Origin of the sequence: Streptomyces fungicidicus, assembly GCF_003665435.1 — a bacterium.
GTDB classification, from domain to species: Bacteria; Actinomycetota; Actinomycetes; order Streptomycetales; family Streptomycetaceae; genus Streptomyces; species Streptomyces fungicidicus.
In genome coordinates, this window is the sequence record NZ_CP023407.1 from 3967211 (window position 1) to 4077892 (window position 110682).

Genomic DNA, 110682 nt, shown 5'->3' on the forward strand with positions numbered 1-110682 from the left:
GATGCTGCGGGTGCGCGGGCGCAGCGTCGCCTGGATCCCCCCGCTGGTGCTGCTCGTCGGCATCGCGGTGACGGACTACAACACCACCGGCGAGTTCCGGGTCATCTCCTGGATCGTGCTGGTGCCGGGCATCGCCGCCGCGCTCTGCGGGGTGTGGGGCACGGCCGTGTACGCGGTGCTCGCGATGGTCTTCTACACCGCCGTGGACAACGCCTGGCCGCACCAGTTCCAGGCGGGGCTGCCGGACTTCATCCTGGTCGCCGCGGGTGGCGTCCTCTCCACGCTGGCCTGCCTGGTGCGGGTGCGCGGTGAGCGGCGCGCGCTGCACATGCGCGACGTCACCGACACCGTGCGGGCCACCGTGCTGCGCCCCCTGCCGCCGCGCTGGGGCGGCCTGGAGCACGCCGGGGTCTACCTCCCCGCGGACGCCGACGCCCGGGTCGGCGGCGACTTCTACGACATCCAGCCGGGCCCGCACGGCACCCGCGTCCTCGTCGGCGACGTCCAGGGGAAGGGGCTGGGCGCGGTGGAGACGTCGGCGGTGCTGCTCGGCGCCTTCCGCGAGGCCGGCTACCACGAGGCCGAGCTGACGGCCGTCGCCGACCGGCTGGAGGACCGGATGCTGCGGCACCGCGAGTACACGACGGCGCTCGGCCGGGGCGACGGCGACCGGTTCGCCACCGCCGTCCTGCTCGGCTTTCCCCCGGACCGGACCGACGTCGTGGACGCCGTGGTCTTCGGGCACGAACGCCCGCTGGCCGTCGGCCCCGACGGCGTACGGTCCCTGCGGGCGGCCGGCGGGCTCCCGATCGGCTGCCGCGACCTCGCGCCCGGCCCGCTGCCGGTGAGCCGGCTGCCGGTGGCCCCCGACGAGACGCTGCTGCTGGTCACCGACGGGGTGACCGAGGCCAGGGACGGTGAGGGGAACTTCTACCGGCTCGCCGACGAGCTGTGCCGGGCGGTGGCGGCGGACCCGGGGGTCGCCGCACCGGGCCTGCTGGTCGCCGCCGTGCGGGAAGGGACGCTGCGGCACAGCCGGGGGCACCTGGACGACGACACCACCGCCTTCGCGGTACGGCGGACCCGCGCGTCCGGGGGCGAAGGCCCCGAAGGCCCCGAAGGGGGACGTTCACCACGGTGACACCACCCCGCGCGGTCACAACGGTTACCGTGCTGCCGTAGATGATCGCCAGGGGAGGGGACCGACCATGCCCGGAACCGTGCTGCTGCTGGCGGCCTCGCCGCTGGGCCGGGGGCGGCTGGTGGACGCGGCGTCCGTGCTCCCGGTCCTCGCGGCGGTGCCGCCGGCCGTGCTGTCCGGCGCCGACACCGCGAACGTCGTCGAACTCGCCGACCCGCTGGAGCCGCAGGCCGTGCTGACCCGGCTGCGCGCGGCCGCCGCCGCCCCGGGGCCGCTGACGGTGTACGTCGCCGGGCAGCTCCAGCTCGACCGCCGGCAGCGGCTGCCCCATCTGGCGCTGGCCCGCACGACCGCGTCGACCGTGCGGTACACGGGGCTGCCGTGGCACTGGTTCCGGGAGGAGCTGCGGCTGCGTCCGGCGGGGGCGACGACGCTCTTCCTCGACCTGCACGCCGACCCGGAGGCCTGGCGGTCGCTGTGCGCGCCGGGCCCGGGGCCGTCCCCGCTCGACTGCGGGCGGGACAACGCGGTGTACGGCCGTGTCGCGCCGCCGCCGTCCCGCCGCGCGGTCGCATCCCCGTCGTACATGAAGGCGGTCGCGACGATTCTGCGCAGCGGGTGGCGTCCGCCGGACGAGGAGCTGAACCAGCAGGCGCTGACGAGGATCGCGCCGGAGAGCGCGGGCACCGGTCTGCCGCTGGCGCAGCGGGGGCCCGTGCCGGGGGATCCGCACGCGGCCGTCACCGCGGCGGTGCGCGCGGGCCGGCACGCGGACGCCGACGCGCTCGCGGCGCGGCTGGAGCAGGCGGCCGGCCTGGCACACGGGCCCGTCTCCGAGGAGGTGCTGCACTGGACGGAGGTCCGGGCGGACCTGGCGATGCTCGCCGGGGACGCGGCGCGCAGCTGCCGGGCGTGGATGACGGTCGCCGGCACCCGCCTGACCGCGGGGCAGCCGGGCGACGCGCCCGCCGTCGAGGCGGCCGTGGACCGGGCGCACCACCAGTGGGGCCGGATCACCGACCCGGCCAGGGCCCGCGAACTGGGCACCGCCCTGGCGGAGCTCCGCGCCCGGGTACCGGGCCGCCGCGAGGGCGCCCTGGACCACGTACGACGCCAGCTGGACCAACTGCAGACCCAGCCCTGACCACCACCCGCCCGAACTGGACGGACCGGCTGTTCAGGGCGTGCCGACGGGCCGGGCTGGCTGGGGTGAGCCGGCGAGTCGGGCGGGCCGAGGGGGGCGGCCGTGGCGGGCCGGTGGTCGAGGGGCCGGCGGCACGGGTTGCGCGCTACCGCACCGCCGCTTCCACCGGGGTCGTGGTCTGCCGGTCCGGTTCCGGGTCGGAGGCCCTGGCCGGGCCCGCGTTGGCCGCCAGGACCAGCGCGGCGACCGCCGCGAGGGCCGCGGCGATGCCCCGGGCGTACCGCCCGGTGGTGCGTGTGCGTTCCAGCACGGCGACCTCGCACTGTGGGTTAAGCCGGTTTAATCCGCGGTTTAACCTAGGGGCTGCGGGTCTCGAACGGCAAGGGGCACAGGGGGAGTTGACATGGGGGAGCGGGACGATCCGGGAACCATCGGGCGGCGCGTGCAGCAACTGCGCGTGGAGCGCGGGCTGACCCAGAAACAGCTGGCCGAGCCGGTGTACACCCCCGCGTACATCTCCACCCTGGAGGCGGGACGGGTGCGCCCCTCCGACGGCGCGCTGCGGCATCTCGCCGACCGTCTCGGAGTCGCGTTCGACGAGCTGGCCACCGGACGTTCCGCCCGGCTCGTCACCGAGCTGCGCCTGCGGCTGACCGAGGCGCAGCGCACCCTCGCCCTCGGTGAGGCGGACGTCGCCCTGGAGCGGTACGCCGCGCTGCTCGCCGAGGCGGAGACGCACGACCTGGCCGAGGAGCAGGCCGCCGCGCTGCTCGGGCTCGGGGAGTGCGCGCTGGAGACCGGCGAGCTGGCCGAGGGGCGCCAGTACTTCGAGCGGGCCGAGGCCCGGCTCGCCGACGCCCCGCTGCCCGCACGGGTGCCCGCGCTGCGCGGGCGGGCCGTCGCCCACTATCTGGCGGGGGAACTGCGCTACGCGGTCTACCTGCTGGAGTCCACGATCGACGAGCTGAACCGGGGCGGTCTGCACGACCCGGACGCGCTGCTGCTGCTGTACGCCAGCGCGATCGGCCCGTACATGGACATGGGCGCGCACGCGCGGGCCGCACAGGCGGCGGAGTTCGCGCTGGCGCTCGCGCCCCAGTCCGGCGACCCGGCGCTGGTGGCGCGCATGCACCGGTCGGTGGCCCGCACCCTGCTCGCCGAGGGCCGCCTCGCCGAGGCGGACGCCTCGCTGGCCAAGGCGGCGGAGCTGTACCGGGGGCTGCAGCTCCGCACCGAGCTGGCCAACTGCCACTGGATGCGCGGGTACGTGTACGCCCAGAACGGCGAACTGGAGTACGCCGAGAAGGAGCTGCGCGAGGCGCTGGACATGCTGTCGGCCCAGCGGGCGTCCCTCTACAGCAGCCAGGTGACCGTCGAGCTGGCCGACGTACTGCACCGGCGCGGCAGCTCCCGGGAGGCGGCGGCCCTGCTGGAGGACGTGCTCGGCGGGCTCTCCCCCGAGCGGGGCGCGGTGCACGCGGCGGCCGCGCACCGGCTGCTCGGCATCATCGCCGAGGACGCCCGCGACGTCGAGCGGGCCGAGGAGCACTACGTACGGGCGATGAGCCTGCTGGAGCGCGCGGGCGCCGCCGGTGACCTGGCCGACCTGTGCCGTCTCCTCGGCGACCTGCTCCGCCGCACCGGCCGCGTCGAGGCGGCCCTGGACGCCTACCGCACCGGCCTGGGCCACCGCACGGCCCCGGGCACGACCACCCTGGGCCCGGCGCCGGCGCAGCCGCCGCTCTGACCGTTTCGGGGCCGGCGAGCCGGGTAGTCGGCCCTCTCATTCCGGGGGACGGCAGCCTAAGGAGGCGGTGGGCGTGCGGCCCGGCGACGACCCCCGAGGCGAACCGGAGCGGGGCGGCGGTCCGCGCGGCGAGCGGGCGGCCGACGCGATCGCCGCCGGGCTGCGCGGGGCCGGTCCGGCCGACGTCCCGGGGCGGCTGTGCACCGTGGCCGTCCGGTTGCTGCCGGTGGACGGGGCGTCCGTGTCGCTGCGCGGCGACGGCCTGCCCGTACAGCTCGGCGCTTCCGGCGACCGCGCCGCCTACCTCGGCCAGCTCCAGGCCACCCTGGGGGAGGGCCCCTGCCGGCACGTCCTGCGCACCGGCGCGCCCGTCCTCGCCCGCGACCTGACCGCCGCCGCCTGCGCCGGCCGCTGGCCGGTCTTCGCCGAGCAGGCGCTCGGCGCCGGGGTGCGCGCCGTGTACGCGCTGCCCCTCGGCACCGGCGCCGTCTGCGTCGGCACCCTCGACCTCTACCGCGGCACCCCCGGCGGGCTCACCGACGGCCAGCTGGACGTGGCACGGCTCGTCGCCGGTGTCATGACGGTGGCGCTGATGGACCTGCCGCACGGCGACGAGCACGCCCTCCGGGACGGCGACGAGCCCTGGCTGAGCGGACTGGCCGCCGACCACGACCGGGTCCACCAGGCCGTCGGCATGATCATGGCGCAGCTGGGCATCGGCGCCGACGAGGCCCTGGCCCGCCTGCGCGGCGACGCCTTCGCGCACGGCCGCACGGCCCTGGAGGTCGCCCTGGACGTGATCTCCCGCCGCCGCCGTTTCGACACCCGCTGAGACGACCGCCCCCGGGCACGTCCGGACCGGGACCGGGCCGCCCGGCAGGGGGCACTTTCGCAACAGGCCCTAGACCCGCAGGCGTTCCTGGCGGCCGATCTCCGTCAGGCGGTCCGCGCCGAGCTGGGTCATCGCCTGGGTGACCTCGGGAAGCACCGTGCCGAGGCCGCCGTTGGTGAGGGTGATCGTCTCCTCCCCGACGCGGACCGCCGCGACCGTCACCGTGAGACGGGCCGGTGCGCCGCCGGACGCCTCCCCGGTCATCGTCAGCCGCAGTCCCGCCCGGGCGTCGCCGGCCTCCGGCAGCGGGAGCTCCGCCACCTCGACGAGCAGGCCGCCGGCCCCGGCGGCCGTCACCTCGAACCGCTCGCACTTCTCCGGCAGCGTGCCCATCCAGGACAGGACCCGGTCCACGTCGGCGGGCGGGTGCGCGGCGAGCTGGTACCGCAGCTGCGAGTCGGTGGAGGCGTCGTCGAGGGTGGCCGTGGCGCTCGGTCCGGACGGCGGGCCGAACAGCTCCTCCGTGTAGAGGGAGTCGAGCAGCCGGTGGCAGTCGGGGTTCTCCGTCCTCGCCTTGAGCATCCCGTCCCGCCAGGTCGCCGTGCCCCGGCCCGCCACCCACGGCTCGCCCAGGTCCGCCTCCGTGAGCAGCGCCGCCCGTAGCTGCTCCTCGTTCAGCGTCTGCGCGCCGGGCGAGGGCCGGGCGGCGGGGGACGCCGCGGCGGAGGGGGAGGCCGGCGGCTCCTCCGGCACGCCCGCGGGCAGCGCGCGCGGCACGTCCCGGTCCCCGGCCAGGCAGGACGCCGTGGTCAGCAGGGCCGTCACCGACAGCGCGGAGGCGAGCAGGACGCGGGCGGCGGCCGGGGCATGGGTCATCGAGGTGCCTCCTGGGGAGCCGGGCCGTCCAGGAGCGGACGTGCTCCTACGGCACCATCGGGCAGGCCGCTCCACCAGCGCGACGGGCCGTCCGGGTGAGCGACGGGCCCCGGGCGCCGAACCGTCCCGCGCCCCTCCCCGGCCGGGCACGATGGGGCGAACGTGCCATACGCCACACCCGCTGGGAATGGCTCCACGTTCCCGGTCTGTTCGCTTTTACGGTGTTGTGGACAGTTTCTCTGACGGCACCCGCACGCACCCAGAGGAGACCGCGTGACCGACCGCACCACGCCCGAGACCAGGCCGCCGCACCCCGCCCCCGACGCCACGCCCGACCTCTCCTCCAGGGATCCCGACTGGTGGCGGCAGGCGGTCGTCTACCAGGTCTACCCCCGCAGCTTCGCCGACGCCGACGGCGACGGGCTCGGTGACCTGCGGGGCATCACCCGTCGCCTCACGCACCTCGCCACGCTGGGCGTCGACGCCCTGTGGATGAGCCCCTTCTACCCCTCCGAGCTCGCCGACGGCGGCTACGACGTCGCCGACCCGCGCGACGTCGACCCGCGTCTGGGCACCCTCGACGACTTCGACGCGCTCGTCGCCGAGGCCCACCGGCTCGGCCTGAAGGTGATCGTCGACATCGTCCCCAACCACACCTCCCACCAGCACGTCTGGTTCCAGGAGGCGCTGCGCGCGGGCCCGGGCTCGCCTGCCCGCGACCGGTACGTCTTCCGGGACGGCCGGGGGGCCCGGGGGGAGCTGCCGCCCACCGACTGGCAGTCCGTGTTCGGCGGCAGCGCCTGGCAGCGGGTGCCCGACGGGCAGTGGTACCTGCATCTGTTCGCCGCCGAACAGCCCGACCTCAACTGGGGGCACCCGGACGTCCGCGCCGACGTCCGCACCACCCTGCGCTTCTGGTCCGACCGGGGGGTGGACGGCTTCCGCGTGGACGTCGCGCACGCCCTCGCCAAGGACCTCGACGAGCCGCTGCGGGACCTCGGCGCCCCCGAGCTGAGCCGCGAGGGCGCCCTCGCCGACTTCCCGCCCGGCACCCACCCCTTCTACGACCGGGACGAGGTGCACGAGATCTACCGCGACTGGCGCAAGATCCTCGACGCCTACTCCCCGCCCCGGATGGCCGTCGCCGAGGCGTGGGTCCCCGGTGAGCGGCGCGCCCTGTACGCCCGCCCGGACGAACTGGGCCAGGCCTTCAACTTCGAGTACCTGCAGGCCGCGTGGGACGCCGCGGAGCTGCGCCAGGTCATCACCGGCTCGCTGGAGACCGCGCACGCCGCCGGCGCCTCGGCGACCTGGGTGCTCTCCAACCACGACGTGGTCCGGCACGCCTCCCGCCTGGTGCTGCCGCCGGGCACGGACGACAACGCCTGGCTGCTGTCCGGCGGCCACGCCCCCGCCGTCGACCCGGACGCCGGTCTGCGCCGGGCCCGCGCCGCCACCCTGCTGATGCTGGCGCTGCCCGGCTCGGCCTACGTCTACCAGGGCGAGGAACTCGGCCTGCCGGAGGTCGCCGACCTGCCCACCGAGGTCCTCCAGGACCCGATCTGGGAGCAGACCGGGCACGTCCGCAAGGGCCGCGACGGCTGCCGGGTGCCGCTGCCGTGGACGACGACCGGGCCGTCGTACGGCTTCGGCGCGGGCGGCGCCTGGCTGCCGCAGCCGCCCTCCTTCGCCGCGTACGCCGTCGAGGCGCAGGACGGCGCCGAGGGCTCGACCCTGGAGCTGTACCGCACGGCCCTGCGGCTGCGCCGCAAGCTGCTCGACGGGGAGACGCTGACCTGGGCGGAGGAGACCCCGGCCGGGGTGCTCCAGTTCGACCGCGGCGACGGCTGGCGCTGTGTGGCCAACCTGTCCGGCCGGCCGGTCTCCCTCCCCGCGGGCGAGGTGCTGCTGACCAGCGCGCCCCTGGAGGACGGCAGGCTCGGCCCGGACACCACGGTGTGGCTCGGCCGCTGAGCCGCGCACCGTTCCCCGCCCCGGCAGCCGGGGCGGGGAACGGTCAGGGCAGGCCGGTGGCCGGCCGGTCCGCCGGGGGTTCCCGCGGGGGCTGCTGGTGGCCGCCGGCCTCCAGCAGCGGCGCCCGGTGGCGTTCGGGGCGGTGCAGTCCCTCCTCGGGGACCCGGCTGCGGGGCGCGCCGGCGACACCCGGCAGCGGTATCGGGCGGCGGGCGACCAGGTGCCCGACCCAGTGGCGTCCGCAGCGCGCGCAGGACGGGGCGCCGTCGGGGGTGTACGGGGACGGGACGGCCGTGTTGTCCCGGTAGAAGTACTCCCACTCCTCGCCGCGGCCGTCCATGTTGCGCTGGACGTCGTAGTCCACGCTCCAGTGGTTCCAGCAGTTGCCGCAGGTGAACTCGACCCGTTCGACGGCAAGCTCGGTGATCACGCCGGAACACCTCCCGTGGCCGGTCCGCTGCCCGTCGTTCCACTCTGCCCCCGGACGCCGTCACGCCGCCAGAGCCTGCTCCGGCCCTTCCACCCGTACGGCCGTCCAGCACGGGCGACCTGCGGCGACGCCCGGACAGAATCGGTCGTGGGGGTGTCCGTGACGGTCGTACAGGGAGCCCGCCGACGATGAACAGGTCCAGCAAGACAGCGGCCGCCGTGCTGACGGCGGCCGGGTTCCTGGCGGGCGCGTGGCCGCCCGGCGCGGCGTCCGCCGCAGGCGGCGACGGCGGGTCCGCCGCGCGCGACCGGGTGCTGTGGGGCGCCGTGACCATCCCGCCCGGCAGGGACGGCGTCATCGAGGCCGCGGGCTTCACGGAGACCGCCGCGCTCGGCGCCGGCTCCACGCTGACCCTGGCCGCGCCCGCCGGGACCCGCGTGACGGGCGTCCCCACGGACACCCCGGGCTACCGGGGCGCGCTGGCCGCCGACGGCCGCAGCGCCGTCTACACCGCGACGTCGGCGGCCACCGCGCCCTGGCGGACCGGAGGTTTCCGCTTCGTGCTGGCGGTGTCCGCCGACGCGGTGCCCGGCACCCGGCTGAGCGGCTGCGCCCTGCGGCTCGCCGACGCGGAGGGCGCCGCCCGGGCGACCGGCGGCTGCCAGGTGACCGTCGGGCTGACGGGCCCGGTCCTGACCCGTCCGGAGTCCGGGGTGCCGCTGGACGCGCGGCCGGCGGTCGCCGGTTCGGCCCATCCCGGCGCGCAGGTCACCGTCACCGACAAGGACGGCCACGAGGTGTGCGCCGACACCGCGGCGTCCGACGGCCGCTGGAGCTGCACCCCCGGGGCCGCCCTTCCGGACGGCCCCAACCGGCTGCAGGCCACCGCCACCCTGAACGGCGTGAGCGCGGCGAGCGAGCAGATCCAGATCACCGTGGGGGACGTCGTCCCGGCCCGGTGACGAGGGTCCGCGCGCCCGCGGCGCCCGGTCGCGGTCAGACGTGGCCCGGTCCTCCGCTGCCGAAGGCGCCGCTGGACCCCGGCAGCCAGCGCCTGCGGCTCTGGTCCTTGCCGGTCCTGGTGGCGGCGTGGTGGAGTTCGTACGGCATCATCCGCGAGCCGCTCTTCGACATGTCCGGCATCTCGTCCGGCTCCCGGATCTCCCGCATCTCGCGGACCGCGCCGCCGGCCGGGAGATGCGGCTGTTCCTCGGCCTTCGGCCGGGGTTCCTCCTGGTCCATGTACCGCATACCGATGCGTACCGCCCAGACCAGCGCGCCGGCCACGATCATCCCGCCGATGAAGGCCAGGAACACTGCCCACTTCTGCGGGTCCGCGGCCAGTACCACGTTCGTTGCCGTGTTCATGTTTCCGAGTATGGACGAAGAAATGAGATAAAGCGCACCGTAATGTCCGATTGACTTTCCCCCGGAAGGCCCTCCTCCGTCACGCTCGCGGCCGTCCCGGCGGGCGGCCGGGCCCGCGCCGTGGCAGATTGCGCCCGGAGGGAAGGCCGGGGCGGGCCGTCGCGTCCCCACGTGTGCAGCTCGGGGCCCGGCCCCGGCCTTCCCGCACGCGTTCAGCCCAGGCGCACCGGCAGGGCGGTGAGACCCCGCAGCAGGGTGCTCGTGCGCCAGGTGAGGCCGGCGGGGCCGGCGGCGAGGGCGAGGGCGGGGTGGCGGGCCAGCAGGAGGCGGAGGGCGACGGTGGCCTCCGCGCGGGCCAGCGGCGCGCCCAGGCAGTGGTGGACGCCGTGCCCGAAGCCCAGGTGGCCCTGCGGGCGGCGGGTGATGTCGAAGCGGTCGGGGCCGGGGAAGGCGAGCGGGTCCCGGGAGGCGGCGGCCAGCGAGACGAGGACCGCGTCGCCGGCGGCCACCGGGGTCCCGGCCAGCTCCAGCGGCGCGGCCGCGAAGCGGAAGGCGCCCGCGTGCACGGGGGAGTTGAACCGCAGGGACTCCTCGATCGCGCCGCCGGCCAGCGCCGGTTCGGCGCGCAGCAGGGCGAGCTGGCCGGGGTGGGTCAGCAGGCTGTGCACCGTCGCGGAGATCAGGTTCACCGTCGTCTCGTGGCCGGCCACGAGGAGGAGGAAGGCCATGCCGAGGAGTTCCCCGGGTTCCAGGCCGGCGGCCGTGGTCAGGTCCGCGAGCAGGGAGCCGTCGGGGGTGCGGGCCTTCGCGGCGGTCAGCTCGGTGAGGTAGCCGGCCAGCGCGGCGGCGGAGGCGGCGGCCGTCTCCTCGCCGGTGGGCATGACCAGCTCGTTCGACCAGGTGTGGAAGGCCGCGCGGTCACCGCCGGGCACGCCGAGCAGGTCGCAGATCACCGTGACCGGGAGCGGCAGCGCGTAGCGGCTCACCAGGTCGGCGGTGCCCGTCCGGGGCAGTGCGGCCAGCAGTTCCCGCGCCACGGCCTCGATCCCCGGCAGCAGCCCGGCGATCCGGCCGGGGGTGAAGTGGCCCGCCACCAGCCGCCGCAGCCGGGTGTGCCGGGGCGGGTCGCTCTGCAGCATGTTGCGGCCGACGGCGTGGCCGCCGTCGGTCTCCCAGCCGGCGGAGTGCCGGATGTCGTTGCGCAGCCGGGGGTCGGTCAGCGCGGCCCGCACCGCCTCGCGGGTCACCACCAGCCAGACGTCCCCGCTTCCCGGCACGTGGACGCGGTGCACCGGGCCCCTGGACCGCAGGGCCGCGAGAGCGGCGTGGTGGCCGGCCGCCGGGTCGTGGCCTCCCGGGGCCGGTTCGCCGGCCAGTTCCTCCAGGGTGGGCGCTCGCACGTCCGCGTCCTCTCCGTCGAAGAAACGGGGAGTGGTCCCCATTTGGTGCGCCGACGATAGCATCCCGTCGGGGAGCGCTCCCCGCTTCGTACGGAGGAAGACGATGACCGTCGGTGACGAATCCACCGCCCCCGCGCCCCGGCAGCGGCGGGACGCCCGGCGCAACCGGGACCTGCTGGTGGAGGCCGCCCACGCGGTCTTCGGCGAGCAGGGGCTCGACGCGCCCCTCGACGTCATCGCGCGCCGGGCGGGAGTGGGCAACGCGACGCTCTACCGGCACTTCCCCACCAGGGCCGCCCTGGTCGACGCGGTCTTCCGCGGCCAGCTGACGGACACCATGACGGCCGGCGAGCGGGCCCGGACCGCCCCCGACGCCTGGGAGGGCCTGAACGACTACCTCCGCGCCGTCTTCACCACCCTTGCGGCCGACCGCGGCACCAACGACCTGATGACCACCCGACTGCCGGACGTCGAGGCGCTCCGGGCCGTGCACGCCCACAACCGCGCGACGGTGGACCTGCTGCTGGACAGGGCCCGCGCGCAGGGCAGCGTGCGCCCCGACGTCACCACCGAGGACCTGCTGTTCGCCCTCGCCGCGCTGGGCCGTGCCGTCCCGCCCCTCACCGCGGCCACCACCCCGGACGCCTGGCGCCGCCCCCTCGCCCTGTTCCTCGACGGTCTGCGCGCCGCCCCGCCGCACAGCCTCCCGGGCAGCCCCCTCACCGGGGCCGAGCTCGGCGACGTCCTCGGCGCCATGGGACCCCACCGCACCCGTCCGGCCCAGGGCCAGGGGGCGGGGGGCGGGGCGTAGCCGTCGTACGGGTGCCTCGGCGGGCGGCCGCAGCACATCTGCCACCGCCGCGACAGCTTTTCCGACGGGGCGACTAGGGTTTCCCCGTGGGGAACCCGTCCCCCGTGGGCGGACCATGACCACCCTGGTCCGCGGAAAGGTGCGCATGCCTTCGGAAGGTCAGCCGTACGCCGACGGCCGGCAGCCGGACCAGGACCGGCCCCCCGTCGCAGACCGGCTGGACGACGACCACTTCCCGGCCTACACCATGGGCAGGGCCGCGGAACTGGTCGGATCCACACCCGCTTTCCTCCGCGCCCTCGGTGAGGCGCGGCTGATCACCCCGACGCGCTCGGGAGGCGGCCACCGCCGCTACTCGCGCCACCAGCTGAGGCTGGCCGCCCGCGCCCGTGAGCTGGTCGACCAGGGGACGCCGGTCGACGCCGCGTGCCGCATCGTCAGCCTCGAGGACCGGCTGGAGCGGGCCGAACGCGCGAACGAGGAACTGCGCCGCGGGGAGGCGGGCACGGTCCGCGGGCACCGGTGAAAATCTCCCCCCGCCGGAGCAGAAATACCGTACCGGTTGAGGAATATCTCTTTCTTCAAACACGCCGTCGGCGTGTTATTCAAGTGATTTTCCTCGCTTGGCGTTGACGCATTCCGTGCTAGGCTGACGTCAGTTGCAGTTGTGGTTGCCAATTTGCTACCGGGTCTCCGGGCAGGTGATCATCGCGACGATGAAGGGATTCGTAAGGTGCGAGTCCCAGCACTGTCTCAGGAGAATTGATATGGCCACCGGTACGGTGAAGTGGTTCAACTCGGAAAAGGGCTTCGGCTTCATCGAGCAGGACGGCGGCGGCGCCGACGTCTTCGCGCACTACTCGAACATCGCCACCTCGGGCTTCCGTGAGCTGCAGGAGGGCCAGAAGGTGAGCTTCGACGTCACGCAGGGCCAGAAGGGCCCGCAGGCGGAGAACATCGTCCCCGCCTGACCTGCACGCAGGTTTTCGGAGCGGGGCCCGCACTTCGGTGCGGGCCCCGCTCTTTGTCGTTCCCCGTTTATTCGCCCGCGTTTCACACGCGATCAACGTGAGCGCCGTGCCTTTTCCCGCAGCGCGTCCACCGCGATCCTCGCGGCCGTCCCGATCACCGCGTCGGCCGCCGGAAGAGTGGCCGCGGTGTGCCCGGTCCGGGTGAACACGGCGACCGCGTAACGGCCGCCGTCCGGATACTCCACGACGCCGACCTCGTTGCGCAGGGTCGGCAGGCTGCCGGTCTTCCCGGCGACATGCACGTCGTCGAACGGGAAACCGGAGGCCAGCCGGTGCGGCCACACCTGGAGCCCCAGGATCCGCCGGACCGCGGCGCCGTGCTCCGGCGGGCACGCCTCGTCCCGCCACACGGCGCCCAGCAGCCGCGTCATGTCACGCGGCGTGCTGCGGTTGGTGCGGGCCGGGTCGAGCGCCCGCAGCCGGGTGATCACCCGCGGGTCGGCGAGCGCCCGGGCGCCCTCGGGGCCCGCGTCCTCCTTCACGGTGGCGAGCATCTCGCCGAAGGAGTGCACGGCGAGGGTCGCCGTGAGGCCGAGCCGGGCCGTCGTCGCGTTGACGGCGTCGAGGCCCACCCGGCGCAGCAGCAGGTCGGCGGCCGCGTTGTCGCTGACCGCCACCATCAGGTACGCCAGGTCGCGCAGCGACATCCGCGCCGCGTCCAGCATGGCGGCGACCCCGGTGGGACCGGCGGTGCGGTCCGCGGGCGGGCTCTCCACCTGCTCGGTGAGGTCCAGCCGGCCCGCCGCCGCCAGCTCGTGCAGCGCGACCAGCAGGCACAGCTTGTGCACGCTGGCCGTGCAGACCGGCTGGTCCGCCCCGGTGCCGAGCTGCGCGCCGGAGTCGATGTCGAGGGCGTGCAGCCGGCCGGTGACCCCGGCGTCGGCGAAGGCCGCGTCGATGCGGGCGAGGGCGTCGGTCATAGCCAGTACTCCGATGCCGGGCGCAGGTGCAGCGGACGGTCCGGTGTGTCGGGGGCCGCCCCGGCGGTGGTGCGCAGCGCGTGCGTGGCCGCCTCGGCGAAGGCCTGGACGGCGGCGTCGCCGCGCCCCCTGGACCACGCGGCGGAGTGCCGCAGCGCCGGCGCCCCGCCGGTGAGCGGACGCCATACGACGTCCGGGTCCCGGTCCCCCGAGTACGCCGGAACGGCGTCGCGCGGGCACAGCGCCGCCGCCCCGGCCGACAGCACCAGGCCGCGTACGAAGCTGGCGCCCTGGCCGTGGCGTACGGCGGCGGGGGTGAAGCCGCCACGGGCGCAGGTGGTCAGCAGGTCGTCGTAGAGGGCCGGGGCGGAGGCGCGCGGGAAGAGGATCAGGTCGTGGCCGGTCAGCGCGGCCAGCGGCACCTCGGCCAGGGCGGCCGCCCCGGCCGAGCGCGGCAGCAGGACGCCGAGCTCGCGCCGCAGCACCGGGCCCAGCTCCAGACCGGAGACGTCGCACGGATGGTGGACGACACCGACGTCCAGTTCGTGGGCGGCGAGCCGGGCGAGCTGCTGCGCCGTGGGCAGTTCGTGCAGCTCCAGTTCCAGGCCGGAGTGGCGGCGTCCGAAGTCCGCGAGCAGGGCGGCGACGGTCTCGCCGGAGAGGTCCGGGGGCAGGGCCGCCCGCAGCAGCCCCGTCTCGCCGTCGCGCACCCGCCGCGCGGTGGCGAGGAACGACTCGGAGCGGGCGAGCAGTTCACGGGCCTCCGCCAGCAGCAGACGCCCCGCCTCGGTGATCGTCACCTGCCGGCTGGTCCGTTCGAACAGTCGTACGCCCAGCTCGCGTTCCAGCCGCTGGATGCGCTGCGACAGCGGTGGCTGGGCCATCCCCAGACGGGCCGCGGCACGACCGAAGTGTGACTCTTCTGCAACAGCCACAAAGCACTCCAGGTGCCGCACCAGGTCCACGACCAGTAATCATATCGAGTGTTGATCAATACGTGATCGATAGCGGACTTGGACGTACCGGCCCCGGCGCTGCTGTCCTCGGGCCATGAACACCCACACCGACTTCCCCGGTACCGGTCCCCGACGCCGTCGTTCGCGCGGGCCGGTCAGGGCCCTCACCGCCGTGGCGGTGGTGGCCGCGGTCGCCGCGGGCGGCGCCTACGCCACCGGCCTCGGCCCCTTCGGGGACGAGAGCGGCCCCGACCCGGAGGCGGTGGCCCAGGCTCGTGCGTTCCTCGCCGACTGGTCCGCCGGACACCTCCCGGCCGCCGCCGCCCGCACCACCAGACCCGACCGCGCCGAAGAGGTGCTGCGCGGCTTCACCGCCGGACTCGACATCGACAAGCCGAAGCTCGCCGCCGGGCAGCCGGAGGAGACCGGTGACGGCACGCTCACCGTGCCCTTCACCGCCCGGATGCCCGTCACCGGCCTCGGCACCTGGACCTACACCGCGAAGCTGCCGCTGCGGGAGCAGGGCGACGGCGCCTGGAAGGTCGACTGGAAGCTGTCGCTGGTCCACCCGCGGCTCAGCGAGACGGAGAAGTTCCGGCTGGAACGCGAGGAGACCGAGCCCGTCGAGGCCACCGACCGGAGCGGCGCCACCCTCTCGGCCGCCACCCACCCGTCCCTCGCCCCCGTGCTCGACCAGCTCGCCGGCGGAGGGAAGGGCGGCGGGCCGCGCGGCGCGGTGGAGCTCGTCGACCGGGCCACCGGGAAGACGGTGCGCACCGAGGCGTCCTTCGGCGGCGAGGACACCGCGGGGGACGACGGGCCCGTCCGCACCACCCTCGACGCCACCTGGCAGTCGGCCGCCGAACGCGCCCTCGCCGAGGCCGACGGCAAGAACGCCTCGCTCGTCGCCCTGCGCGTCGACGACGGCGAGATCCTGGCCGTCGCCAACTCGCCCGCCTCCGGCTTCAACCGCGCCGTCTCCGGCACCTATGCGCCCGGCTCCACCTGGAAGCTCGTCACCAGCAGCGCCCTGCTGCTGAAGGGCGCGGTCGCACCGGACGACGTCGTGGACTGCCCGAAGTACCTCACGGTCGGCAAGCGGTTCCAGAACGTGGAGACCTCCGAGCACCCGGACGCCACCTTCCGCAAGGACTTCACCGAGTCCTGCAACACCGCCTTCATCAGCCTGCGCGGCAAACTGGCCGACGCCGAACTCGGGGAGGTCGCGAAGAAGTACTTCGGCGTCGGCCAGACCTGGCACGTGGGCGTCCCCTCGTACGACGGTTCCGTGCCGGTGCCGCGCGACGCCACGGAGAAGGCCGCGTCGATGATCGGGCAGGGGCGCGTCCAGGCCAACCCGCTGATCATGGCGTCCGTCACCGCGACGGCCGTGTCCGGCACCTTCCACCAGCCCACCCTCGTCGCCGGCACCGAGGACACGACCGCCACGACCCCGCTGCCGCCGAAGGTCGTCGCCCAGCTGCGCGAGCTGATGCGGGCGACCGTCACCGAGGGCACGGCACGTGTCCTGGCCGGCCTGCCCGGCGAGATCGGCGCCAAGACCGGCACGGCGGAGGTCTCCGACGAGCAGGACAACAACGGCTGGCTGGTCGCCCACCGGGGCGACGTGGCCATCGCCTGCGTCGTCGAGGAGGGTGTCACCGGCGGCGGCTCGGCCGGACCGGTGATCCGCTCCCTGCTGTCGGCCGTGCCCGAGTCCTGACCGCACCCGTCCGTGAGGAACCCCCCACCATGACCGCACACCCCTCCCGCCGCGCCTTACTGCTGGCCGCGGCCCTCGCCCCCGTGGCGGGGTGCGCCGCCGGCGACCCGCCGCGCGAGTCCGCCCGGGGCCCCGCCCCGGCACCGGACCGCCGCACCACCGCCCCCGCCCCGGTGCGACCCCGGAGCCTCACCGACCTCGAACGCGAGTACGACGCCCGCCTCGGGGTGTACGCCCTCGCGACCGGGACCGGGGCCACCGTCGTCCACCGCGCCGACGAACGCTTCGCGTTCTGCTCCACCTTCAAGACGCTCGCCGCGTCCGCCGTGCTGGACCGCGACCCGCTCTCCCGACTGGACCGGCGCGTCACCTACACCCGGGCCGACCTCGTCCCCCACTCCCCGGTCGCCGAGAAGCACCTCGCCACCGGCATGACGGTCCGGCAGCTCTGCGACGCCGCCATCCGCTTCAGCGACAACGCCGCCGCCAACCTCCTGCTGCGCGATCTGGGAGGCCCGCGCGCCGTCACCGCCCATCTGCGCCGGCTCGGCGACCGGGTGAGCCGGCTGGACCAGATCGAACCGGAGCTGAACGGCAACCCGCCGGGAGACCCGCGCGACACCACCACGCCCCGCGCGGTGGCCGCCGACTACCGCGCCCTGGTCCTCGGCGACGCCCTGCCGGGCGCGAAGCGTGACCTGCTGGCGGACTGGCTGGTCCGCAACACCACGGGCGGCCGGCGCATCCGGGCGGGCGTCCCGCGTGACTGGAGGGTCGGCGACAAGACCGGCACCGGCGAGTGGGGGCGGGTCAACGACGTCGCCGTGCTCTGGCCGCCGAGCGGCGCCCCGCTGGTGATGGCCGTCCTGACCGACCGGCCCGGCCGCGCGGACACGACCGACGAGGCACTGGTCGCCGAGGCCGCGCGCCGCGTCCTGACGGCCCTCGGCTGAGGGCCGGGGTTCAGCCGAGGCAGATCACCAGCAGGCAGAGCCGGTCGGAGTCCGGGGACGTCGCCGACGGCGCGGAGGGAGTGTTCCCGCCCTGCTCCGTGCCGCTGCCGCTGTCGGCACCGTCGTCCGCGCCGTCGTCCGCGCCGTCGTCGGCCGCCGGGGGCGGTGACGCCGGCCGGGTGGCCGTGTCCGAATCGCCGAATCCGGAGGCGGATCCCGGCGCGGAGCCCGAGACCGACCCCGAGGCGGAGCCCGCACCGGTGTCCACGTCCGCTTCCGCGCGGGCGCCGGTGTCCGTGGCGGCGGCCCGCGGCCGGGACGGCGGCTCCGCCGTCTGCGGGGAGGCGGCACTCTCCGGCTGCGTGCGGGACGGGGTGGCGGGCGTCCGCGCGGTCTCGTCCCGTCGCTCGTGCTCGTCGCCGGCCTTCGGTGACCGCGTCGTACGGTCCAGGGACGGCGCCGGGTCGGCCGGGCCGCCGTACTGGTCCGCGGGCAGCTCCGCGCCGCCCATCCCCCGGAGATCGGGCGCCGAGGCGGCCTGGGCGCGGTCGCCGCCGCTCCGGTCCATCGAGGCGAGGGTCAGCCCGCCGCCGACGAAGGCCACGGCCGTCGCGACCAGCGCGCGCCGCTGCGTCTTCTTCCAGCGGACCTGCTGCCGCCGCCGCGCCGCCCGGCCGGTGCCCGCGTGCCCGGCGGCAGCGGCCGCGGGCGCCTCGGGGGGCAGGTCGTCGGGAAGCGCGGCCGGGTCGCCGGCGGGGTCCGCCGCGGTCGCCGGCGCGGGGACGGTGCTGCCGCCCACGACGCCCGGCGCGATGTCGGGGGCATAGGCGCCGCACCCCGGGCAGACCAGGGCGCCGTTCAGATGCCGGCGACACGTGGAGCAGTAGTCCATCCGCTGTCTTCCTGAGTCGGCGTACCGAAACCGACGCCCGCCGGGCGACCGCTCCGGAGCAATGAGCAGCAACGCTAACCAGGCTCGGAGCCCACTGTGTGCAGCCTGTGTGCCGCTCCTGCGCACATTCTCTGCGCACTCCGCGAGAAGGTCGTGAGCATGCCAGCCGCACCACCGCACAACGGACACAGTCACAGGGGTCGCCACGCCTCACTCGCCCGGAAGGCCCCCACACGTGAACCCCCGAACCCCCCGCCGCGCCCGCACCGCCGTGCGCCGTGCCGCCCTGCTCCTGGCCGCCGGTCTGCCGGTCCTGTCGCTCACCGCCTGCGGTGTCGCGGAGGGCGACGGCAGCGAGTCCGCGGCGCTGGGCAAGAGCTACGACATCACCGTGGGCCTGCTGCTGCCCGACAGGGACACGGCGCGCTTCGAGAAGTTCGACCACCCCCTCATCAAGGAGCGGATCTCCTCCCTCACCAACAAGCAGGGCAAGGTCGTCTACGCCAACGCCGAGGGCAGCCCGAAGAAGCAGAGCGAGCAGTTCGGCAAGCTGGTCGCCGACGGCGTCGACGCGATCCTGGTGAACGCGGTGGACTCCGCGGCCATCGCGCCCGACGTGGAGAAGGCGAAGGAGGCCGGCATACCCGTCATCGCCTACGACCGGCTCGCCGAGGGCCCGATCGACGCCTACGTCTCCCACGACAACGAGCTCGTCGGCCAGGTCCAGGGCCGGGCCCTTGTGAACGCGCTCGGTGAGGACGCCGAGGCCAGCAAGGTCGTGGTGATGCACGGTCCGTCCAGCGACCCGAACACGGCGCTGTTCCGCAAGGGCGCGCTCGGGGAGCTGGACGGCCATGTGGACATCGTCAAGTCGTACGACACCAGGAAGTGGCTGCCCGAGGTCGCCGCGGACAACATGCGCAAGGCGGTGAAGGAGGTCGGCGCGGGCGACATCGCGGCGGTCTACTCGGCCAACGACGGCATGGCCGGGGCCGTCATCGAGGTGCTGGAGGACGCCGGCGTCACCGACCTCCCGCCGGTGACCGGGCAGGACGCGGACCTGGCGGCGGTGCGCCGGGTCGTCGCGGGCAAGCAGTACATGACGGTCTACAAGCCGTTCATGCTGGAGGCGACGGGGGCCGCGGACATGGCGGTGGCCAAGGTGCAGGAGCGTTCGATCCAGTTCGACGCGCTCGCCCGTGACCTGGTCGACAGCCCGACGCGCAAGGACATCCCGGCGATGCTGGTCCCGGTGGTGGCGCTCACACGGGAGAACATCGAGGCCACGGTGATCCAGGACGGCGTCTACACCGCCGAGGAGATCTGCGCGCCGGCCGCCCTCGCGGCGGACTGCGCCGAGATCGGGCTCAAGCCGTAGGGGTGTGACGGGGGCCACACGCGCGGTGCGATGACTCCGCCCTCCGCCGGGGGTCGTACCAGTGACACCACCGGCGCAGGGCGAGACGGGAGCACCCCATGAGTGACGCAGTGAAGGGTCCGGCCAGCTACTTCCCCTCCATCGAGAAGAAGTACGGCCGTCCGGTCGCCGAGTGGAAGGAGCTCATCCGCTCCTCCCCGCTCACCCGGCACATGGAGCTGGTCGCCTGGCTCAAGACCGAGCACGGACTGGGACACGGCCACGCCAACGCGCTGGTCGCCCACACGCTGGCCGAGTCCCGCGGCTGAGTCACACCCGGCCGGGCACGGGGCGCCGGGCCCGGCGCAGGAACGGCGCCTCGACGGCGTAGTACGACAGCAGGGCCATCAGGACGCTCAGCAGGGCGGTGGCCGGGAGCAGCCCGTCCGTCATGCCGAGCGAGGCCAGCAGCCGTACGACGGGGTAGTGCCACAGGTAGATGCCGTAGCTCAGGTTGCGGCCCACCCAGACCAGCGGCGTCAGCGAGAGCAGCCGGGACATCCGTCCCCCGGGGCGCAGCTCCAGCGCCGCGACCAGGGTGGCGGAGAGCACCGCCACGACCAGGAACCCGACGGTGTACCAGGCGGCAGTCAGCAGGCCGGCGTCGGCGGTTACCGGCATCAGCCAGGCCACCAGCGCGAGCGCGCCCAGCGCGGGCCACGCCAGCCGGCCCGCCCAGGTGCGCAGCACCGCCAGCCGGGGATCGTCGGCGCGCAGCCGGGCCAGGACCACCGCGACGAGGGCGCCGGCCAGCAGCTGGTCGGCGCGGGTGTCGGTGCCGTTGTAGATGCGGTGGGCCGCGTCGGGATTCCACAGGGCGCAGCGCCACAGCACCGGCAGCGCGCACAGGGCCGCCGTCCAGAGCAGCACCGCACGGGCGCGGGCGAACCGCAGCAGCACCAGCAGCACGAGCGGCCACAGCAGGTAGAACTGCTCCTCCACACCCAGCGACCAGGTGTGCGCGAGCGGCCCCATGAGGTCGCCGTACGGTCCGGGCTCCATGGCCCGTACGACGTTGACCAGGAACAGCGCCGACAGCCCGGCCGCCCGCAGGGAGCCGTCGAAACCCCACAGCGAGGTGGTCGTCGACAGGATGGCGCAGACCGCGCACAGCGCCAGCAGCGCCGGGACCAGCCGGAGCCAGCGCCGCCGGTAGAAGGGGAGCAGGGCGATGCCGCCGGAGCGGGCGTACTCGGCGAGCAGCAGCCGGGTGATGACGAAGCCGCTGAGGGTGAAGAAGAGGTCCACGGCCACCGAGCCGCCCGGCAGCAGGTCCGGCGTGACGTGGTAGGTGAGCACCAGCGCGACCGCCACCGTCCGCAGCCCGTCCAGGCCGCCGACCCGGCCGCTGCGCGCCACCGCGGACGGGAAGCCCCGTCCGTCGGGCACGGCGGGTCTCGCGCGTCCGCGAGGCTCCGCCGTTCTCGTCTCCACTCCGGGTTCTTCTGCTGTCGCCGGGCCCGCTTCCTGCGCCATGAAGGAGATCGCTCCCCGTTGCCGACTACAAGGGAATAATCAGATCCCGCCTGTCCAGAAACGGCGGGCCCATGCGGTTCCGGGCCCCGGCCACCGGATCGGCGGACGCGGGCGACGGAGTGGACTCCGCCGCTCCGGAGCGGCTCCAGGGGCGGCTCCGGGGCCGTTCCGCGCCCGGCTGCCCGTGCCTCCCGGAGCCGGGCCGGGCTACGATCCGGTCATGGCCCTGACCATCGAGGACGTGGACCGGTTCGAGGCCTCCAGGCCGCGCCTGGAAGCCATCGCCTACCGCCTTCTCGGCTCCGCGAGCGAGGCCGAGGACGCCGTGCAGGAGACGTTCCTGCGCTGGCAGGCCGCCGATGTCGGGCAGATCCGGGTGCCCGAGGCGTGGCTGACGAAGGTGCTCACCAACCTGTGCCTCAACCAGCTGACCTCCGCCCGCGCCCGGCGCGAGACCTACGTCGGCGAATGGCTGCCCGAGCCGCTGCTCGCCGGCGACCCGATGCTCGGCCCCGCCGACACCGCCGAACAGCGCGAGTCGGTCTCGTACGCGGTCCTCGTCCTGCTGGAACGCCTCTCCCCGAACGAGCGCGCGGTGTACGTGCTGCGGGAGGCCTTCGGCTACCCGCACCGGGAGATCGCCGCGATCCTCGACCTCACCGAGGCCGCCAGCCAGCAGCTCCACCACCGCGCCAGGAAGCACGTCGCGGACGGCAAGGCCCGCACCGAGGTCGACGAGGCCGCCGCCCGGCGCATCGTCGACGAGTTCCTCGCGGCCGCCACCAGCGGCCGGACCGAGCCGCTGGTGCGGCTGCTCACCCAGGACGCCGTCGCGGTCGGCGACGGCGGCGGGAAGGTCCCGGCCCGCGCCAAGGCGTTCCGGGGCGCGCTCGCGGTCGCCACGTTCATGCGGGGCCTGTTCAAGCCCGGCAAGGCCAAGCGCGCCCTCATCGGCGGCTCGCCCGGCGTCCACGCCACCACCGCCAACGGCGACCCCGCCCTGGTGGCGGTCCTCGACGGCCGGATCGTCGGCGTCATCTGCTTCGCGGTCACCCCCGAGGGCATCACCGCGATCCGCAGCCAGGTCAACCCCGACAAGCTGGAACGCGCGACCCGCCACTGGGCGGGCACCGACCACGGGGAGCCCCTGCTCCACGCCTTCTGAGCAGGAAGTGACGCACGTCACATTCAGCTGCTGTCAGGAAACGGCGGGCCGCCCGGTTCAGGGGGCGGACCCGCCGGAAAGCCGACGACAGGAGCAGGAAATGCAGCACCGCATCATCGTCCTCGGGGCCGGTTACACCGGAGCCGTCGCCGCCGGCCGCCTGGCCAGGCGACTGCGCCGCGAAGACGTCGCCCTCACCCTCGTCAACGCCGAGCCCGACTTCGTCGAGCGCGTCCGGATGCACCAGCTCGCGGTCGGCCAGGAGCTCAGGCCCCGCCCGTTCCGCGAGATGTTCGCCGGCACCGGAGTGGAACTGAGGCAGGCGACGGTGACCGGCGTGGACGCCGACCGCAGGACCGTCACCGTCACCGACGCCGCCGGGACGACCGGCGAACTGCCCTACGACACCCTCGTGTACGCCCTCGGCAGCCGCTGGGACACCCACGGCGTCCCCGGCGCCGCCGAGCACGCCCACGAGATCGCGAGCCGCCCCGGTGCCCTCCGGCTGCGCGAGCGCCTGGCCGGCCTGGCCGCCGGCGAGCCCGTGGTCGTGGTAGGCGGCGGACTCACCGGCCTGGAGGCCGCGACGGAGATCGCCGAGTCCCGCCCGGACCTCGACGTCTCCCTGGTCGCCCGCGGCGACCTCGGCGACTGGCTCTCCCCCAGGGGCCGCCGGCACCTGCGGAAGGTCTTCGACGGGCTCGGCATCACCGTGCACGAGCGGACGCCCGTCACCGCCGTCGCGGCCGGCCACGTCACCACCGACGGCGGCGGCACCCTCCCGGCCGCGGTCACCCTGTGGACCACCGGCTTCGCCGTCCACCCGATCGCGAAGGCCACCACCCTGGAGTCCACCGGCACCGGGCAGATCGTGGTCGACGGCACCATGCGCTCCGTCTCCCACCCGGAGGTGTACGCCATCGGCGACGCGGCGATGGTGGAGGGCCCCGGCGGCAAGCCGCTGCGGATGTCCTGCGCCTCGGGAGTCCCCACCGCCTGGCAGGCCGCCGACGCCATCGCGGCCCGTCTGACCGGCGGAAAGCTCCCCACGACCGCGCCCCGCTACTTCAACCAGTGCATCTCGCTGGGCCGCAGGGAGGGCCTGATCCAGTACGTCACCGCCGACGACCGCTCCGTCAGGGCGGCCCTGACCGGACGCCTCGCGGCCCGCTACAAGGAACTGGTCTGCAAGGGCGCCGCCTGGGGCGTGGCCAACCCGACCCTCGGCCTCCCCACCCGCCGCCGCCCCGTCCTCCCCGGACCCGCCACGCCGGCCGGCGCCCCGGCCGCCACCCCGGAGGCCACCCCGGACGCCCCGGTCGACACCGCGGCCTGACACCCGCACGGGGCGCCCCGGGGCACGGGGCGCCCCGGCGTGCGGCAGGACGGTCAGTTTTCGAGAAGCGCCCGCCGGACGGGCGACCGTACCGTCGAAGACATGGACTCCCTCGACTCCGTCACCCTGGAAGCGTCCGACCCCAGGGCCGCCGCCGACTTCCACTCCGCCGCCTTCGGACTGGACGCGTCACTGGTACGCGTACGCGCCTCCGAGGCCCCGACGACCGGCTTCCGCGGCTTCACCCTGTCGCTGGTGGTGTCCCAGCCGGGCGACGTCGACGCGCTCTTCCTCACCGCCCGCGACGCCGGCGCCACCGTCCTCAAGCCCGCAGCGAAGTCGCTGTGGGGGTACGGCGGCGTCCTCCGGGCCCCGGACGGCACGATCTGGCAGATCGCGACGTCGGCGAAGAAGGACACCGGCCCGGCCACCCGGGACATCGACGAACTGGTGCTCCTGCTGGGCGTGGAGGACGTGAAGGCGAGCAAGCGGTTCTACGTGGAGCAGGGCCTCACCGTGAACAAGAGCTTCGGCGGCAAGTACGTCGAGTTCGCCGCCGGGCCCGGCACCGTCAAGCTCTCCCTGTACAAGCGCCGAGGCCTCGCCAAGGTCGCCGGCGTCCCCGCCGACGGCACCGGCTCCCACCGTCTCGTCCTGGCCGCCGCCACCCGCCCCTTCACCGACCCCGACGGCTTCACCTGGGAACCGACCGCTCCCCGCACCGTCCCCGCCTGACCCCCCGGGGGCGGTGACGGTGGTTCAGCGCACCGGGAAGCCGAAGGCGTAGCCCTCCGCCTTGAGGGAGGGGAGGACCCGGCGCAGGGCCTCGACGGTCTGGGAGCGGTCGCCGCCCGCGTCGTGGAAGAGCAGCGTCGGCCCGTTGGGGAGCTCCCGCTCGACGGTGGCGACGATGGCGTCGGTGCCGGGCCGCTCGAAGTCCTTGGTGTCGACGTTCCAGCCCAGCGGGCGCATGCCCCGGGAGGCGGCCAGCTCGCGGCTGTACGGGGTGAACGCCCCGCCGGGCGCCCGGTAGTACATCGGCCGCACACCCCCGGACGCCTTGGTGATCATGCGCTCGGCGTCGAGGATCTCCTTCGACTGGTACGCCTCGGGCTTCTTGTCCATGCCGGTGTCGTGCGACACCGAGTGGTCGCACAGCCGGTGCCCGGCCGCGACCACGTCCTTCACGAGGTCCGGGTGCGTCTGCGCCTGGATCCCCGTCATGCAGAACGTGGCCTTCACCCCGTACTCCCGCAGCACGTCCAGCACTTGGGGGGTCCAGCCGGGGTCGGGGCCGTCGTCGATGGTGATGTTCACGCCGCGGGCCCCCGCGTCGGAGGCGTGCACGATGGTCTTCGCGACCGGCTGGACGTCACCGCCCGGCGTCGCGGACGCGGACGCCTGGGGCGTCCCCCCGCCCTCGACACCGGCCTGCGCGGTCCACACCGAGGCGCCGACGGCCAGCACCGTCACGCCGAGGGCCGCACCGACCACCTTGCCGTACCAGCCCCGCCCGCCGCCGTGCCGTGCCATGTCCGCCCCGTTTCCCCGCAGTCACCGGTCGCCCCTCGGCCCCTTCGGGACCACCTGGCAGGACGACGGGAGGACGCCCGCGGCTCCGTCCGTTACCGATCACGGACAATCCCGGGGGAGTTCACGGACAACGTGCCGACCGGCGGCACGTCGGCGGGGATAGCCTCGGCCCATGCCGAGCTTCGAGATCACGCCGATAGGTACGGTCCGGAACGACCGGACGGACGTCCAGCACACGGACGAGTGGGGCGCCGTCCGCAGCACGATCACCGTCGACGAGCGCTTCGGCGAGGCCTGTCTCCAGGGCCTGGAGGGCTTCTCCCACGTGGAGGTCCTCTTCGTCTTCGACCAGCTGCCGGAGCTCGACGACTACCGCGAGCCCCGCCCCTACCGCGGCCGCCCCGACCTCCCGCCGGTCGGCGTCTTCGCCGGCCGCGGCCCCCGCCGGCCGAACCGCATCGGCGTGACGTCCTGCGCCATCGAGTCGGTCCACGGCCGCCAACTGACGGTGACCGGCCTCGACGCGGTCACGGGCACCCCGGTCATCGACCTCAAACCGGCGATGCGCGAGTTCCACCCCAAGGACATCACCCAGCCGGAGTGGGTCAGCGCGATGATGTCGGACTACTTCAAGCCGTGAACGGCGCCGAACGCTGCGCTGGGGCACGACAACTCGGCTTCGTACAGGGGCTGTAGAAGCCTCTCACCTGGCATCATCGTAGGGATCTGAGCAGCCTTGGGAGGGGGAGCTGTGAAGCTGATGGTCTCTCGGATGGTGGACAAGCGCACCCTCTTCTTCGGGGAGGCCGACTCCTACACCGTCGTGACCCACGGAGTCGACACCCACGAACTCCTGACGAAACTGCGCACCTCCGCGTTGCTGTACGACCATGTGATCCTGGCGGCAGCGTATTTCTGGCAGTCTCAGGAACTTCGGTACATCCTTCCTTACGTGACGCAACTGATCGAGACCGGTGAGATCCTTCCGTCGATCCGGTCTCCGCGCGTCACGCGAGATGTCATGGACTATTTCGACAAGCGACTGGAGGACACCTCCGGGCTGATCGGTACTCCGGTCTTCGAGATCCAGGCACTGGCTTCGGAGATTGCCCGTCCGGAACAACGACCGGTGGCCGAACAGCTTGCCCGCCTCGGCACGGTCGTGCACCTCGACACCAGGTCTGTCGAAGACGCCTTCAGGCACATGTGGTTGGCGGATACGGTCAATATCCGTGACCCGTTCTCAGTGCGCAACGCGGTGGTGGAAACGATCGGCGGGCACGACCGTGCCGGTGAGATGCTGAGGGGAATCGGGGGAATAGCGCATCAGGCGTTCTTCTCGCGCAGCGTCGTGGCGCAGGAACTGTACGGCATGAGCCTTCCTCCTTCGTTGACAATCATGCTCGTGGAACGGGCGTCGGAGCTGTACCTCCGGTCGAACGCGTCCGTATGCGGGAGCGAGCAGTTCGTGTCGTCCCGCAGCGCAGGAATGGTTGGCCCATTGGCGTCGGCGAACATCGACCTGTTCACCCGCGTGCTGGGAGTCTGCGGCATCACGCCGAGGCAACTGCACGGACTTGCCGACGGCGAACTTCTGGCCATCAAGTACTCCGAGGAATTCCAGGCATTTCGCGAGACCTACTTCCGTCTCGTGGAGACCGCCACCCTGGAGCACGGAAACTTCACGGACGAAGTATGGCAGCGTTTCGAGAGAGTGCGGTCGCGTGATCGCACGGCGAAGCGGTTCATCCGCGTCCTCAAGTCGATCGAGTTGGCCTCGGGTGCTCTGTTCGCGGCCGCATTGGGTTCGGTTGTTCAGGAAGCGACTCCGTTCGGGCAGACGCTCTTGGCTGCCAGCGGTGCCGGCGTCGGAGCGGGCAGATTCCTCAGCCGCCTCAAACGCCTCAACTCCACGCCGGTCGACGATTTCGTGGAGTTCGCCACGCGCAAGGAATACCGGGCGCGGTTGCGTGCATCCTTTCAATTGAGGAGCTGAACTCTCGATCCGCTCAGAACCGCAGGCTGCCGTCGTCGCGGTCGGTGACGAAGTTGATCACTAGAGGGCATTCGTTTCCGCACCGAGTGCAGCCCATCGCGAAGCGCGTCTGTGCGGACTTCTCGAACAGTCCGCCCTCGACGACGCAGGTGTAGTTCGCGCCACGCCGCTCGGCCACCCGGTTCTCGGCGGGGAAGTCCAGATCGGGAAAGAGCGAGATGTTGGCGGAGTGCGCAGCGATGCGAGCGGCCCGCAGCCCCTCCAGGATCGAATCGAGGGTGGGCACCCGACCTGTGTGTTCCTCACGGGTCACCGAGTTCACCACGTTCGTTCCGCCCTCGACGGCGAGCATCCCGGCGCCCAGCGCGTTCGCGATGTGGTCGTGGCCGACGGCGGCGTCCGTGGGAATGGGGCCGAGCGTCATGACGGGTCCGGGGTAGCGGAGTGTGCCGCGGAGCAACCTGGTGAATGTCGCGATCTGCCCGAGGCGCATGTGGCCGACAGCCTCCAGCATGGTTGGTATCCCGAGCGCCCTGGCCTCGCGGTAGAACAACTGCTGGCGCTCCAGTTCCTGGACGTGCACGGTGTCCAACGCGTCCACGGTGCTGGCCGGACGGAATGTCGTCCCCAGACTGAGAGCGACTCCGTGGCGTTTGAGGATCGCGGCTATGTCCCCGAACCGCTCCGCCAGGACGCTTTCGACGCGGTTGTTGATCAGCATGTCCCGTACGACGATTCCACCGCCGCGCGCCGTGGTGGCGGTCTGGCGCGTGGTCCGGGCCAGTTCGTACATCTCCCGTGTCGGCGACAGGTGGAGCGTCATCCACGCGACACCTGCTTCCGCCTGCCGTTCGATCTCGTCCAACAGCCGAGGGACGTCGAGGCCGCCACGTGGCTTGAAGCAGAGGTAATGCGGCAACGTGCCGACCGGCAGACCGAGTTCCGCACTGGCGGTCCGATAGAGGGGGGCGGGAAGGCGCACGGTACTCAGATCCATCATCAGGTCGGGCTGATAGCCCAGCCGGGCGATCTCGCGGATCTTCTCGACCTCGGCCTCGAGGTCAGCTGCCCGATTGCATCCGATACTGGTGTTCACCTTGACCAGCGAACCCGGACCCACCAGCACGGGATCCCCGCCTGCTCGCAATTCGACCAGGGAGCCCGATGCGATCCGCGCCCGCGCCTCCGTCGCACTCAGTAAGCCCTCGCGTACCTCTTGAACGTCTTCCAACCCGTGCATGAACTCCCGCCAACCGCCCGTCGGGCTCCGAAGGAAGGGTCGTGGACATGCCGACCCGCATCGTCATCCTGACAGCGGTGAGGCGTACGGCACCGTGAATATCCCCGCCGGGGCGGGAGGGGGACGGCTGCACGCGTCGCGGGCCCGGACGTCGTGCGGTGTCCGGGCCCGTTCGGGGCGGGGCGGGTCAGGAGAGGCTCTTGTAGCCCTGCCAGCCGGTGGCGATCCTTGTGCGGCTGCCGAAGGAGCCCTTGCCGTTGCCGTTGTTGCGCCAGACGGCGCCGGAGGAGTCGCGGGAGACGAGGTCGGCCCGGCCGTCGCCGGTGAGGTCGCCCACGCCCACGACCACGTTGTACGAGGCGCCCCAGTCGTTAAAGACCTTCACGCGGCTCTTGAACTTGCCGGCCGAGGTGCCGTCGTAGCGCCACAGCTCGTTCGACTTGTCCTGCGCGAGCAGGTCGCCGTGCCCGTCGCCGTTGAGGTCGCCCACGCCCACGATCTTCTTGTACCCCGTCCACTTGGACGCGATCTTCACACGGGAGGAGAGCTTGCCCGTGCTCGTCGCCTTGTATAGGTAGACGTCGCCGGTCGAGGCGTTGCGGGCGATCAGGTCGGGCCGGCCGTCACCGCTGATGTCCCCGGGCGAGGTCAGCACGTTGTACTGGTTCCAGCCCGTGCCCAGCGAGGTGTACGCCGTGGACGGGGTCACCGCCGCCCCGCACACGGGCCGGTAGGCGCGCAGCGCCCCGCTGCTGAACCGTACGAGCACGTCGTTGCACCGGTCCCCGCTCAGGTCGCCGAAGGGCACCGCCTTCACCGTCGTCGGCCACCCGGAGCCCGTCCGCTTCCCGGTGAACGTTCCCTTACCGGTCCCGTACTGGTACGTCAGCCCGCCGGAGCCGTTCAGGGTCAGCAGGTCGCCGAAGCCGTCCGACCCGACGAAGTCGCGGTGGGCCGCGGCGGCTCCGGTGACCTTGACCGTGCCCGACCTCGTCAGCGCCGCGCCCTGCCCGTCCGCCGGGGTGATGGTCAGCTTCCAGGTGTGGGTGCCGTTGGGCACCAGCCGGCCGGAGCCGTCCTTGCCGTTCCAGGCCGGGCTCACCACACCGCGCGCCGGACCGCCGGTGAGCGTGCGCACGGCGGTGCCGGCCCGGTTGGTGATCACGAGCTTCCAGGAGGCAGCGGGCTTGTTCAGCCACCACTTCGGGCGCCACGGGGCGGCCCCGGCCTTGACGTCGGCGGAGGCGGCGACGGTGGCGTCGCGCTGGACGAGGGCAGAGACGGGCACCTCGCTGGGGGTCAGGCGGATGGTGTTGTCGGAGCGGGCCTGGGCGATCACACCGGTGTACGGGTCGACGTCCCAGGCGTTTCCCTCGAACGCGCCGGCGGTGTGCGCCACGGGCGTCCCGCCGCGCACGTCGATCACCTTGAGCCGCCCGCTCTCGGAGGTCGCGACGAAGCCGTCGCCGAGCTGGGCCTGCTCCCATCCGGAGCCCGACACGAGGGTCTGGTTCCGCTGGCTGACGGTGTCGTAGACACCCAGACCCTCGGAGCCCATCACACAGTTCCACAGCAGCCACCGGCCGACGGCCTGGAAGTCGTTCAGCAGGCAGCCGCGCCCGAACCACACGGGGGAGCCGCGCTGTCCGGTGAGCAGGTCGACGGGGACCACGGTGTCGTTGCCGGACATCACCCACAGGGTGGTGCCCCAGATCGCCCGCACGGTGTCCGTCGTCGTGTGCACCGTGCGCCCGGTGTCGAGGTCGACGATCCGGGTCTCCGCCGCGCCGGAGCTGTCGTACGGCCCGGTCAGCGCGGCGAAGCGGCCGCCGGCTGCGGTGGCGGTCCGGTAGCTGCGGGAGCTGTCGATCCGGGTGCCGGGGAGCGACTGGGAGGGCTCCAGGACATGCGGCTGCTGGGCGGTGCTGGTGCCGTATCCGGAGACGACCGTCCGGCCGTCGCCGGTGTCGAGGAGCCGGGGGCGGCCCTCCGCGTAGTTCTCCGGCGCGATCCGGCCGCGGGTGGTCCGGGCCCCCGCCGTGGGGGAGCCGGTCACGCCGGTGTCACGGGTGTGGAGATACGTCCAGTCGCCCACCGGGTCCTGCTCCACGGTCGTCAGCCGGCCCTGGGTGAGATTCAGCTGGGAGACCTGGTGGGCGCTGCTGCGGGGGTAGGCGTCCGCGACCTTGCGCACGGTGACCCCGCCGTCCGCCGCGGCCCCGATGAGGGAGACGCCCCAGTGGTCGGTGTCGGCGCCGCCCGCCACCAGCAGCCCGCCGTCCGGAGTGGCCACGGCCTGCCGTGACGTCCTGGCCAGCAGCGTCCGGGGCGCGGAGCCGTCGAGGGGGACGGCCTCGACCCGCGAGACCGCGCGGTCGGTGTCGTAGCGGCCCAGGGAGGCGTCGTGGCGTGAGACGACGACGGTGTCGCCGACCAAGCCCAGCACCTGCGCGACGTCGCCGGCCGCCACGGTCCGCACGGCGGCGGCCGGGTCCTGCCGGGAGGCGACGTGCAGGGTGCCGTCGTAGAACCACACCAGGTGGGTGGGGCTGAGCGCGACCAGGCCGTGCCACGACCGCACGGTGTACGGCAGGGCGGTGAAGCGCCCCTGCTCGACGTCGAGCCATCCGGTGACCTCGTCGTCGCCCTTGCGGTACCGCACGACCTGTCCGCGAGCGTCGCCCAGCCCCGCGGCGGACCACAGGTAGGTGCCGGAGGGGACGCCCTCCACGGTGCGGTCGGTGACGGAACCGTCCTCCCGGACGTCCAGCAGATGCCACACGGCGTCGGTGCCCGGGGTTCCCGCGGTCGTGACGACCGTCGACCCGAGCGTGCTGAAGTACGCGTGCCCGGCGGGCAGCGCGACCGTGCTGGTCCGGCCGGACGTCATGTCCCGCAGCGTTACGGTCCTGGCGGCGCCGTCGTGGCGGGCGACGACGTCCGAGCCCGCGCCGGCGCTCGTGACGCCGTAGGCGTCCGTGCCGGAGGCGTCGACGAGCGTGTCGACGCCGTCGTAGGTCGTCCAGAGCTGGCCCCGCCCCTCCTCGTACCGGAGGAACCCCGAGGGCCCCGCGCTCAGCAGCCCCGTCCGGGGAACCAGGGACGTGGTGGCCGGCACGACCACCTCTCCGGCGGCCGTCGCCGCGTACGCGCCGCCGGCGGTCAGCGGGCCGAGCCCGAGGGTGAGGGTGAAGGAAACGGCGGCGGCGGTGGCGCCTCGTACGAGAGCACGTCTGCCCATGCAGGACCTCTCCGGCGGATAGGCGGTGGGTGAGGGCTCGGAGAGACATGCGGCGCCCGCCGTCTGGCCACGGGTCGTGGACCCACGGCTCACGTGACGTTCGGAATACCCCCCCCGGGCAAGTGGCCGGAGCCTAGCATTCTCTCTGCGCACGGCCCCCGGGGCGGGCAGGAGGCGGCGTCCGTGAGGGGCCTTTGGTGCTCCCGCCCGAACGGGCGCCGCCACGGCGTGCGCGAGCGCGTCGAACCGGGGCATAACGGAAACCCTGCGAGAGGCTGCCCTCCATGACCGCCTCATCCTCCGCGGGCCTCCCGCACCGCTACGACGACCTGACCGCCCTCTACGTCAACTGCACCCTCAAGCCGTCCCCGCAGCGCAGCAACACCCAGGGGCTGATCGACAGGAGCCGGGCCGTCATGGAGGGCGCCGGCGTGACCACGGAGCTGATCCGCGCGGTGGACCACGACATCGCGACCGGCGTCTACCCGGACATGACCGAGCACGGCTTCGCCACCGACGCCTGGCCCGGGCTGTACGAGAAGGTGATGGCCGCCGACATCCTGGTGCTCGCGGGCCCCATCTGGCTGGGCGACAACAGCTCCGTCACCAAGAAGGTCGTCGAGCGTCTCTACGCCTGCTCCTCGCTGCTCAACTCGCGAGGCCAGTACGCCTACTACGGCCGCGTCGGCGGCTGTCTGATCACCGGCAACGAGGACGGCGTGAAGCACTGCGCCATGAACCTGCTCTACAGCCTCCAGCACCTGGGCTACACCATCCCCCCGCAGGCGGACGCCGGATGGATCGGCGAGGCGGGCCCGGGCCCCTCCTATCTCGACCCCGGCTCGGGCGGCCCGGAGAACGACTTCACCAACCGCAACACGTCCTTCATGACCTGGAACCTGCTGCACCTGGCCCGGGCCCTGAAGGACCTCGGCGGCATCCCCGCCCACGGAAACCAGCGCACCGCCTGGGACGCCGGCTGCCGCAGCGACTACGAGAACCCCGAGCACAGGTAGGGGAACGGGGAGAAGCGAAACGCCCCGCCCGGGGGCGGGGCGGCACGCCGCGGGGCCCGGCCACCGTGGTGGACGGGCCCCGGGAGGCGTAACGCGGCGTCGTCAGGCGTCACCATCGGTACCAGCGGCCACGTCCGCCGCCGGCCGAGGTGGAACGCATCACGAAGCCGAGCAGCCAGAGCACCAGAACGGCGATGGCGACCCACCAAAGGATCTTCACCGCGAATCCGGCGCCGAAGAGAACCAGGGCGAGCAGCAGGACCAGCAACAGGGGAACCATAGTTATCAACCTCCTGAGCCACCGGTTGCCCCGCGTCGGCGCCCTCAATCGCGGATGAAGCCTTGTTTGTGAAGGAAAGGTGGGGGCACTTGGGCTGCACCGCGTCAGCGGCAAGGACGCCAGAACGCTACGAGGAGGCGTGTTCCATGAGTGCCGGTGAGAAGGCCAAGGCGAAGACCGAGCAGGCCCAGGGCAAGGCGGAGAAGGCCGTGGGGAACGCCGTGGGTAACGAGCGCATGGTCACCGAGGGGCAGGCGAAGAAGAGCACGGGGGACGCCCGCGAGGCCAAGGAGAAGGGCAAGGACGCCTTCAAGGGCTGACGCCGCCCGGGCGTACGGGAGAGGGGCTGCCCCGGCACCGGCCGGGACGGCCCCTTTCCTGCGCTCACGGGAACCCACGTACTACTTGCTGACGGCGAAGCGCATCAGGGCGTGCTCGTCGCCCTGCTTGATCTTCCCCGTCTCGTTGATGACCTCCAGCTTCCAGGTGTCGCCGACCCGCAGGGCCTTGGCCACGGCGCAGCCGTTGTCCTGGCTGAGCATGCTGGGCCATATGTCGGCGACCTGCTGGGTGCTTCCGCCGGTGGCGTCGTACACCTTGAAGCTGATGTTGCGGGCCTTCTGGAAGGAGCTGCCCTTCTTGTAGGCGGCGGCGACGAACACGATCGACGTGATGGGCGCGGGGAGGCGGGCGAACTCGACGGTCACCGTCTCGTCGTCCCCGTCACCGTGACCGGTCTGGTTGTCGCCGCTGTGGAGGAGCGAGCCGTTGCCCATCGGGTCGAGCGAGTCCAGGCCGGCGAGGCGTACCGGGTCCCCGCCCTGCATGGCGACGGCGATCAGGTCGAGGTCGGTGCCGGTCTTGCGGCGCAGCTTGCCGAGCACGCCGCCGCTGCTGCCGGCCGTGGGGTCCCAGGAGACGCCGATGGACAGGTGGGTCACTCCGTCGAGGTCGGCGGGGCCGTCTTCCTTCGTCAACGTGATCATGTTCGAGTCGTCCTCCGTCATGTGGCTACAGCGCAGAGTCTGCCCGGTGTGCCCGGCTTCCGGCAGGGCGGGTCTCCGGGAAGAGGGCGGAGCGGGGCGCGGCGGCCGGGGCCGGCATATCGGCCACCGCGGCCGGGAATGCGTCCTTGCTGGATGGTCGCGTCCGCAAGAGGCCTCTACAGGACTGTAGTTGGCGTCGTGCGGCCGGTGATGCGTCCGTTTCCGGGCGCGCCCGTGGTGGAAGGGAGCGGACCCGGGTGAGCGGGGCCGTCCCCGGGGCGCCGGTTCCGCTCCGGGGAGCGGGACCGGCGGCAGGACCGCGCGGGTTCGTCAGACGTTGACGCCGAAGTCGGCGGCGATGCCGGCCAGCCCGGAGGCGTAGCCCTGTCCGACGGCCCGGAACTTCCACTCGGCGCCGTGCCGGTAGAGCTCGCCGAAGACCATGGCGGTCTCGGTGGAGGCGTCCTCGGAGAGGTCGTAGCGGGCGATCTCCTGGTTGTTCGCCTGGTTGACGACCCGGATGAAGGCGTTGCGGACCTGGCCGAAGCTCTGGCCCCGGTTCTCCGCGTCGTGGATGGAGACCGGGAACACGATCCGCTCCACCTGGGCCGGGACCGCGGCGAGGTTCACCTTGACCGCCTCGTCGTCGCCCTCGCCCTCGCCGGTGAGGTTGTCGCCGGTGTGCTCGACGGAGCCGTCGGGGCTGGTGAGGTTGTTGTAGAAGACGAAGTGGCCGTCCGAGAGGACCTTGCCGGAGGCGTCGAGCAGCAGCGCCGAGGCGTCGAGGTCGTAGTCGGTACCGGTCGTGGTGCGCACGTCCCAGCCCAGACCGACCAGTACGGCGGTCAGGCCCGGTGCCTCCTTGCTCAACGAGACGTTGCCGCCCTTGGACAGGGAAACTCCCATTGCGTACTCCTTCTCGGCAGGTGGGGTGGTGAGGTCCGCGCGGGTGCGGGACACGGTTTGGCGAAGTCGTGGAAGACGTTCCGGGGGCCCTGTCAGTTCCGGGAGTTGCCGAACAGCAGGCGGTAGCCGATCAGCAGCACGAGGGCGCCGACGACGGCGGACCCCCATGTCGCCGCGTCGAAGAACTCCCGCTGCACCGGGCGGTCCAGGACCTCGGCCGACAGCCAGCCGCCCAGGAAGGCGCCGGCGACGCCGATCACCGTAGTACCGACACAACCGCCCGGATCCCGTCCGGGCAGGATCAGTTTGGCGATCGCTCCGGCGAGGAGTCCCAGAACCAGCCAGGCGATGATGCTCATCTCCGACGCTCCTTTCCACTGCGCTGTCCGTGAGGGGGGCGGACCCGGACAGCCTATCTTCTACATGACTGTAGAGGATGTGGTGAGCGGCGGCTTGACCCTCTCCTTACGTCAGGCCCGAGGCTGTGAGCCGACGAAAGGGCGGGTGGATGAGCTACTCCGTGGGACAGGTCTCGGCCTTCGCCGGGGTGACGGTGCGGACGCTGCACCACTACGACAAGGCGGGACTGCTCTCGCCCGGCGACCGCAGCCAGGCCGGCTACCGGCTCTACGACGACGCCGACCTGGTCCGTCTCCAGCAGATCCTCTTCTACCGCGAGCTCGGCTTCTCACTCGACGAGATCGCCGCGATCCTGAAGGACCCGCAGGCCAACGCCGTGGAGCAGCTGCGCGCCCGGCAGCGGCAGCTGAGCGAGGAGATCGCCAGACTGCAGCGGCTGGCCGAGGTGGCGGAACGCGCGATAGAGGTCCAGCAGACCGGGGTGCCCCTGACACCCCAGGAGCGCTTCGAGGTCTTCGGCGAGATCACCTTCGACCTGAGCTACGCCACCGAGGCGGAGCTGAAATGGGCGCGGTCGGACGGACAGCGCGAGGCGATGACGCGCGCGGCCGCCCACACCAAGGACGACTGGCGGCGGCTCATGGGGGAGGCGGCCGCCTGGCGCGCGGAGCTGCTCGCCGCCTTCGACGAGGGCGAGCGTCACGACGGCGAGCGGGCCATGGACCTCGCCGAGGAGCACCGCCTGCACGTCTCGCGCTGGTTCACCTCCTGCCCGCCCGACATGCACCGGCGCATCGCGGACGACTTCGTCGCCGACCCGCGCGCCTTCGCCCTGGTCGTACCGCCGTCGCAGCAGCGCCCGGGCCTGGCCGCCTACCTGTGCAGGGCGGTCCACGCCAACGCGGCCCGCCACGCGGCCGGCCGGGCCGACTCCGAGGAGGGGAACCGATGAGGATCCTGATCGCCGCGGCCGGATCGCGCGGCGACGTCGCGCCCTACACCGGCCTGGGCGCGGCACTGCGGCACGCCGGACACCATGTGGCCGTCGCCACCACGGAGCCCTTCGCGCCCCTCGTGCGCGACGCCGGGCTGGACTTCCGCGGCCTCCCCGCCGACCCACGGGGACACGGCGGCGCGACGGACAGGCGGGAACTGATGCGCACCGCCGCCGCGTTCATCACCGAACTGGGCCAGGGGTTCGCCGACGCGGCGGCCGACGCCCCCGATCTGCTCCTGCTGTCCACCACCACGGCCCCGCTGGGCTGGCACGTCGCCGAGGCCACCGGCACACCGAGCATCGGCGTGTACCTCCAGCCCACCGCCCCCACCGGCGACTTCCCGCCCGTCGTCACCGGCTCACGCTCGCTGGGCCGTCCCGCCAACCGGCTGGCCGGACGCTTCGCCCTGCGCATGACCGACCGGGTCTACGAGCAGGCGGTGGCGAAGCTGCGCCGGCGCCTCCAACTGCCGCCGGAGTCCGCCGCCGCGACGCGCAGACAGCGGGAACGGGCGAACTGGCCGGTCCTGCACGGCTTCAGCACGGCCCTGGTGCCCCGCCCCGCCGACTGGCGCCCCGGCCTGGAGGTGGTGGGCAACTGGTGGCCCCACCACGATCCGTCCGGCCGGCTGCCCGCCGGCCTGGAGGACTTCCTCACCGCCGGACCCCGGCCCGTCCTCATCGGCTTCGGGAGCATGGCGGCCGGCGACGGGGAGCGGCTGAGCGAGATCGCCGTGCGAGCACTGCGCCGCGCCGGGCTGCGCGGCATCCTCCAGTCCGGCAGTGCCGGGCTCGCCGCCGACGGCGACGACGTGCTCACCGTCGGGGACGTCCCGCACGCCCTGCTGTTCCCCCGGCTGGCCGCCGTGGTCCACCACGCGGGGGCCGGCACGTCGGCCGCCGCGCTGCGCGCCGGGGTGCCCGCCGTCCCCGTGCCGGTCGGCGCCGACCAGCCCTTCTGGGCGGGACGGCTCGCCGCCCTCGGCGCCGCCACCGACCCGGTCCCCTTCCGGTCCCTGACCGCCGAACGGCTCGCCGACGCGCTCGACCGCGTCGTGAGGCGGCAGGGCCACACCCTCGCCGCGGCGCGGGCCGCGCAGCACATGGCGACCGAGGACGGTGCGGCCCGGACCCTCGAGACCGTCGCGGGCGGCTGAGGGGACCCACGGGCCGCCGGCCCCCGTGGGTGTGCCGTGCCGGCCTGGGGTCCTTCGTTCGGATCGGGCCGGATCAGGGCGCGGTGCCGGGGCACGCGAGCCCGGCGTGATCCAGACGAGAGGCCCTAGTTCCGGCGTCCCCGGTTGCGGGGATGGTTGCGGGCCGTGCGCTCGTTGCCGAACTTGTACGAGCCGGTCCAGCGCGCCATCACCTCCTGCGCGTCGCCGGCCTCCACTTCCTCGGTGAAGCGGACGGCGCGCGGGCCGCGCAGCGTGGTGGCCGTGCGGCCCCGGTGGGTGATGACGACGGTGCCGTCGGCACGCGTCTCGTAGCTGAATCCGAAAGGTGCGGGCATGGCCGGTTCCACCTCGTGTCTGTGGTGTCGTACGGGTGCGGTGTCGGTGCGCGGACTCCAGTGCCTCTCGTTCGGATCACGCCGGGCTCGCGGGGTCCGGCCCGAGCCGAACGAGAGACCCTAGCCGGTGTGGCGGACCGCGCCTGCCCGGACGGCCGGTGCCGGCGCGTGGGGCACCGGGAGGGGGAGCGGGACCGTTCCCTCCTCCTCGGCGAGGCGGGCGCGGGCGAAGAGGCGCACCAGCGGATGCAGCCGGTACCCGTACCCGCCGCGCCACCGGACCACCTCGCACCAGTGGGCCTCGGCGAGTCCCGCGAGCAGTTCCTCCGCCCGGTCGGGATCGGTTCCGAGCGCCCCCGCGGCGGCGTGCGGCAGCAGCGGGTGCGGGCCGAGCGCCGAATGGAACCGCAGCGCGCGCCGGCTCCGCGGGTCGAGCCCGCGGTACGCCGTCCACAGCCGGTCGGTCAACGACAGGTCGGCCAGGGTGAGTTCGGCGAGGGTGCGGTCGGGTTCGGCCAGCCGGTCCGCGAGCCTGGCCAGCGGCCAGTGCGGCCGGGCCGCGGCCCGGCCCCCGGCGACGCGCAGGGCGAGCGGAAGCCCGGCGCAGGCCCGGACGACGCCGGCCGCGGCGCCCGGCTCGGCCGAGACGCGGGAGCGTCCCGCCAGCTTCTCGAAGAGGGCGCGCGCGTCCGCCGCGGACATCGGCCCGAGCGGGGTGCGCCCCGGCCCGTCCAGTGCGTGCAGGCCCGCACGGCTGGTGACCAGGGCCGCGCTGCCGCCGGTCGCGGGCAGCAGCGGACGGACCTGCCGCTCCCCGGCCGCGTCGTCGAGGACGAGCAGCAGGCGCCGGCCGGCGATCCGGGTCCGGTAGGCGCGGACCCGTTCGTCGAGCGTGCCGGGTGTCCGTCCTTCCGGGACGCCGAGCAGGCGCAGCAGTGTGCCGAGCGCGTCCGCCGGGTGCAGCGGGTCGGGTCCCGAGCCGCGCAGATCGAGATGGATCTGCCCGTCCGGGTAGTGGTCCGCGACGCGGTGCGCGGTCACCAGGGCGAGTGCCGTCTTGCCGACGCCGGGCATGCCGGTCACGGTGTGGACGGCGGGGCCCGGAAGCTCCCCGGTGAGTGCCTCGGTCAGCCGTGCCACCTGCTGCTCGCGCCCGGTGAAGTCGGCCGGCGCGGGCGGCAGTTCGGCGGGTGGCGGCGGCCCGGACCGGCCCGTGGTCGCGCCGGTGGCCGGCGTGGCCGTGGTGCGCGGCAGCAGCGACGGGTGCCCGGTGAGCAGGGCCTGGTGCAGCCGCTGGAGTTCCGCGCAGGGTTCCAGGCCCAGCTCCTCGGCGAGCGTGGCGCGCGCGGCCCGGTAGGCGGCGAGCGCGTCGGCCTGCCGCCCGGAGCGGTACAGGGCGGTCATCAGCTGGCCGCGCAGCCCCTCGCGCAGCGGGTGGGCCGCGATCAGCGCCATGAGCTCGGGAATGACCTCGGAGTGCCGCCCGAGTTCCAGGTCGGCGCTCAGGCGCTGCTCCAGCGTGGTGAGCCGTTCCTCCTCGAGTCGGTCGCGTTCCAGGTCGGCGAGCGGGTCGCAAACCCCGCCGAGGGCCGTGCCGCGCCAGACGCCGAGCGCCTGGCGCAGCACCCGGGCGGCGGTGCCGGGAGTGCCGCCGGTGAGCGCCGCGGCGCCGCGCGCCGCGTACTGGCGGAACGTCAGGAGGTCGATCCCGACGCCCTGGTCCGGCAGCCGGAGCAGATAACCGGGGCGCCGGCGCTCCACCGTGACGGCGGGGCCGAGCAGCCGGCGTACCCGGGAGGCGTAGGTGTGGATCTGGGCCGAGCAGGTGACGGGTGGCGACTCGCCCCACAGCAGTGCGGTGAGTTCGGTGTCCGGTACGACCCGGCTCCGGGCGAGCAGCAGGGCCGCCAGTACGGTGCGGGGCTTGGCCCCGCCCAGGTCGACCGGTTTCCCGCCGCGGTGGGCCTCGATCGGCCCCAGCAGGTTCAGGGTCAGGCTGTCCTCCGCGGCCACGGCGCTCACGGGCCCCAGATGTTGACCGGCTTGGGCTTGGCGGACGCGCCGTGCGGAGCGCCGACCACGGACACGTGCCGGTCGGACGCCGGCCCCCCGGTGGCGCCCGCGACGGTGAGGGCCGCGGCGAACACGGCGGTGACGGCGACGGTGGACGCGGTGAGCAAGCGGAACGAGAGTTTCATCGGTACCCCCTGTGGACAAAACGGTCGTCTGGCTCCGGCCGGTCGTGCAGGCGTGTGCGCCGGTGGCCGGATCCGTCCGGGGCGGTCCGTGTGAGCGGTGCCCGTTTCGGTGGCACCACTGTGATCGTCGCCGGCGGCCGGGGACAGGGGTTACGCGTGTCAGGGAGCTGCAATGGCAGGACCCTGACAGGACGGACTCCCGGGGGTGGGCGGACGCGCCGGGAACCGCGGCGGGCCGTGTTTCTCAGCGCTCGCCCTGCCCCCCGAGCAGCTCGACGAAGAGGGGCAGCGGCACGGAGGAGTGCCTGCTGAACCGGGGTCCGTCCGCCGCGCAGCGGTCGAGGACCGTGTCACAGCAGCGCTCCGCCTCGGCCAGGGTGGGCCGTTCCACGAAGAGCACCGCTTCCACGGACCGGCCGCACGGCTGCGCGTAGATGTGCTCCACGCCGTCCCCCGGGCGGACGGCCGCCCACAGCAGGGCGCGGGTTTCCGGGAGCGAGGGCGAGAGGCCGCCGTCGACGACGGCAAGCCGGACGTTCACCAGATACACAACGTTCGCCCCACAAAGATTTTCCTGGTGTCACTGAAAACAGCACAGATTTCCGGCCATCGCATAGAGTGTGGCTCCACAGCGGCACTCTGGCCTGAAAAGACCGGAGCCGTCGGCGGTCGCCCGGGCCGCCACCCTTGGGGGAGGGAAGCATGCTTGGGGAACTGGGCCTCGGTCCTGACGAGGAGGCCGTGTACCGGACCATGCTCGCGGAGGGGGCGGGCGGCGTGGCCGGTCTCTGCGAGGCGCTGGGCTGGAGCGAGGAGCGCACCTGTGCGGCGCTCGACCGGCTGGCCGCCCTCTCGCTGGTGCGGCCGTCGCCGGACGGCGGTCCCGGCCGGGCCGTCGACCCGGAGGTCGGCCTGACCTCGCTGCTCATCGACCAAGAGGCCGAAGTCCTGGAGCGCCAGCGGCAGATCAGGGCGAGCCGCCTCGCGGTGACCCGGATGGTCGCCGACATCCGCGCCTCCAGCGGCGGGGCCGCCGAGGTGCACAAGCTCCGGAGCATGGACCAGATCCAGTCGAGGATCGAGCACCTCGCCGACACCTGCACCACCGAGATCGCGGCGTTCGTCCCCGGCGGCGGGCAGAGCGAACGGCACCTGGAGGCCGCCCGGCCGCTGGACCGGGCCGTCACCGGCCGGGGCGTGCGGCTGCGGTACGTCTTCCTGGACAGTGCCCGCAACTGCCAGGGCACCCGGGCGTACGCGGAATGGCTCACCGAACGCGGCGGCCAGGTGCGCACCGCGCCCCGGCTGCCGTCGCGGATGCTGGTGTACGACCGTGTCACGGCGATCCTGCCGATGGATCCGGCCGCCGCCGACCAGGGCGCCCTGGTGCTGCACGGCACCGGTGCGGTCACCGCCCTGATGACCCTCTTCGACCAGACCTGGCAGCAGTCGTGCCCGCTGGGCGAGACCGTCCCGACGCGGACCGGCGACGACCGGCCGTCGCCGCCGGAGCAGGCCGTGCTCGGACTGCTCGGGGAGGGGATGACGGACGACGCGATGGCCCGCCAGCTGGGCGTGTCGGTGCGCACCGTCCGGCGCATCACCGCCGACCTGATGACCCGTCTGGGCGCGCGCAGCCGGTTCGAGGCGGGTGTGCTCGCGCACAGCAAGGGCTGGGTGGAGCGCTGACCTACCCTCCGGCATGTCCGGTCACCGTCCCGTCCTCCTCGTGCGGTCGCGCGCCCATGGTGTCAGCAGGTCCTACTTTTCCTCTGCACCGGCCATCTGCAGGGTCTCCCGGTCGGCCGCGTCCCGCCCGCGGAACCAGTCGATTGTCCGGATCAGACCGCGCTCGGTGCTGAACTCCGGTGCCCAGCCCAGCTCTTCACGTGCTCGCGTGGTGTCGGGCCGCCGGACGGAGGGGTCGTCGACCGGCCGGGGCACATGGACGATGCCGGAGGGGGAGGCCGTCAGCTCGCGGATCCACTCGGCGAGCCTCAGGACCGTGACCTCCTCCTGGTCGCCGAGGTTGACCGGCCCCGCGAGCCGCGCCTTGGTCATCCGCACCAGCCCGTCGACCAGGTCGGACACGTAGCAGAGCGAGCGGGTCTGCGAGCCGTCGCCGGCCACGGTGATCGGCTGGTGGGCGAGCGCCTGCCGGATGAAGGTGGGAACGGCGCGGCCGTCGTGGGCGCGCATCCGGGGGCCGTAGGTGTTGAAGATCCGCACGATGCCGGTGTCGACGCCGAAGCTCCTGCGGTACGCCATGGTGATGGCCTCGGCGTACCGTTTCGCCTCGTCGTACACCGAGCGCGGGCCGACCGGGTTGACGTTGCCCCAGTAGCTCTCCGGCTGGGGGTGCACCAGGGGGTCGCCGTACGTCTCCGAGGTGGAGGCGAGCACGAATCTGGCGCCCTTGGCACGGGCGAGGTCCAGCAGGTGCCGGGTGCCCTCGGATCCCACCCGCAGGGTCTCCAGGGGGAGCGCGAGGTAGTCGACCGGCGAGGCGGGCGACGCCAGGTTGAGGACGGCGTCGACGCCCCCCGCGACCGGCGGCGCCCCCTCGCAGACGTCGGCCTCGATCAGCCGGAACCGGCTCTCACCGGCGAGATGGGCCACGTTCCCGGCGCTCCCGGTGACGAAGTTGTCGACGCAGACGACCCGCCAGCCGTCCGTGAGCAGCCGCTCGCACAGATGCGAGCCGACGAAGCCGGCACCTCCGGCCACCACCGCAGTCCTGGTCATTCCCGTCCCTCCCTGGATCCCTGCGGAATTTCCGTGTGCAGGGGATGCCCGTGATATCTGCGGGGGAATTCGGTGAAGGCCCCCGGGCGTCCCGGTATTTGACCGCACAGGGAATTCTGGCGCAACGCTGCGTTCTTCACGGACGGCGGCGGCATGAGTTCCTCATGTCGGGTGTGAAGAACTCATGTCGGGTTCCGGGTGATGTCCTCATGCGAAATCGGTGACGCAGGCACTACCGGACGCGCCGGCCCGCGCCGCAGAATCGGTGCACCGAAAGCGGCAAAAGAATCCGGGTCACCGGTCCGACGTATGGGGATCCGGCCGCACGCCACATGAGGAGCAGCCCGCATGACGCAGAACGCGATCACCGCAGCGAACGTCGAAGAGCTCATCGCCAAGAACATCACGGAGCGGTTCGACAACGACCACGAGGTCCTGAAGCTCTCCCAGCACTTCCGCCGCGAGGGCTACGTCAAGCTGCCCGGCCTGGTCTCCGAGGAGGTCTTCGAGGCGGTCGCCGCCGAGACCCACCAGCTGATCGACACGCACCAGAAGCGCATCGACATCCGTCTCAAGGAGACCGGCGACTCGCCGCGCTTCATGTCCACCGTCGGCCAGAAGGCGATCGCCACCGACGGCTCGCTGATCCCGGCCGTCTACGCGTCGCCGGCGCTCAAGGGCTTCCTCTCCCGCCTCGCCAAGGAGGAGGTCATGGAGTGCCCTTGGGACGAGGAGAAGTACATCATCACCCGCCAGCACCAGAAGGGCGACACCCACGGCTGGCACTGGGGCGACTTCAGCTTCACGGTCATCTGGCTGATCGAGGCGCCCTCCCTGGAGTACGGCGGCATGCTCCAGTGCATCCCGCACACCGACTGGAACAAGGACGACCCGCGCGTCGAGGAGTACCTGCAGCAGCACCCGATCCGCTCGTACGGCCACGCCCGGGGCGAGCTGTACTTCCTGCGCTCGGACACCACCCTGCACCGCACGGTCCCGCTGAACGCCGACAAGACCCGCATCATCCTCAACACCTGCTGGGCGAGCCGCACGGACAGCCAGAAGGCGACCACCCACGAGACGATGAACGCGATGTTCGACTGATTCGGGAAGGACGGAGGACGAGCGGGGAGAAGCAGAGTGACCGGGATGCCCGCCATGCTTTCCATCACCGCGATGGTGCCCTGTTACAACGAGGAGGAATGCATCGAGCGGGCATATCTGGAAATCAGCAGGGAGATATACAGGTACGAGGACTCGGAAATCCTCTTCGTCGACGACGGAAGCACCGACGGTACGCTCGACATCATCAAGCGGATCGCCCGCGAGGATCCACGCGTCCGATATCTCTCCTTCGCCCGTAACTTCGGCCTCGAATCCGCCTTCACCGCGGGCTTCGCCTACGCGTCGAAGGAATGGACCGTCCAGCTCGACGCCGACCTGCAGTCCCCGCCCGCCGAACTCCACAAGCTGGCGCGGCGGGCCGTGGAGGGCGGCTACGACGCGGTCTTCGCGGTCCGCGCCGGCCGGCAGGACCCCTGGTACCGCCGTCTCGGGACCATCGGCCACCAGGCCGTCGCCACCCGCATCCTGGGCATCGAACTGCCCGTGCGCGCCTCGGTGTTCCGGGTGGTGCGCACCGTGGTGGCCCACAAGGTCGCCGACTGCGAGGTCAGCACGCCGTACTTCCTCGCCACCCTGCCGCTGATCGGCGCCCGCTACACGACGGTGGAGACCGCGCACGCGGCCCGGGTGGCCGGGCGGGCCAAGTGGTCGCTCGGCAAGCTGTTCCGGCACGCCGCCGATCTCTTCGTCGGCTTCTCCTACCGGCCGCTCGCCCTCGTCTACCTCGCCGCGGCCGTCGCCGCCGTGGCGGCCGGGGCGCTGACGCTGCTGCGGGCCGACGTCCGGCTGCTCGCCACGGCGTCCGTGCTGCTGCACGCCTTCGGCCTGGGCGCGCTCGCGCTGCTCGCCCGCTACCTGGTGCGCATCATGCGCGGCGGCGAGGGACTCCCCCGCTACCAGATCCGGGAGGCCAACGTGCCCGTGCGGCCGCGGGACGACCTCTACGCGCACCGCCACGCATCCACCGGCCGGGCCGCGCCCGCGCCACTGCCGCAGACAGGGAACCTGCCATGACCAAGCCCCACATCCTCGTCCTCGGCGGGGGCGAGGACCAGCTCCCCGCCTACCACGAGGCCCGCCGCCTCGGTTACGGGGTCATCGGCGTCGACCAGCGGCCGGACGCGCTGGGCGCGGCGGCCGCCGACCTCTTCCTGTGCATGACCACCCGGGCCCCCGGGGAGATCGCCGCCCGGATCGGCCACCTCGACGTCGCCGCGGTGATCTCACCGGCCAGCGACGCCGCGCAGGAGTCGGTGGCCGAACTCAGCCGGATCCTCGGCACCCCGTACCAGCCGGCCCCGGACGCGGTGCGGGCCTCCGTGGACAAGGGCTACTTCCACGCCGTCCTGGAACGCGTCGGGCTCCCCGGCTACGGCCATCTGCGGTCCGCGGACCCCGTCGAACTGCGTCTGGCCGCGGCCACGCTGTCGCTGCCCCTCATCGTGAAGCCCAACGACTCCTCCGGCAGCAAGGGCGTCCAGGTCGTCGCCGACCCGGCGGCACTGCCCGCCGCGCTGGCCGAGGCGCGGGCGTACTCCTTCTCCGGCGAAGTGATCGTCGAGGAGATGCTGCTGGGCCGGCACCTGTCCGCGGAAGCGTTCCTGCGCGACGGGAAGCTGGCCACCACGGCGGTCACCGAGCGCGCCACCACCGGCGCACCGCACATGATCACCACCACCCACACGGTGCCCGCCGAGCTCACGCCCGCCACCGAGATCCGGCTGCGCTCCATGATCATGGACATCTGCGTCGCGCTCGGCCACACCGACGGCCCGGTCAACTTCGACTTCGTGGTCGACCGCACCGAGGAGATCCGCTTCATCGAGATGGGCGCCCGGCTCGGCGGCAACGGCATGCCGCTGCTCGTCCAGCACGCCTACGGCATCAACACCTACGAGGCGGCCCTGCGCCTCGCGCTGGGCCAGGACTTCGACCTGGCTCCCCGCCACGTGAAGAAGACCGCCCTGCACATCCTGACCACCGACACCGACGGCGTCCTGCGCACCGTCGACGGCGAGGACGCGGTCCGGGCGCTGCCCCAGACCGCCGAGCTGAGGCTCTTCGCGGGCCCCGGCAGCCAGGTCCGCCGCTACACCCAGGCCGGCCACAAACTCGGCTACCTCCTGCTCGTCGCGGACAGCTACGCCGAGCTCCGGGCGGCACAGGCGAAGGCACAGTCCCTGCTGCGCTTCGGCGTGGAACCGGCCGCGCCCGCCCCGGCCCGCCACCCTGAACCCCTTACGGAGAAAGTTCGTTGAACACCGCACGGCGCAACGCGCCCTTCCTGGTCCTCGCCGCGCTCGCGGCGGTCTTCGCGGGCATCGTCTGGTTCGCCATGCCTCATGACCGTGAGGTCAAGAGCCTGGGCATCCTGCTGTTCAAGCTGGTGCCCTTCGTGCTCGCCACCGAGGCGATCGCCCAGCTCGACCCGGTCTGGGCCCAGCGGATCCGCCTCCACCTCGTGGTCCCGGTCTGCTTCCTCGTGTACTTCTGCTACTTCGTGCCGAAGATCTTCTTCGTCGCCGAGAACCACCCCGAGCTGTACTACTACATCCTCACGCTGACCCCGTTCGTCATCCTCAGCCTCGTCCTCGCCTTCCGCATCGGCGGCGGCGCCGCCCACCTGGTGCGCCGGCTCTCCTACGCGATGATCCTGCTGATGCTGTCCGGTCTCGAGGACCTGGCCTTCCTCACCGTGAACGAACACACCGACCCGGCGTGGCAGACCATCCCCGAGGTGTGGACCTGGGCCTCGCACATCACGGTCTTCCTCGGCCACCCGGCGAGCAAGTACGAGGCGTACGCCTTCATCACCGTGCACGTGCTGCTGGCGCTCTTCCTCCTGTTCGCGCCCACCCGCTGGTTCGCCCCCCTCGCCCGGGCGGTCCGGCGCACCCCCGTCCAGGCCCCCAACGCCGGCTGACCAGCGAAGGACCGTACGAGATGTTCCTCCGAGAGGCGCTGTACGTCCCCGTCGCCTGCGCCCGTCAGTACGGCACCCGCGACGCCCTGCGCCGGCGCCAGCTCACCCAGCTCAACAGGATGCTGGCGCACGCCAGGGCCGAGGTGCCGTACTACCGCGACGACCCCGCCTACCGGACCGGCCCGCTGCGCTCCCTCGCCGAGGTCGCGCGGCTGCCGGTCCTGAGCAAGGAGGTGCTGCGCGGCCGCCCCCTGGAGGAACTCCTCGCCGAGGGAGCCGACCCCGCCCGGCTGCCCACCTTCCGCACCAGCGGCTCCACCGGCCGCCGGGTGACGGTCGTGCACGACACCCACAGCCACGACTACCACATGGCCGCCTGCGTCCGCCGGTTCCTGGCGACCGGGCGCTACCTGCCCACCCACCGGCTCTCCCACATCAGGCCCTTCGCACCGCCCTCGCGGCGCTTCGAGAGGATCGGCCTCTTCCGCCGCCATGTGCTGCTCACCGACCGGCCGATGGACGACATCAAGGCCGAACTCCTCACCGCACGGCCCCAGGTGCTCATCGGCTACCCGGTCCACCTGCGCGCCCTGCTGCGGGCGCTGACCCCGGCCGAACTGGCGGTGCTGCGCCGCACCCTGCGCCTGGTCATGACCGAGTCCGAGCTCCTCGTCGACGCCCACCGGGCGCTGTTCGAGGAGGAGTTCGGCGCCCCGGTGCACGACGAGTACTCGGCCTTCGAGGTGCTCAACATCGCGTACGAGTGCCGGCACGGGCGGGCCCACCTCGCCGAGGACCGGCTCCTCGTGGAGATCCTCGACGCGGACGGCCGGCCGCTGCCGGACGGCGCCGAGGGCCGGGTGGTGGCGACCGCGTTCATGGAGCGCGCGATGCCCCTCGTCCGGTACGACCTGGGGGACGTCGGCAGGATCGAGACGCCGCCGTGCCCGTGCGGACGGCGCTTCCGCACCCTGCGGCTCACGGCGGGACGCGTCAACGACTCGGTGCTGCTGCCGACCGGACGCCAGCTCTACCCGGACACCTTCCTGCATCTGGCGGCCACCTTCCCGGGCATCGCCGAGTGCGGGGTGCACCAGGACCGCACCGGAGCGGTGCGCCTCGACGTGGTCCCGTCCGGGCCCCTCGACCGGGACGCGTGGGCCGGGGTGGCCGAGGCGGTGCGGGAGCGGCTGCACACCGTGGCCGGCTGCGCCTTCCCGCTGGAGGTCGTCCGGGCGGAACGGGTGGAGATCACCGCGGGCGGCAAGGGCCGTTTCGTCACCTCCGAGCTGGCGGCGCCGGGGGCCGAGCCGACGGGACCGGCGTGAGCACGGCGCCCGGCGCGGCCGCCGGCCCGGAGACGTCCCGGCGGCCCGACGCCCGACGCCTCGCCTCGCTCCTCGCCGGGCGCACCGCCTTCAGACTCACCCTGCTCGGGGCCAACACCGCGCTCCTGGCCAGCTGGGGGCAGGGGCCGTACGAGCGGTACGCCGCGGCCATGGGCACGGCCCAGGTGCTCACCACCCTCACCTCGCTCGGCATCGAGAAGTCCGCGCTCAAGCTGGTGCCCCGGGCCCGCCGCACCGGGCCCCAGCTGATCACCGTGTTCCTGTGGTGCGCGGGCGTGCTCACCGCCGCCGTCGTGCTCTGGCTGGCCGGCACGGCGCTGCTGAACCCCCCGCGGGGCGGTGCGCTGGCGGTGCTGGCCGGCCTGTACATGGCGCTGCTCGGTCTGAACACCGTCCTGGTCGGACTGTGCAGGGCGCTGGGCCGGGACCGTGCCGACGTCGCCAACTTCACCGCCCTGTCGTTCCTCGTGGTGACCGGGACCGGCGGGGCCACCCTGCTCGGCTGGGGCCCAGAGGCGTTCACCGGCTGGATCCTCGTCGGCACCGCCCTGCTCAACCTGGTCCACGTCCCGGCCCTGCGGCGCTCCGCCGCCCGCCCGGTACGCCGGGGCACGGCCGGGCCGGCCGTCTCCACCTCGGCGCTGATGGCCTGCGGCGACGTGGCGGCCGCCGGTGCGGTCAGCCTCCTCTTCGCGCTGCTCGCCGCCTCCCGGCACCACGAACAGACCGGCCACCTCTATCTGATGGTCCTCGCCTCGTCGGTGCTGCTCAACGGCTTCGGCTACGTGCTGCGGCTGTTCCAGCCGCATGTGTCGCTGACCCTGCGGTCGCTGGACGCCGCCGCGCTCGACCGCCGGGTGGTGCGCCGGCTCCTCCCGCTGGCGGTGGCGGGCGCCGCGTGGACCGCCGCCGCCCTGCTGCTCGCCCGGCTCGTCCGGGACTCCGGCCTGCTGCCGCCACCCGTCGTGGTGCTGCTCCTGTACGTCCTGTGCACACCCCTGTTCTTCGCGGTCGGCAGCCTCCACTACCTGCTCGAGAACGCCAGCGCCCGCACCCTGCGGGCCACCGCCGCCGCGGCCGTCGCGGGCCTGGTCTGCGCGGTGCTGGCCGGCGCGTTCCTGGTGCCCGCGCTCGGCGCCCTCGGCGCGGTCGCCGCGCTCTCCGCGGGCGAGGCAGCCCACGCCCTGGCCGCCCGCCTACTACTCACCTGTCCGCGCACCCACCGCCCGCCCACACCCCGCACTCCCGCCGCGCCGCCCGCCCCCGCTGCCCTCGCTGCGTCTGAGGCCCCTGCCGCGCCTGCCGCGACGGCTGCTTTCGCCGCCTCCGCCGCGCTTCGCGCACCGGCTGCGCCTGACGCGCCGCCCGCGCCCGCTGCCCTTGCTGCGTCCGAGGCCCCTGCCGCGCCTGCCGCGCCGCCCGCCTCCGCCGCGCCGCCCGCCTCCGCCGCGCCGCCCGCATCCGCCGCGCCGCCCGCATCCGCCGCGCCGCCCGCCTCCGCCGCGCCGCCCGCCTCCGCCGCGCCGCCCGCATCCGCCGCGCCGCCCGCCTCCGCCGCGCCGCCCGCCTCCGCCGCGCCGGCCGTCCCCGCCGAGCTTCGCGCACCCGCTGCGCCTGCCGCGCCGCCCGTACCCACCGCGCCTGCCGTGCCGGAGGCGCCTGCCGCGGCGGTCGCGCTGCCCGCACCCGCCACCCCCGCCGCGACGGCCGCCCCCGCGGCCCCCGCCGCGCCCGCCCCGACCCCTGACGACCTGGGAGTCTCCCGATGAACGACGACCTGACCCGCCGTGACGGCGCGCCGGCCTGGCGTGGTGTCGTCTACCCGTTGCTGCTCTCGGCCGCCGCCCTGGGCGTCCTCGTCGCCGTGCTCGGGCTCGGTATCGGGGCCCCCGATCCCGCGGTCGCGGAGACGGCACGGGACGGAGCCCCGCCGGGCGCCGTCGCGCACGCCGGCGAGACCACCCTCAGGCTGGTGGCCGCCATCGCCGTGGTCGCCGCGGTCGCGGCCGGCGGCGGTCTCCTCGCCCGCCGTCTCGGCCAGCCGCCGGTCATCGGCGAGATCGCCACCGGTCTGCTGCTCGGCCCGTCCTTCCTGACCGGGCTGTGGCCCGGTGCGAGCGAGCTGTTCTACCCCGCGTCGGCGGAGCCCGTGCTCGGCCTGCTCGCCCAGGCCGGCCTGGTCCTGTTCATGTTCGCGGTCGGCTCCGAGTTCGACGCCTCCCAACTGCGGCGCAGCGGCCGGGTGGTGGGAGCGGTCAGCCAGGGCAGCATGATCGTCCCGTTCGTCCTCGGAGTGGTCTCCGCGGGCCTGGTCTACCGGGAGTTCGCCGCCGACGGGATCGACTTCGTGCCCTTCGCGATCTTCCTGGGTACGGCGATGAGCATCACCGCGTTCCCGGTGCTCGCCCGGATCGTGCAGGAGTCGGGCCTGGCCCGGCACCCGCTCGGCACCATGGCCATGACGTGCGCGGCCGCCTGCGACGTGATCGCCTGGTGCGCCCTGGCCACGGCCATGGCGGTGGCCGGCGCGGGCAGCCTCTGGGGCGCCGGCGGCACCGTGCTCCTCGCCGCGGGGTTCGCGGTGGCCGTCCTGGTCCTCGGCCGCCCGCTGGTGCGCGCCGCCGACCGCTGGGCGGACCGGGTGCGGGTGCCGTCCGCGGCCCGCCTCGTCGCCCTGCTGCTGCTCGCCTTCTCGCTCGCCCGGGCCACCGATCTGATGGGCGTCCACTCGATCTTCGGGGCGTTCCTCGCCGGACTGCTCGTGCCGCACCGTTCCGGCAGCCCGCTGACCGCCGTGCAGCTGCGTCTGGACTCGCTCAACCGGCGGCTGCTGCTGCCGCTGTTCTTCGTCTCCGTCGGCATGACGGTCGACCTCAGCCGGGTGACCGCGAACGGCGCGCTGCTCGTCGCCGGGGCCGTCGCCGTCGTCACCGCCGTGGCCGGAAAGCTCGTCGGGACCGGCCTGACCGCCCGCTCCTGCGGCCTGTCCTGGCGGATGTCGCTCGGCCTCGGCGTGCTGCTCAACGCGCGGGGCGTCACCGAGGTCGTCGTGCTCCGCGCGGGGCTCGACGCCGGCCTCATCAACCAGAACGCCTTCACCGTCCTGGTCGTGATGGCCCTGCTGACCACGGTGATGACCGGCCCCGCGCTCGGTCTCCTCAAGCTGTCCCGGCGGCCCACGGCCGCCCCCGTCGCCCCCCTCCGCCTCGCCGGCTCCCCGCAGGGGGAGCAGCTGGAAAGGAACTCCGCATGACCCCCGTGACCCCTGCCGCCCCCGTCTCGCTGGTGACCGGAGGGGCCGGTTTCATCGGCTCCCACGTGGCCCGCGAACTCCTGGACCGCGGCCACCGCGTGATCGTCCTCGACGACCTCAGCGGCGGCACCGCCGCCAACGTCCCGGCCGGCGCCGAGTTCCGGCACGGCAGCGTCTGCGACCCCGACGTCGTCGACGCCGTCTTCGCCGCCCACCGCGTCGACTACGTCTTCCACCTCGCCGCGTACGCCGCCGAGGGCCTGAGCCACTTCATCAAGCGCTTCAACTACATGAACAACGTGGTCGGCAGCGTCAACCTGATCAACGCCGCCGTCAACGCGGGCACCGTGAAGTGCTTCGTGTTCACGTCGTCCATCGCGGTCTACGGCGCCAACCAGCTGCCGATGAGCGAGGACCTGGTGCCGGCGCCGGAGGACCCGTACGGCATCGCGAAGTTCTCCGTGGAGCAGGAACTGCGGGTCACCCACGAGATGTTCGGGCTTCCGTACGTCATCTTCCGGCCGCACAACGTCTACGGCGAGTACCAGAACATCGGCGACCGCTACCGCAACGTCATCGGCATCTTCATGAACCAGGCGCTGCGCGGCGAGGAGTTCACGGTCTTCGGCGACGGCGAGCAGACCCGGGCCTTCAGCTACATCAAGGACGTGGCCCCGGCCATCGCCCGCTCGGTGGAGCTGCCGGCGGCGTACAACGAGGTCTTCAACGTCGGCGGCGACCAGGTCTACAGCGTCAACCGCATCGCCGCCGCGGTCTGCGAGGCCATGGGCGTGGAGCTGCGCGTCAACCACCTGCCGGAGCGCAACGAGGTGCGCGACGCGTACGCCACGCACGAGAAGGCCCGCAAGGTGTTCGGCGCGCCCGGCCTGGCCGTCGGTCTGGAGGAGGGCATCGGGCGCATGGCCGCCTGGGTCAAGGAGGTGGGTCCGCAGGAGCCCTCGGTGTTCTCGGGCATCGAGGTGGTCCGCAACCTGCCCCCGTCCTGGGCGGCGGCCCTGGAGGAGCGGCGCACCATATGAGCGCGGCGGTGCGGCCGTGACCGGGAACCCCGCGTCACGGCCGCACCACCCCGGGGCCGCGTCAGTCCGCCGCCCCGGCCAGCACCTTCACGATCTTGATCTTCCCGTTGGGCTCCGGGGCGATCTCCTCTACCCGGCGGACCGTCACCTCGAAGTCGGGCACCGCGTCCTGCACCGCCCGCCGGATCCGCCCGGTCACCGAGGCGTCCGCGCCCGGCGCGAGCACCGTGCGGACGGTGACCTGGGCGGGCCGCTCCTGCACCAGCTGCATGCGGGCCACCTCGGGGAAGTCCTGCACCCGGTACGTGAGGAAGTCGGCGTAGAACTCCCGGCCGTCCCGCCCCCGGAACCGGTCCTGGCTGCGACCCTGCACCCGCTCCACGACCGGGGTGCGGCGCCCGCAGCCGCAGGTGTCCGGACCCACCGTCACCCGGTCGCCCAGCCGGTAGCGGAGCAGCGGCATCGCCTCGCTGTGCAGCCGGGTCACCAGGATCTCGCCCTCGACCCGGCGGCTGCCGTCGGCGAGCACGGCGGTGCCGTCCTCCTGCTCCAGCTCGACCACCACATCGGCGGAGCGCAGGTGCAGCGCGCCCCGGCGGCAGGTGCGCGCCACCGTGAACACCTCCACGGAGGCGTACACCTCGTGGAACCGGGCGCCCAGATGGCCCAGCACCCGGGCCCGCGCGGTCGGCGTGAGGCGCTCGCCGCCGAACAGCACGTGGTGCACGCCCCGGTGGCGCTCCCCCCGCCGCTCCAGCTCCTCGACCACGGAGGCGATCACGTTGGGGAAGCCCACCAGGAACGTGGGGCGGGCCGCGAGGAACGCCTCGACCTGCTCGTCCAGGGTCCCGCTCGTGTCGATGTGGAAGGTGCGCAGCAGACCGAACCGCTCCAGCGGGTGGCGCAGGAACGGATTGACCCTGAAGTACGCCATCCGGTCCCAGGGCCGCAGCCCCGAGGCGACCATGTCGTACAGGTACGAGGCGCGCAGGTACCCCAGGTCCCGCTCCGAGTTGCGGATGGTGATCGGCACGCCGGACGAGCCGCTGGTGGTGCCCGCCTTGGTGTTCCGGGTGGTGAACCCCTCCGCGAGCAGCCGCTCGGGGGCGCTGTCGTGGAACTCGGTACGGTCGAGCACCGGCAGTGCCGGCAGGTCCTCGGGCCCCTGGAAGGCGGCCGCGGTGCCCGGTGCGATCAGCTCCCGGTAACGCGGCACATGCGCCTGGGCGTGCCGTACCAGGCGCACCAGGAGCCGCCGCTGCTCGGCGGCGAGCCGGTCGGGGCCGGCCCGCTCCAGACGGTGGGCGCGGACCAGGCTGCGCAGCACGGGGCCCAGGCGCATCACGGGCGAGACGGACGAGGACGGCGGGGTCATCGCGGCCTCCCGGCGGTGCGCAGGACGGGCCCGCCGTGGCGGGGGCAGCGCTCCGGACGGAACGCCCCGCCGCCCTCCGGCCGGGCGTGGACGAAGGTCGGCCGGCGACGCCTCAGCAGGGTGAGGACCGTGCCGCCGTCCAGTGGGCGGGTGTGCACCCGGCCCGTGTCGACGTGCAGCTCCCCGCAGTCGGCGGCCACCGCGCCCAGATAGCCGAGCCACGGCTCGAACCAGACGGAACCCGGGGCCGGCCGGGCGCGGGCCGCCGCCGCGAGACCGAACCGTGCCACGGTCACCACGCCGTCCGGGCGGGTGCCGTCCGCCCACCCCGGGTCACCGACCACGAGGGCGGGCCCGCCGGGCGGCGCCGGCCGTCCCGGCGGGCCGTCGGTCTCGGCGGTGGCGTCCAGCAGCACCCGCCAGGTGGTGCCGTACGCCCGCACCGGGTCGCGCAGCGCCCGCGTCACCTCGTACACGTCGACGCCCCGCACGGGGTGCCCGGCGATCCGGAGCGCCTCACGCAGCTCGGCGACGTGTTCGCGGGGCGGGCGGCCGGGGTCCCGGCGCGGCAGCAGCGCGGCGTCGAGCGGCATCAGCAGATGCCGCCGCAGCCGCGCCTCGTCGCGGGTCAGCGGCGGCAGCGTCCCGGTGGCGGCGTACCGCTCGCGGTAGTGCGGCACCGTGCGCAGGGCGCGGCGCACGGTGCGCTCGTACGGCTGGGCGACGCGCATCTCAGCAGGAGGTGTTCTGGTCGTGGACGAGCAGCCACTCCCCGTCGACGCGGGCGAAGACCAGGCTGAGCAGATGACGCAGCGCGTACGGCCGGCCCTCCGCGTCCAGGTCCCGGTAGTCGACCGCGAGGACCGCCACGGCGGTGTCCGCCAGTTCGAGGGTGCGGACGGTCTCCGTCGTCATGCTCCAGTCGGGGTCCTGGAACCAGTCCTTGTGGAAGGACCGGATCTCGTCGGTGCCGGTGACCGTCCTGCCGTTGGGGAGGATGAGCGTGGCGTCGGGGTGCACGGTGAGCACGTAGCCGTCCAGGTCGCGGTCGCGGATCGCGGCGAGATGACGGTCCAGCGCGGTGGTGAAGTCCATGGGGGTTCTCTCTCGTCTCTTTCTCGTGCGTCGGTGTTCCGGGAGTCCCCGGCGCGGTGTCCGGAGCGGAGGAAGCGGTGGTGCGGGTCAGAACGGGGCCGCCACGGCGTACCGGGCCACGGCGGTCGCGCCGAACGACTCCTTGAGCCGGGCCATGCCGGGGCCGAACGCCAGGGCGGGCACCCGGAGGGCGATCATCCGGTCGATCTCCCGCAGGTACAGGTCGAAGTAGAGGTCCCGGGCGCCGTCCGAGCCGGTCACCGTCGTCGCCCAGCCGTCCGGTGTGCGAAGCACCAGGTCGAACGAGACGGGCAGGCCGGAGCCGCTGTCCAGGTGGGCGAAGTAGAAGGCGCCCGGATGCGCGTTGAGCCGTTCGAAGTAGACCGGGAGCAGGGGCACGACCCCGGCCGGCCGCCCGGTGTGCTTCATCCGGGTCAGCTGGTCCAGCCGCCCCGCCCGCACCGGGTCGATCGCCGGGAGACCGGTCGTGACCGTCAGCCCGGCGTGGCCGTCGATCCACTGCCGCAGCGCCGTCAGCCGGCGGCGCCTGGCACGCGGCAACCCGGCGAGGTAGGCGTCCGTAGACGCCCAGCGGTTGTGCAGGACCAGGCCGGGCGCGGTGGGACGGGTGAGCCGCAGCGGACCGCCGAGCACCTCCAGGTCCCGGGCCTCGGCGTCCAGGTGCAGCACGCCCAGACAGCGCGCCCCCAGCCGGCGGCGCACGGCCCGCTCGAAGGCGCGGGTTGCGGCCCGCCGGCCCCCGGGAGCGAGCCCGGGGGCGTACAGCCGTCCCGCGCCGAAGCTGTTCGGCAGGTGGACCTGGAACCAGCCCGGCGTCAGGGCCCGCCCCGCGGGCCGGTACCGCCGCAGCACCGGCCGCACCCCCAGCCGCCCGCAGAACGCGGCCACCGGTTCGCCCGCGTCCCTCACCAGGCCGCCGTACACGGGCCGCGGGCTGCCCAGGGCGGCGGCCTCGAGCAGCGCCCCGTCCCACAGCGCGGGGCCCCCGAGGGAGTGGACGAAGGCGTCCCAGCCGTCGGGCGCGGGCCCTCCGCCGGGCGTGAAGATCTCAACCCGCACGGACCGCGGCCTCCTCTCGCACGGAAGCGGGCCGTGGCTGCCCCGCGGTGGCGGACAGCCCCGCCCGCAGCGGCCGTTCGCCCCGGTCGCGATAGGCGGCCAGCGCGTCGGCGACGGCCCGCGGGCCGAGCGCGTCGACGAGCGTGTCGAGCCGCGGCCCGCGCTCGGTGCCGAACAGCGCCCGGTAGATCTCCCGGAACTCGGCGACGGTGCGCTCCGCGCGGGGCGCCCCGGGACCGGTGTGCGTCCTCAGCTGTGCGACGAGCGCGTCCACGGCGGGACCCGGCGCCGCGGCAGGCCCGGCCTCGCCCCAGTAGCGGCCGGCTCCGTGCGTGGCGAGCCAGGCAGCCGCGTGGGCGACCCGCTCGGCCAGCAGCTCCCGGTCGCAGCCGGGGTGTCGCCGCGTCAGTCGGGCGAGCGCCGGCTCCGGGGCCCCGCCGTGGGCGTACAGCGCCCCGACGACGGAGCGCATCCGGGGCAGGGCGGCGCGGGGCGCCGGGTCCTCGTCGCTCAGCAGCTCCCACAGCACCCGGGCCCGCGCGTCACCGGGCACCGCCCGCAGGAAACGGTCGAACGCGTCGTACGCGCCGAGGAACACGTCCGTGCCGAACCCGATCCGCAGGTCCGACAGGCAGTTGCGGTGCCCGTACAGCCACAGCACCATCGGCGCGGGATGGACAGCGAGCAGGTCCCGCACGTACGGTCCGCCGCCGCTCGAGCCGGAGATCTTGCCCGTGCCGCGTGCGCCGCGCACCAGGCCGTAGGGGACGATGACCGGCTGCGCCCGGCCCAGGTAGCCGTCGTACACCGGCCGGGTGCGCTCCATGGTGCTGCCCGCGCTGCAGTGGTCCTGGCCGGCCGGCTCGCAGTCGATGCCCTCGTGGGCGACCCGCAGCGTCCAGTCCAGGGCCCAGGACGGTTTGACGCGCTCCGGTCCGGTCACCGTGAGCCGCGCGCCGCAGCAGCGGCAGTGGTAGCGCGCCGACGCGGCGCCCAGCCGGTGGATCTCGGTGGTGCCGCGGCCGCACTGCAGGCAGTACACCGAGAACAGGTCCCGGCCGTCCGCCCTGCCGAGCAGTTCGGCGAGCCGCCCCGCGTCACGCTGGTAGCGGCGCTGGATCTCCCGGTAGACGCCGGCCCGGTAGCGCTCGTACTGGTAGTGCGTCTCCCACGCGCCGCCCGGCGGCATCCGGCCGTCCGCGTCGGCCGCGTCGGGCAGGATGCCCGTGGCCCGCAGCTCGGCGAGGTAGGCACGGCAGAACCGGGTGGCCCGCTCCCGGTGCGCGGCGAGCGGCCGGCCGCCGTGGCCGGCCAGCTCCGGGTCCCGGGCCGCCTGGCTCTCCCGCACCGGGTCGTAGTCGTCGAAGCTCAGCAGGATCGCCGACCGGCGGCCCATCCGGGCCAGCGCCCGGTGCACCAGGTGGGCGCAGACGGTGTCCCGGAAGTTCCCGACGTGGAAGTAGCCGGTCGGCGACATGCTGGTCTGGATCAGCACCCGGTGGTGCGGCGGATGCCGGTCGGCGAGCCGCCGCGCGTAGTCGAGGGCCCAGTGCGGCGCGGTACGGTCCTGCGCGTGGAGGTCGTGGGCCGTGTCCCCGGCGACCGCCTTCCGCCCCCGCCCCCGTCGTTTCCTTGGCATGGCGCCAGTAGAGCGCGACCCCCGATAAACGGCCTATACGGCACGGCCCGGCGCCCGGAGCGGAACACCGGGGTCAGGCCAGCCAGCCGTTGTCCCGGGCGATGCGCAGCGCGTCCACGCGGTTGCGGGCGCCGAGCTTGTTCACGATCGTCGTGAGGTAGTTGCGCACCGTGCCGACCGAGAGGCTGGTGGTGGCGGCGATCTGGGTGGTGTCGGCTCCCTCCGCCACCCGGGCGAGCACCTCGACCTCCCGCTCGGTGAGCGGACTGTCACCGATCTCCCAAGCGGCCATGGCCAGTTCGGGATCGATGACCCGGCGGCCCGCGCCGACCCTGCGCACCCCGTCGAGCAGCTCGTCGGGCGAGGCGTCCTTCGGCAGGAAGCCCGCCACCTGCGCGTCCAGGGCCCGCCACAGCGTGCCGGGCCGCGCCATCCCGGTGAGGATCAGCGTCCGGCACCCGGGCGCCCGGTCCCGCAGCACCGCGGCGGCGGCGATCCCGTCCATCCCCGGCATGTCGATGTCGAGGATCGCGGTGTCCGCCCCGGTGCGGAGCACCGCGGGCAGCACCTCGCTCCCGCTGCCGACCTGTGCCACGACCTCCATGTCCGGCTCCAGATCGAGCAGCGCGGCGAGCGCCACCCGGATCATGTGCATGTCCTCGGCCAGCACGATCCGCTGCACGGATCCCCCCTTCCGTCGCACGGCTCCCCCGTCTTCCCGGAGTTCGCGCCCTGTCTACCACCGCGCCGGCGGACCCGCCGGGCCCGTATAGCTCAGTGATAGCGGGCCGGGCGAAGCTCCCCGGACAAGCCGCGGCAGCAGTGCACGCGGCGGAACGGGGGAGTCATGCTCAGGGGACTTGAGGCCACGGCCACCGCCGTGACCGACCAGCGCCGCATCGTCGTCCGCGAGCGGCTGCGCTTCGCGCGGGATCTGCACGATCTGCTCGGCCCGCGCCTGTCGGCGATCACCCTCCAGTGCGAGCTGGCGCGCCGTCACCTGGACAGCCGCCCCGACGCCGCGCACGACCAGCTGACGCAGGCGCTCTCGGGGCTGCGCGACATCCTGGAGGAGGCGCGGCGGGTGGCCCACGGTTACCACTGCCTCTCCCTGGAGACGGAACTCGCCTCCAACCGGGACCTGCTCGAGTCGGCGGGCGTCGAGACCGAGGTGACGCTGCCGGGCACGGTGCTGCCCGCCCCGCTCCAGACGGTTCTGGCCACCACCGTCCGGGAGGCCGTCACCAACGTCCTCAAGCACAGCCGCGCCCGCCGCTGCCGCCTCGCCGTCGAGACCGGGAACGGGGCGGTGCGCCTGACCGTCACCAACGACGGCGTCCCCCGCGCCGCCCCGCCGGCCGCCGCCGGCCTGGGCCTGCGCAGCCTGGCCGAGCGGGTCACGGCGGTGGGCGGCAGCCTGGGCCACGCCCGGATCCCGCCCGCCCACTACCTCCTCGAGGCCCGCTTCCCCCTGTCGTGACGCACCGGGACCCCCGGAGGACCCCCGGCGGTCAGGAGGTGGTGAACCTCAGTACGGCGTCGTCCTCGTCGTGCGCCACGACGGTCGCCGTCAGCCCGTCGCCGAACCTGGCCCGACCGCCCGCGCCGCCGCCCAGCTGCATCAGGGTGCCCGCCGTCCGGAAGGCGACGTAGTCGTCCCGCACGGTGACGTGCACGTCCATCCCGTTCGCCGTGATGTCCGCCGTGGAGGTCACCAGCACCTCGCACTCGCCGTCCGCGCAGGCGCCGGTGTCCCCGCCGTCCGCCGCCTCGGGCAGCGGGCCGGCGATGCCGGGTGCGGGGAAGGCCGCACCCTCGGCGGGCTCCCGGCCCGGGGCACGCCCGCCGCTCCCGCAGCCGCCGGCCGCCAGCGCCAGCACGACGGCCGCCACGACGCTCCCTCTCCTGAACATCCGCCTGCCTCTCCGCACGCACGGGCACCGCGTTCACGGTGCCCGCCTCCTTGAACAGCCGGTGTCCAGGAAAGTCACGCCGGATGGTCGGCCCGGGGGACGGCAATCGGGGCGAAACTGTCGTCCCCACGCCCTGAAGTGAGCCGATCGCCACCCGTGCCCCCGTCAACGCGGCTCCCGAGCCACCCGGTGAGAGATCAGGCCAGGTCGTGCCGGTTCCCCCCGCGGTCAGCCGCGCGACTGCTCGGTCAGGCCCAGCTGGCTCATGAGGGCCCCGGTGTCCAGATAGGCGCGGCCCTCATGGATCTTGCCGTCCTTGACCTCGTAGATGTCACATGCCTGCACCGTGACGTGACGCCCCGTGGCGGGCACGGTGCCCGCGTGCAGGACCAGGTCCCCGGTCTGGGTCCCGCTGCCCGTGTACTCGACGACCACCCTGTCCCCCTGTGACGTGAGGTGGTCGAGGGTGAATGTGCCGTCGGGCATCGCGTCGAACATGGCCTTGGCGAGCCGGGTGAAGCCCTCCGGCCCCTGCAGTGTCCTGCCGCTGCCTTCCTCGACGAGGGTGCAGTCCGGAGCGACGGACTCGGCGATGGAGTCGTAGTCCCGATCGTTCCAGGCCCGGAAGAGGTCACGGACGAAGGTTTCGTTGTCAGCCATGGGAACCTCCAACAAGGCACGTCCCTTTGTTCCCATGCTGACCCGCCCCGTCCGACGGCGCATCCCTGCGGGAAGCGACGGCGCTTGGGCGACGCAGAGTGGTCCGGGCCGCATCCTCGCGTTCCGGTCCGGGAACGGTCCTGCCTACCGGCTCACGGCGGAATTGTCTGATCGGCGCCCATCCTCGTGATCAACTCCGTTTGTTCCATTGACATTTCACTTGGCGGGCCTACCGTTGGGAGCGCTCCCATCACAGCTTGCGACTGGAAGGAGTTCCCCCCACATGCGCAAACAGATCTCGTTGACCGGGCGTTCGCGGTCGTCCCTCCGCCGGCCTCTCCAGGTGCTCGTCATGCTGTTCGCCGTAGTCGTCGGCGCACTGACCTGGTCGGCCCCCGCCCAGGCTCACGGCACCATCGTCGGCCCCGCCACCCGCGCGTACCAGTGCTGGAAGACGTGGGGCAGCAACCACACGAACCCGGCCATGCAGACCGAAGACCCCATGTGCTGGCAGGCCTTCCAGGCCAATCCCGACACCATGTGGAACTGGATGAGCGCGCTCCGCGACGGCCTCGGCGGCCAGTTCCAGGCACGGACCCCCGACGGGACGCTCTGCAGCAACAACCTCTCGAGGAACGCCAGCCTGAACACGCCCGGGCCGTGGAAGACCACCACCGTCGGCAACAACTTCTCGGTCCACCTGTACGACCAGGCGTCCCACGGTGCCGACTACTTCAAGGTCTACGTCAGCAAGCAGGGCTTCAACCCCAAGACCCAGACCCTGGGCTGGGGCAACCTCGACTTCATCACGCAGACCGGCCGGTTCGCCCCGGCGCAGGACATCACGTTCCCCGTCCAGACCTCCGGCTACAGCGGACACCACGTCCTGTTCGTGATCTGGCAGGCCTCGCACCTCGACCAGGCCTACATGTGGTGCAGCGACGTGAACTTCGGCTGAGCCGGAAAGCGCCGCACACGGTACCGGCCTCGGCCGGGCGCCGGTAACCCGCCGCCCGGCCGACCGAGCCCCGTCGGGACAGGGGGCCCATTCGGTCACCCCGCCCCGACGGGGCTTCCCGCGCTCCTTGCGCTGTGACCGGGAACCTCTGCCGGTCCTACGGGCGGATCAGCGCAGTCCGGCGAAGAGATCGTTCTCGGGCAGGGCCGCGCCGGTGGCGTCCTGGACACGTACGAAGGTCTCCATGCCCATCAACTCGCCGAACCTCTCCTTTCCCATCTTGAGGAAGAAGATGTTCTCGCCCTGACTGGCATGCGCGGCCAACGCGTCGAACTTCTGACCGCTGAACGCGGTGGTGTCCACCCACGTGGTGATCTCGTCGTCAGGCAGGCCGATCTCGGCCATCGCGGCGGCCTCGGCAGGGTCCGGTTCCGGCATGTCCGGATGGAACTCGCGCATGATCTCGCCGAACCGCTGCATCCCCGAGCGGGGCATCGTGGTCCAGTACACCTTCGGTGTCAGCGCGGTCATCTCCAGCGCCGCCATCGTGATGCGGTGGGCCTGGATGTGGTCGGGGTGACCGTAGAAGCCGTTCTCGTCATAGGTGACGACCACATCAGGTCGGTAGTGCCGCATGAGTTCCGCGAGTCGGACCGCGCTTTCCTCCACGGGGGTCTGCCAGAAGGATGCGGGGGCGTCGTTGCTCGGCCAGCCCACCATCCCGGAGTCGGCATAGTCCAGCATCTCCAGATCGCTGATCTTCAGGACGTCACAGCTCGCTTCGAGTTCTTGACGACGCATCAAGGCGACCGCCGCCGGGTCGTGCCCGGGCTCGCCCGGCTTGACACCCCCCGGCCCGTCACCGCAACCGCCGTCGGTACACGTCACGAGAACCGTGCGGATGCCTTCCGCCGCGTACCGCGCGAGGACACCTCCGGTTCCGGTGGCCTCGTCGTCGGGGTGGGCGTGTACCGCCATGAGCGTCAAGGGCCGGTCAGTCATGGAACAGTCCTCCTGCGGATATGAGTCCTGGCCCGAGTACGCGGCGGGCGTGCCGCGACCCTGGAGCCCGGATCCTGGTGGGGCGGACGGCCTTGCGGCCCCGGCGCTCCCGCCGTCCGGCGCCGGCCCCTCGGTCGGTGCAACCGCGCCGGACTCACCGGCTGTTCCCGGCGCGGCCACTCGGCCTTCGAGTGTCGGCGTTCCACGCGACCGGGGGACAGGTGCGACCTGCACGTCTCAGCAGCACGTCGGATTCGGCTTCCGTCCAGCACCGGCTGTGATGGCTGCCGGCCCTCGCCTCGGCTCGGGAGATCACAGCGTGCAGGATCACCCCTACGGACACCTGGGTGTGTCAATCTGGTACATGGACTATCCTTGGTACATGTCCATGAAGCGCACGAACGTCTACGCCGACCCCGAAGACCTGGCGATCATCAAGGAGGCCGCGAAGCGCCGGGGGATAAGTGAGGCCGAGATCATCCGCCAGGGCATCCACCTCGCGGCCATGGCGAACAGGGTCTGGGACGAGCCGCTGTTCTCGCGCACCTTCGAGGGGACGGGACGCACGCCCTCCAGACCGGAGGTCCGTGACGTGGTCGCCGACGCTGTCCGCCGTGAGACCGGCCCGGATTCCGGATCCGCCGCGTGATCATTGTCATTGCCGACACGTCCGGCCTCCTCGCGGCCCTGGACTCGGCCAACCCGGAACACCGGGCGGCGAATGAGGCGATCATGGCGGCCGGCCTCCTGGTGATGTCTCCGCTGCTGCTGGCCGAGCTGGATCACGTCGCCACGCGCGAGCTCGGCAGGGCGGCCGCCCTCGGCGCGGTCGACGACCTACGGCGCTGGATGGGCCGGGGACGTGTCGTCATGCCGGAGATCACGGAGGACCACCTGGGCGCCGCCCAGTCCGTCCGTGTCCGCTACCGTGCGCTGGACCTCGATCTCGCCGACGCGGTCAACGTGGCGCTCGCCGCCGACTACGACACGGACGCGATCCTCACCCTCGACCGACGTGACTTCCGGGCCGTACGCCCCTTGGGCCGTCACAAGGCGTTTCGGGTACTCCCCGACGATCTCCCGCTCTGATACGACGAGAGTTGAACTCGCGTTCTCAGCCCGGGAAGTGGCGGTGCTCGGGCAGCTCATGCGGCTCTGACGCGCACGGATGTCGTGCGGCGGGGTGGGGACGGTCGCTGAGAACACATGCCGTCGGTGTCTCCCGGACGGTTATGGCGGCGGACGACGTGGACCAGCGCCGTCTCCGAACAGAACCGCCGAACCTGTGGCAGGGCGCCGTCTTCCCCGGTCCGGTGCCGACCCACCCGCACGCTCGACGAGCCGATGGTGCGGCACCCGCCCACCGGTCCGGACAACGAACAACCCCTGGGTCGATGACCTGGGGGTCAGTGGTGGAGCGGGTGACGAGAATCGAACTCGTCTGTCCGGTGTGCGGGGTTCTTGTCCGCGCCGGATGAGCGCCTGGCCTGTGACGGCGGCGATGCATTCGAAGTCCCGGTCGCCGTGGAGGAGGGCCGGTCCCTGCGCCTCGGCTACGGGCGGCAGGGACCGCGGGGAGTCCGTCATGGTGCTCGCGTCGTGCTCTTCCGCCGGCGTACCCGGTCCGGGCCACCGTAAGCGGTCGCGCCGCGACGGGATGAGTGCTGCCATGGAACCAGCCGCAGGAGTGCATGCCGATGTGTCACAGCCGGATCTCCGCTCTCGCGTCCGCCCGGCCGCCCGCGCCGACCGGGGCGGGCGGAGGACTGCTGCCGGCCCGGGATCTCGCCGCCGCCTGGTTCCTGGTCGTCCTGGTCGCGGTACCCGCCTGGGTGCTGACGGCCGGGCAGGCCCGGGGCATGGGGGTGGGGCCCGGCACGATGGGGATGGCGTTGCCGCTGTTCCTGCTGCTGTGGGTGACGATGACGGCGGCCATGATGCTGCCGTCCATGGCGCCGGTGGCCATCACGTGGGTGCGTGGGATCGGCCGGCGGTCCTCCGGCTGGACGCGGACCGTGCGCACCGTCGAGTTTGTGGGCGGCTATCTGCTGGTGTGGACTGCCTTCGGCCTGCTCGCCTACGCGGCCCTGGCCCTCACCGGCGGCCTGGTGGACGACCGTCCGACAGCCGGACGCTGGATCGGCGCCGTGGCCTTCCTGCTCGCGGGCCTGTATCAGCTCGGCCCGCTCAAGAACGTCTGCCTGCGGCACTGCCGCGACCCCATGGGCCACCTGGTGCGCTACGCCGGGTTCCGGTCGCCGGCCCGCGACCTTCGGGTGGGCGTCCACCACGGCGCCTACTGCGTCGGCTGCTGCGCGGGACTGATGACCGTGCTGGTCCCGCTCGGGGGTGATGAACGTGGCGGCGATGGCCGGGCTGGCCGTGGTGGTCTTCGTGGAGAAGCTGTGGTCCCGTGGTCCGCTGCTCGCCCGGGGCGTTGGCATCGCGTTTCTCGTACTCGCCGTGCTCGCGCCGTTCCAGGACTGGCTGCTGCCCGGTCTGCGGGCGACGATGGACGGTATGTGACCGAAGAAGAAGTCCACGCCGTCAGGGGTCGCCTTGACGTTGGCCCAGGGGGCCTACGACCTTGCCCTGCGACAACGCGTCCTGTCTCAGTCGGGACCGCTCCAGTCGAACGGGAAGTGTTTGCTCGACTTCCCCGAGCGTTCCCAGGAGAAGCCGAACGCGTCGGCGCGGTCGGTGGTGGCCCGTCCCCAGGTGGCGACCTGGCCCGGTCCGACCTCGGCGCCCGGGGCGTTGTGGACCTGGACGCGCGCGCCGTCCGGCGTCGTCGGGCCGGTGAGTGCCTCGGCGGTGGCCGTGACCCGGCCGGGAACCTCGGCCCGCCAGGTGGCGAGGTCCTCGTCGATCTCGACGTGGACGGGGGCGAAGTCCATGCCGCGCATCTCGGGGTGGAACATCTCCCCGAACTGCGCGGGCCACCCGCCCGCCTCACCGCCGAAGATGGCCGCGAGCGCGGCGCGCTGCCGGTCGTCGGCCCGTTCGTCGAGGAAAATCGCCGCGTACGGGTCGGAGTGCGTGCCGGTCCAGGGGTTGCCGACGAAGGAGCCGAGCATCAGGACGTTGAGACCATCGAGCCGCACATCGCCGAAGCCGCCTTCCCGGATGTGCCAGACCAGCACACCCTCGCAGTCGCCGTAGGTCGGCGGCTGGGCGAATGTACAGGGGCACGGTATGGCGCACTTGCACACATCGAACCAATCACCGGCCAGACGCCAGCGTGTGCCGGTGGTGACGTGATCCGTCATCTCGCTTCCCTCCTGCCGAGCTCGAGGAGGAGCTCAATCGGAGTGGCGAGACCGCGTATGCCCCGAGCCCGCGCCCGGACGACGAGGCGGCCTCCCTTCCAGCTTGCACCCCACGGCCCGGTACGGGAACCAGGAACGCCCGACAAACTGGACCGATCCGAAGGATCGGACACCCGCCTCGGGACACTCGGCCACTGCGTACCGGCCGTTCCCGGCGACGGCCACGGTGATCCGGGACGGGGCCCGCGTCCCGCGGTGGATACCGGCCCACCGACGTGCCGGCGTCGTCGTCGAAGGCGGTGGCGGACAGGCGCGCGGCGGAGGTCGTGCGCAGCCGGGCGGCGGTGTCCTGGCAATGGGCCGTGCCGTTGTCCTCGCGGGTGACCGCGAGGCGGCAGTCCGGGCTCAGCCGCATGTGATTGCCGTGTCCGGCGCCGGTCGTGGTGGGACGGACCGCAGCGGGAGGTGTCCGCGCGCAAGTAATCCGGCGGGCTGCCCACCACGGCGGCGACGGTGACCACCGCGGTGGTCACGGCCGTACGCCGGGCAGTACTGCTGGTGGCCGGCGACAAGGCCGGAAACCGGCAGCGCTGGTACGACATCCTCAGCCCAAGTGGCCGCGTCTACGGGGGTCTCGGCACCTCGGGTCTCCGCCATCGAGGATGGTGAGCCGGATCGCGCCGAGGTCGCGACCCTCCGGGCCTGGATGGAGACACTCGGCGGTCGACTGCGCGTAGGCGCGGACTTCGGGGACGTGGAGTACACGGCCGCGTGAGACGCGCGCCAAAGCTCTCGTCAACCAGCAAGGCCCAGGTCTCCGGCCCGGGCCTTCTTGTGGAGCGGGTGACGAGAATCGAACTCGCGCTCTCAGCTTGGGAAGCGACGGCGCTTGCGTGGACGCGTAACTGTGGAGGGCCCGTCGCGACTGCGATACCAGGAGCCGACATGTGGACCAGTGAATGTTGGTGACGTATTCTTCTATGTACATTACCAACATTGCGCGGGAGGTGCGATATGTCCGTGACTCAGATTGACATCGACGACGACGCCCTGGAGCGAGCCATGGCTCTGGCCCACGTCCGGACCAAGAAGGAGGCGGTCAACCTCGCTCTGAATTTCTATGCCGAGCAGCAGGAGCGTGCGGCGCGCATCAGCCGTCACTTCGAGCGTGCCCGTGAGTGGGGTGCCGTTGAGGACGCCGAGCGTCTGCACAGGGCGGAGAAGCGCAACCGGTGATCTACCTGCTCGACACGTCCGGCCTGGTCCGGCTGCTCCGCGATCCGAAACTGCAATCGGCCTGGTACGACGCGATCGATGCCGGGGCCATCGCATCCTGCTACGTGCAACGCGCCGAGTTCCTCCACAGTGCCCGGAACGGGCGCGAGTACGACGAGATCACGGAAATGTTCACCGACCTCTACCCCGACGTGTCGGTACCGAAGAACGCGGGGCGCTGGATCGGCGCGGTGCAGCACCGCATGGCTCGGGCAGGGGAGCATCGCAGCGCCTCGGCGGTGGACCTCCTCATCGCCGCCACCGCGGCCCACCATGGCCTGGCTGTCCTCCACGATGATGCCGACTATCGGGCGATTGCCCGGCACGCATCCGACCTGACCGAGCACAACGTCCACGACATCGCTTGAGGCGCCTTGCCGCCCGACAGGTGCAGCGTGTGGCGGGCCCGTGAGGTCCCAGGTCTCCCGGACGGTTTCCGCTTCCACGACCTCCGCCACACCGGACACACCCCGTCCACCCGCTCCGGCGCCACCCTTCGGGACGCGATGGTGCGCCGCCGGCCAGTCCTCCGAGAAGGCGGCGCTGATCTACCAGCACTCCGACGAGGACCGGCAACGGGAGGCCGCCGCCGGACTGGACGACCTCGTACGCGCCGAGCGTGCGAAGCACCACACCGACGACCGCGCGCACCACAGGGAGGAGCCACCGGCGGGCTAATGGTGCGGTTGTGGTGCGGCACCCGCTCACCGGTCTGGACAACAAAGAACCCCCGGGTCACTGACCTGGGGGTTTCGCGTGGAGCGGGTGACGAGAATCGAACTCGCGCTCTCAGCTTGGGAAGCGAGGGCGCTTCACGGGTGAGACCACCTCTCACCTGCGGCTACGTATTCTGGAGCGCGCTTTCGGCTACCTGTTCCGCGCCGCTGTTTACCGTTGTTGTCCGGTCGTATGGGCACGCTGTGGGCACGAGGCTGGTCGGCGCTGCTTCGCGGAGGGCCGCTGGGCACTTGGCGATGAGGAATGCCTGGCGGGGGAGCACCGCTGCCACGGTGACTTGCGTGTGCACACTCCTAACCGAGGATGCCAAGATCACAAAAAGCGTCTCTTTGGGTACAGACTTCGATCTTCGCCGCAGGCAGCCTGGGGTTCTGGGCGAGGAGGCGGCCGATGTGGTGGATCGGGATGGGGCTCGGAAGCGTCGCGGGTGTTGTGGTCCTGCGCGTTCTGCTCCGGCAGGTCCGGGGGCTGTTGCTGGACATCGGTGACTTGGTGTGTGCGTGGACCGAGGTTTTTGTCGAGTATCGGCAGCAAGGCGGGCCGAGGGGGTGGATGCTGCGCTGCCCGCTATCGGTGTTCCGGCGTCGCAGAGGCTCCGAGGCGCTTGCGTAGGCTCAGGTAGACGATCAGCGTGATGCCATGGTCGGTCTGAGCGGCCCCGTCTTCGCGTGGTGGACGGTACCGGTGTGACGGTCGACGACGAAGATCGCGCTCCGACCTCGCCCACGACACCGAACTGACCTGGGTGACCCAGCGTCCGCCCCGGTACCTTGCCGACGACATCGACGGCCGCGCCCTGTTCGACGCGGCCACCGCCCGACGCCGTGCCCTCGGCGAGGGCCGCACCGACACGGGAGGCGTCGCCTCGCTGGGGGACATCGTCGCCGTACCGCCGGTGCGCGAGGCCCGGGAGGCCGGGCGGCTCAAAGCGTCGCCCATGTTCGCCCGCCTCGACCGTGACGGCGTCGCCTGGGCCGACGGGCACGCGCGCGCCCGCCGACGCCGTAATTTGGTGCACCGGTTACCGGCCTGCCCTCTCGCACTTGCCACCCCTGGGTCTGCGCGGCACGCGCGGTTGCCGCCTTCGGCGCGGGGCTGCGGTCCGCGGTTGGTCAGCGCGTTCCTTGCGGTGGGGGGAGTACGTCGTGGTGGCGGGCGTTGGTATTGCGCCGACGCAGGTAGCGGTGCAGTGCCTGGGTTTGTCGCGGGGCGGCTGCGGTGGTGGTGGGTGGGGGAGGAAGCACAGCTCGACCTTGTTCTTCTACGTGTATGCGGCGGTGACGGTGAGTAGCCCGGTGATCGTGGAATCCCGGCCGTCGTCGGCCGTGGAGTACCGTGAAACCAGGAGACTTTCGGTTTGCCGTCCCCGGTAGGCAGGCGAGTGCGATGTCCGACCCCGACCCCCCGCGGGTGACCAGGCTCCTGCCCGACGCTGTGCATCAGGCGGTTTCGCGACCTGGAACCGCGGTGGTGCGGCTTGAGACGACGCATGACCGGAAGGGTGCGCTCGACGGGGCGTGGTGGCCCCGCTCCCGCGACATCGCCGGTGAACTGCCCGGCCTCGTCTCCGCGCTGTCCGAGTACCTCGGGCCGATCACACGTGTCGGTCTGGACACCGACGCCTGGGACGAGCTGCCGACGCGGCTGACGATCGACGGTCGTGTCGTCCGCATCGACTCCTTCCCGGTCGGAGACGACACCGTTCTCATCACCCGGGGCAGCAATGATCTCTTTTCGCTGCTGGTGGTTCCGCCGCACACCGCGGCCGACGCGGCCCGCGCGGCCATGGCCGCGGCCGTGCGCGCCGGCAGTCAGACGTCGGCGGAACAGATCCTCATCGACACCGGCACGGAGCGTGTGGGTCCGGGGCATGCACGCGCCGCTGCGCTACGCCACGGCCGCCATGAGCCGGGCTGCTGACGACGCGCTCGTCGGGGGCGGCACCACGAGGAGATCCCAGCGGCCCGCGGTGTAGGACTGCAGCAGGATCCTGTGCGGGTTGAGCACCTCGGTGAATCGGTCGACCGCCACCTCGTAGCCGTTGACGACGACCAGGCCGTGCGGGAGAGGCTGCCAGTGGCGGGGATTGACGGCCACGTGGGTGAGCCGGCCCCACAGCGGATCGATCACGTCGGCCAGTTCGCCGAGTTCTCGTGCCAGGTCGCGGGTCCGTGGCCACCAAGCGCCGTCCGGACGGCCGAAACGGCTGGCGGATCCGAGGACGAGGCGCGCGGCACGTGAGCGGAACGGTGCCGCGTGCGGACGCAGCTGAGTGGAGTTCATGATCATGAGGAAGAAGCCTGACTGCGGGCCTGCGCTGGCTGACGGAGCGCCCGGTGGTTGGGTGACCGAGGACGGGACCGGCGGCGCCGGTGCACGAAAGCCCTCGAAGTCCTCAGGCTACTCCTCGACGAGCCCCGACGAGAGGCTTCGGCCTCATCGGGTGGGCTGCTCCCGGCGTACGGCCTGCTCGGGCGCCGCGAAGAGTAGGCTGGAGGTACCGGGAACACTCCGCGCACGGACATTTCGCGTCTGTGCCGTTTTCGGTGATCGAATACGCCGGGTCGGCTCAGGCCCGCCCGGGGCAGGGTTCGCGTCATGACTGCGACCGTCTCCCCTCCGACGACGTCCGAAGACCGGCGTCCCATGTCCCCCGTACGCCTCTCGCTCGCTCCCGCCGGTTCGGCACCGCTTCTGCTGGACGGCGCCTGGTGGCCACGCTCGCGTGATCTCGCCGCCGAACTGCCTGCCCTGGCGTCCGTTCTCGATCCGCTGTGGGGGCGGGTCACCCGGGTCACGGTGAACCCCGCCCAGTGGCCGGTCGTCCCGCGCAAGGTGCCTGTCGCCGGGCACGTGGTGAAGGTGGGCTGGTTCCGCTTCGAGCAGGACGAGCACGAGTTGCTGCTGCTCTCCTACCACGTGGGCCGCTGGAACCTGCTGGTCGTTCCCCCGCAGACGCCTCCGGCCGCGGCCGCCTGGCTGATGGCCGCTGCGAGCGACCCGCGCCGGATAGCGACCGCGAGCAGCCTGCTGGCGGATGCCGCGCGTCTGACGGTGACCGCCGAGGCCGACCGCACCAGGGAAGCGGTGTGGGAGTCCGAAGGAGGACATGGAGCCGGTGCTTCCGTCACTTCTCCATGGCTTCGAGTCGCCGTCGCCACACCGGAGGACCGGCCGGAAAGGGTGTGAGGGCCATGGACATCCTGGTGACGGTGTTCGTGCTGCTGGCGGTGATCGCGGCAGGCGCGTTCCTCATCCACCGGCTGAACTCTCAGCACGGGGACAGAAGCGCCGCCTTCCACTACGGCCGCAGCGGTGTCGTCGCACCAGACCGGAAGACCGACGAAGGGCCGGCGGTACGCCGACGGTCCCCGGTTGCCAACGACGGCGGCGAGCGCCGGGGCTCCTGGTACGGCGGACGCGGACGGCTGCGTCCTGGACGCCGCCGTACCCACGGCGGCGTCTCGCCCCGCTAGGTGGGGACGCGGGTCCGTCGGAGCGGGGCGCCGGCGTCGTGGAGGCTGGTGAGTGCCAACCGGTAGGAGGCGACCAGGCCCGTTTCCGCGTAGTCGACGCCCACGTCCCGGCAGTACCGCCGGACGATGGCGCGGGCCTTGCGCAGGTTGGGGCTGGGCATGCTCGGGAACAGGTGGTGCTCGATCTGGTGGTTCAGGCCGCCGAGCGCCAGGTCGGTGAACCGGCCGCCGTTGACGTTGCGTGAGGTCAGCACCTGGCGGCGGAGGAAGTCGGGGCGGTCGTCGGCCGTCAGGATCGGCATCCCCTTGTGGTTGGGTGCGAAGGCCGAACCGAGGTAGACGCCGAACAGGCACTGGTGGACGGCGAGGAAGGCGATCGCCATCCCGGGCGGCAGGACCCAGAACAGGGCGGCCAGGTAGACGGCGCAGTGCCCCAGGAGCAGAGCGCCGTCGACCGCCCGGCGTTTGAGCCGGCGGTTGGCCATGGCCCTGCCGCTCGCCACGTGCAGGTTGAAGCCCTCCAGCGTGAGCAGGGGAAAGAAGAGGAACGCCTGCCAGCGGCCGAGCAGGCGGGGCAGTCCGGTGGCGGCGCGGGCCTGGTCCGGGGACCAGACGAGCAGGTCGGGTCCGATGTCGGGGTCGAGGTTCTCGGTGTTGGGGTTGGCGTGGTGACGGGTGTGCTTGTCCTGCCACCAGCCGTAGCTCATGCCGATCGACGCGCCGGCGATCCGTCCGGACAACTCGCTGGCCCGGCGGCGGCGGAACACCTGCCGGTGGGCCATGTCATGGGCGACCAGGGCGACTTGCCCGTACATCACGGCCAGGAACGCGGCGATCGCCAGTGTCCAGCAGGAGGCGCCGACGAGGACGAACGCGGCCCATCCGGCGGCGTAGAGCCCGGTCACGGCGGTGATGCGTAACGTGTAGTAGCCGGGGCGGCGCCCCAGCAGTCCGGCGTCCGCGATCTTCTTCGACAGCCGGGCGAAGTCGCTGCCGGGAGTGTCGGAGCGCGTGGCGGTGGTGGTGGCCATGGTCATGAGGACGTCTCTCTCAGAAGCGGGCGGATGACTCGGGGCGGCCCCAGGGCGAGTTGGGCGCGGGGAGCGGGTGCGTACATGGACGTGCCCGCGGCGGCTCCTACCACCGAGGGGCCCGGGTGCCCCGCCCGGTGGGCCCCACACGGCCGTGGGGACCTGCCGCCGCCGTCGGGGTCGGGGGCCGGGCTTCTCCGTCGGCGCCGGGCCGCCGGTCGTCCAGGGCGGCGGCCGTGAGGAGAGCGGCTGCTTCCTCCGTCGCGTCCGGCGGGATCACCTGCAGATCCCAACGGCCGAGCCCGGGGGAGAGCAGGACGACCCGGTCCGGAGCGTGCGGAGAGGCGGGGGCCTTGTGCAGGCGGACGACCTGGTTGGCGACGAACATGCGCCCCGGTGCCGCCGACCAGGCCGCGGCGTCCACGGTGACGCCGGTGATGTCGCCCCACGCTCTCGGCAGCGCGGCGAGCATCTTCGGGAGCTGTGTCAGAAGATCGCGGGAGTACGGCCACCACACCCCGTCGATCCGGCGCGGCAGCGCGCCGTGTGGCGCGAGACGCAGGCGGACGAGGGGCAGGGGCGGGGGCGGAGGCGGGGTGGACGGTGCGGTGGGGACTGTGGTGATCACGTGGGTTCTTTCTGACGAGGTGGGTGCCGGCCGGTTCGGCAGGGCACGGCGGCCGACGGTCCGCGGGCTGTCGGGCAGCGCCGGACGTGGCCGGTGGATCCGGGTGCTGGAGGTCGTGCCTGGCCGCTCTTGCCGGAGGAAAGCGCCGACGACCGCCGCGAGTTCGCGAGAAGGGAGTCGGCGGGCGTATGCGGGGTGAAGGGGGGAGACCCTTCCGCGTGACGAACGCCGGTGGATACCGGGGTGGAGCCGGTCCGCCACCGGCGTGCCTGATGCCCTCGGTCTCCTCAGACTACTCCTCGGCGAGTAAAGGCGGCGTGACAGCAGGTCATCAGTGGCGTGGGAGATGGTGGGCGCCTCCGCGGCACCGGCCCGGTCCGACGGCCACCACGCTCATGGCGGCGGTACGCGCAGGGCGAGCAGGGCCACGTCGTCGGTGCTGCCGGGCGGCAGGTGGGCGAGGACCTTTCCGCACAGCCTGTCCAGCGGTTCGTGGACGAGAGTGAGGGCGTGCCGGAGCAGCCGGTCCAGGCCCGTGTCGAGGTCGCTGCCCGGTGTCTCGACGAGCCCGTCCGTGTACAGCAGCAGGGTGGAGCCGGGCTTCAGGGGATGCGTGGCGTCCGGTCGGTCCGCGTCGCCGACGGATCCGGTGCCGAGGAGCAGCCCCTGGCCGGCTTCAAGAAAGCATGCGGTGCCGTCCGGGGAGAGGAGCAGCGGGGGCGGGTGCCCCGCGCTGGTCCAGCGGAGCGTCCACGGTCCCGTGTCCGGGTCGCCCTCGACGCGGGCGAGGATCAGGGTGGCCAGCGGGACGGTGGTGATGACCGGCATGGCGGCGTCGAGGCGGTCGACGACGGCGCCGGGCGGTCCCGTGTGGTCCCAGGCCAGCGAACGCAGAATGCCGTGCAGTTGGGCCATACCGGCCGCCGCGGTCAGGTCGTGGCCCACGACGTCACCGATGACCAGGGCGAGCGCGCCGTCCTTCAGGATGAAGGCGTCGTACCAGTCCCCACCGACCTGCGAGCCCGCAGGTGCGGGCTGGTAGCGGGCGGCCAGCCGGAGATGGCCGTGCTGCGGCAGCGGGGCGAGCAGGTTGCGCTGCATCGCCTCGGCGACGGCGCGCTGACGGCCGTAGCGGCGGGTGTTGTCGATGACCACGCCGACCCGGCGGCCGACGTCACTCACTGCCGCCAGGTCGTCCTCGTCGAAGGGATGCGCCGGGTCGGTGCGCACCACCGTCAGCGCCCCGGTGATCCGGTCCCGGGCGCCGAGCGGCACCGTGATGGCGGAGCGCGCACCCACCGCGGCCAGGAAGCCACTGTGGAGAGCCACCAGAGGCGGATGTGCGGCGGCCGGGGTGACGGCAGCCACCCGCTCCTGGAGCACGGATTCGCCCCCGGTCAGCGCATGGCCCAGCGGCGAGTCCTCCCCCTCACCGGCTCCCTCCGCGCCGAGTACGCTCCGGCCCTGGAATCCGGCGTCCCGTCCCTCCGGACCGGTCACCGTCACCCGGTGGACCTCGCCGGAACCGGTCCGCAGGTCCACCGCGGCCCAGTCGGCCAGACGGGGCACGAGCAGCCGCACCAGGCGGGCCAGCGCCTCGTCGGTCTCCAGAGTCTGCCCCAGGACGTCCGTGATCTCCGCGACCAGGGACAGCCGCTCGTTGAGGTCCTCCAAGGCGCGCGTGCGCGCCGTTCGCTCCCGATGGACGCGGCGGTCCCCCGTGGCGTCCGTGAACAGCAATGCCATGCCTTGCACGCAGCCGTCCTCCGTCAAGGGGGACACGGACCAGGAGACAGCCAGCAGACGACCGTCACCGCGCAGATACGTGCCGCCCTCCCCTCGCGCCCCCTGCCCCTCGGCCAGCGCGTGGAGCAGTGGGCACCGGTCTCGCGGCACCTTGTTGCCGTCCGCGTCCCGGTGCAGCAGATCGTGTGCGTCGGCGCCCCGCATCGCGGCGGCGGTGCGGCCCAGCAGCCGCTCGGCCGCCGGGTTCGCGGCGATCACCCGTCCGGCTGTGTCCAGCACCAGCACCGCCGTGCCCAGCCGCTCGACGACCTGCCGCCAGAAACCCGGTTCGTCCGCCGGCCACGGCCCCACGTCATCACCCACCGCATCGCGCACGGACCCTCCAGTGGCTGCCTTCCCGTCGATGGTGCTCCGACGCGGCCCTGCTCGCACGGCACCGGGGCAGTCGGCGCACACCGCGCGGGCACGGCCCACGGGCCAGCCAGGTATGTCCGGACCAGGGGCAGTCGTCATCCCGCTGTCTGTCCAGACGCAGTGTCTCCCGGGCGGTTGGTCGGCTCGTCTCCGGCGAGCCGTACTCAGCGCCGTCCTCGCCCCGGTCCGCGAGGAGCGCAGCTCCGCCCGGGCACGGGCGTCGGATGCTCAGGACCACGGACGCGGCCAGGACCGTGACGAGGACGGCGAGGCCAGCAGGTGGCGGGATCCCCGGGATGCTGCTCGATGAAGGCGTCGTCGCCGACCGTCAGGACGGCGAGCACACTGTTTACGGCTACGACGGTGTTGCAGCGGCTGACGGGCTGGCCACGATGGTGACAGTCAAAGCCTCGGCGGTCGTGGGGGAGGAAGCCCGTCCCGAGTCGGGACAAGAGGTTTGTCCCTTTTCGGGACATGACGCCCGTCCCGAAAAGGGACAACCAGAAACCCCGCAGAACAGTTCGGAGCCGCGCGCATGCTCAACAGGATCCGCCCGCTGTCCGGCCCCCTCGCCGCGCCGGTCCCACAGGAGCTGAACCGTGACGCGGCGGTCGGAAACGAGCCGCGAAGGGAGGGCCGATCGACGCCGTAGGAAGCCCGGCGATTGCGCAGGCCGATTTGAATGGCAGCCCCGTGCGACTACTTCAGAGCGTCCTCGATCGCCTCGAAGATGTCCGCGTCGGTCTCTTTCTGCCAGTCGGGCAGGGAAGCCCAGTCGGCGACATAGCCCGGCTTCGGGTTCTCGAAGTGCTTGTACATCTGCGCGGTCCAGCAGGTGGCGACAAAGCGGCTCTTCTGCTCGCGGGTGAGGCGGGAGGCGTGGCGGTCGCTGAGGTCGAGGAACTGGCGCACCTGGTCGTGGACGGCACCGGCGGCCTGGCGCTCCCACTCGGGGGTCTCTTCCCAGGGGGTGACGTAGCCGGGCTTCGGCTCGCCGGGGAAGTGCTTGCGCACTCCGGTGATCCAAGCCTCGCGGAACAGTCGGGCGCCCTCGGACTGCGACATGCCTTCCCCTCTCGTCACGTCGTGCACAGTGCGTCGATCTCGGCGCCCAGCTCCGCCACACGAGCGTCGCGGGAGAGCGGGCCGAGGTCGGTTCGTAGCCCCTGAAGTTTATGGGCGACGTAACCCGAGGAGGTCTTGTGGGCGAGTCGCAGGGCCTCCCCGCCGTAGGCGAGTACTTGGTCGGGGTCCTGGCGCCGGGCGCCGATGGCCGCGAGGTCGGTCAGTACCGCACCGCGTCGGCGGAAGGACTGGCCGGAAGCGAGGATGTCCTGGCTGAGCGCGCTGCTGAGTGCCATCTCAGCGAGGTCGAGGCGTCCAAGCTGGAGGTAGCGCGCGCCACGCTCTTCTGCGAGGCGGGAGCCGTCGAAACGCAGCCAGCCACCGTTGTGGGCCGCCCCGCTCAGGCCGGTCACCTTCTCCGCCTCGTCCAAGGCGCGTTCGCAGGCGGAGAGGTCGCCGAGGCCGGCGTACGCCTCGGCTTGGACGGCAGCGACCCAGTAGCGGGTGGACAGGGAACCGTCCCCGCGCCTTGCCACCTTCTCGGCGGCCGACAGCGTGCCGACCGCGTCGGCGTACCGGCGTTCGTGCAGATCGACGTAGGCGTGGCGGACGAGGGCACACGCCCACAGGTCGTAGGACTTCGCCTCCTGGCTGGCAGAGGCGGCGAGCGTGTAGGAGGCGGCGGCGTCGGTGTAGCGGTTGCCGTCGAAGGCCAGTTCTCCTGCGAGCTGGAAGAGGTCGCCGGCCGCGCCGCACAGGGCCTGTGCTTCGACCTCGGGCCGTCCGTCGAGGGTCTCGTTCAGGGCGGTGAGCTGGTCGCGGACGACCGGGTAGACGGAACGCTTGGCACGGGCGAGTTGGTAGACCTGCCACAGGTGTCCGTTCATGCGCAGGAAGTCGTCGGACATCCCGCGCAGCGCGCCCTCCGCGAGGGCTGCGCCCTCGTCGGGGGGGCAGGGCCACCAGGGCACTGGTGACGGTGATGGCGCGCAGGAACTGGCGTCGGATCATGTCGTCGAGGTCCCCTGAGCCGTGGTGGTCGCGAGGCGGCGGCCCTGCCGACTCCGGGTGGGCTGCTCGTGGCTGTCCCACCAAGGCGTCGAGTTCGTCAAGGTCGAGGTGGAGCAGCTCGGCCAGCCGTGGTCTCAGCGGCGGCTGCGGCGTGGTGGAGCGGCCTTCCCAGCGGCCGACGGTCCGTCGGTCCACGCCGAGGGCGTGCGCGAGCTCTTCCTGACTGTAGCCCAGCGCCCTGCGCCGCTCAGCAAGCCCCATGCCGCCCCCTTTCCACGCACCAACCCGCGTCTAACCCGACGGCACCGGGCTGTCCCAGAAGTGTCTCAGGACTGCCCCGCGGATGCCGTGGTCTGCGCCAACACGAGCCGCTTTTCTGGACGTTGTCAGGCACGACAACGGTGGCGACCGGAAGAGGGGTGCGGGCAATGGCAGCAGGAAGCGTCACGTCGTCCGAGGTGGCTGGAGTGTCGATCGTCCTGGAGGCGGTCGACGAGACCGTGGAAACCGCGCTGGCCATTCGCCTGATGATGCCCGAACGCCCGGTGATCGACGCCACGACCCGAGACCTGGTCAGCCACCTGAGAGTGCTGATGGCCGAGGAGCTCGGCTTCGACGAGGACCCGGCCGTCCAGGCGCTGTTCCGGGAGGGCTACCGGGTCCTCGACCTGACGCGTCGGCCGACGGAGCAGTCCCCTCACTTCCATGCCTACCAGTACATGCGGGATCTCGGCTCACTGACCAGACGCTTCGCCGACGTCTACCGCGCGACCCGGAGTAAGGACCAGAACGATGGCTGACCAAACCCCGGCCGAGCCGCCGGTGTGCCGGATCGGCGCCACCCTGCCCGACCAGGAACGAGCACGACGCGTCTTCGTCGGCCGACCTGGCCTCGCGCCGACCGTGGGGCAACAGCGTGGCAAGGACCAGGGCGCGCGGTGAAAGGCCAGGTCACGGCTCAGGTCATGTACATCGCGTGCGTCATGGTGCTCGGGGGATCGATCGTGGTGGCGGTGTCCCGGGGATGGTGAGCCGGCGGCGCAGCAGGCGAGGTCGCCCCTATGGCTGGCGGCAGTGGCTGCTGTCGGCCCTGATCATCGTCTCCACTACCCCGGTCGCCTGGGCTCTGTGGCACCTCGCCCCCGACTGAGAGAGACCACCGGTCCGCTCCGGACCTACCGACTCCCGCTCTGGCCGAGCGAGCCCTCGGGAAGACCCGGTCCCCACCGGGGAAGGGCTCAGCCGCTCTCTCCCCTCGGCCAGAGCGGGCCCCCACCCAACGAGCTCCCGTCCAGTTCGCCGTGAACGCCGGCGGCAGGGACGGGTCCGGGTTCCGCAGCTCGCGGTGCCCGTCCACCCACTCCGCAGGAGGAAGGAACAGTCATGATCATCGACGAACTCTTCACAGGAGACCTGGTCACCGGCGCCCCCAGCATGGACGCGGCGCTGCTCGACAAGATGCCCGGTGGTGGCGACAACAACGGCGACCACTGCAGCTGACCGGCCGGTGAACGCGGCGGAGCAGGGCCTCGCGTCCTGCTCCGCCGCTCCGTAGAGGAGGGGAGCGGAGTGCTCTCGTTTCGTGTGCGACTGGCAGATACCCGGGACGCCGGCTGGCGATGGGACACAGACCGCTGGGTCAAGGGGGAGAGCTGGATCCGGCCCGCTCACGCAACCGTCCTGGTCGCGGACCTCATACCGGGCGACGGATCGAGCGTCTGTGTGCTGGTGCGAGAAGACAGAGACGGTGAAGCCGACTACACGTCGCTGCTCGTCCGGCCCGACGAGATCCAGGTCTCGGCGGGAGTGCTGGGTACCGTCCCGCTGTACCTCATGGTTGTCGGCGACGAGGTCTTCGGGTCCTGGGACATCGTCGACCTCCGGCCGCACCTGCGACCTGACCGGCTCAATCCACGAGCGGTCGCCCGCACCCTGAGCCGCCAACACCGCTACAGCACCGACACCCTCTTCGACGGCGTGTACCGACTCACCGAACGCGCTACCGCGGTCTTCACGCCGGCAGGGCTCTCCATCCCCTACCCCGAGCCCGCCCAACACGTCCTGGAACCCCGCAGCCTCCGTAGCGGAGTGGACCCCGTGACCGTGTTCGACGCACTGCTCACCGAGGCCATGGCCGAGTGGCGATCGACGGCCGGCCGCGTCGGCGTCGAGGTGTCAGGCGGAGCGGACTCGGCCAACGTGGCACTGTCCGCCGTAGCGGCCGGATTCGGCTCCGTGCACACCATGGGGCTGCTCATGGGCGGCCGGATCGGCCAGCTCCAGCGAGACCGACGCCGCTCCCTGGTGGACCACCTGGGATTGCGCGACACCGCCGTGCCGGCGATGCAGCACCCGCCCTTCGTGCCTGGTGGCGTGAGGGAACGCAGACGGCCGCACGATCCGGCAGGCGCCTTCTACCAGGAAGCGTTCGACGTCGTGCGCGGGCACGTGGCCGCACACGGCTGCGAGCTGATCTTCACAGGTGGCGGCGGGGACGAGGTCAACGCCCACCACTCGCGTACGGAAGCCGGACTCCCGCCGATGGAGCCGGTGCCATGGCTCGGCGACAAGGCCACCGCGGCGCTGGCCCAGGTGAACGAGAACCTCGCTCCCATCCCGGTCCTGCCTGTGCCGACGCTCATGGCATTCGGCCTGCACAATCCGGCGTACGTGAGACTCGGTATCTGGCCGGTGGCCCCGCTCGTCCACCCCCGGATGATCCGCTTCATGGAACAGCTGCCGTACGAGTACAAACGCGACAAGAGGATGTTCCGCGACCGACTTCGGCGGACGGGTCTGCCCGAGTCCGTCGCGGCTCCGACCGAGCCGGAGAACTTCCTCGCGGTCATGGAGTCGGGACTGCGCACCTACGGGCTCCCTCTCCTGGACGAGATGCTGACCGATTCCCTGCTGATCGATCTCGGCTACGTTGATGCCGACGCCCTCAGCCGGGCCCGCGACCACGCCGAGCGGACTCCCGCGGTGCCCGACCTGCTGTGCGACACACTCGCCCTGGAAGTCGGACTGCGGAGCCTCGCATGAGCGGCCTGGACATCGCCGAATCCAGACACCTGGCAGCCTCCAACCTCTTCTACCGAGACCCCGCCCTGTACGACAGAGTGCAGTCTGACAGCACCAGCGCGAGCAGCTGTCGGGCGCTCGTCCATCGGCACCGCCCGGACGCCCGCACTCTGCTGGATCTGGGCTGCGGAACCGGGAGAGACCTGGAGCTGCTGGCCCGCCACTTCGACTGCATCGGTGTCGAGTTCCAGCCCGGCCTGGTCGACTACGCCCGCCGCACACGGCCCGGCCTCGACATCCGCCTCGGCGACATGCGCACCATCCGACTCGACCATACCGCTGACGTGCTGACCTGCCTGGGAAACTCCCTCTCCTACGTGCACGACAACCAGGACATCCAGGCGGTCTTCCGGACCTTCGCAGCGCACGCCCGTCCCGGGACGCTCCTTGTACTCTGCTGTTCCGTAGCGCCGATCGAGCGTGATGAGCCGCAGGAAGCAGAGGTCGAGACCGGATCGGGCACGGCCCACGTGACCATCAGCTATGAGTGGGACCTGCGGACCCAGATGAACACCATGCGTCGGCAGTGGGTGTTCAACTCTGGTGAAGAAACACGGGACGTGATCCGTCGGCGTGTTCTCGGGCCGCGTGAGCTGGAGCTGTACGCGACGCTCGCCGGCTTCGACGTCCTCCAGATCACCGACGGGATCGGAGCAGGCACCTTGCACGGGCCTACCGCGTACACCGTGGCCCGGTACAGGTGATCAGGACGCGGTCGTCAGCGCCCACGGCGGGGATCATTCCCTGTCGGGCCGGGCACCGACTGCGTGGTGGGCGCCGAGTGCGAGGTGTGCCGGTTGGCTCGGAGGGCCGTGGCGTTGCGGTCGTCGGGTAGTGCGGGCAGGTGAGCGCTGCGGCGCAGGCGCCAGACGAGGACGTCGCTCATGGATCCGGCGGAGCGTAGTTCGCGCCGTGCCGTGGCTTCGGTCAGCAGGGCGGCCGGGTCATGGCCGGCCCTCCGGGCGTCGTCCAGTGTGGCGGCCAAGGCGGGCCAACCGGACTCGGCTTGGATCTGGTCGGCCAGCTCCGGCAGCACTTGGTGGAGCAGGTTCGCCTGCTGTTGCCGAACACGTTGAGTCAGCCGCCGGCCTCGCTGGCTCAGTGCGGTCATGGGCTGGACTGAGGCGGCCTGGTAGGCGGCGCGGAGGTGCTCGGCGGTTTGCTGGGCTGCTGTGGCCTGCTGGGTGTGATGCTTCCTGGCGTGCCACTTTGCCGCGGCGGTCACGACGAAGACGGCCATGTCGATGAGCATGGCCGTGCAGGCGCCGTCTTCGCCCCGGCCCAGGACCGGCCCGCTGTGGACGAGATCACGGGCGGCTTGTCGCAGGCCCCGGTCGTGCCCGCGTACCGCCTTCACGTGGGAGCGGCTCGCGCGCTCGAACGCGGAGGCTGCCTCGCGCAGTTCGGCCCGGGTGTGGGCGGCGGAGGTCTTGGCCAGCGCGTCCAGGACCTCTCCGGTCGCGGCGATCTGGGCTGCTGCGGTGCCGTCGTCGCCGTGGTCGATCACCAGCAGGGCCTGCCACGTGGCAGCCGCGGCCCGCCGCCGCGCGAACGCGGGGCCTGTCACGGGCGGCAGTGCAGGTTGATCCGGCCATGAACCGTCGATGGCGGTGGGCGTCTCCGAGGGCCGGCTCCAGCGTTCGCGGACACGGGGCAGGGACAGGTCGGGCGCCAGCTTGGAGCCTGAGTAGAAGACCGGCTCGCCGTCCTTGTTCCGGTCATCAGGGAGGGCGACCTTGTACCCGAGGAGATCGCCGGAGGGCGCGAGACGCTTGCGGATCAGCAGACCGGCGGCGGCCAGGCGGTCGAAAAACTCGTCCGTCGAGGCAGCACCGGCCACTGCCCGGCGCACGGACTCACGAAGTTCCTCCCGCGCTGTGCGCTCCCGGCCTTCCCGCTGGGCCTTGTGCCGTTCGGCGCTGGTCGGACGACGGGCTGCGGTGCCATCGCCGGTGGCGAGGCGGCGCAACCCGTAGTCGATCTCGATCACGCGGGCTTCCGCTTGGGAACGCTTACCGTCCTGGCGGATACGGGCTTGGCGGCCGTCCTCTCGTACGACGGTGGCGATGATGTGAATGTGGTCGTCGGCGTGCCGAATCGCTGCCCAGCGGCAGGCGGCGTCGTCACCGTCGGGAGCGATGCCGGTGGCGGCGACCATTCGGCGCGCAATCTCGCCCCACTGCTCGTCCGACAGGACCGGGTCCTCAGGAGCAGCGCGTACCGACAGATGCCATACGTGCTCGGCGGGCCGGCGGTTCTTCGGCAGGGCGTTGACCGGCTGGTCGAGCAGCCGCTGGAGATCGCCGTACGTGGCATCGGAGTCGCGCCCGGGATCAGGGGCGAGGCTGTCCCAGGCGGCCACCAGGTGCGAGTCTGTGTGCTCTTCGTGCGTGCCGGGCCCGTACAAGTAGTGGAGCAGGCCGATGGTGCGCGTGCCTCTTGCGTGGACGCGGGGGATCACCCGGCTGTCCTGTTGTCCAAGTGGTGCTGGGTGAAGGCGTCGACGCGCTTGGCGGCGCGCTGGACGGTGGCGAGGACCGCCTCTGCCTGCGATGCGTCGGCGCCGGAGTTCAGCGCCTTGGCGACCTGGTTGAGGTTGTTGCCGAGTTGCCCGAGGTGGCGCCGCAGCGCGAACAGCTCGTGCAGCATCTCTCGCTCGCCTGCGATGTCCGCGGCGGTACGGCCGAGGTCGTGGGCGGCGTCGAGAGCGGAGCGGGCGAGGAAGCCGGCGATGCTCATGTGGCACGTGGCGGCTGCTCGGGCGAGCAGTTGGTACTCGGCGTCGTTCATGCGGCAGCTGGGCTGGTGCAGGCGCTTGTTCTCGTCGCGCAGGCGTTCGCGCTGCTGTATGCGGGGCTGCGACGGAGAGGTGCGCGCGCAGTCGATGCTGTGGTTCGCGTGTAGCTCTTCCCCGCCGGTTTGCGATCCGTCCTCGGTCGCTTCCGGGCCCGCCGCTCTCGGGGCGGGAGACGCAAGAGCATTGCTCCCGTCGGGAGCAATGCTCTTGCACCAACTTGCTCCGTCGGAGGCTGAGATGGTGGCCCCCTGACGCACGTCGTCAGGAGTGTGCTGATGTGGTTGGTGCATGGGTCGCTTTTCTGGGTGGGTGTTCCACGGTGAGAACCCGTAGCGGCGGCCGTGCGCGGCTGGTACCGGGCGGGCTCGTTACGGGACCGTGTGGGGTGGGCTCCAGGTTGGAGCGGTCCGCGGGGACCGGTCCTCTCTTCCTCTGCGCATCACGCTTGGGGACCGCGGGCCGCGTTGTGCGGGTCTTCGGTCCTCGGCAGGACCGGGACCTGGCAGGGCTCGGTCCTCCCTCACGATTGACTGTCATTCGCGGTGCAGGACCGTTGTTTCCGCCCACCTGGGGGCTGTGACCTGCTGCTTTGCCAGGAGACCGTTTTCGTGTCCGACGGGACCGTCGGGGACCGGTCCCCGAGACGTACGGGACCGGTCCCCGATGTCTGGTGAGGACCGGTCCCCACCTCGGGCGGCCACGGTCCCGGGACCGGGATGCTCGGTCCTCGCATGTGCCATCCGGTCCCCGGCCATTGAGGACTGGTCCCCGACACCCTCGCTCGGTCCTCGACGCGGCACGCGGCCGGTCCTCCTGGTGAAAGGACGCGCGCTCGCAGACTGCCCTTCCGTCGTCCGGTCTTCTTCCTCCATCGTCAGGGGGAGCGGTGACGTCGTCTGTCAGGGCCCTTGAGGATGACGCGGTCGGTCATCTCCGCGAGGCGGGAAGCGACGCGGTCACCGAGGGTGGTGCGCAGCTCGGCGGTGGGGAGGTTGGTCGTGATGAGGGTGGGGAGCATGTGCTCGTACCGGTGGTTGATGAGCCGGTAGGTCAGCTCCTCGGTCCACTCGCTGGTCTTGGCCGCACCGAGGTCGTCCAGGAGCAGCAGTGGGCTGCGGGCCAGGGTCTGCAGGTCGCGTTCGGCGTCGTGGTCGGCACGGGGACGCAGGCGGGCGTACAGGTCGGCGGTGGTGACGGCTTCCCAGCGCAGGCGGACCCCGCGGGTGAGGAGTGCCCGGACGGCGCCGTACGCCTGATGCGTCTTGCCCGTGCCGGTGGGGCCGGCGATCAGCAGGGAGGGACCCTCGGCGATGCCGGGCCCACTGGGGCCGGGGCGTCCGGCATGGGCGATGTGGTCGGCCCAGGTGATGATCTGAGGGTGGTCGGCGAGGGCGCGGCGGTAGCGGGCCGGGATGCGGGCGTCGGCCAGCTCCAAGGCGGTGACGGGTTCGGCGGGCGGCTCCGTGGCTACGGCGCCGGGGTCGATGCCGCGGCCCGCCAGTATGCCGTTCAGACGGTCGGCGAGCAGGCCGACGGGCTGGGGTTCGCGGGTGAGGGTGGAGGTCAGAGCTGTTCTCCGTAGGCGGCTTCGGCGTCGGCGGGGTTTGTCCACGGCCTGTGGATGACGGGCTGGGCGAGGGCGGCGTTCATGGCCTCGTGCACCAGGCTCGGCAGGATGCTGGGGTGCTTGCCCTTGGTCCTGTGGAGGACGAGCCCTGCCCTGATGTGGTCGGGAGCGATGCCTTCGGCGAGCAGCTTGCGCACCTCTCGGCCGAGATGGCCCAGGACGTCCTGGGGCGGGCGGTGGGCGCATGCCGCGCTGTATTCGGCGATGAGCTGCTTGGCCGAGACGGTGCTGGCCGCGGGGGCGCTTGCGCCCCCCGAAGGGGTAGATCCTAGATCCATGATCCTAGGTCCTAGATCCGGACCGTGAGGTGTCACCGCGGCCTCAAGCACGAGTCCATGAGGTTCAGGTGAGGGCTCACTGACTGCCTCCTGACCTGCGGTTTTGTTGGTGGTTTCCGTTTGGTTCGAGGGATCGTGTGGGTTCCGTGCCCCTTCACTGTCACCTCCGTGAGGGTTCGGCGCATGGTCCGCGACGGCTCCGTGCGTTACGGACGGCGCGGGTGCCACGGCCTCGACAGTCTTGGTGCCGCCCGGGGCACCGTTCGGATCGTTGTGGCGAGGGCAGGCCGGGATGCGGCTCTTGCTGGCCCGGTTGATCTTCTGGTGCTTGTGCCACGTGACGATGTGCAGGTAGCGCTTGTCGTCCGGGCCCTTGTACCGGCAGACCAGGCCGGCGTCGGCCAGCTGGGCGAGATCCTTCTCGACCTCGGCGGGAGTGTGCTCCGGACGCAGAACCCACAGCTGACCGGCGATGATCGCCGCGTGGTCGCGATAGCGGCCTTGGTCGTCGGCCTGAGTGAGCAGGCCGAAGAAGGTGCGCTCGGCGGTCAGGGTGACGACGGCGAGGGATTCGGAGACGAAGGCTTCGGGCTTGATGGTGCGGATCCGTGCCAAGAGCGGAGTGTTCCTCACTCGGTGGCCGATGGGCGGGCACCCATGGCTCACCGTCGGTCGTGACGGCAAAGGCGGGGGAGTTGGCCGGCCGTGGACGCGAGGCTGGCTGAGAGCCGGTCGCGCTTTCCGGGGGTGTCGTCAACATAGCCACACCCGAGCGGCACAAGTCCAGCCCTGACCTGTCGAATCTCTGTCGGCAGAAAGGCCGTCGGGAATCGGGGCGGCGAGGGCGGCGTGAAAACGGTAGGTCACGATCGGCGGTTGACCAAATAGTTGTTCTGGGCGTCAAGCCAGAAGGATCACACCGGCAAGGCGTTGACGTCCGGTGAGTGGCGAAGCTACAACACAACACCCCACGTCAGAGACGCTGTCGAGCACTGCTCGGGCCGCCGTCACAGGGAACCCATCGACGAAATGGCCACCCGCCTGCCAAACGCACGGCGGCGCAACATAGCCGACGATCGCCGGTTAACCAAACCGGCGAACACAGCCGAGAATTGGAGTCATGGCAGCACGTTCACTGGAAATCGGCGCAGCCGGGATAAGGGCCGCCCGCACGATCGAAATTCTCCGCACCGAGCGCGGCCTCTCCCAGCGAGAGCTGGCCGCTCGCGTCACCGCCCTTGGCCGGCCAATGTCCAACACGATGCTGTCCCGCATCGAACGCGCTCAGCGCCGCTGCGACGTCGACGACCTGCTCACCCTCGCGCAGGCACTTCGCGTCCCGGCCCGCGCCCTGCTCCAGGACTCCGCGACCTGTTGAAGCCACCACCGGTCCGCCGTGCCCGCTCCAGTTTCGACCTCGGTAAGGAAGTCTCACCGTTGCACCGACTCGCAATAGCCCCGGCCCGTTGCACTCAGCAGCACAGCCGAAAGGGGGCGGTCGCCCATGACTGACCGCCTCCTGACGGTGGCCGAAGCCGCCGAACAGCTCGGTACCGGCGAACGCTTCGTTCGCCGTCTGATCGCCGAGCGCCGCATTCGCTACGTCAAGCTCGGACGTCCCGTGCGCGTCCCCGAGAGTGCCGTCACCGAGTACATCGAGGCGCGCACGGTCGAGCCGACCCGGCGCACCCGCACTCGGTACGGGCGGGCCGCCTGATGCCGACACGCAAGCTCCAGCGTCGTCGGGAGTTCGGTACCGTACGCAAGCTCCCGTCCGGTCGATGGCAGGCCCGCTACCTGGGCCCGGACGGGCAGCGCCACAAGGCCCCCGAGACCTTCGACACGAAGACCGACGCGCAGGACTGGCTGAACCTGGTCCGCGCCGACATCGAGCGTGACCACTGGCGTGACCCGGACGCCGGCGCGATCAACTTCGAGAAGTACGCCCTCCGCTGGATGGAGGAGCGCGGTCTGGCCCCGACCACGGTCGACCGCTACGACGGCCTGCTACGCCTGCACCTCCTGCCGGTCTTCGGCAGCAAGGACCTGGACGAGATCACACCGCCTTCCGTCCGCACCTGGCGAGCCGAGCGGCTCAAGGCAACGGGTGCCACGACGGTCGCCAAGTCGTACCGGCTGCTGAAGGCCATCCTGCAGACCGCGGTCGATGACGACCTCCTGCGGACCAACCCGTGCCGGATCAAGGGCGCCGGTCGGGAGGAAGCCGACGAGCGGCCGACCGCCACCGTGGAGCAGGTCTTCGACCTCGCCGACGCCATGGGTCCGCGCTGGCGCCTGATGGTCCTGCTCGGTGCCTTCGCCTCGCTTCGCCCCGAGGAGCTGGCTGAACTGCGCCGCCGCAGTGTCGATCTCGACGAATGCTCCCTGCGGATCACGCATGCGTCACCGGAGCTGACCAACGGCAGGAGGGTCACCGGCGATCCCAAGTCCCGAGCGGGCAAGCGCACCGTTTACTTGCCCGACTTCCTCCTGCCCGAGCTGCGACGCCACGTGCAGTGGTTCGCCGAGAAGGAGCCGGATGGTCTCCTCTTCGTCGGGGAGAAGGGCGCTCCATTCCGCCGCTCGACGTTCGGACGGAAGTGGCGCAAGGCCAGGACGAAGGTGGGGCTGCCCGACAACTTCCGCTTCTACGACCTCCGGCACACCGGTAACACCCTCGCCGCCGACACCGGCGCCAAGCTGAAGGACCTCATGGTGCGCGCCGGCCAGTCCTCGGAGCGCGCCCAGCTCATCTACCAGCACTCGACGGTCAAGCATCAGCGGAGGCTGGCCCAGGGGATCGACACTGAAGTGCGCGAGCGCTTGCGTGAGGCGGGTGCCGATCGGTCGGAAGCCAATTAGGCGGACCGGTATCGGGGCTACGAGTCCGGCGGGACGGTTCCATCGGCCGGACTCTGGAGGCAGGCGACGGTCTCCGCAGCACCGTGCGCCCCTCGTGCCCCCTTGAGGGATGGCAGCAACTGAGATCAGCTTCTCCCTGTATGCAGTGACAGGGGAGTTGTGGCCGGTCGCGATCAGCCACAGCTGGAGGGGGTAGTAATGGCGATCAAGCTGGTGTCCGTTTCGCCCGCGCAAGAAGAGTTGATCGTTAAGGCCATAGCCCTGGGGGACCGGTACACGAAGACGCTGGGGCTTCTGACGCCTCCTGCCTATGAGAAGGCAGCTGAGGACGGTGGCCTTCTGGTCGCGGTCGAGGCCGGCGAAGTGATCGGCTACGCGCTGTTCGGGCTGCCGAAGAGGAGCGCGCGTATCCGACTCGCGCACCTGTGTGTGGCTGAGGAGGAACGGGGGCGGGGGATTGCGGGCCGTCTGGTGGAGGGCATCAAGGAGCGGTATCCACAACGCCTTGGGATCAAGGCCAAGTGCCGTCGGGACTATGACCTGAGCGGGATGTGGAGGAGTCTGGGCTTCGTTCCGGACGGTGAGGTCCGTGGGCGTGGTCGTGACGGGGAGATCTTGGACGGCTGGTGGCTGGACCTCGGCCATCCGGACCTGTTCACGGAGATGGAGAGCGACGCGCTCCTCGTGGTGACGGTCGACCATGGTGTGTTCGCCGATCTGCGCGGCCTCACGGACACCACCGGTGCCGAGGAGTCCCGTGCGCTCGAAGCCGGATGGATGGCGGATCTCGTTGAGTTTGCCTACACCCCGCAGTTGGTCCATCAGATCCGGGACCTCACGGACACGGCAGAGCGTCAGCACCAGCAGGCGGCGCTGACCGGGCTCCACAAGCTCTCTACCGGCTCCGCGGCCGTGGAGGAGCGAACCCGCGAACTGGTGCAAGCCGCTACGCAGGCGGTTCCCGGCCTGGCTGCCGACCCAGCACTTCTGCGAGGCATGCGGTATGTGGCCGAGACCTCGTGTGCTGGTCTACAAGTCCTGGCGACGCGTGATCCGCTGCTGTCTCGCCTGACAGATGTGGCCTGGGAGGTGGCTCGCGTCCGGGTCGTCTCACCGTCGACCGTGACGCTTCACGTCGATGAGCTGCGGCAGGCCCAGGTGTATCGCCCGGCTGACCTGATGGGGACGGAGTTCCGGTCCGCGGAGGTGGCGCCGGGCGCGGAGGATGAACTGGTCGCCTTCTTCGAGCAGTCGGGCGCTGACGACGGCTCAGCCTTTTCTGAGCGGCTGCGGTCGCTGAACGAGGGCGGGATCGCATGGCGTCGTGAGCTTCTCCGGGACGGCCAGGGCCGACCGGTCGCCCTCTACGCGTGGTCGCTGGACGGCCGAACCCTGGTTGTACCCGTCCTTCGCACAGCTGGCCACCCCCTGGAAGAGACCCTGGCCCGGCAGCTCCTCTTCCTGCTTAAGCGGCTCGGGAGGGATTGCGGGGCCGAGATCGTCCGCATCAGTGATCCGCACCCCTCCGAGGCGGCGCGGGCCGCGGCCGGTGACGACGGCTTCTTCGAGCACAACGGCGAGCTCGTCGCGCTCCTGGTGAACGTGTGCGGGACCGCCGCCGAGGTGGAGGTGGTGGCCGGCGGGTTGGCCCGAGAGCTTGCTGTCGATGCGACCGTGCTCGACGTCGGCATGCCGGCGGAGGTGACCGCCGTGCTGGAGCGTGCGTGGTGGCCGGCCAAGGTCATCGACTCCGAGCTGCCGTCCTTCATGGTGCCCATCAAGCCGCGCTGGTCGACTGAGCTGTTCAACGTCCCGGCCATGCTCATCGCGCGGAGCGACGCCCTGGGCATCAGCAGGGAACACGTCTACTACCGATCTTCGCAGCGTCGAGGAGAGAGCGTCCCGGCTCGACTGCTCTGGTACGTCAGCGACGGCAACTCCACGGGAGAGGGTCAGAGGGTGGTGGGCAGCTCGCGGCTCGACGAGGTGCTCATCGACACTCCGGATGTTCTGTTCTCGAAATTCGAACACCTGGGCGTATATGGTCGGGCTGAGGTCGAGAGGGCTGCAGACGCGTCCGGTCACGCCATGGCGCTGAGGTTCTCGGACACTGAGATCTTCCCGAAGCCGGTGACGCTGCGCCGATTGACCTCGCTGGCCAGGGGCCGGGGGCTAACGTGGTCGCCTGGCTCGCTGATCTCGCTGTCCAAGATCAGCAGTGAGCTGTTCCAGGCGGTTTACCAAGAGGGGCACCGAACGACGTGAGCGATCCGGAACGCGCGATGCTGCTGTCCGTCCACCCGCGCTTCGCCAACGCGATCCTGGCCGGCAGCAAGACGGTGGAGGTTCGCCGCCAGCGCGTCGCCGCGCCTCCGGGAACGCCCGTCCTCTTGTACGCGACCGCGCCCACCATGGCGGTGGTGGGCATGGCGCGCATTGCCGCCATCTACGTCGCCACGCCCAGCGAGGTCTGGTCGGCTCATCGGGGACAGACCGGGATCACCCGGCGGGAGTACGACGCCTACATGAGCGGCGCGAGGCAGGCGAGCGGTCTCACGATGGAGAATCCTGTCTCCTTCGATGAGCCGGTATCGCTCAATGCGCTGCGCTCCGCCGGGTCCTTCCACCCTCCGCAGAGCTACCGCTACATGAAGGGCGACGAGCTTCGACAGGTGGCCGTGGCGGGACCTGTCGTGGGCACGGCGCTTCGCGAGGCGCTGGGAGACCTGGTACCCGCCTAGTGCTGCACTCGCCGCCGGCGGGGCCGAAGCACCGGACGGGGCTTCAACGCAGGGCGTGGCGAATCTTCAAGCGTCCGTATCCCATGACCCCGGAGATTCGAATCGTCGGCCCGCCGGGCCGGGGCTGTCGCGGGATCTTGTAGCGCAGGTCCTTCCATCCCGTGCTCAGTCCTTCGACGTCGACCACCGCGTCCCGGGGCACCGTGATCCGGGCCCCGCCGGTTCCCAGTTGCAGCTCGATGTCGACGATCGGGTGCTCGATGACCGCCCGGGACAGGTCCAGGCGCACCCTTCCATATGCTGACTCGACCTTGAGGACCCGAGGCACCCGCCACGCGCCACGCCGCTTGATCCGCCCACCGGCGGCGGCGATCGTGGCAGTGCTTCCCGGTTGCTCCTCCGGGAGCGCGACCAGAGCGGACGCGAGTTCGCTCCGCGTCTTGGCGCTGAGCACCTGGTGGAGGTGCTCGTCCAACACCTCGTGTGGGATGAGCCCTTCCGCGTACGCCTCCTGCAGACGTCGCACGGCTGCCTCGCGGTCGCCTTCACGGATCAGTGAGGGCGATTCTTCCGGTAAGGAGGTCACGGGTTCACCGTACTGCCGAGTCGGCGAGGTAAACCCGTCAAGGCAGGCCCGGAGACCGGGGCGCCACCCGTCCCGCAAACCACCCTTTGCGTATGCGTCTTGGTGACCCTTTGCGCCCTGTGTGGCGCAGGTCACACGAATTGCGTCTCGCGATATGGGACGCCGGGGCAGGTTGATGCCTGCTGGGCACCCGAATGGCGCTGGTGTGGCGGCCTGGACTCGACTTAGGGCACGCCGAGGGCACGCCGCCCCCTGATTGGACTAGACAACAAGTAAGGCCCAGATCGGTGATCTGGGCCTTCTTCGTGGAGCGGGTGACGAGAATCGAACTCGCGCTCTCAGCTTGGGAAGCTGATGTTCTACCATTAAACTACACCCGCGCAATCCAGGGCCCCCAGCTCAGTGGGGTCCGGACGCTCGCTCACTCTACCCCATGGCAGGCCCCCGGTGTTCGAGCCCGGGAGTCTGACGGGGATTCAGGGGTGGATGCGGCTGCGCGGGGCAGAAGTTGAGGCGTACGGTGAGGGTGCGGGGTGCCGCCTGGAGGGTCCTTCCTTTGATCCCGTAATGTGGCTTTTGTCGTCAGGGCAGTTAGTCCGACGCGGCTCTTGGGGAAGGACTCTTGGACTTGATGGAGCGCACCGTCGTCCGCTGTGCCGATGGGCACGTGTTCACCGCCACCTCGTTCCCGATGCAGCAGGCCGAGCGACTCGGCCCCGGTCGGCTCTTGCGGTGCCCGCGCTGTGCGCGGCTCCGCAGTGTCGTACCGGTCACGCTGCTGAAGCGGTAGCGCGGGAGAAACGGGCAGAAGGCGTGGGCGCGCGGGGCGGCCGGTTGTGGGCGTTCCGCGCGCCTTGCGTATTCTCGGGGCGTGCTTCTCTCAGACAAGGACATCCGGGCCGAGATCGACGCCGGACGGGTGCGCATCGATCCCTTCGACGACGCCATGGTGCAGCCGTCCAGTATCGACGTGCGCCTCGACCGCTACTTCCGGGTGTTCGAGAATCACCGGTACCCCCACATCGACCCCTCCGTCGAGCAGGTGGACCTGACCCGGCTGGTGGAGCCGGAGGGGGACGAACCGTTCATCCTGCATCCGGGTGAGTTCGTGCTGGCCAGCACGTACGAGGTCATCACCCTGCCGGACGATCTCGCCTCCCGGCTCGAGGGCAAGAGCTCGCTCGGGCGGCTCGGGCTGGTCACCCACTCCACCGCCGGGTTCATCGACCCCGGGTTCTCCGGGCACGTGACCCTGGAGCTCAGCAACCTCGCGACGCTCCCCATCAAGCTGTGGCCCGGTATGAAGATCGGGCAGCTGTGCATGTTCCGGCTCAGCTCGCCGGCCGAGCACCCCTACGGCAGTGAGCGGTACGGGTCCCGGTACCAGGGGCAGCGGGGGCCGACGGCCTCCCGGTCCTACCTCAACTTCCACCGGACGCAGGTGTGAGCGGCGTGCGCGAGAACCTCAGCTACGAGCAGTTCGGCGTCGCCGTCCGCGAGCTCGCCCAGAGCATCGCGGACGACGGCTACCAGCCGGACGTGGTGCTGAGCATCGCGCGCGGCGGTGTCTTCGTCGCCGGCGGGCTCGCCTACGCGCTGGACTGCAAGAACATCCACCTCGTGAACGTCGAGTTCTACACCGGGGTCGGGACGACGCTCGAGATGCCGGTCATGCTCGCGCCCGTGCCCAACGCCATCGACTTCACCGACAAGAAGGTGCTGATCGCCGACGACGTCGCCGACACCGGCAAGACGCTCAAGCTCGTCCGCGACTTCTGCCTCGACGCCGTCGCGGAGGTGCGCAGCGCGGTCGTCTACGAGAAGTCGCAGTCGCTGGTGAAGTGCGAGTACGTCTGGAAGCGGACCGACGAGTGGATCAACTTCCCGTGGTCCGTCCAGCCTCCGGTGGTGAGGCGGGACGGGCAGGTGCTCGACGCCTGACGGTGACGTGAAGAGGGGGCTCCCGATCCGGGAGCCCCCTCTTCACGTTCGGTGGCCTGGCGTCAGAACGTGCCGAGCTTCACGATCGACAGCAGGGCGATCAGCTGGATCGACGACGCGCCCAGGGCCTTCGGCCAGGGCAGGTCGTGGGAGCGGGAGACCATGATCGTGAGGAGGGCGCCGGCCGCGACCCAGGTGGCCCAGCCGAGGAGCTGGACGAAGGTGGCGTCGCCGCCCGCGAACATGGCGAAGACCAGGCGGGGCGCGTCCGTGATGGACGTGATCAGCATGGAGAGGCCGACCGTGGGCTGCCAGGCGCCGTCGCCGCCGAGCTGGCGGGCCAGGGTGTGGGTGACCACGCCGAGGACGAGGAAGCTCAGCACCATCGCGACGGCCGTCGTCAGGACGATCGGGACCGCGTTCGACAGGGTCGCGTTGATCGCGTCCTCGCGGGCCGTGTCGAAGCCGAAGACGGCGAGCAGGCCGTAGAGGAAGGTGACGACGAGGGCGGGGCCCCACATCGCGTAGTCGCGCATCCGCAGGAAGGTCTGCGCGGGGGACAGGACGATGCCCTTGAGCAGGTCCTTCCAGCGCAGCCGGGGGCCGATCGGGCCGGGCGGCGGAGCCGCGGCGGCGCCGTAGGTGTCGCCCTGCTGGTAGGGGTCCTCGTTGATCGAGAAGGCCTGGGTGTGGCCCGGGTTGTTGGCCGCGTACGGGTCGTGCGGGCCGCCCTGGGCGCCGTGCGGGTACCCGCCGTCGCCGAAGTACTCGGGCTCGCCGTGACCACCGGGGCCGCCGTGCCCGCCGCCATGTCCCCCGTGACCGCCGTAGCCACCGGGGCCGCCCGGGCCGCGGTGCGCCTGCGGCCAGCCGCCACCGCCACCGCCGTTGCCGTACGACGGCTGCTGCGGGTACGGCTGCGGCGCCTGCGGGGAGCCGTACGACGGTCCCTGCGGCGTCTGCTGCCCGTACGGAGGGTGTTGCGGTCGCGCGTGAGGAGCGCCGTTGTTGTTCCGCCCGCGTCCGATCCTGAATCCAGCCACGTCCTCGAACGTACCTGGTCCCGGACGTTCGCGTGCCGGACCCCGGGTTCCGGGCCGCCCTTTGCGGCCGAGCTGTGACATCCCCTAAGGGGTCGTCAGCCCGCTCGTCCGTCCTCCGTAGGGCGGCGCGGTGGCCGGGTCCTACGGAGGACGGACACGGCGTCAGTCGAGGAAGCCGCCGCCGAAGGCGGGGAGGGTGATCGCGGCACTGGTCGTCGGCACGGTGCCGGTGCCGCGCAGCAGGAGCCCGTTCTCGAACCCGCCGCCCACGCCCAGGTCGGCCCGTCCGTCGGCGGTGAGGTCGCGCAGGCGCAGGGAGCCGCCGAAGGAGACGTAGTCGTCGGCGGGGCCGAGCACCGTCTGGGCGATCCAGGAGGAGCGGGCGCCGCTGAGGCCGCCCGGGCCGCCGCGGAAGAAGTGGACGCCGCCCTGGTCGGTCCTGCCGTCGACGTCCTCCTGCGGCACGCCCACCGCGAGGTCGGCGTAGCCGTCGCCGTTCGCGTCGGCGGCGGAGACGGAGTAGCCGAAGTTGTCCTCCGCCTCGGGGGTTCCGGAGACGCCGGAGGTGGCCTGGGTGAAGGTGCTGGAGCCGCTCGGGCCGGTGGAGGTGCCGCGCCACACGGTCACGGCGCCCTTGCCGTCGCTCTGGTCGGGGAGGCCGACGGCGATGTCGCCGTAGCCGTTCTTGTCGAAGTCGCCGATGGTGGCGGACCAGGGTGCGCTGGCGAAGGTCTTGTAGGGGCCGGAGGTCAGGCCGGAGGCGGACCCCTTGAGGAACCAGATGCGGTGGCGCGGTACGTCTCCGGTTTCGTACTGGGTGCCGAGCACCACCAGGTCGGTCCGCCCGTCGCCGTTGACCTTGCCGGCGGCGAGGCCGTGGGAGTACCAGCCGCCGCCCGACTTGTCGATCTTGCTCACGCTGCCGGTGCCGCCGGCCTTGGTGAACGGCCCCCGGTAGAGCCAGGCCTCCTCGCCGCCGATCACGGCGAGGTCGGGCGATCCGTCCCCGGTGAAGTCGCCGGTGGCGACGTCGCGGCCGAAGTTGCCTTCGGCGCCGGACCGGGGGCTGAGGTTGGTGCCGCCGGACAGGCCGGACCCGGAGCCCCAGACGACGGTGACGGTGCCGCGGTACCGGGCGGTGCCGACGTGCTCGCTGGGGTTGCCGACGACGAGGTCCGCGTAGCCGTCCTTGTTGAGGTCGGCGCTCGCCAGCGTCTCGCCGAACATGTCGTCTTCCTCGCCGGTCCCCGGTATGCCGGGGCTGTCCTGGTGGATCAGCTGGGTGCGGGTGGTGTCGAGGCCGGCCGCGGTGCCGTACACGACGGTGACGGTGCCGCCCGTGCGGTCGGTGTCGTTGTAGCCGCGGTAGGCGAGGTCGCGGTGGCCGTCGCCGTTGAAGTCGTCGTAGTGCTTGGCGACGGCGGCGGATGCGGGCGCGGCGAGGAGGACGGGGGTCAGTCCCGTCGCCAGGAGGGTGGCGGCGAGGGCGGTGGCGGTCTGTCTGCGCATGCGGTCTCCGTGTGGTTCGGCCGGGGGTGCTCCAGTGGGCCGGAGGGTTCAGCCGTTGATGTGGAAGCCGAACATCGGGTTGCCCGCCGAGGAGAGGCCGGCCTGGGTGAGGCCGATGCCGCGGCCGGTGGTGTCGATCTTCGAGCCGTCGGAGTTGAAGGCGACGGCGTAGCCGTTGGCCTCGTTCTCCCACGGCAGGCCGACGGTCAGGTCGGCCTTTCCGTCGCCGGTGACGTCGGAGAGCAGGACCTCGCCGCCGAAGCCGTCGCCCGTCTCGTTGCCGCCGGGGACGCCCGGGATGTCCTGGTGCAGGGACTGGGTGCCGGTCTCGGAGAGGCCGCCGTTCCAGCCGTAGATCACGGAGACCATGCCGGCGTCCTTGAACTCGCCCAGGTCCTCGCCCGGCGCGCCGATGACGAGGTCGTCGTGGCCGTCGCCGTTGATGTCGCCGAGGGAGACCTCGTAGCCGAAGTTGTCGCCGGTCTCGTTGCTGCCGGGCACGCCGGCGGTGTTCTGGCTGACCGTTTCGGCGGCTCCCTCGGGGCCGTACGACGTGCCGTAGATGATCTCCACGGACCCGCCCTTGGCGGTGCCCGGGGTGTCCGTGCCCGGGTCCCACGAGTTGCCGATGACGATGTCGCCGTAGCCGTCGCCGTCCACGTCACCGATGTCGGAGATGACGCCGGCGGGGAGCTTCTGGGCGCCCGAGGTGGTGGCTCCGGAGGAGGATCCGGGCAGCCAGTAGTTGGCGTTGTACGAGTAGTCGCCGTCGCTGTCGCCCTCGTAGCCGTCGACCACCAGGTCGGTGCGGCCGTCGGCGTCGATGTCGCCGGGGGTGAGGTTGAAGATGTCGGTGCCCTTGACCTTCAGGATGGGCGCGGTGACGGTGTAGCGGCCGCCGGTGGAGCCGGACTTGGTGAATCCGCCGCGGTAGATGTCGACCTTGTTGATGTCGGAGGCGATCGCGAGGTCGGCGCGGCCGTCGCCGTCGTAGTCGCCGGCGGCGACCACCTGGCCGAACCAGTCGTGGACGGAGCGGGTGGGGTCGGGCACGGTGGTGCCGCCGGACAGGCCGCCGGAGCCGCCCCACAGGATGACGACGGTGCCGCCGTTGGTGTCCGTGCCGGCGTCCTCGCCGGGGGCGCCCACGGCCAGGTCGGCGTAGCCGTCGCCGTTGAAGTCGCCGGGCGCGGTGTGGGCGCCGAACTGGTCGTCCTTCTCGGCGGTGCCCGGGACGCCCGCGCTGTTCTGGCTCAGCGTCTGGATCTTGGCGGCGCCGGCGCCCTTGGGGGAGCCGTAGAGGATCGTCACGGCGCCGGCGTTGGCCTTGCCGCTCACGTTCGCGAGGGGCGCGGTGACGGCGACGTCCCGGTAGCCGTCGCCGTTGAAGTCGCCGTCGAGGCCCGGGGCGGCGGCCGCGGGACCGGCCATGGCGACCAGCAGGCCGCCGGTGAGCGCGGCCGCGGTGGCGGTCGCGAGGGCGGTGCGGAGGTTCTTGTGCAAGGGGGTCTCCTGCCGTGTGCGGGAGGGCCGCCGGATACGGCCGTCCACGGGTGCCGGTGCGGCTGTTCACCCGTGTTCGCCCCGGGTTGTCCTGTGGTTCACGGGTGATCGCCGATCAAGAGACTTCCGGAAGGGCCGGAGGGTTGTACGTGAACATGGCGAAGGGGCCGTCCGGTGCGGACGGCCCCTTCGGGGTGGTGCGGGGTTACTTCACCGGCTCCGGTTCCGGGGCGCTCTCGCTCTCCTCGTCGCCCGCCGGGTCGGCCGGGGTCTTGACGGACTCCAGCAGCAGCTGGGCGACGTCGACGACCTGGATGGACTCCTTGGCCTTGCCGTCGTTCTTCTTGCCGTTGACCGAGTCGGTCAGCATGACGAGGCAGAACGGGCAGGCCGTGGAGACGATGTCCGGGTTCAGGGCGAGGGCCTCGTCGACGCGCTCGTTGTTGATGCGCTTGCCGATCCGCTCCTCCATCCACATCCGGGCGCCGCCGGCGCCGCAGCAGAAGCCGCGCTCCTTGTGGCGGTGCATCTCCTCGTTGCGCAGGCCCGGGACCTTGCCGATGATCTCGCGCGGGGGCGTGTAGATCTTGTTGTGGCGGCCCAGGTAGCACGGGTCGTGGTAGGTGATGATGCCCTCGACCGGGGTGACCGGGATCAGCTTGCCCTCGTCCACCAGGTGCTGGAGCAGCTGGGTGTGGTGGATGACCTCGTAGTCGCCGCCGAGCTGCGGGTACTCGTTGCCGAGCGTGTTGAGGCAGTGCGGGCAGGTGGCGACGATCTTCTTGGCGGACTTGGGCTTCTTCGACTCCTCGGTGAAGTTGCCCTCGTCGTCCATCTCCTCGCCGAACGCCATGTTCAGCGCGGAGACGTTCTCCATGCCGAGCTCCTGGAACAGCGGCTCGTTGCCGAGGCGCCGCGCCGAGTCACCCGTGCACTTCTCGTCGCCGCCCATGATCGCGAACTTGACACCCGCGATGTGGAGCAGCTCCGCGAAGGCCTTGGTGGTCTTCTTGGCGCGGTCCTCCAGGGCGCCGGCGCAGCCGACCCAGTACAGGTACTCGACCTCGGAGAGGTCCTCGATGTCCTTGCCGACGACCGGGACCTCGAAGTCGACCTCCTTGGTCCACTCCAGGCGCTGCTTCTTCGCCAGGCCCCAGGGGTTGCCCTTCTTCTCCAGGTTCTTGAGCATCGTGCCCGCCTCGGACGGGAACGCGGACTCGATCATCACCTGGTAGCGGCGCATGTCGACGATGTGGTCGACGTGCTCGATGTCCACCGGGCACTGCTCGACGCAGGCGCCGCAGGTGGTGCAGGACCACAGGACGTCCGGGTCGATGACGCCGTTCTCCTCGGCGGTGCCGATCAGCGGGCGCTCGGCCTCGGCGAGGGCCGCGGCCGGCACCCCGGCGAGCTGCTCCTCGGACGCCTTCTCCTCGCCCTCCATGGTCTTGCCGCCGCCGGCCAGCAGGTAGGGGGCCTTGGCGTGCGCGTGGTCGCGCAGGGACATGATCAGGAGCTTGGGGGAGAGCGGCTTGCCGGTGTTCCAGGCGGGGCACTGCGACTGGCAGCGGCCGCACTCGGTGCAGGTGGAGAAGTCCAGCAGGCCCTTCCAGGAGAACTGCTCGACCTGGGAGACGCCGAAGACGTCGTCGTCACCGGGGTCGGTGAAGTCGATCTGCTTGCCGCCGGACGTCATCGGCAGCAGGGCGCCCAGCGCGGTCCCGCCGGTGGCCTCGCGCTTGAACCAGATGTTCGGGAAGGCGAGGAAGCGGTGCCAGGCGACACCCATGTTGGTGTTGAGCGAGACCACGATCATCCAGATGAACGAGGTCCCGATCTTGATCGTGGCGACCAGGTAGACCAGGTTCTGCAGCGTGGCGACCGACAGGCCCTTGAAGGCGAGGACCAGCGGGTACGAGGCGAAGTACGCCGCCTCGTACTGGTCCACGTGGTGCAGTGCGCCCTCCAGGCCGCGCAGCACGTAGATGGCGAGGCCGATGGTGAGGATGACGTACTCGACGAAGTACGCCTGGCCCGCCTTGGAGCCGGCGAAGCGGGACTTGCGGCCGGGGCGCGACGGCAGGCTCAGCAGCCGGATGACGATGAGCACGGCGATGCCGAGCACGGTCATCACGCCGATGAACTCGATGTACAGCTCGAACGGCAGGAAGCCGCCGATGACCGGCAGCACCCAGTCGGCCTGGAAGAGCTGGCCGAACGCCTGGGCGAGGGTCGGCGGGAGCGTCAGGAAGCCGACGGCGACGAACCAGTGGGCGATGCCGACGACACCCCACCGGTTCATGCGGGTGTGGCCGAGGAACTCCCGCACCAGGGTCACACTGCGCTGGTAGGGATTGTCGGACCGGGCACCTGCCGGGACCGGCTGGCCCAGCTTGAAGTACCGGACGAACTGGCCGATCGCGCGTGCGAGCAGCGCAACGCCGACCACGGTCAGGACCAGCGACACGATGATCGCGGCGAGTTGCATGGGGGCTCCTCGGGCCTGCGAGGGGTTCTGAGGGATGTCCTCGGGGGCTCCGCTACGGCTTCCCCGAAATTACTAAGCGGTAACTTATGCAGTCCGTTCGAGACTACCCCCATCCCCGGCCGCACTGTAGCCGGGCACGGGGTGATCTGGATCGCTGAGGGTTGCCTATTGCGGCAGCCCAGGAGCCTCCCCCGGGGGCGTCCCGCACGGCGTCCGGGTGCGTCCTCCCGAATGGCGTCCGGGATCCGATCGTGTTATTCACGCCAAATCGGTCCATACGCCCCTAACTTATATCCGTGCTCTACGGGATCGCCGCCGCCGCCACCGCCCTGCTGCTCTCCGCCCTCCTCGCGGAGCTGCTGCGGGTCCCCGCCCTGCGTCTGGGAATCCTGGACCGAAGACGCCGCTGGGCGCTGCCGCTGTCCGGGGGAACGGCCGTCGTGCTCGCCACCGGACTGGTGGCGGGCCTCGGCGACCGGGCCGGACTCGCCCCGCTCGGCACCGGGGTCGGACGGCTGCTGGCCGCCGGCGCCTGGGTCGGCGTGCTCGGGCTGGCCGCCGACGTGTGGCGGCTGCGCTGGTGGATCCCGCTCGCCGGTACGGCGGTGGCGGCGGCGCTCGTGGTGCCGTACGCGGAGACCGGGGTGCCGGCCGGGGTGCTCGCCGTGGCGTGGGTGGTCGCCGTCGCCGCGGCCCTCCGGGGGCTGGACCACGCCGACGGGCTGGCCGGCACCGTGGCGGCGCTCGCCGCGTTCGGGGTGGCGGCCTGCGCGGCGGCGGAGCCGATGGAGGGGATCGCGGTGCTCATGGCCGTGCTGGCCGCCGCGCTCGCCGGGTTCCTGCTGCACAACTGGCATCCCGCCCGGGTCGGCCTCGGCGCGGGCGGCTCCCTGTTCACGGGGTTCGTGCTGGCCTCGTCGGCGGTGTTCGTGCGGGCCGGGCAGGGAATCGGCGCCGGAGCCGGGGTGTTGTTCGCCGTGACGGCCGTGGCGTGTGCCGACGTGGTGCTGGTGGTGCTCGGCCGGCGGCTGTCCCGGTGGCCCGTGACGCGCGGCCGGCCGGACCATCTGGGGCACCGGCTGCGGCGGCTCGGACTCGCGCCCCGCGCCGTGACCGTACTGCTGGCCGCCGCCGCGCTGGGCGGGGTGCTGGCCGGGGTGGGCGTGCACACCGGACGGGTGTCCGGGGGTGCGGCGCTGTGGGTGGCGGCGGTCGCCGCGGTGGTCGTCCTCGCGCTTCTGCGCCTTCCCGTCACCCCCGTTTTCCGACCGCGTCAGCGATCCTCGGAAGCATCCGTGCAGGTCAGCGAGCGGTTGCGTGTAAGGAGCGGATAAGAGTTGAGTCCGCTCGACTCAGCTCTGTTGACCCTGCGCCGGGTGTCATGCATGCTTGAGTCCGTTGCACTCAAGTCAGCTGGAGGAATCGAAATGGCACGTGCGGTCGGCATCGACCTGGGCACGACTAACTCCGTCGTCAGCGTTCTGGAGGGCGGCGAGCCCACCGTCATCACCAACGCCGAGGGCGCCAGGACCACGCCGTCCGTCGTCGCCTTCGCCAAGAACGGTGAGGTGCTGGTCGGCGAGGTGGCCAAGCGTCAGGCGGTCACGAACGTCGACAGGACCATCCGGTCGGTCAAGCGCCACATGGGCACCGACTGGAAGATCGAGCTCGACGGGAAGCCCTTCAACCCGCAGCAGATCAGCGCCTTCGTGCTGCAGAAGCTGAAGCGCGACGCCGAGTCGTACCTGGGCGAGAAGGTGACGGACGCCGTCATCACCGTTCCGGCGTACTTCAACGACGCCGAGCGCCAGGCCACCAAGGAGGCCGGCGAGATCGCCGGTCTGAACGTGCTGCGCATCGTCAACGAGCCCACGGCCGCCGCCCTGGCGTACGGCCTGGACAAGGACGAGCAGGTCATCCTGGTCTTCGACCTCGGTGGCGGTACGTTCGACGTCTCGCTGCTGGAGATCGGCGACGGCGTCGTCGAGGTGAAGGCCACCAACGGTGACAACAACCTCGGCGGTGACGACTGGGACCAGCGCGTTGTCGACTACCTGGTCAAGCAGTTCCAGTCCGGGCACGGCGTGGACCTGGCCAAGGACAAGATGGCGCTGCAGCGTCTGCGTGAGGCCGCCGAGAAGGCGAAGATCGAGCTCTCCTCGTCCACCGAGACCACGATCAACCTCCCCTACATCACCGCCTCCGCCGAGGGCCCCCTGCACCTCGACGAGAAGCTCACCCGCGCCCAGTTCCAGCAGCTGACCGCGGACCTGCTCGAGCGCTGCAAGACGCCGTTCCACAACGTCGTCAAGGACGCCGGCATCCAGCTCAGCGAGATCGACCACGTCGTCCTCGTCGGCGGTTCCACCCGCATGCCCGCCGTCGCCGAGCTCGTCAAGGAGCTGACCGGCGGCAAGGAGGCCAACAAGGGCGTGAACCCGGACGAGGTCGTCTCGATCGGCGCCGCGCTCCAGGCCGGTGTGCTCAAGGGCGAGGTCAAGGACGTCCTGCTGCTCGACGTCACCCCGCTGTCCCTCGGCATCGAGACCAAGGGCGGCATCATGACCAAGCTGATCGAGCGCAACACCACGATCCCGACGAAGCGCTCCGAGATCTTCACCACGGCCGAGGACAACCAGCCGTCCGTGCAGATCCAGGTCTACCAGGGCGAGCGCGAGATCGCCGCGTACAACAAGAAGCTCGGCATGTTCGAGCTGACCGGTCTGCCCCCGGCGCCGCGCGGCGTCCCGCAGATCGAGGTCTCCTTCGACATCGACGCCAACGGCATCATGCACGTCACGGCGAAGGACCTCGGCACCGGCAAGGAGCAGAAGATGACCGTCACCGGCGGCTCCTCGCTGCCGAAGGACGAGGTCGACCGGATGCGCCAGGAGGCCGAGAAGTACGCGGAGGAGGACCACGCCCGCCGCGAGGCCGCCGAGTCCCGCAACCAGGGCGAGCAGCTCGTCTACCAGACCGAGAAGTTCCTCAGCGACAACGCGGACAAGGTCCCCGGTGACGTCAAGACCGAGGTCGAGACGGCCGTCGCCGAGCTGAAGGAGAAGCTCAAGGGCGACGACTCCGCCGAGATCCGCACCGCCACCGAGAAGGTCGCGGCCGTCTCCCAGAAGCTGGGCCAGGCCATGTACGCGGACGCCCAGGCCGCGCAGGCAGCCGGCGGCGCGTCCGCCGGCGCCGGTGAGGCCAAGGCCGACGACGACGTCGTCGACGCCGAGATCGTCGACGAGGACCGCAAGGACGGTGCGGCGTGACCGAGGAGACCCCGGGCTTCGACGAGCAGTCGCAGCAGCCCGACGTCCCCTCCGACGAATCCGAGCCGAAGGCCGCCGCCACTCCCTCCGCGGAGGAGGGGGCGGCCCCGGCCGGGGACACGGGCCAGGACGCGGCACTGGTGGCCCAGCTGGACCAGGCCCGCACCGCGCTCGGTGAGCGCACCGCGGACCTCCAGCGCCTCCAGGCCGAGTTCCAGAACTACCGCCGCAGGGTCGAGCGGGACCGGGTCGCCGTCAAGGAGGTCGCCGTGGCGAACCTCCTGAGCGAACTGCTCCCGGTGCTCGACGACGTCGGCCGCGCACGGGAACACGGTGAGCTGGTCGGCGGCTTCAAGTCCGTCGCGGAGTCGCTGGAGACGATCATCGCCAAGATGGGTCTCCAGCAGTTCGGCAAGGAGGGCGAGCCCTTCGACCCGACGATCCACGAGGCCCTGATGCACAGTTACGCGCCGGACGTCACCGAGACGACGTGCGTGGCGATTCTCCAGCCGGGGTATCGCATCGGCGAGCGCACCATCCGCCCCGCGCGGGTGGCCGTCGCCGAGCCGCAGCCCGGCGCGCAGACGGCTCTGCCGGCCGAGGAGAGCACCGAGACGCAGGACGACTCGGAGAACAAGGAGAGCGGTGGCCCGGACGAGGGCTGACGCGACAGCTGACGCACGGAAGGAGGGACGTCGGGGATGAGCACCAAGGACTTCATCGAGAAGGACTTCTACAAGGTCCTCGGCGTCCCCAAGGACGCCACCGAGGCCGAGATCAAGAAGGCGTACCGGAAGCTCGCCCGCGAGTTCCACCCGGACGCCAACAAGGGCAACGCCAGGGCGGAGGAGCGGTTCAAGGAGATCTCCGAGGCGAACGACGTCCTCGGGGACCCCAAGAAGCGCAAGGAGTACGACGAGGCGCGCGCCCTCTTCGGCAACGGCGGATTCCGTCCGGGGCCGGGCGCGGGCGGCGGCGGCTCGTTCAACTTCGACCTGGGCGACCTCTTCGGGGGTCAGGCCGGCGGCCAGCAGCAGGGCGGCTTCGGCGGCGGCCTCGGTGACGTCTTCGGGGGCCTGTTCAACCGGGGCGGCGCGGGTACCACCCGTACCCAGCCGCGCCGCGGTCAGGACATCGAGTCCGAGGTGACGCTCAGCTTCACCGAGGCGATCGAGGGCGCGACGGTCCCGCTGCGGATGTCGTCGCAGGCGCCCTGCAAGGCCTGTTCGGGCACCGGCGACAAGAACGGCACACCGCGGGTGTGCCCGACCTGCGTCGGCACCGGCCAGGTGGCGCGGGGCTCCGGCGGCGGGTTCTCGCTCACGGATCCCTGCCCCGACTGCAAGGGCCGCGGCCTGATCGCGGAGGAGGCCTGCGAGATCTGCAAGGGCAGCGGCCGGGCCAAGTCCTCCCGGACGATGCAGGTGCGCATCCCCGCGGGCGTCAGCGACAACCAGCGGATCCGGCTGCGCGGCAAGGGCGCGCCGGGCGAGCGCGGCGGCCCCGCCGGTGACCTGTACGTGGTCGTGCACGTCGGCGACCACCCGGTGTTCGGCCGCAAGGACGACAACCTGACCGTCACGGTCCCGGTGACGTTCGCCGAGGCCGCCCTCGGCGGCGAGGTCCGGGTGCCGACGCTCGGCGGTCCGCCGGTCACGCTGAAGCTGCCGCCGGGCACGCCCAACGGGCGCACCATGCGGGCCCGGGGCAAGGGCGCGGTCCGCAAGGACGGCACGCGCGGTGATCTCCTGGTCACCGTGGAGGTGAGTGTTCCCAAGGATCTGTCGGGGAAGGCTCGTGACGCGCTGGAGGCGTATCGCGAGGCGACCGCGGAGGAGGATCCGCGGGCGGAGCTGTTCCAGGCCGCGAAGGGAGCTTGATCTGCATGGACGGCCGACGACGCAATCCGTACGAACTGACCCAGGACACCCCGGTCTACGTCATCTCGGTGGCGGCCCAGCTCTCCGGCCTGCACCCGCAGACGCTGCGCCAGTACGACCGCCTGGGACTCGTGTCGCCGGACCGCACGGCAGGCCGGGGCCGCCGCTACTCGGCCCGTGACATCGAACTGCTCCGTCAGGTGCAGCAGTTGTCGCAGAGCGAGGGCATCAATCTGGCCGGTATCAAGCGCATCATCGAGCTGGAGAACCAGGTCGCCGCCCTCCAGGCCCGGGTGGCCGAACTGGAGGACGCCCTCGACGGGGCGGCCGCGGCGATGCGTCAGCGCGAGGCCGCGGTGCACGCCTCGTACCGTCGTGACCTGGTGCCCTACCAGGAGGTCCAGCAGACCAGCGCGTTGGTGGTGTGGCGGCCCAAGCGGCAGCAGCACGACTGACCGCGGGACGTGAAGTGCCGCGGGAGGCCCGTGGGTTCGACGAACCCACGGGCCTCCCGTCTTATCCGCGGCCACTTCTGTGACTATGGTATGTCTGCGCGTCCAGATGATCCCCGCGGAGCTTTCGCAGGTCCCTCACGAGTTCAGCGCGCCGTGCTGTGTCCATCTCGTTAAGTGGCCGCCCTTGACGCGGGAGGTGGCTGAAGCGTTGGCTTTTCAGTCACATGGGCCGCAAAGCTGTGCCCACGTCCAAAACGCACCTGAAGTGAGCCCTCGCATGCGTCGTCGTATCGCCATATCCGTGGCCGCCACCTCCATGTCCGTCATGCTCGCCGGCTGCGGCATGCTCAACGCGGCCGAGAGCAGCGACGACGCGAGCCCGGCCAAGGGCGACGACATCACCGTCGGGCTGCTGCTCCCGGAGAAGGCCAACACGCGGTACGAGCAGTTCGACTACCCCATCTTCAAGACGAAGGTGGAGTCGCTCACCGACAAGAAGGGCAAGGTCGAGTACGCCAACGCCGAGGCGGACGCCGGCAAGCAGGCCAGCCAGATGCAGCAGATGATCGACGACAAGGTCGACGTCATCGTGCTGGACGCGGTCGACGCCAAGGCCATCGCGGACGGCGTGCAGAAGGCCAAGGACGCGGGCATCCCCGTCATCGCCTACGACCGGCTCGCCGAGGGGCCGATCGACGCGTACATCTCCTTCGACAACGCGCTCGTCGGCGAGGTGCAGGGCCGTTCCCTGCTGGCCTCCCTCGGGGACGACCTCAGCATCACCGACAAGATCGTGATGATGAACGGCTCGTCGACCGACCCGAACGCCAAGCAGTTCAAGGCCGGCGCGCTCTCCGAGCTCAAGGGCAAGGTGACGATCGCCAAGTCCTACGACACCAAGGACTGGAAGCCGGAGAACGCCCAGGCCAACATGACCGAGGCGATCAACGCGATCGGCGCGGACAACATCGCCGCGGTCTACTCCGCCAACGACGGCATGGCGGGCGGCATCGTCAAGGCGCTGCGCGCCGCCGGCGTGACCGACCTTCCGGCCATCACCGGCCAGGACGCCGAACTCGCCGCGGTGCAGCGCATCATCAGCGGCGAGCAGTACATGAGCGTGTACAAGTCCTACCCGGACGAGGCCGAGAGCGCCGCCGAGATGGCCGTGGCGAAGGTCCAGGGCCGCGACATCCAGTTCGACGCACTGACCCGCGACCGGGTGGACAGCCCCACCACCAAGGACATTCCCGCGCAGCTGGTGCCCGTGGTCGAGCTGACCAAGGACAACGTCCAGGACACCGTGATCGCCGACGAGATCTACGAGGTGGCGGACATCTGCACCGCGGAGTACAAGGCGGCCTGCGCGGCCATCAAGCTGAAGTAACCGCCCCGGCTGTATTCGGCCACCCCGCCGGCCACTCCGGCCGGCGCGGGACCGAGTCGTGTTGCACAGCCGGTTCCGGCCGCGCATAGTTGCGCTGCGGAAAGAGGCTGACGGCTGACCGGGTGAACCGGGGGTGGGACGGGCGATGGCCGGGCACGGGACGGACGGGCATCCACACGGTGCTGACCGACTGTGCGACGCCGGGGATCGCGTGTATTCCCGGGCCGTACGGCGCGGACGGCTGCCGCGCCGGGACGCGGAACGGGTGCCCTGCCTGCTGGAGCTGGCCCTGCTGCACCCGGACCCCGACGACATGGACTGGCTGGTGCCGACCGCCCCGCAGGAGGTCATGACCCGGCTGCTGCGCGGGATGTACGACGAGGTCAGCGCCAGCCAGCGCCGGGTCGGCTCGGCCGTCACCGCCTTCGAGTGGTACGCCGGTCTCGGCCGCCAGGTGCACGCCCCGCCGGTGGCGTCGGAGGGTCCGGCGATCCGGGTGCTGGACGGACTGGCCCGTATCCAGGCCGCGATGGACGAGGCGACGCAGGCCTGCACCACCGAGGTGCTCACCGTCCAGCCGGGCGGCATCCGGCGCGAGGCGGAGCTGTCGGAGGGCCTGCACCGGGCGACGGCGCTGCGCGGCCGCGGGGTGCGGATGCGGGACCTGTACACGCACGTGGCCCGGCACGGGCACGGGCTGCTCAGCTATCTGGAGCTGATGGGCGACGCCGTGGAGGCGCGCACCCTGGACGAGGTGATCGAGCGGCTGATCCTGTTCGACCGCACGGTCGCCTTCATCCCCGCCAACGCCGAGCGGACCATGGCCCTGGAGCTGCGGCACCCCGGACTGGTCGAGTACCTGGGCACGGTGTTCGAGCGCCTGTGGCGGCTGGCCCTCCCGCTCACCGCACCGCTGCCCGACACCGGCATCGAGGGCATCTCGCACCGTGAGCAGTCCATCGCGGCGCTGCTGGCGGAGGGCCACCAGGACGCGGTGATCGCCGAACGCCTCGGGATCAGCGTGCGCACCTGCCGGGCCCACATCGCCCGGCTGTCGGAGACGCTGGGCGCGGCGAGCCGCACCCAGCTGGGCGTCCGCATCGCCCAGACCGGTCTTGACGGGCCGCGCGGCCCGGCCGTCACTCTTCCCGGTCGAGGATCCCCGAACGGGCGATGAGATACCCGAGCTGGGCCCTGCTGCCGCTGCCCAGCGTCGCCGCGAGCTTGGCGATGTGCTCGCGGGCGGTGCGGACGTTCAGCCCCAGCCGGTCGGCGACGACGGCGTCGGTGTGCCCCTCGATGAGCAGCGCGGCGATGGCCCGCTGGCGGGGGGTGACGCCGTTGACGGAGGGCTGCGGGGCGGCCACCGGGTACATGGGTGTGGCCAGGCGCCAGAACCGGTCGAAGGCGGTGGCGAGGAAGCCGACGACGGTCGGCTCGCGGATCTCCAGCGCGCGGGTGGCGTCCTTGTCCACCGGGATGAAGGCGACGGCGCGGTCGAGCACGATGAGCCGGTCGGTGGTCTCGTCCAGGCTGCGTGCCTCCACGTCGCCGCTGAGCCGCTCGTAGCGGGAGTGCACCAGCGGCAGATGGCGCTGGGTGTGCTGGTACAGGGTGCGGATGCGGCCGCCGCGGTCGAGCAGCGCCTGGTCGCGCGACATGGCCTGCGGCTGGGCGCGCCGGCCGCGGGCGTCGGAGTAGTGCACGTTGGGCTGGACGCAGAGCAGTTCGCGTCCGGTGCCGGCCATCGCCTCGGTGAGGGCCCGGTTGATGCGGTCCACCCCGTCCAGCACCGTGATCGCGGGCGGGCCCGCCGGGGCGCTCTGGCCGCCGGCCGTCCGGGCCAGCGAGGCGAACGCCTCCAGCAGCCGTTCCTCCCGCCGCCGCTCCCCGGCGATCCGGTCCGCGGAGGCCCGCAGCAGCCGGTGCAGGGCGATGTCCGGCGCGACGGGCTCCAGCCGGTCCCCGCCGTCGGCGGCGGGGCGCAGGAGCCCCAGGGCGGCGGCGCAGGGCGCCTGCGCGGCCTCCCGGGCGGTCAGGTGGCCCCGGCGCAGGGCGAGGGCGTAGCGGTCCCAGCCCTCCTGGCACAGCTCGTCCACGTCGTGGTCGTGCGCCTGTGCGGTCACGCGGCTCGCTCCCCGGTCACTGGTCCTGGTTGAGAATCCCCGACTGCGCGATGAGGAAGCCGAGTTGCGCGCGGCTGCCGCTGCCCAGCACGGACGCCAGCTTGGCTATGTGGGCCCGGCACGTCCGCACGTTCATGCCGAGGCGGCGGGCGATGGCCTCGTCCACATGGCCCTCCACGAGCAGTTTCGCGATCGAGTGCTGGATCTCGGTGATGCCGTCCGGCGCGGTCTCGTACGGGGCGCCGGCGCTCAGCGGGACGGCGCGGTTCCACATGAACTCGAAGACCTTGACCAGATAGCGCACGAGGCCGGGGTGGCGGAGTTCGAGGGCGACCTGCCGGTCCTCCCGGATGGGGATGAAGGCGACCGACTCGTCGCAGATGATGAGCCGCTCGACCAGCTCGTCGATGGTGCGGTACTCCACCTTGCCGTCGGTGAAGTGGTCGACGTAGGCGAGCCGGTCGGGGCTGAAGCGCGCGGTGTGCTGGTAGAGGGTGCGGATCCGGACCCCGCGTTCGATCAGCGGCCGGTCCCGTTCCAGCGCCTCCAGGAGCCGGTTCTCGGGGCGGCGGTGGGCGCTCGGCTGCACCGTGAGCATCTCGGAGTGGCACTGGGCGGTCGCCAGGTCGAGTGCGCCTTTGATGCGGTCGAGGCCCTCCAGCACCATGATGGAGTGCGTCGACCCCGTCACCTGGGTGCTGATGTCCATGAACGGCTCGAAGGCCTCGGCGAGGGTGATGGACAGCCGCCGCTGCTCGGTGATCTCGCGCTCTATGGGGTTCAGCCGCTGTGCCAGGGCGACCGACGGCGGCACCGGCCGCAGCCAGCTGGCGTCGTCGGGATCGGGGTGGAGGAGGGCCAGTTCCATCAGGCAGGGAGCGCTCTCGGCGTCCGTGCGGGTGATGCGTCCGGTGCGCAGGGCGTCCGCGTAGAGGCGGCTTCCCTCCCGGCACAGCTCGGTCACCGCATGGGGATGTCCCGCCTTAGTCCCATTTGTTGCCAAATCTCCACCCCCCAGGGTCCTGAACGTGCAGGAACATGATGCACCGATTGTGTGGCCATGACGTGCCCGAATGAGCCATCGTCTTATCCGACGGGGGATAAAGGGGACCTTCAAGTGAGGACGAAGCCGACTATGCGTAAGAGAATGCTTCGCTCGGTGCTTGTCGCCGCCTTTTCCGCCGTTGTGGCCTTCGGCACCCTGGCCGGCCTCTCCGGCGCGGAGAGCGACGCGCACCACGTGGGCAGCGCCCAGTCTCCTGTGGTCGTCAGCGACGAGCCACAGGCCTTCCCGGACGACAGCACCTGGGACTGATGGCGATGACCACACCACCCGACGACCGCTCCTTCCGCAGGGAGATGGCGACCGCCTACCGATCCGGATGGCACTTCATCGACCTGGTCACCGCGATCCCCCACACCGGTGACTCGTTGATGGTGACCGTCTTCGGCGAGCCGGTCGTCGTCACCCGCGAGGAGGACGAGGACGTACGGGCCTACCGGTGCCTGCGGCGGCCCCGCGGGGCTCCGCAGCCCGTGCGGTGTGCCGTCCGGTACGGAATGATCTTTGTGAACCTGGACCAGCGGGACCACCGCCAGGTGGAGTCCGACTCCCCCACGCCCAGGACCATCTCGGCCACCCCCCGCAGTGCCTGACGCGATTCCCCCGTCGTAAAAGATCGCGCAGGTGCTTCCCCCCGCAGCGGCGTCACCGTGACCTGAACACGGTGACGCCGCTGCAGTTTTCCGGGACATTTCCGGGTATCGACCGATCGTGTGATGGCCGGAAACCGCCGCTCGGCGGAATATGCCGGACGGCCGGTCTCAGCCCCGTCCCAGCGCGCGGGTGAGCGCGATCTCGATGACCACCCGCGCCGGATTCGGCCGCGGGGTCCGGCCGTAGCGCTCGGCGTACCGCCGCTCCGCCTCCGCCACCCGCTCCCGCTCGGCGCTGACCACCGCCCGCCCCTCCAGCGTCGCCCACCGCCGGCCGTCCACCTGGCAGACCGCGACGGCCGCGCCCTCCGCCCCCGCCGCCCGCACATGCCGGACCTTGGTGCTCGAGCCGTTCGCGACCACCCGGGCGAGCCGCGCCCCGGGGTCGTACGTCACCGCGACGGGCACGACGTGCGGCGTGCCGTCCGGACGGAGGGTGGTCAGCGTGCACAGGTGCTTCTCACGCCAGAAGCTGAGGTACGAGGCGTCCGGATCACCCGGGTCCACCGAATATGAGGCCATGACTCCGGAACTTAGCCCCCGACGCACTCCCGCGCGCCACCTTGAGTGGAATAGACTCAAGTTTGTGTACGTTGACCGAGTCAGCCACGAAGGCAGCTGAAGGGTCACCGCAAGGAGGAGAACGGATACGTGGACGCCGAGCTGACCAACCGGAGCCGGGAAGCGATCCAGGCCGCCGGCAACCGGGCCGTGACCGAAGG

111 protein-coding genes, 1 tRNA gene and 4 pseudogenes (1 of these 116 running past the window's edge) are annotated in these 110682 nt (G+C 72.0%); 65 read left to right on the forward strand and 51 right to left on the reverse strand.

The features are described from left to right. Position 1 precedes the first annotated feature (1 nt). The gene (locus tag CNQ36_RS18070; protein WP_121548501.1) at positions 2-1141 is read left to right on the forward strand and encodes a PP2C family protein-serine/threonine phosphatase; all 1140 of its coding nucleotides are present in this window, start codon (positions 2-4) and stop codon (positions 1139-1141) included. A gap of 67 nt (positions 1142-1208) precedes the next feature. Then, complete coding sequence (locus CNQ36_RS18075) at positions 1209-2285, forward strand: hypothetical protein (protein WP_121546765.1); 1077 nt, start codon at positions 1209-1211, stop codon at positions 2283-2285. A 145-nt stretch (positions 2286-2430) separates the two neighbouring features. Here the strand turns inward: CNQ36_RS18075 and CNQ36_RS34730 are convergent, their stop codons facing one another. Beyond that, positions 2431-2595, reverse strand: coding sequence for a hypothetical protein (locus CNQ36_RS34730; protein ID WP_163013287.1), 165 nt, complete (start codon positions 2593-2595; stop codon positions 2431-2433). Between the two features lie 93 nt (positions 2596-2688). Between CNQ36_RS34730 and CNQ36_RS18080 the strand changes: the two genes are divergently transcribed. Both CNQ36_RS18080 and CNQ36_RS18085 read left to right on the forward strand, forming a co-directional pair. Continuing rightward, entirely contained in the window at positions 2689-4032 is a 1344-nt protein-coding gene (locus CNQ36_RS18080) for a helix-turn-helix domain-containing protein (protein ID WP_121546766.1), read from the forward strand. A 67-nt stretch (positions 4033-4099) separates the two neighbouring features. Next, positions 4100-4864 carry a GAF and ANTAR domain-containing protein gene (locus tag CNQ36_RS18085; RefSeq protein ID WP_121546767.1) on the forward strand — a complete coding sequence of 255 codons (765 nt, stop codon included), beginning with the start codon at positions 4100-4102 and terminating at the stop codon, positions 4862-4864. Between the two features lie 69 nt (positions 4865-4933). Here the strand turns inward: CNQ36_RS18085 and CNQ36_RS18090 are convergent, their stop codons facing one another. Beyond that, positions 4934-5740: a hypothetical protein gene (locus CNQ36_RS18090; protein WP_121546768.1), complete on the reverse strand. Its 807-nt coding sequence runs from the start codon at positions 5738-5740 to the stop codon at positions 4934-4936. A 273-nt stretch (positions 5741-6013) separates the two neighbouring features. Here CNQ36_RS18090 and CNQ36_RS18095 point away from each other — a divergent pair, with 273 nt between their 5' ends. After that, positions 6014-7714, forward strand: coding sequence for a glycoside hydrolase family 13 protein (locus CNQ36_RS18095; RefSeq protein ID WP_121546769.1), 1701 nt, complete (start codon positions 6014-6016; stop codon positions 7712-7714). 43 nt (positions 7715-7757) lie between these two features. On the opposite strand, the gene CNQ36_RS18100 is transcribed toward CNQ36_RS18095, so the two are convergent. Further along, on the reverse strand, positions 7758-8144 hold the full coding sequence (locus CNQ36_RS18100) for a hypothetical protein (protein ID WP_121546770.1): 387 nt from the start codon (positions 8142-8144) through the stop codon (positions 7758-7760). A 188-nt stretch (positions 8145-8332) separates the two neighbouring features. On the opposite strand from CNQ36_RS18100, the gene CNQ36_RS18105 reads away from it, so the two are divergent. Continuing rightward, positions 8333-9106 carry an Ig-like domain-containing protein gene (locus CNQ36_RS18105; RefSeq protein WP_121546771.1) on the forward strand — a complete coding sequence of 258 codons (774 nt, stop codon included), beginning with the start codon at positions 8333-8335 and terminating at the stop codon, positions 9104-9106. A gap of 34 nt (positions 9107-9140) precedes the next feature. Here CNQ36_RS18105 and CNQ36_RS18110 read toward each other — a convergent pair whose 3' ends face one another. Further along, a complete protein-coding gene (locus CNQ36_RS18110) occupies positions 9141-9512 on the reverse strand; it encodes a DUF6479 family protein (RefSeq protein WP_121546772.1) in 372 nt (123 codons plus the stop codon). Positions 9513-9724: 212 nt separating this feature from the next. Further along, positions 9725-10954, reverse strand: coding sequence for a cytochrome P450 family protein (locus CNQ36_RS18115; protein ID WP_121546773.1), 1230 nt, complete (start codon positions 10952-10954; stop codon positions 9725-9727). Between the two features lie 61 nt (positions 10955-11015). Here CNQ36_RS18115 and CNQ36_RS18120 point away from each other — a divergent pair, with 61 nt between their 5' ends. The 3 genes from CNQ36_RS18120 to CNQ36_RS18130 all read left to right on the forward strand — a co-directional run bounded on the left by CNQ36_RS18120 (position 11016) and on the right by CNQ36_RS18130 (position 12694). Further along, positions 11016-11723, forward strand: coding sequence for a TetR/AcrR family transcriptional regulator (locus CNQ36_RS18120; protein WP_121546774.1), 708 nt, complete (start codon positions 11016-11018; stop codon positions 11721-11723). Between the two features lie 145 nt (positions 11724-11868). Then, a complete protein-coding gene (locus CNQ36_RS18125; RefSeq protein ID WP_121548502.1) occupies positions 11869-12249 on the forward strand; it encodes a MerR family transcriptional regulator in 381 nt (126 codons plus the stop codon). Between the two features lie 241 nt (positions 12250-12490). Next, on the forward strand, positions 12491-12694 hold the full coding sequence (locus CNQ36_RS18130; protein ID WP_003969786.1) for a cold-shock protein: 204 nt from the start codon (positions 12491-12493) through the stop codon (positions 12692-12694). A 92-nt stretch (positions 12695-12786) separates the two neighbouring features. Here CNQ36_RS18130 and CNQ36_RS18135 read toward each other — a convergent pair whose 3' ends face one another. Together CNQ36_RS18135 and CNQ36_RS18140 are read right to left on the reverse strand one after the other, a co-directional pair. Further along, positions 12787-13674, reverse strand: coding sequence for a serine hydrolase (locus tag CNQ36_RS18135; protein WP_121546775.1), 888 nt, complete (start codon positions 13672-13674; stop codon positions 12787-12789). Further along, on the reverse strand, positions 13671-14639 hold the full coding sequence (locus CNQ36_RS18140) for a LysR family transcriptional regulator (protein ID WP_121546776.1): 969 nt from the start codon (positions 14637-14639) through the stop codon (positions 13671-13673). Before CNQ36_RS18140 ends, CNQ36_RS18135 begins: the two co-directional genes overlap by 4 nt. 85 nt (positions 14640-14724) lie before the next feature. Between CNQ36_RS18140 and CNQ36_RS18145 the strand changes: the two genes are divergently transcribed. Together CNQ36_RS18145 and bla are read left to right on the forward strand one after the other, a co-directional pair. Next, a complete protein-coding gene (locus CNQ36_RS18145) occupies positions 14725-16353 on the forward strand; it encodes a penicillin-binding transpeptidase domain-containing protein (RefSeq protein ID WP_121546777.1) in 1629 nt (542 codons plus the stop codon). A 29-nt stretch (positions 16354-16382) separates the two neighbouring features. Further along, a complete protein-coding gene (gene bla / locus CNQ36_RS18150; protein ID WP_121546778.1) occupies positions 16383-17306 on the forward strand; it encodes a class A beta-lactamase in 924 nt (307 codons plus the stop codon). Between the two features lie 10 nt (positions 17307-17316). Here bla and CNQ36_RS18155 read toward each other — a convergent pair whose 3' ends face one another. Further along, positions 17317-18198, reverse strand: coding sequence for an SCO2400 family protein (locus CNQ36_RS18155; RefSeq protein WP_121546779.1), 882 nt, complete (start codon positions 18196-18198; stop codon positions 17317-17319). Positions 18199-18433: 235 nt separating this feature from the next. On the opposite strand from CNQ36_RS18155, the gene CNQ36_RS18160 reads away from it, so the two are divergent. Together CNQ36_RS18160 and CNQ36_RS18165 are read left to right on the forward strand one after the other, a co-directional pair. Beyond that, entirely contained in the window at positions 18434-19576 is a 1143-nt protein-coding gene (locus tag CNQ36_RS18160; protein WP_163013289.1) for a sugar ABC transporter substrate-binding protein, read from the forward strand. A gap of 98 nt (positions 19577-19674) precedes the next feature. Beyond that, positions 19675-19884 (forward strand): DUF4287 domain-containing protein, encoded by a 210-nt coding sequence (locus tag CNQ36_RS18165; RefSeq protein WP_121546780.1) that lies wholly within the window; start codon positions 19675-19677, stop codon positions 19882-19884. Between the two features lies 1 nt (position 19885). Here CNQ36_RS18165 and CNQ36_RS18170 read toward each other — a convergent pair whose 3' ends face one another. Further along, entirely contained in the window at positions 19886-21004 is a 1119-nt protein-coding gene (locus CNQ36_RS18170; protein WP_228312997.1) for an acyltransferase family protein, read from the reverse strand. Positions 21005-21311: 307 nt separating this feature from the next. Between CNQ36_RS18170 and CNQ36_RS18175 the strand changes: the two genes are divergently transcribed. The 3 genes from CNQ36_RS18175 (at position 21312) to CNQ36_RS18185 (ending at position 24327) form a co-directional block, all read left to right on the forward strand. Continuing rightward, a complete protein-coding gene (locus tag CNQ36_RS18175) occupies positions 21312-22256 on the forward strand; it encodes an RNA polymerase sigma-70 factor (RefSeq protein ID WP_121546782.1) in 945 nt (314 codons plus the stop codon). A gap of 100 nt (positions 22257-22356) precedes the next feature. Next, a complete protein-coding gene (locus CNQ36_RS18180; RefSeq protein ID WP_121546783.1) occupies positions 22357-23592 on the forward strand; it encodes an NAD(P)/FAD-dependent oxidoreductase in 1236 nt (411 codons plus the stop codon). Between the two features lie 102 nt (positions 23593-23694). Then, positions 23695-24327 carry a VOC family protein gene (locus tag CNQ36_RS18185; protein ID WP_121546784.1) on the forward strand — a complete coding sequence of 211 codons (633 nt, stop codon included), beginning with the start codon at positions 23695-23697 and terminating at the stop codon, positions 24325-24327. A gap of 24 nt (positions 24328-24351) precedes the next feature. Here the strand turns inward: CNQ36_RS18185 and CNQ36_RS18190 are convergent, their stop codons facing one another. Further along, positions 24352-25125 (reverse strand): polysaccharide deacetylase family protein, encoded by a 774-nt coding sequence (locus tag CNQ36_RS18190; RefSeq protein WP_121546785.1) that lies wholly within the window; start codon positions 25123-25125, stop codon positions 24352-24354. A 172-nt stretch (positions 25126-25297) separates the two neighbouring features. On the opposite strand from CNQ36_RS18190, the gene CNQ36_RS18195 reads away from it, so the two are divergent. Both CNQ36_RS18195 and CNQ36_RS18200 read left to right on the forward strand, forming a co-directional pair. Then, the gene (locus tag CNQ36_RS18195; RefSeq protein ID WP_121546786.1) at positions 25298-25765 is read left to right on the forward strand and encodes an SAM-dependent methyltransferase; all 468 of its coding nucleotides are present in this window, start codon (positions 25298-25300) and stop codon (positions 25763-25765) included. Positions 25766-25876: 111 nt separating this feature from the next. Then, positions 25877-27121, forward strand: a complete 1245-nt coding sequence (locus CNQ36_RS18200) for a hypothetical protein (RefSeq protein WP_121546787.1) — start codon at positions 25877-25879, stop codon at positions 27119-27121. A 13-nt stretch (positions 27122-27134) separates the two neighbouring features. Here the strand turns inward: CNQ36_RS18200 and CNQ36_RS18205 are convergent, their stop codons facing one another. Further along, positions 27135-28361, reverse strand: coding sequence for a phosphomethylpyrimidine synthase ThiC (locus CNQ36_RS18205; protein ID WP_121546788.1), 1227 nt, complete (start codon positions 28359-28361; stop codon positions 27135-27137). 187 nt (positions 28362-28548) lie between these two features. Beyond that, complete coding sequence (locus CNQ36_RS35600; RefSeq protein ID WP_121546789.1) at positions 28549-31602, reverse strand: FG-GAP-like repeat-containing protein; 3054 nt, start codon at positions 31600-31602, stop codon at positions 28549-28551. A 284-nt stretch (positions 31603-31886) separates the two neighbouring features. On the opposite strand from CNQ36_RS35600, the gene CNQ36_RS18215 reads away from it, so the two are divergent. After that, positions 31887-32618, forward strand: a complete 732-nt coding sequence (locus CNQ36_RS18215; protein ID WP_040906642.1) for a flavodoxin family protein — start codon at positions 31887-31889, stop codon at positions 32616-32618. A gap of 109 nt (positions 32619-32727) precedes the next feature. Here the strand turns inward: CNQ36_RS18215 and CNQ36_RS18220 are convergent, their stop codons facing one another. Beyond that, a complete protein-coding gene (locus CNQ36_RS18220; protein ID WP_040906641.1) occupies positions 32728-32898 on the reverse strand; it encodes a hypothetical protein in 171 nt (56 codons plus the stop codon). 146 nt (positions 32899-33044) lie between these two features. Here CNQ36_RS18220 and CNQ36_RS18225 point away from each other — a divergent pair, with 146 nt between their 5' ends. Then, the gene (locus tag CNQ36_RS18225; protein WP_121546790.1) at positions 33045-33218 is read left to right on the forward strand and encodes a CsbD family protein; all 174 of its coding nucleotides are present in this window, start codon (positions 33045-33047) and stop codon (positions 33216-33218) included. A gap of 81 nt (positions 33219-33299) precedes the next feature. Here the strand turns inward: CNQ36_RS18225 and CNQ36_RS18230 are convergent, their stop codons facing one another. The 3 genes from CNQ36_RS18230 to CNQ36_RS18240 form a co-directional block, all read right to left on the reverse strand. After that, positions 33300-33884: a TerD family protein gene (locus CNQ36_RS18230; RefSeq protein ID WP_004928810.1), complete on the reverse strand. Its 585-nt coding sequence runs from the start codon at positions 33882-33884 to the stop codon at positions 33300-33302. A 330-nt stretch (positions 33885-34214) separates the two neighbouring features. Further along, entirely contained in the window at positions 34215-34790 is a 576-nt protein-coding gene (locus CNQ36_RS18235) for a TerD family protein (RefSeq protein ID WP_004928808.1), read from the reverse strand. 92 nt (positions 34791-34882) lie between these two features. Next, positions 34883-35149 carry a GlsB/YeaQ/YmgE family stress response membrane protein gene (locus CNQ36_RS18240; RefSeq protein ID WP_004928804.1) on the reverse strand — a complete coding sequence of 89 codons (267 nt, stop codon included), beginning with the start codon at positions 35147-35149 and terminating at the stop codon, positions 34883-34885. 149 nt (positions 35150-35298) lie between these two features. Between CNQ36_RS18240 and CNQ36_RS18245 the strand changes: the two genes are divergently transcribed. Beyond that, positions 35299-36102: a MerR family transcriptional regulator gene (locus tag CNQ36_RS18245; protein WP_121546791.1), complete on the forward strand. Its 804-nt coding sequence runs from the start codon at positions 35299-35301 to the stop codon at positions 36100-36102. Further along, positions 36099-37304: a glycosyltransferase gene (locus tag CNQ36_RS18250; RefSeq protein ID WP_121546792.1), complete on the forward strand. Its 1206-nt coding sequence runs from the start codon at positions 36099-36101 to the stop codon at positions 37302-37304. The genes CNQ36_RS18245 and CNQ36_RS18250 overlap by 4 nt, the downstream gene beginning before the upstream one ends. 125 nt (positions 37305-37429) lie before the next feature. Here the strand turns inward: CNQ36_RS18250 and CNQ36_RS18255 are convergent, their stop codons facing one another. The 4 genes from CNQ36_RS18255 to CNQ36_RS18270 all read right to left on the reverse strand — a co-directional run bounded on the left by CNQ36_RS18255 (position 37430) and on the right by CNQ36_RS18270 (position 40399). Further along, entirely contained in the window at positions 37430-37660 is a 231-nt protein-coding gene (locus tag CNQ36_RS18255; RefSeq protein ID WP_121546793.1) for a hypothetical protein, read from the reverse strand. Between the two features lie 120 nt (positions 37661-37780). After that, the gene (locus CNQ36_RS18260) at positions 37781-39682 is read right to left on the reverse strand and encodes an AfsR/SARP family transcriptional regulator (RefSeq protein WP_121546794.1); all 1902 of its coding nucleotides are present in this window, start codon (positions 39680-39682) and stop codon (positions 37781-37783) included. Then, positions 39679-39858, reverse strand: a complete 180-nt coding sequence (locus CNQ36_RS18265) for a hypothetical protein (protein ID WP_040906635.1) — start codon at positions 39856-39858, stop codon at positions 39679-39681. Before CNQ36_RS18265 ends, CNQ36_RS18260 begins: the two co-directional genes overlap by 4 nt. Positions 39859-40102: 244 nt before the next feature. Then, positions 40103-40399 carry a hypothetical protein gene (locus tag CNQ36_RS18270; protein ID WP_228312998.1) on the reverse strand — a complete coding sequence of 99 codons (297 nt, stop codon included), beginning with the start codon at positions 40397-40399 and terminating at the stop codon, positions 40103-40105. Between the two features lie 161 nt (positions 40400-40560). Between CNQ36_RS18270 and CNQ36_RS18275 the strand changes: the two genes are divergently transcribed. Beyond that, entirely contained in the window at positions 40561-41547 is a 987-nt protein-coding gene (locus tag CNQ36_RS18275; protein ID WP_121546796.1) for a helix-turn-helix transcriptional regulator, read from the forward strand. Between the two features lie 72 nt (positions 41548-41619). Here CNQ36_RS18275 and CNQ36_RS18280 read toward each other — a convergent pair whose 3' ends face one another. After that, positions 41620-42603, reverse strand: coding sequence for a UDP-glucuronic acid decarboxylase family protein (locus CNQ36_RS18280; RefSeq protein WP_121546797.1), 984 nt, complete (start codon positions 42601-42603; stop codon positions 41620-41622). A 348-nt stretch (positions 42604-42951) separates the two neighbouring features. Here CNQ36_RS18280 and CNQ36_RS18285 point away from each other — a divergent pair, with 348 nt between their 5' ends. The 8 genes from CNQ36_RS18285 to CNQ36_RS18320 are packed head-to-tail and all read left to right on the forward strand — an operon-like array spanning position 42952 to position 52293. Beyond that, a complete protein-coding gene (locus CNQ36_RS18285; protein WP_121546798.1) occupies positions 42952-43707 on the forward strand; it encodes a HalD/BesD family halogenase in 756 nt (251 codons plus the stop codon). Between the two features lie 45 nt (positions 43708-43752). Continuing rightward, the gene (locus tag CNQ36_RS18290; protein ID WP_186363153.1) at positions 43753-44742 is read left to right on the forward strand and encodes a glycosyltransferase family 2 protein; all 990 of its coding nucleotides are present in this window, start codon (positions 43753-43755) and stop codon (positions 44740-44742) included. Then, positions 44739-45986 (forward strand): ATP-grasp domain-containing protein, encoded by a 1248-nt coding sequence (locus CNQ36_RS18295; protein WP_121546800.1) that lies wholly within the window; start codon positions 44739-44741, stop codon positions 45984-45986. Before CNQ36_RS18290 ends, CNQ36_RS18295 begins: the two co-directional genes overlap by 4 nt. Continuing rightward, the gene (locus tag CNQ36_RS18300; RefSeq protein WP_121546801.1) at positions 45983-46651 is read left to right on the forward strand and encodes a hypothetical protein; all 669 of its coding nucleotides are present in this window, start codon (positions 45983-45985) and stop codon (positions 46649-46651) included. The genes CNQ36_RS18295 and CNQ36_RS18300 overlap by 4 nt, the downstream gene beginning before the upstream one ends. A 20-nt stretch (positions 46652-46671) precedes the next feature. Further along, the gene (locus CNQ36_RS18305) at positions 46672-47979 is read left to right on the forward strand and encodes a phenylacetate--CoA ligase family protein (protein WP_228312999.1); all 1308 of its coding nucleotides are present in this window, start codon (positions 46672-46674) and stop codon (positions 47977-47979) included. Continuing rightward, positions 47976-49769 (forward strand): hypothetical protein, encoded by a 1794-nt coding sequence (locus CNQ36_RS34735; RefSeq protein ID WP_163013290.1) that lies wholly within the window; start codon positions 47976-47978, stop codon positions 49767-49769. The genes CNQ36_RS18305 and CNQ36_RS34735 overlap by 4 nt, the downstream gene beginning before the upstream one ends. Next, positions 49766-51253 (forward strand): cation:proton antiporter, encoded by a 1488-nt coding sequence (locus CNQ36_RS18315; RefSeq protein ID WP_121546802.1) that lies wholly within the window; start codon positions 49766-49768, stop codon positions 51251-51253. Before CNQ36_RS34735 ends, CNQ36_RS18315 begins: the two co-directional genes overlap by 4 nt. Next, entirely contained in the window at positions 51250-52293 is a 1044-nt protein-coding gene (locus CNQ36_RS18320; RefSeq protein ID WP_040906624.1) for an NAD-dependent epimerase/dehydratase family protein, read from the forward strand. Before CNQ36_RS18315 ends, CNQ36_RS18320 begins: the two co-directional genes overlap by 4 nt. Positions 52294-52354: 61 nt before the next feature. Here CNQ36_RS18320 and CNQ36_RS18325 read toward each other — a convergent pair whose 3' ends face one another. The 6 genes from CNQ36_RS18325 to CNQ36_RS18350 all read right to left on the reverse strand — a co-directional run bounded on the left by CNQ36_RS18325 (position 52355) and on the right by CNQ36_RS18350 (position 58164). Next, positions 52355-53668, reverse strand: a complete 1314-nt coding sequence (locus tag CNQ36_RS18325) for a phenylacetate--CoA ligase family protein (protein WP_121546803.1) — start codon at positions 53666-53668, stop codon at positions 52355-52357. After that, positions 53665-54399: a hypothetical protein gene (locus tag CNQ36_RS18330; RefSeq protein WP_121546804.1), complete on the reverse strand. Its 735-nt coding sequence runs from the start codon at positions 54397-54399 to the stop codon at positions 53665-53667. The genes CNQ36_RS18325 and CNQ36_RS18330 overlap by 4 nt, the downstream gene beginning before the upstream one ends. Position 54400: 1 nt before the next feature. After that, positions 54401-54763, reverse strand: a complete 363-nt coding sequence (locus tag CNQ36_RS18335) for a YybH family protein (protein WP_004928760.1) — start codon at positions 54761-54763, stop codon at positions 54401-54403. 87 nt (positions 54764-54850) lie between these two features. Beyond that, complete coding sequence (locus tag CNQ36_RS18340) at positions 54851-55843, reverse strand: hypothetical protein (protein WP_121546805.1); 993 nt, start codon at positions 55841-55843, stop codon at positions 54851-54853. Further along, positions 55833-57482 (reverse strand): nucleotidyl transferase family protein, encoded by a 1650-nt coding sequence (locus CNQ36_RS18345; RefSeq protein WP_228313000.1) that lies wholly within the window; start codon positions 57480-57482, stop codon positions 55833-55835. The genes CNQ36_RS18340 and CNQ36_RS18345 overlap by 11 nt, the downstream gene beginning before the upstream one ends. A 73-nt stretch (positions 57483-57555) precedes the next feature. Then, the gene (locus CNQ36_RS18350; RefSeq protein WP_121546806.1) at positions 57556-58164 is read right to left on the reverse strand and encodes a response regulator transcription factor; all 609 of its coding nucleotides are present in this window, start codon (positions 58162-58164) and stop codon (positions 57556-57558) included. A gap of 165 nt (positions 58165-58329) precedes the next feature. Here CNQ36_RS18350 and CNQ36_RS18355 point away from each other — a divergent pair, with 165 nt between their 5' ends. Beyond that, positions 58330-58962: a sensor histidine kinase gene (locus CNQ36_RS18355; RefSeq protein WP_121546807.1), complete on the forward strand. Its 633-nt coding sequence runs from the start codon at positions 58330-58332 to the stop codon at positions 58960-58962. Positions 58963-58993: 31 nt separating this feature from the next. Here the strand turns inward: CNQ36_RS18355 and CNQ36_RS34740 are convergent, their stop codons facing one another. Both CNQ36_RS34740 and CNQ36_RS18365 read right to left on the reverse strand, forming a co-directional pair. Next, on the reverse strand, positions 58994-59374 hold the full coding sequence (locus CNQ36_RS34740; protein ID WP_163013291.1) for a hypothetical protein: 381 nt from the start codon (positions 59372-59374) through the stop codon (positions 58994-58996). A 249-nt stretch (positions 59375-59623) separates the two neighbouring features. Then, complete coding sequence (locus CNQ36_RS18365) at positions 59624-60055, reverse strand: ester cyclase (protein ID WP_163013292.1); 432 nt, start codon at positions 60053-60055, stop codon at positions 59624-59626. Between the two features lie 283 nt (positions 60056-60338). Between CNQ36_RS18365 and CNQ36_RS18370 the strand changes: the two genes are divergently transcribed. Next, positions 60339-61013 carry a lytic polysaccharide monooxygenase auxiliary activity family 9 protein gene (locus CNQ36_RS18370; RefSeq protein WP_466432083.1) on the forward strand — a complete coding sequence of 225 codons (675 nt, stop codon included), beginning with the start codon at positions 60339-60341 and terminating at the stop codon, positions 61011-61013. A gap of 168 nt (positions 61014-61181) precedes the next feature. Here the strand turns inward: CNQ36_RS18370 and CNQ36_RS18375 are convergent, their stop codons facing one another. Next, complete coding sequence (locus CNQ36_RS18375; RefSeq protein ID WP_121546810.1) at positions 61182-62015, reverse strand: PIG-L family deacetylase; 834 nt, start codon at positions 62013-62015, stop codon at positions 61182-61184. A gap of 382 nt (positions 62016-62397) precedes the next feature. On the opposite strand from CNQ36_RS18375, the gene CNQ36_RS18380 reads away from it, so the two are divergent. The 3 genes and pseudogenes from CNQ36_RS18380 (at position 62398) to CNQ36_RS18390 (ending at position 64541) form a co-directional block, all read left to right on the forward strand. Continuing rightward, on the forward strand, positions 62398-62664 hold the full coding sequence (locus CNQ36_RS18380) for a ribbon-helix-helix domain-containing protein (RefSeq protein ID WP_121546811.1): 267 nt from the start codon (positions 62398-62400) through the stop codon (positions 62662-62664). After that, entirely contained in the window at positions 62661-63104 is a 444-nt protein-coding gene (locus tag CNQ36_RS18385; RefSeq protein ID WP_121546812.1) for a PIN domain-containing protein, read from the forward strand. Before CNQ36_RS18380 ends, CNQ36_RS18385 begins: the two co-directional genes overlap by 4 nt. Before the next feature lie 608 nt (positions 63105-63712). Next, positions 63713-64541: pseudogene (locus CNQ36_RS18390) on the forward strand (DUF2182 domain-containing protein). 86 nt (positions 64542-64627) lie between these two features. On the opposite strand, the gene CNQ36_RS18395 reads toward CNQ36_RS18390, so the two are convergent. After that, on the reverse strand, positions 64628-65284 hold the full coding sequence (locus CNQ36_RS18395; RefSeq protein WP_121546813.1) for a DUF1326 domain-containing protein: 657 nt from the start codon (positions 65282-65284) through the stop codon (positions 64628-64630). Positions 65285-65797: 513 nt separating this feature from the next. Between CNQ36_RS18395 and CNQ36_RS35290 the strand changes: the two genes are divergently transcribed. From CNQ36_RS35290 to CNQ36_RS18435, 6 genes and pseudogenes are all read left to right on the forward strand, one after another. Then, on the forward strand, positions 65798-65953 hold the full coding sequence (locus tag CNQ36_RS35290; protein WP_228313001.1) for a hypothetical protein: 156 nt from the start codon (positions 65798-65800) through the stop codon (positions 65951-65953). Positions 65954-66298: 345 nt separating this feature from the next. Further along, entirely contained in the window at positions 66299-66520 is a 222-nt protein-coding gene (locus tag CNQ36_RS18410) for a type II toxin-antitoxin system VapB family antitoxin (protein ID WP_004928730.1), read from the forward strand. Next, positions 66517-66927 (forward strand): PIN domain-containing protein, encoded by a 411-nt coding sequence (locus CNQ36_RS18415; protein ID WP_121546814.1) that lies wholly within the window; start codon positions 66517-66519, stop codon positions 66925-66927. The genes CNQ36_RS18410 and CNQ36_RS18415 overlap by 4 nt, the downstream gene beginning before the upstream one ends. Positions 66928-66960: 33 nt before the next feature. Next, positions 66961-67237: pseudogene (locus CNQ36_RS18420) on the forward strand (integrase); the annotation flags it as partial. A gap of 772 nt (positions 67238-68009) precedes the next feature. Next, positions 68010-68373: pseudogene (locus CNQ36_RS35295) on the forward strand (pyridine nucleotide-disulfide oxidoreductase); the annotation flags it as partial. Between the two features lie 310 nt (positions 68374-68683). Next, positions 68684-69217, forward strand: a complete 534-nt coding sequence (locus CNQ36_RS18435; RefSeq protein ID WP_121546815.1) for a DUF5994 family protein — start codon at positions 68684-68686, stop codon at positions 69215-69217. Here CNQ36_RS18435 and CNQ36_RS18440 read toward each other — a convergent pair. Further along, positions 69185-69580, reverse strand: coding sequence for a DUF5994 family protein (locus CNQ36_RS18440; protein ID WP_203550461.1), 396 nt, complete (start codon positions 69578-69580; stop codon positions 69185-69187). The two genes, CNQ36_RS18435 and CNQ36_RS18440, sit on opposite strands and share 33 nt — an antisense overlap. 315 nt (positions 69581-69895) lie before the next feature. Between CNQ36_RS18440 and CNQ36_RS18445 the strand changes: the two genes are divergently transcribed. Beyond that, positions 69896-70486 (forward strand): DUF5994 family protein, encoded by a 591-nt coding sequence (locus CNQ36_RS18445; protein ID WP_033276641.1) that lies wholly within the window; start codon positions 69896-69898, stop codon positions 70484-70486. 5 nt (positions 70487-70491) lie between these two features. Further along, a complete protein-coding gene (locus CNQ36_RS18450; protein ID WP_033276642.1) occupies positions 70492-70773 on the forward strand; it encodes a hypothetical protein in 282 nt (93 codons plus the stop codon). Here CNQ36_RS18450 and CNQ36_RS18455 read toward each other — a convergent pair. From CNQ36_RS18455 to CNQ36_RS35940, 6 genes and pseudogenes are all read right to left on the reverse strand, one after another. Beyond that, positions 70770-71810 (reverse strand): fatty acid desaturase family protein, encoded by a 1041-nt coding sequence (locus CNQ36_RS18455; protein ID WP_121546816.1) that lies wholly within the window; start codon positions 71808-71810, stop codon positions 70770-70772. The two genes, CNQ36_RS18450 and CNQ36_RS18455, sit on opposite strands and share 4 nt — an antisense overlap. A gap of 100 nt (positions 71811-71910) precedes the next feature. Further along, a complete protein-coding gene (locus tag CNQ36_RS18460; protein ID WP_037640747.1) occupies positions 71911-72432 on the reverse strand; it encodes a DUF5994 family protein in 522 nt (173 codons plus the stop codon). A gap of 393 nt (positions 72433-72825) precedes the next feature. Next, a complete protein-coding gene (locus CNQ36_RS18470) occupies positions 72826-74553 on the reverse strand; it encodes a SpoIIE family protein phosphatase (RefSeq protein ID WP_163013293.1) in 1728 nt (575 codons plus the stop codon). A 738-nt stretch (positions 74554-75291) separates the two neighbouring features. Beyond that, positions 75292-75657, reverse strand: coding sequence for a hypothetical protein (locus CNQ36_RS18480; RefSeq protein WP_121546818.1), 366 nt, complete (start codon positions 75655-75657; stop codon positions 75292-75294). 14 nt (positions 75658-75671) lie between these two features. After that, positions 75672-76628 (reverse strand): NsdA family TPR-like regulatory protein, encoded by a 957-nt coding sequence (locus CNQ36_RS18485; RefSeq protein ID WP_458379761.1) that lies wholly within the window; start codon positions 76626-76628, stop codon positions 75672-75674. A gap of 181 nt (positions 76629-76809) precedes the next feature. Further along, a pseudogene (locus CNQ36_RS35940) lies at positions 76810-76929 on the reverse strand (helix-turn-helix transcriptional regulator); the annotation flags it as partial. A 167-nt stretch (positions 76930-77096) separates the two neighbouring features. Here CNQ36_RS35940 and CNQ36_RS18490 point away from each other — a divergent pair. From CNQ36_RS18490 to CNQ36_RS18500, 4 genes are all read left to right on the forward strand, one after another. Further along, the gene (locus CNQ36_RS18490; protein WP_163013294.1) at positions 77097-77468 is read left to right on the forward strand and encodes a hypothetical protein; all 372 of its coding nucleotides are present in this window, start codon (positions 77097-77099) and stop codon (positions 77466-77468) included. Continuing rightward, positions 77461-77610, forward strand: coding sequence for a hypothetical protein (locus tag CNQ36_RS34745; protein ID WP_157842197.1), 150 nt, complete (start codon positions 77461-77463; stop codon positions 77608-77610). Before CNQ36_RS18490 ends, CNQ36_RS34745 begins: the two co-directional genes overlap by 8 nt. 786 nt (positions 77611-78396) lie before the next feature. After that, positions 78397-79710, forward strand: a complete 1314-nt coding sequence (locus CNQ36_RS18495; RefSeq protein ID WP_228313003.1) for an asparagine synthetase B family protein — start codon at positions 78397-78399, stop codon at positions 79708-79710. Next, positions 79707-80453 carry a class I SAM-dependent methyltransferase gene (locus CNQ36_RS18500; protein ID WP_033276647.1) on the forward strand — a complete coding sequence of 249 codons (747 nt, stop codon included), beginning with the start codon at positions 79707-79709 and terminating at the stop codon, positions 80451-80453. Before CNQ36_RS18495 ends, CNQ36_RS18500 begins: the two co-directional genes overlap by 4 nt. A 14-nt stretch (positions 80454-80467) precedes the next feature. On the opposite strand, the gene CNQ36_RS18505 is transcribed toward CNQ36_RS18500, so the two are convergent. The 4 genes from CNQ36_RS18505 to CNQ36_RS18520 all read right to left on the reverse strand — a co-directional run bounded on the left by CNQ36_RS18505 (position 80468) and on the right by CNQ36_RS18520 (position 85066). Continuing rightward, positions 80468-82210 carry a relaxase/mobilization nuclease domain-containing protein gene (locus tag CNQ36_RS18505; protein ID WP_121546821.1) on the reverse strand — a complete coding sequence of 581 codons (1743 nt, stop codon included), beginning with the start codon at positions 82208-82210 and terminating at the stop codon, positions 80468-80470. After that, entirely contained in the window at positions 82207-82635 is a 429-nt protein-coding gene (locus CNQ36_RS18510; RefSeq protein WP_370878991.1) for a plasmid mobilization protein, read from the reverse strand. Before CNQ36_RS18510 ends, CNQ36_RS18505 begins: the two co-directional genes overlap by 4 nt. Positions 82636-83420: 785 nt before the next feature. Further along, positions 83421-84113: an ATP-binding protein gene (locus CNQ36_RS18515; protein WP_121548507.1), complete on the reverse strand. Its 693-nt coding sequence runs from the start codon at positions 84111-84113 to the stop codon at positions 83421-83423. Beyond that, complete coding sequence (locus CNQ36_RS18520) at positions 84110-85066, reverse strand: hypothetical protein (RefSeq protein WP_037640754.1); 957 nt, start codon at positions 85064-85066, stop codon at positions 84110-84112. The genes CNQ36_RS18515 and CNQ36_RS18520 overlap by 4 nt, the downstream gene beginning before the upstream one ends. A gap of 505 nt (positions 85067-85571) precedes the next feature. On the opposite strand from CNQ36_RS18520, the gene CNQ36_RS18525 reads away from it, so the two are divergent. The 5 genes from CNQ36_RS18525 (at position 85572) to CNQ36_RS18545 (ending at position 90054) form a co-directional block, all read left to right on the forward strand. Then, positions 85572-85829: a helix-turn-helix domain-containing protein gene (locus CNQ36_RS18525; RefSeq protein WP_030401440.1), complete on the forward strand. Its 258-nt coding sequence runs from the start codon at positions 85572-85574 to the stop codon at positions 85827-85829. Between the two features lie 126 nt (positions 85830-85955). Then, the gene (locus CNQ36_RS18530; RefSeq protein WP_031043819.1) at positions 85956-86168 is read left to right on the forward strand and encodes an excisionase family DNA-binding protein; all 213 of its coding nucleotides are present in this window, start codon (positions 85956-85958) and stop codon (positions 86166-86168) included. Continuing rightward, positions 86168-87313, forward strand: coding sequence for a tyrosine-type recombinase/integrase (locus tag CNQ36_RS18535; RefSeq protein ID WP_037640757.1), 1146 nt, complete (start codon positions 86168-86170; stop codon positions 87311-87313). Before CNQ36_RS18530 ends, CNQ36_RS18535 begins: the two co-directional genes overlap by 1 nt. 198 nt (positions 87314-87511) lie before the next feature. Next, the gene (locus CNQ36_RS18540; RefSeq protein WP_121546822.1) at positions 87512-89578 is read left to right on the forward strand and encodes a GNAT family N-acetyltransferase; all 2067 of its coding nucleotides are present in this window, start codon (positions 87512-87514) and stop codon (positions 89576-89578) included. Then, positions 89575-90054, forward strand: a complete 480-nt coding sequence (locus CNQ36_RS18545; protein WP_224219990.1) for an ASCH domain-containing protein — start codon at positions 89575-89577, stop codon at positions 90052-90054. The genes CNQ36_RS18540 and CNQ36_RS18545 overlap by 4 nt, the downstream gene beginning before the upstream one ends. Positions 90055-90097: 43 nt before the next feature. Here the strand turns inward: CNQ36_RS18545 and CNQ36_RS18550 are convergent, their stop codons facing one another. Then, positions 90098-90640 (reverse strand): DUF1707 SHOCT-like domain-containing protein, encoded by a 543-nt coding sequence (locus CNQ36_RS18550; protein ID WP_037640758.1) that lies wholly within the window; start codon positions 90638-90640, stop codon positions 90098-90100. A gap of 306 nt (positions 90641-90946) precedes the next feature. After that, positions 90947-91020 (reverse strand) — tRNA-Gly (locus CNQ36_RS18555). 491 nt (positions 91021-91511) lie between these two features. On the opposite strand from CNQ36_RS18555, the gene dcd reads away from it, so the two are divergent. After that, complete coding sequence (dcd, locus tag CNQ36_RS18560; RefSeq protein WP_004928721.1) at positions 91512-92087, forward strand: dCTP deaminase; 576 nt, start codon at positions 91512-91514, stop codon at positions 92085-92087. Continuing rightward, positions 92084-92581: a phosphoribosyltransferase gene (locus CNQ36_RS18565; RefSeq protein ID WP_121546823.1), complete on the forward strand. Its 498-nt coding sequence runs from the start codon at positions 92084-92086 to the stop codon at positions 92579-92581. The genes dcd and CNQ36_RS18565 overlap by 4 nt, the downstream gene beginning before the upstream one ends. 62 nt (positions 92582-92643) lie before the next feature. Here the strand turns inward: CNQ36_RS18565 and CNQ36_RS18570 are convergent, their stop codons facing one another. From CNQ36_RS18570 to CNQ36_RS18585, 4 genes are all read right to left on the reverse strand, one after another. Next, a complete protein-coding gene (locus tag CNQ36_RS18570) occupies positions 92644-93705 on the reverse strand; it encodes a Yip1 family protein (RefSeq protein WP_121546824.1) in 1062 nt (353 codons plus the stop codon). Positions 93706-93786: 81 nt separating this feature from the next. After that, complete coding sequence (locus tag CNQ36_RS18575) at positions 93787-95133, reverse strand: FG-GAP-like repeat-containing protein (protein ID WP_121546825.1); 1347 nt, start codon at positions 95131-95133, stop codon at positions 93787-93789. 48 nt (positions 95134-95181) lie between these two features. Then, on the reverse strand, positions 95182-96636 hold the full coding sequence (locus tag CNQ36_RS18580) for an FG-GAP-like repeat-containing protein (protein ID WP_040908608.1): 1455 nt from the start codon (positions 96634-96636) through the stop codon (positions 95182-95184). Between the two features lie 205 nt (positions 96637-96841). Then, positions 96842-99124 carry a (Fe-S)-binding protein gene (locus CNQ36_RS18585; RefSeq protein WP_004928708.1) on the reverse strand — a complete coding sequence of 761 codons (2283 nt, stop codon included), beginning with the start codon at positions 99122-99124 and terminating at the stop codon, positions 96842-96844. Between the two features lie 296 nt (positions 99125-99420). Between CNQ36_RS18585 and CNQ36_RS18590 the strand changes: the two genes are divergently transcribed. The 7 genes from CNQ36_RS18590 (at position 99421) to CNQ36_RS18620 (ending at position 107295) form a co-directional block, all read left to right on the forward strand. Further along, entirely contained in the window at positions 99421-100458 is a 1038-nt protein-coding gene (locus CNQ36_RS18590) for an MraY family glycosyltransferase (protein ID WP_121546826.1), read from the forward strand. 93 nt (positions 100459-100551) lie between these two features. Next, on the forward strand, positions 100552-102396 hold the full coding sequence (gene dnaK / locus CNQ36_RS18595; RefSeq protein WP_040906604.1) for a molecular chaperone DnaK: 1845 nt from the start codon (positions 100552-100554) through the stop codon (positions 102394-102396). Continuing rightward, entirely contained in the window at positions 102393-103061 is a 669-nt protein-coding gene (grpE, locus tag CNQ36_RS18600; protein ID WP_004928700.1) for a nucleotide exchange factor GrpE, read from the forward strand. Before dnaK ends, grpE begins: the two co-directional genes overlap by 4 nt. A gap of 36 nt (positions 103062-103097) precedes the next feature. Then, complete coding sequence (dnaJ, locus tag CNQ36_RS18605) at positions 103098-104276, forward strand: molecular chaperone DnaJ (RefSeq protein WP_004928699.1); 1179 nt, start codon at positions 103098-103100, stop codon at positions 104274-104276. Positions 104277-104281: 5 nt separating this feature from the next. Continuing rightward, positions 104282-104731: a heat shock protein transcriptional repressor HspR gene (locus CNQ36_RS18610; protein WP_004928697.1), complete on the forward strand. Its 450-nt coding sequence runs from the start codon at positions 104282-104284 to the stop codon at positions 104729-104731. A 277-nt stretch (positions 104732-105008) separates the two neighbouring features. Then, positions 105009-106118, forward strand: a complete 1110-nt coding sequence (locus tag CNQ36_RS18615) for a sugar ABC transporter substrate-binding protein (protein ID WP_387912299.1) — start codon at positions 105009-105011, stop codon at positions 106116-106118. Between the two features lie 145 nt (positions 106119-106263). After that, a complete protein-coding gene (locus tag CNQ36_RS18620; protein ID WP_121546828.1) occupies positions 106264-107295 on the forward strand; it encodes a helix-turn-helix transcriptional regulator in 1032 nt (343 codons plus the stop codon). On the opposite strand, the gene CNQ36_RS18625 is transcribed toward CNQ36_RS18620, so the two are convergent. Both CNQ36_RS18625 and CNQ36_RS18630 read right to left on the reverse strand, forming a co-directional pair. Continuing rightward, entirely contained in the window at positions 107258-108244 is a 987-nt protein-coding gene (locus CNQ36_RS18625; RefSeq protein ID WP_121546829.1) for a helix-turn-helix transcriptional regulator, read from the reverse strand. The genes CNQ36_RS18620 and CNQ36_RS18625 overlap by 38 nt on opposite strands. Positions 108245-108260: 16 nt before the next feature. Next, positions 108261-109247 carry a helix-turn-helix domain-containing protein gene (locus CNQ36_RS18630; RefSeq protein ID WP_121546830.1) on the reverse strand — a complete coding sequence of 329 codons (987 nt, stop codon included), beginning with the start codon at positions 109245-109247 and terminating at the stop codon, positions 108261-108263. Positions 109248-109403: 156 nt separating this feature from the next. Here CNQ36_RS18630 and CNQ36_RS34750 point away from each other — a divergent pair, with 156 nt between their 5' ends. Next, complete coding sequence (locus tag CNQ36_RS34750) at positions 109404-109559, forward strand: hypothetical protein (protein WP_163013151.1); 156 nt, start codon at positions 109404-109406, stop codon at positions 109557-109559. A 5-nt stretch (positions 109560-109564) separates the two neighbouring features. Further along, complete coding sequence (locus CNQ36_RS18635; RefSeq protein ID WP_004928687.1) at positions 109565-109900, forward strand: Rieske (2Fe-2S) protein; 336 nt, start codon at positions 109565-109567, stop codon at positions 109898-109900. A gap of 168 nt (positions 109901-110068) precedes the next feature. On the opposite strand, the gene CNQ36_RS18640 is transcribed toward CNQ36_RS18635, so the two are convergent. Next, positions 110069-110482 (reverse strand): pyridoxamine 5'-phosphate oxidase family protein, encoded by a 414-nt coding sequence (locus CNQ36_RS18640; RefSeq protein WP_004928685.1) that lies wholly within the window; start codon positions 110480-110482, stop codon positions 110069-110071. A gap of 129 nt (positions 110483-110611) precedes the next feature. Between CNQ36_RS18640 and clpB the strand changes: the two genes are divergently transcribed. Beyond that, positions 110612-110682, forward strand: the 5' portion of a protein-coding gene (clpB, locus tag CNQ36_RS18645) for an ATP-dependent chaperone ClpB (RefSeq protein WP_121546831.1). It continues 2527 nt past the right edge of the window; only the first 71 of its 2598 coding nucleotides appear in the window; its start codon is at positions 110612-110614; its stop codon lies beyond the right edge, outside the window.

What these genes read in the sequence shown, in the direction of transcription:
- CNQ36_RS18355 (WP_121546807.1), top strand. Translation starts at nt 58,330, where the DNA reads ATGCTCAGGGGACTTGAGGCCACGGCCACCGCCGTGACCGACCAGCGC.
- CNQ36_RS18175 (WP_121546782.1), top strand. Translation starts at nt 21,312, where the DNA reads ATGGCCCTGACCATCGAGGACGTGGACCGGTTCGAGGCCTCCAGGCCG.
- CNQ36_RS18375 (WP_121546810.1), bottom strand. Translation starts at nt 62,015, where the DNA reads ATGACTGACCGGCCCTTGACGCTCATGGCGGTACACGCCCACCCCGAC.
- CNQ36_RS18365 (WP_163013292.1), bottom strand. Translation starts at nt 60,055, where the DNA reads ATGGCTGACAACGAAACCTTCGTCCGTGACCTCTTCCGGGCCTGGAAC.
- CNQ36_RS18090 (WP_121546768.1), bottom strand. Translation starts at nt 5,740, where the DNA reads ATGACCCATGCCCCGGCCGCCGCCCGCGTCCTGCTCGCCTCCGCGCTG.
- CNQ36_RS18080 (WP_121546766.1), top strand. Translation starts at nt 2,689, where the DNA reads ATGGGGGAGCGGGACGATCCGGGAACCATCGGGCGGCGCGTGCAGCAA.
- CNQ36_RS18125 (WP_121548502.1), top strand. Translation starts at nt 11,869, where the DNA reads ATGCCTTCGGAAGGTCAGCCGTACGCCGACGGCCGGCAGCCGGACCAG.
- CNQ36_RS18130 (WP_003969786.1), top strand. Translation starts at nt 12,491, where the DNA reads ATGGCCACCGGTACGGTGAAGTGGTTCAACTCGGAAAAGGGCTTCGGC.
- dnaJ (WP_004928699.1), top strand. Translation starts at nt 103,098, where the DNA reads ATGAGCACCAAGGACTTCATCGAGAAGGACTTCTACAAGGTCCTCGGC.
- CNQ36_RS18180 (WP_121546783.1), top strand. Translation starts at nt 22,357, where the DNA reads ATGCAGCACCGCATCATCGTCCTCGGGGCCGGTTACACCGGAGCCGTC.
- CNQ36_RS18195 (WP_121546786.1), top strand. Translation starts at nt 25,298, where the DNA reads ATGCCGAGCTTCGAGATCACGCCGATAGGTACGGTCCGGAACGACCGG.
- CNQ36_RS34745 (WP_157842197.1), top strand. Translation starts at nt 77,461, where the DNA reads ATGGCTGACCAAACCCCGGCCGAGCCGCCGGTGTGCCGGATCGGCGCC.
- CNQ36_RS18135 (WP_121546775.1), bottom strand. Translation starts at nt 13,674, where the DNA reads ATGACCGACGCCCTCGCCCGCATCGACGCGGCCTTCGCCGACGCCGGG.
- CNQ36_RS18305 (WP_228312999.1), top strand. Translation starts at nt 46,672, where the DNA reads ATGTTCCTCCGAGAGGCGCTGTACGTCCCCGTCGCCTGCGCCCGTCAG.
- CNQ36_RS35600 (WP_121546789.1), bottom strand. Translation starts at nt 31,602, where the DNA reads ATGGGCAGACGTGCTCTCGTACGAGGCGCCACCGCCGCCGCCGTTTCC.
- CNQ36_RS18455 (WP_121546816.1), bottom strand. Translation starts at nt 71,810, where the DNA reads ATGACCATGGCCACCACCACCGCCACGCGCTCCGACACTCCCGGCAGC.
- CNQ36_RS18410 (WP_004928730.1), top strand. Translation starts at nt 66,299, where the DNA reads ATGTCCGTGACTCAGATTGACATCGACGACGACGCCCTGGAGCGAGCC.
- CNQ36_RS18335 (WP_004928760.1), bottom strand. Translation starts at nt 54,763, where the DNA reads ATGGACTTCACCACCGCGCTGGACCGTCATCTCGCCGCGATCCGCGAC.
- CNQ36_RS18275 (WP_121546796.1), top strand. Translation starts at nt 40,561, where the DNA reads ATGCTTGGGGAACTGGGCCTCGGTCCTGACGAGGAGGCCGTGTACCGG.
- CNQ36_RS18245 (WP_121546791.1), top strand. Translation starts at nt 35,299, where the DNA reads ATGAGCTACTCCGTGGGACAGGTCTCGGCCTTCGCCGGGGTGACGGTG.
- CNQ36_RS18285 (WP_121546798.1), top strand. Translation starts at nt 42,952, where the DNA reads ATGACGCAGAACGCGATCACCGCAGCGAACGTCGAAGAGCTCATCGCC.
- CNQ36_RS18500 (WP_033276647.1), top strand. Translation starts at nt 79,707, where the DNA reads ATGAGCGGCCTGGACATCGCCGAATCCAGACACCTGGCAGCCTCCAAC.
- CNQ36_RS18640 (WP_004928685.1), bottom strand. Translation starts at nt 110,482, where the DNA reads ATGGCCTCATATTCGGTGGACCCGGGTGATCCGGACGCCTCGTACCTC.
- CNQ36_RS18265 (WP_040906635.1), bottom strand. Translation starts at nt 39,858, where the DNA reads ATGAAACTCTCGTTCCGCTTGCTCACCGCGTCCACCGTCGCCGTCACC.
- CNQ36_RS18185 (WP_121546784.1), top strand. Translation starts at nt 23,695, where the DNA reads ATGGACTCCCTCGACTCCGTCACCCTGGAAGCGTCCGACCCCAGGGCC.
- CNQ36_RS18615 (WP_387912299.1), top strand. Translation starts at nt 105,009, where the DNA reads ATGCGTCGTCGTATCGCCATATCCGTGGCCGCCACCTCCATGTCCGTC.
- CNQ36_RS18370 (WP_466432083.1), top strand. Translation starts at nt 60,339, where the DNA reads ATGCGCAAACAGATCTCGTTGACCGGGCGTTCGCGGTCGTCCCTCCGC.
- CNQ36_RS18205 (WP_121546788.1), bottom strand. Translation starts at nt 28,361, where the DNA reads ATGCACGGGTTGGAAGACGTTCAAGAGGTACGCGAGGGCTTACTGAGT.
- CNQ36_RS18075 (WP_121546765.1), top strand. Translation starts at nt 1,209, where the DNA reads ATGCCCGGAACCGTGCTGCTGCTGGCGGCCTCGCCGCTGGGCCGGGGG.
- CNQ36_RS18480 (WP_121546818.1), bottom strand. Translation starts at nt 75,657, where the DNA reads ATGTCGCAGTCCGAGGGCGCCCGACTGTTCCGCGAGGCTTGGATCACC.
- CNQ36_RS18290 (WP_186363153.1), top strand. Translation starts at nt 43,753, where the DNA reads ATGCCCGCCATGCTTTCCATCACCGCGATGGTGCCCTGTTACAACGAG.
- CNQ36_RS18440 (WP_203550461.1), bottom strand. Translation starts at nt 69,580, where the DNA reads ATGAACTCCACTCAGCTGCGTCCGCACGCGGCACCGTTCCGCTCACGT.
- CNQ36_RS18380 (WP_121546811.1), top strand. Translation starts at nt 62,398, where the DNA reads ATGTCCATGAAGCGCACGAACGTCTACGCCGACCCCGAAGACCTGGCG.
- CNQ36_RS18070 (WP_121548501.1), top strand. Translation starts at nt 2, where the DNA reads ATGCTGCGGGTGCGCGGGCGCAGCGTCGCCTGGATCCCCCCGCTGGTG.
- CNQ36_RS18620 (WP_121546828.1), top strand. Translation starts at nt 106,264, where the DNA reads ATGGCCGGGCACGGGACGGACGGGCATCCACACGGTGCTGACCGACTG.
- CNQ36_RS18165 (WP_121546780.1), top strand. Translation starts at nt 19,675, where the DNA reads ATGAGTGACGCAGTGAAGGGTCCGGCCAGCTACTTCCCCTCCATCGAG.
- CNQ36_RS18610 (WP_004928697.1), top strand. Translation starts at nt 104,282, where the DNA reads ATGGACGGCCGACGACGCAATCCGTACGAACTGACCCAGGACACCCCG.
- CNQ36_RS18530 (WP_031043819.1), top strand. Translation starts at nt 85,956, where the DNA reads ATGACTGACCGCCTCCTGACGGTGGCCGAAGCCGCCGAACAGCTCGGT.
- CNQ36_RS18635 (WP_004928687.1), top strand. Translation starts at nt 109,565, where the DNA reads ATGACCACACCACCCGACGACCGCTCCTTCCGCAGGGAGATGGCGACC.
- CNQ36_RS18235 (WP_004928808.1), bottom strand. Translation starts at nt 34,790, where the DNA reads ATGGGAGTTTCCCTGTCCAAGGGCGGCAACGTCTCGTTGAGCAAGGAG.
- CNQ36_RS18395 (WP_121546813.1), bottom strand. Translation starts at nt 65,284, where the DNA reads ATGACGGATCACGTCACCACCGGCACACGCTGGCGTCTGGCCGGTGAT.
- CNQ36_RS18325 (WP_121546803.1), bottom strand. Translation starts at nt 53,668, where the DNA reads ATGACCCCGCCGTCCTCGTCCGTCTCGCCCGTGATGCGCCTGGGCCCC.
- CNQ36_RS18525 (WP_030401440.1), top strand. Translation starts at nt 85,572, where the DNA reads ATGGCAGCACGTTCACTGGAAATCGGCGCAGCCGGGATAAGGGCCGCC.
- CNQ36_RS18280 (WP_121546797.1), bottom strand. Translation starts at nt 42,603, where the DNA reads ATGACCAGGACTGCGGTGGTGGCCGGAGGTGCCGGCTTCGTCGGCTCG.
- CNQ36_RS18215 (WP_040906642.1), top strand. Translation starts at nt 31,887, where the DNA reads ATGACCGCCTCATCCTCCGCGGGCCTCCCGCACCGCTACGACGACCTG.
- CNQ36_RS18115 (WP_121546773.1), bottom strand. Translation starts at nt 10,954, where the DNA reads ATGGGGACCACTCCCCGTTTCTTCGACGGAGAGGACGCGGACGTGCGA.
- CNQ36_RS18345 (WP_228313000.1), bottom strand. Translation starts at nt 57,482, where the DNA reads ATGCCAAGGAAACGACGGGGGCGGGGGCGGAAGGCGGTCGCCGGGGAC.
- CNQ36_RS18105 (WP_121546771.1), top strand. Translation starts at nt 8,333, where the DNA reads ATGAACAGGTCCAGCAAGACAGCGGCCGCCGTGCTGACGGCGGCCGGG.
- dnaK (WP_040906604.1), top strand. Translation starts at nt 100,552, where the DNA reads ATGGCACGTGCGGTCGGCATCGACCTGGGCACGACTAACTCCGTCGTC.
- CNQ36_RS18240 (WP_004928804.1), bottom strand. Translation starts at nt 35,149, where the DNA reads ATGAGCATCATCGCCTGGCTGGTTCTGGGACTCCTCGCCGGAGCGATC.
- CNQ36_RS18315 (WP_121546802.1), top strand. Translation starts at nt 49,766, where the DNA reads ATGAACGACGACCTGACCCGCCGTGACGGCGCGCCGGCCTGGCGTGGT.
- CNQ36_RS18570 (WP_121546824.1), bottom strand. Translation starts at nt 93,705, where the DNA reads ATGTCACAGCTCGGCCGCAAAGGGCGGCCCGGAACCCGGGGTCCGGCA.
- CNQ36_RS18120 (WP_121546774.1), top strand. Translation starts at nt 11,016, where the DNA reads ATGACCGTCGGTGACGAATCCACCGCCCCCGCGCCCCGGCAGCGGCGG.
- CNQ36_RS18585 (WP_004928708.1), bottom strand. Translation starts at nt 99,124, where the DNA reads ATGCAACTCGCCGCGATCATCGTGTCGCTGGTCCTGACCGTGGTCGGC.
- CNQ36_RS18320 (WP_040906624.1), top strand. Translation starts at nt 51,250, where the DNA reads ATGACCCCCGTGACCCCTGCCGCCCCCGTCTCGCTGGTGACCGGAGGG.
- CNQ36_RS18220 (WP_040906641.1), bottom strand. Translation starts at nt 32,898, where the DNA reads ATGGTTCCCCTGTTGCTGGTCCTGCTGCTCGCCCTGGTTCTCTTCGGC.
- CNQ36_RS18110 (WP_121546772.1), bottom strand. Translation starts at nt 9,512, where the DNA reads ATGAACACGGCAACGAACGTGGTACTGGCCGCGGACCCGCAGAAGTGG.
- CNQ36_RS18540 (WP_121546822.1), top strand. Translation starts at nt 87,512, where the DNA reads ATGGCGATCAAGCTGGTGTCCGTTTCGCCCGCGCAAGAAGAGTTGATC.
- CNQ36_RS18535 (WP_037640757.1), top strand. Translation starts at nt 86,168, where the DNA reads ATGCCGACACGCAAGCTCCAGCGTCGTCGGGAGTTCGGTACCGTACGC.
- CNQ36_RS18145 (WP_121546777.1), top strand. Translation starts at nt 14,725, where the DNA reads ATGAACACCCACACCGACTTCCCCGGTACCGGTCCCCGACGCCGTCGT.
- CNQ36_RS18490 (WP_163013294.1), top strand. Translation starts at nt 77,097, where the DNA reads ATGGCAGCAGGAAGCGTCACGTCGTCCGAGGTGGCTGGAGTGTCGATC.
- CNQ36_RS18230 (WP_004928810.1), bottom strand. Translation starts at nt 33,884, where the DNA reads ATGATCACGTTGACGAAGGAAGACGGCCCCGCCGACCTCGACGGAGTG.
- CNQ36_RS18225 (WP_121546790.1), top strand. Translation starts at nt 33,045, where the DNA reads ATGAGTGCCGGTGAGAAGGCCAAGGCGAAGACCGAGCAGGCCCAGGGC.
- CNQ36_RS18575 (WP_121546825.1), bottom strand. Translation starts at nt 95,133, where the DNA reads ATGCGCAGACAGACCGCCACCGCCCTCGCCGCCACCCTCCTGGCGACG.
- CNQ36_RS18295 (WP_121546800.1), top strand. Translation starts at nt 44,739, where the DNA reads ATGACCAAGCCCCACATCCTCGTCCTCGGCGGGGGCGAGGACCAGCTC.
- bla (WP_121546778.1), top strand. Translation starts at nt 16,383, where the DNA reads ATGACCGCACACCCCTCCCGCCGCGCCTTACTGCTGGCCGCGGCCCTC.
- CNQ36_RS18450 (WP_033276642.1), top strand. Translation starts at nt 70,492, where the DNA reads ATGGACATCCTGGTGACGGTGTTCGTGCTGCTGGCGGTGATCGCGGCA.
- CNQ36_RS18255 (WP_121546793.1), bottom strand. Translation starts at nt 37,660, where the DNA reads ATGCCCGCACCTTTCGGATTCAGCTACGAGACGCGTGCCGACGGCACC.
- CNQ36_RS18190 (WP_121546785.1), bottom strand. Translation starts at nt 25,125, where the DNA reads ATGGCACGGCACGGCGGCGGGCGGGGCTGGTACGGCAAGGTGGTCGGT.
- CNQ36_RS18250 (WP_121546792.1), top strand. Translation starts at nt 36,099, where the DNA reads ATGAGGATCCTGATCGCCGCGGCCGGATCGCGCGGCGACGTCGCGCCC.
- CNQ36_RS18155 (WP_121546779.1), bottom strand. Translation starts at nt 18,198, where the DNA reads ATGGACTACTGCTCCACGTGTCGCCGGCATCTGAACGGCGCCCTGGTC.
- CNQ36_RS18435 (WP_121546815.1), top strand. Translation starts at nt 68,684, where the DNA reads ATGTCCGACCCCGACCCCCCGCGGGTGACCAGGCTCCTGCCCGACGCT.
- CNQ36_RS18445 (WP_033276641.1), top strand. Translation starts at nt 69,896, where the DNA reads ATGACTGCGACCGTCTCCCCTCCGACGACGTCCGAAGACCGGCGTCCC.
- CNQ36_RS18330 (WP_121546804.1), bottom strand. Translation starts at nt 54,399, where the DNA reads ATGCGCGTCGCCCAGCCGTACGAGCGCACCGTGCGCCGCGCCCTGCGC.